The organism is Arthrobacter sp. PvP023 (genome assembly GCF_017832975.1).
Lineage (GTDB): Bacteria > Actinomycetota > Actinomycetes > Actinomycetales > Micrococcaceae > Arthrobacter.
The window spans coordinates 3,142,091-3,257,433 of record NZ_JAFIBI010000001.1 but is presented as its reverse complement, the minus strand read 5'-3'; the positions used below and the strand labels follow the sequence as shown (position 1 = coordinate 3,257,433).

Genomic DNA, 115,343 nt, shown 5'->3' with positions numbered 1-115,343 from the left:
GCCGGTGATCGACGGCGGAGCCGGAGTGATCGGCAAGGATCTTTTCAAGGCCATCACGGGCGTGCTGGCTGCGTTGCCCGCCGACGTACTCGCCAGGTTGTCCGATGCCTCGGCGAAGTCGGTTGACGCCGTCGAACTCAAACTAGTGGACGGCCAGACCATTGTCTGGGGCAATGCGGGGGAGAAGGAGCTCAAAGCCAAGGTGCTCGCTGCCCTGCTGAAGGCGCCCGCGGACCCCAAGAACCCCGTCCAGGTCTACGATGTCAGCGTGCCGCGGCATCCCGTGACACGATAGTGGGCGAGCCCCCGGGGACAACCCCGGGACGAACATTTAGCCGCGCTGGGGAACCAGCGCACCGGCGGTGTGGTCCGAGGCGATTTCCGCTCTATTTCGCGGGTATTCCCACGACACGCGGAGCAGGTCATTGAATGTCTCAGGCATAGGAAATAGCGTCACAGCATGAGTTACTTGACATAACTATAACCCTCAAGTCGAAGGTTAAGGTTAAAAGCTTCAAGCAGGACTCCATCAGTTTTCGCAATAGGACACGAACAAGGGACACGTAACGTGGCAGCTCCGCAGAATTACTTGGCCGTCATCAAGGTCGTCGGCATCGGCGGCGGTGGCGTGAACGCAGTCAACCGCATGATCGAAGTCGGTCTCCGCGGTGTCGAATTCATCGCAATTAACACCGATGCCCAGGCTCTGCTCATGAGCGACGCCGACGTCAAACTTGACGTAGGCCGCGAGCTGACGCGTGGTCTCGGGGCCGGTGCAAACCCGGAGGTCGGCAAGCAGGCGGCGGAGGACCACGCCGACGAGATCGAAGAGGTCATCCGCGGCGCAGACATGGTCTTCGTGACGGCCGGCGAGGGTGGCGGCACCGGTACTGGCGGCGCCCCCGTGGTTGCCCGTATTGCTCGCTCGCTCGGCGCCCTCACCATCGGTGTTGTCACGCGCCCGTTCACCTTCGAGGGCCGCCGTCGTGCAGGTTCCGCCGAGGCGGGCATCGACGCCCTCCGCGACGAAGTCGACACCCTGATCGTGATCCCCAACGACCGCCTCCTGTCCATCAGCGACCGCAATGTATCCGTCCTGGACGCCTTCCGCTCCGCCGACCAGGTCCTGCTGTCCGGTGTCCAGGGCATCACCGACCTCATCACCACCCCGGGCCTGATCAACCTTGACTTCGCGGACGTCAAGTCCGTGATGCAGGGTGCCGGTTCCGCCCTCATGGGCATCGGTTCTGCCCGTGGCGAGGACCGCGCCGTCAAGGCCGCGGAACTCGCCATCGCCTCCCCCCTCCTGGAAGCATCGATCGACGGCGCCCACGGCGTCCTGCTGTCCATCCAGGGCGGCTCGGACCTCGGGCTCTTCGAGATCAACGAGGCGGCCCGCCTGGTCCAGGAAGTTGCCCACCCGGAGGCCAACATCATCTTCGGTGCCGTCATCGACGACGCCCTTGGCGACGAGGCCCGCGTGACAGTCATCGCAGCAGGCTTTGACGACGTCAAGGCCACCTCGCCGTCGATGGACCAGTCCCAGCCGCAGGCCGCTCCCCAGCGCCCGGCCGCGCCCACCTCGGCTCCGGCGCCTGCCCAGGCGCCGGCACAGCGCGTCCAGCCGGTCCATGCCGGGATCGGGGCTTCGGGCCTGAGTAACTGGGGCCAGCAGCGTCCCTCGGCGGTCCCCGCCGACTCGGGATTCGACGTCGACCTTCCTTCTGTTGTGGAGCCGGACCTTTCCGGCAGCCGCTCGGACGACCTGGATGTCCCCGACTTCCTGAAGTAGGCCTTGCAGGACGTTTTGTCAGCTCGTCAGTTAGCGGTGTTTTGATTGTTTTGGTGGCGAAACGAAGTCCGGCCCGGCGTCTGGGTTGCATTCACTGACGCCGGGGCCGGCAACCTCGCCCTCCACGTGGGAGACGATCCGGCCGAAGTCCTCCGGCGAAGGGAACTCCTGGAGGCCGAAGCGGGCCTGCCCGCAGGCGGCTTCCAGTACATGAACCAGGTTCACGGCAATGCGGTGGCCTATATCGGTGACTCGGCGGACAGCCCTGCACCCGGCGGTCCCACCGCGGACGCGATGGTGTCCTCCGGGCACCCGCTCGCCGTCATGGTAGCGGACTGTGTCCCGGTGGTCCTCGCCGGGGCGGCGCCGGGCGGAAAGCCCGTCCTGGCTGTTGCCCACGCAGGCCGCCCGGGTGTGGCCAGCGGCGTCATCCCGGAAACGGTGGCGCGCATGCGCGCCGAGGGAGCGGAGGACATCCGGGCCTGGATAGGCCCGTCCATCTGCGGATCCTGCTACGAAGTGCCGGAAGCCATGCGGGCGGACGTGGCCGCGGCCGTTCCGGAGACCTGGTCAACAACATCCCGGGGCACCCCCGGGCTTGACCTTCCGGCCGGGGCGCGCAGCCAGCTTGCAGCCCACGGGGTCACCGTGGTGTATTCCGGACCCTGTACCCTCGAAAACGTGGATTTGTTCTCCTATCGCGGAAACCCGGCCACGGGCCGGTTCGCCGGGCTGGTGTGGATCAGTGAGTGAGCCCCTTGACGTGACGGCCCCGGACGACCCCCGCCTGATCGACATCGAGTCGAGGCTTGCAGCAGTCCGGCGCAGGGTCGCGGCCGCCACGGAAGCCGCAGGCCGTCCGGACAACCCGCCGGAGCTGATTGTGGTGACCAAGTTCCACCCTGCCGCAGATGTGCGCAGGCTGGCGGCGCTGGGTGTGACCGATGTGGGGGAGAACCGCGACCAGGAGGCTTCGGAGAAAGCCGCCAGTCTTGGTGATCTCGGACTCCGGTGGCACTTCGTGGGGCAGCTGCAGAGCAACAAGGCGAAGTCGGTCGTCCGGTATGCCCATGCCATCCATTCCGTGGACCGGCCACAACTGGCGGCGGCCCTGGCCAAGTCCATTGCCGTGGAGCAGGAGCGGACGGGCAGGGCGCCGCTTGAGTGCTTCATCCAAGTAAGCCTGGACGAGGACGCCGGAAGCCATCGGGGCGGCGCAAGCCGGCTGGAGGTTCCCGCGCTGGCGGACCAGCTGGCGGGATCACCGGGGCTTGTGCTCGCCGGCGTCATGGCGGTGGCTCCGCTGGGTGCGGATCCTGATGCGGCCTTCGGCAAACTGGCGGAAATATCGGCGCAGCTGCTCCGTGACCACCCTTCGGCTACGGGGATTTCCGCCGGCATGAGCCAGGATCTCGAATCCGCCATCAGGGCGGGTGCGACACACCTGAGAATAGGGTCGGATATATTGGGTTCGCGTCCTGCGTTGCGGTAGCGTCAAAGTATTGGAAGAGAATGGCGGGGATTCCAATGCTGTCAAGTCAACTCAGCGGCCCGCTTACGGACACGATTAGGAGTCGACCATGGCTGGCGCTCTGCGCAAGACAATGATCTATCTTGGGCTCGCCGATGGCGATGAACACTACGAGTCTGAGCACCACACACCGCACAAGGACGAGGAAGATTCAATGGAGCATGACCGCGAGGAACGCCGGGAACCGGCGCCCGTCCGCGAGGTCGCCCGTGAAACTCCGACTCCACACGCCGCCGAAGAGGAATATCGCGCACCTGTGACACCTATCAAGCGCGCGGCCTCGAGCCGCGAAGAGACCACCGGACTTCGCCAGATCACCACGATCCACCCGCGGTCCTACAATGACGCCAAGCTGATCGGCGAAAGCTTCCGTGATGGCATCCCCGTCATTATGAACGTCACGGACATGGGCGAAGCCGATGCCAAGCGCCTGGTCGATTTCTCGGCAGGGCTGGTATTTGGCCTCCGCGGCAGCATCGAGCGGGTCACCAACAAGGTGTTCCTGCTCTCGCCGTCGTACGTGGAGGTCATCGGCGACGACAAGAAGGTCAGCGAGACGCAGGCCAGCTTCTTCAACCAGAGTTAGCAGCGGGGCTTGTATGGATGCCAGGCAGGCGACCTGTCTGGCATCTGTGCTGAAATAGATAAGAACGGCAACAGGACACTGCGGTATCCGGAATGAACATGGAGATATGAGTTAACTCATGGGAATTGTTTTCGGACTTGTCTATATCGCTTTATTATTCGTATTTGTGGCATTGATCATCCGTTTGGTCTACGACTGGGTACAGATGTTTGCCCGTGAGTGGAGGCCAAGGGGCGCTGCACTGGTGGCGGCCCACACTGTCTACTCCGTCACAGATCCGCCCCTGAAGGTGCTGAGGCGCCTCATTCCGCCCTTGCGATTGGGCGGGATATCGCTGGATCTCGGCTTTTTGCTGTTGTTCATCGCTATCAGCGTGGCTATGGCAATCGTGAAGAATCTCGCGTAATTTTCATTACAGCTTGCGGCGCACTGACAGGGCGGGAAACCGCCATCCACGGCATCGCGTAGAATCTCCGGTTTGACACCTCAGTGTTGAATTAGAGGAACCAGACCATATTTAGGTACCGTAGTTTTGACGGCCGGAAGGCCTACTGACTAACTAGACCAACGAGGTGACCAGATGGCTTTGACGCCAGAAGACGTTGTCAACAAGCGCTTTCAGCCGACCAAGTTCCGCGAAGGCTACGACCAGGACGAAGTTGACGACTTCCTGGACGAAATCGTCGTCGAACTGCGCCGCCTGAACCAAGAGAACGACGAGCTTCGCAAGAAGCTTGCCGAGAGCGGCTCAGGCACGCCCGCCAGCTCCGCAGCAGCGGCGCCGGTGGTGGAAAAGGTCCCCGCCCCGGTCAAGGCTGAAAAGGACGAGTCCCGGGCCAAGGCGGAAGCCGAGGCCAAGGCCGCCGAAGCCAAGAAGAAGGCTCCCGAGCCGGCAACGGCACTCGCTCCGGTTCCCGCCGCGGCTGCCCCCGCCGCAGTCAACCCTACGGCGGAATCCGCAGCCGGCCTGCTGGCCATGGCGCAGCAGATGCACGACAAGCACGTCGCCGACGGCCAGCAGCAGAAGGACAAGATCATCGCCGAGGCGCAGATCGAAGCCAGCAGCCTGGTCAACGACGCGCAGGAGAAGTCCCGCAAGATCCTCGGTGCCCTGGAGCAGCAGCGGTCCGTCCTGGAACGCAAGGTGGAGCAGCTGCGCGGTTTCGAGCGCGACTACCGTTCACGCCTGAAGGCCTACATCGAAGGCCAGCTCCGCGACCTGGACGCCCGCGGTTCCGTGGCTGCGCCCGAGGTTAGCGACGGCAGCCCCGCCGTTTAGCAAGTATTCTGAAAGCCGGTGGCTGAGGACTCCTCGGCCGCCGGCTTTTGCCATTAACCGCCACCCATGCGACACATGGCGGGCACCAGCAACTCCTTCCTGTCCCGGGACCGGCTCTTGAATGAAAGCTCTATGACTGACGAAACAGCACCTGCCGCAGCGCAGCCAGCAACGACTCATGCCCGGCCGCGTAAGGCGTTCCTGCTGGCGCTCTTCGCCGGCTTCGCAGTTTTCGCCTACGTCTTCGACCAGCTCACCAAGCTGTGGGTGACCAGCACCATGGTGGAGGGGGAGCGCATTCCCGTGCTGCCCCCGTTGCTGCACTGGTATTACATCCGCAACTCCGGAGCCGCTTTTTCCATTGGCGAGAACGTGACGTGGGTGTTCACCATCATCATGGCGGCCGTGTCGATTGCCATTCTCCTGCAGCTGCGCAAGCTCGGTTCGGCGTGGTGGGCACTGGCATTGGGCCTGCTTCTTGGCGGTGCCTTGGGGAACCTCACTGACCGACTGTTCCGGGAACCGTCGTTCGCCATGGGCCACGTGGTGGACTTTATCCAGCTGCCGAATTTCGCCATTTTCAATATCGCCGATTCCGCTGTTGTCTCCGCCGTCGTGATCATTTGCCTGCTGACGCTGCGGGGTATATCCCTTGACGGTTCACGGCTCCAGAAACCGGCGGAGGGCCAGGATGCCTGAGAAACTTACCGTTCCCGAGGAACTCGCCGGCACGCGCGTCGATGCGGGCCTTGCCAGGCTGATGGGTATATCCCGATCGCAGGCGGCAACGCTGATCGCCGAGGGCAACGTCAGCTCCGGAGGAAAGGCCGTGGGCAAGTCCCTGAAGCTGGCCTCCGGCACAGTGCTGGAGGTCGTTGTCCCTGAACGGCGGGACCCCCTGGAAGTCGTGGAGGAAGTTGTGGAAGGCCTGAAAATACTGCTGGACGACGAGGACTTCGTGGTCATCGACAAGCCAGTGGGTGTGGCCGCGCACCCTTCCCCCGGATGGGTGGGACCCACTGTTGTGGGTGGCCTCGCCGGGCTGGGCTACCGGATCTCGACGTCGGGCGCCCCCGAACGTGCGGGCATTGTGCACCGCCTCGACGTCGGCACCTCCGGCGCCATGGTGGTCGCCAAATCGGAACGCGCCTATACAGCGCTCAAGCGTGCCTTCAAGGAGCGCACGGTGGACAAGGTGTACCACGCAGTGGTCCAGGGGCTGCCTGATCCCCTCGCGGGCACGATCGACGCGCCGATCGGCCGCCACCCGGGCCATGACTGGCGCTTCGCAGTCATTGAAGACGGCCGCGAATCCGTCACCCACTACGAAGTCCTCGAGGCCTTCGGCAAGGCCTCCCTCGTTGAGGTGCACCTTGAAACCGGCCGGACCCACCAGATCCGTGTCCACTTCTCCGCCCTGCGCCATCCCTGCGCGGGCGACCTGACGTACGGGGCAGATCCGCGGCTGGCCGCGACGCTCGGCCTGACCCGGCAATGGCTCCACGCCCGCCAGCTTGGGTTCGACAGTCCCAGGACGGGGGAGCGCGTGACAGTCACCAGCGACTACCCGCAGGATCTTGCATACGCACTCGAAGTTCTGGCCTCCGGGGAGGCCTGAGCCGGAACTGTCGCTGCTCGGCACTAGAATGGTCCGGTGACTTCCAGCAATGACTCGTTCGTCCACCTGCACACCCATACCGAATACTCCATGCTGGATGGGGCGGCCCGCCTGGGGGAGTTGTTCGACGAAACCGAACGCCTGGGGATGCCGGCCCTGGCCACAACGGACCACGGCTATCTTTTCGGTGCCTTCGATTTCTGGCGCAAGGCCACTGACAAGGGCATCAAACCGATCATCGGCGTCGAAGCCTATGTGACTCCCGGGACCGCCCGCGGCGACAAGAGCCGCGTCCGGTGGGGCGAGGAAAACCAGCGCAAGGACGACGTCTCCGGCGGTGGTTCGTACACGCACATGACCCTGCTGAGCTACAACAACGTGGGTATGCGGAACCTGTTCCGGGCCTCGTCAATCGCGTCGCTGGACTCGGTCTTCGGCAAATGGCCCCGGCTGGACCGTGAGCTGCTGAACACCTACTCGGAAGGGCTCATCGCCACCACCGGCTGCCCGTCCGGAGAGGTCCAGACCCGGCTTCGGCTGGGACAGTACCGTGAAGCGCTCGAGGCGGCGGCGGAGTTCCGCGACATCTTCGGCGCGGAGAACTACTTCTGCGAGCTGATGGACCATGGCCTGGACATCGAGCGGCGGGTCACGGGCGACCTGCTGCGCCTGGCCAAGGACCTGAACCTTCCGCTGGTGGCCACCAACGACCTGCACTACACGCACGAGCACGACGCCAAGGCACATGAGGCGCTACTGGCCATCCAGTCCGGTTCCACCCTCCTGGAGCCCACCTACGACAACGGCGGTTCCCGGTTTGCGTTCTCCGGCAGCGGGTACTACCTGAAGTCGCCCCAGGAAATGCGGGAACTGTTCCGCGACCACCCCGAGGCCTGCGACAACACTCTCCTGATCGCTGAGCGCTGCGAAGTCTCCTTCAATACCGGCGCCAACTACATGCCGCGGTTCCCGTGCCCCGAGGGGGAGGACGAGACGTCCTGGCTCGTCAAGGAAGTCGACAAGGGACTCCATTACCGCTATCCCCAGGGAATCCCGGACAAGGTCCGCAAGCAGGCCGACTATGAGCTGGAAGTCATCACTTCCATGGGCTTCCCGGGCTACTTCCTCGTGGTGGCCGACTTCATCAACTGGGCCAAGAACAACGGCATCCGGGTGGGTCCCGGACGTGGCTCGGGTGCAGGCTCCATGGTTGCTTACGCCATGCGCATCACCGACCTGGATCCGCTCCACCACGGCCTGATCTTCGAACGCTTCCTCAACCCGGACCGCGTCTCGATGCCTGACTTCGACGTTGACTTCGATGACCGGCGCCGCTCAGAAGTCATTGACTACGTCACGCGCAAGTACGGCGACGAGCGCGTGGCCATGATCGTCACCTACGGAACCATCAAGACCAAGCAGGCGCTGAAGGACTCCTCGCGCGTGTTGGGTTACCCGTTCAGCATGGGCGAGACGTTGACCAAGGCTCTGCCGCCGGCCGTGATGGCCAAGGACATTCCGCTGGCCGACATCCAGAACAAGGAAGCCAAGCGCTACAGCGAAGCCGGTGACTTCCGCCAGCTGATCAGCACCGACCCGGAGGCCGCCAAGGTCTTCGAAACGGCACTGGGCATAGAAGGCCTGAAACGGCAGTGGGGCGTGCACGCCGCCGGCGTGATCATGTCCTCCGACCCCATCATCGACGTGATTCCGATCATGCGCCGCTTCCAGGACGGCCAGGTCATCACCCAGTTCGACTATCCGACGTCCGAAGGACTCGGCTTGATCAAGATGGACTTCCTGGGCCTTCGAAACCTGACGATCATTTCGGACGCCCTCGAGAACATCAAGATGAACCGCGGCATCGATCTCGACCTCGAAACCCTGGAGCTTGACGACACCGCCTCCTACGAGCTGCTGGCCCGGGGCGACACCCTGGGGGTGTTCCAGCTCGACGGCGGCCCCATGCGGTCCCTCCTCAAGCTGATGAAGCCTGACAACTTCGAAGACATCTCCGCGGTCCTGGCCCTGTACCGGCCGGGTCCGATGGGCGCCAACGCACACACCGACTACGCGCTGCGCAAGAACAAGATCCAGGAGGTCATACCGATCCACCCGGAGCTCGAGGAGCCGCTCTCGGAAATCCTGGGCGGTACCTACGGGCTGATCGTGTACCAGGAGCAGGTGATGGCCGTGGCGCAGAAGCTCGCCGGCTATTCCCTCGGCCAGGCAGACATCCTCCGCCGCGCCATGGGCAAGAAGAAGAAATCAGAGCTCGACAAGCAGTTCGCCGGCTTCTCCCAGGGCATGCAGGACAACGGCTACTCCATGGAAGCCGTGAAAACACTCTGGGACATCCTGCTTCCGTTCTCCGACTACGCCTTCAACAAGGCCCACTCGGCCGCCTATGGCGTGATCTCCTACTGGACCGCATACCTGAAAGCGCACTACGCGCCGGAGTACATGGCCGCACTGCTGACCTCCGTGGGCGACGACAAGGACAAGTCGGCGATCTACCTCAACGAATGCCGCCGAATGGGCATCACGGTGCTGCCGCCCGACGTCAACGAGTCCGCCCTCAACTTCACCCCTGTGGGCAACGACATCCGCTTCGGCATGGGCGCCATCCGCAACGTTGGCGTCAACGCCGTAGAAGCCATGGTGGCGGCGCGCGAAAAAGAAGGCGCTTACACGTCCTTCAAGGACTACCTCATGAAAGTCCCGGCGGTGGTGTGCAACAAGCGCACCATTGAATCCCTGATCAAGGCTGGCGCGTTCGACTCCCTGAACCACCACCGGCGCGCGCTGGCCATGATCCATGAAGAAGCCATCGACTCCGTGATCACGCTTAAGCGCAACGAGGCGATCGGTCAGTTCGACCTCTTTGCCGGTTTCGACGAAGCCGAATCCGAGGCGTCCCTGAGCATCGAAATTCCGGACCTTCCCGAGTGGGAGAAAAAGGACAAGCTCTCCTTCGAACGCGACATGCTGGGCCTCTACGTCTCGGACCACCCGCTGCAGGGCCTCGAAGGACTGCTGAGCCAGCACGCCGACCAGTCCATCACCTCGATCATCGCGGAGGACGGCCCGCACGACGGCGCCATCATCACTATTGCGGGCATGATCACCTCGCTGAGCAGGCGGATCGCGAAAGCCAGCGGCAACGCCTATGCCCGGGCGGAGATCGAAGACCTGGGCGGCTCAATTGAGGTCATGTTCTTCGGCCAGGTGTATGGTCCTATCGCCTCCGTGCTGGCCGAAGACCTTGTCGTCGTGGTCAAGGGCCGGCTGCAGCGCCGCGACGACGGCGCCGTTGCGCTGAACTGCATGGAGCTGTCCGTCCCGGACCTCAGCGAGGGGCTGAACGGGCCGTTGGTGATCACCATGCAGACGCACAAGGCCACCGAGGCCGTGGTGACGGAACTCGGAGACGTGCTGAGGACGCACCGGGGCAACTCGGAAGTCAGACTGCACCTGCAGGGGGACACCAGGGTGGAAGTGATGGCTCTTCCGGTCCATCTGCGGGTCAACCCGAGTCCGTCACTCTTTGGCGACCTGAAGGTGCTCCTCGGACCGACCTGCCTGGACAGTTAGGTGCCCGGGCCGCTGATGACGCCGGAGTCCGGCACGGCAGTGATTTCCGGGTAACCCAGGCGTCCCTCGCCGGACTGCTACGTCCCGGTCCACGCGGCCGCCGGCCACTCGTGGTGAACGTGTCATCCAGGCTGGGTTCAGCGGCACTGCAGGCGGACGGCGCATTTGCCGGTTTCGGGACGAGTTATGGCTACCGCCTCAGCAAAGCTGCGCTCAACATGCTGACCCTGAGCCTGCATGAGGAGTTTGGCGCGGAAATGGACGTGTGGTCCGTGCATCCCGGCGCGCTGACAACAGGGATGGGCCGGGCCGGCGCCTCGAAGGAGCCGGCGACGGCGGCCGGTGAGCTCCTGCAGGAGCTCACCGAACGGCGCGTCGCCAGTCCGCGGTTCTTCGAACTCGGATCGTCCGCGCCTCTGCCCTGGTAGGAACCCTAGATTTCGTAGTCGAGAGGCACGGGCTGGCTGTAGGCCCCCGAATGGTAGAGCAGCGGCGTGCCGTCCTCGCCCACCTGTCCTTCCACGACTTCCACCACAACAACCGCATTGTTCTCGAAGGAGAGGCGCATCTGGATCTTGCCGATCAGCCAACCGGCCACGTCCTTGAGGATGGGCACTTCGTGCGGTCCGAGCTCCCAGTGGTCGCCCTCGAACCTGTTCTTGGTCCGGGCGAACCGGTCCGCCAGTTCCTGGTTTTCGAGTCCGAGCATGTGGACACCGATGTGAGTCGTGTTGGCGATGGCCGGCCATGAACTGGAGCTGCGGGCCATGTTGAAGGTGAAGCGCGGGGGCCGGGCGGACAAGGACGCAACGGAAGTGGCCGTGAATCCGTACGGGGTGCCGTTGTAGTTCACCGTGATAATTGCCACGCCGGCCGCATGCCGGCGGAACATCTCCTTGAACGTGCCTTCGAAGGCTGCGTTGTCTGAGGTCACTGTGATCTAACTCCCTGCTGAAAAATATCGTGGTTGGGTCCTGCTTGCCAGCGTATGGGGCGCCCGAAGCTGTGGGTGAGTTGGTTACCTGCCGCGTCATTTGTTTAACGGCGGTGAACGTTTGTTAATGTTTGTTTCATGACACAGCCATCAGGCATCGGCCCGGTTCCGCAGAATCCGAAGCATTCCGGGGATGCCGGCAACCTTCCCGCCTATGGTGAACTTTACCGTGGTGACCGGCCTTCGTGGCGTGTGCCGGCCGCCATCGCCGCTGCCGGGATACCGGTCGGCCTCGTGTGGTGGCTGCTGGCGCCCGGCGGGCTAAACCTTTTGTCCGGCGATCCTTCCCTGGCCACCGGTACGAATGCCGAAGGCTGGCTTCCCCGTGACCTCGTGCTGGCAGGCCTGTTCCTCTTGGCAGGGTGCGTGACCGGATTCCTTCTGAACGGAAAACGCACCGGAGCCCCGGCGCCCGGGGCGGTCCTCCTCGCCGTCATGGGCGGGGCGCTCGGCGCAGTTATCGCCTGGCAAGCGGGGGTGCTGGCGGGGCAATGGTGGGGCCCGGCCGAAGACACTGCCCGGAACGCCAGCATCGCGTTCTCGCTCCGTGCCGTGGCCGTGCTGGCCATCTGGCCCGCGGCGGTGGCCATAGCGGTCTTCGTGGCAAACCTGCTCAGCCTCATGGGCAAGCCCCCGGAGCATGATACGTAGGCTCACGGTCCCGGGCAGCAGTCCTTCCCGGACCCAACTTAACCGGGCCCGACTTAACAGGAAACGAAGCTCCTCCGACGGCACGTAAAATGGGCGGGTGACCATTTCTCCGGACAGCCCCGTACAGACCACCGCCCCGGCCATCAACTACCGCACCATTGACCTGCGCGGTCAGCGGCTCTCCCTCGCCGGACTCCGGGCGGCTGTCCCACGTGCCCGGCACCAGACCATGGCGGACGCCGAACAGAAGGTCACCGACATCATTACCGCGGTGCGTTCCCGAGGCTTCGCCGCCCTGAGTGAGTTCGCCAAAACGTTCGACGGCGTCGAGCAGGCACACCCGCGGGTGTCGGGCGCAGCGTTGCGCGCAGCGCTGGAGGACCTGGACCCGGCAGTGCGGGCCGCCCTGGAAGAATCGATCAGCCGCGCGCGCAAGTTCGCTGACAGCCAGCGGCCGGCAAATGTAGACGTCGAGCTGGGCGAGGGCGCCGTCGTTAGCCAGAACTGGGTGCCGGTTGGCCGCGTGGGGCTGTATGTGCCCGGCGGACTGGCAGTCTACCCGTCGTCGGTCATCATGAACGTCGTCCCGGCGCTGGCGGCCGGCGTTGCCTCCATCGCACTGGCTTCTCCGCCTCAGAAAGACTTCGAGGGACTCCCGCACCCCACCATCCTGGCTGCGGCGGCTCTGCTGGGCATCGACGAGGTATACGCCATCGGGGGCGCGCAGGCCATTGCGGCCTTTGCGTACGGAGTTCCCGCCGACGACGCGGAGGCAGCCCTTGACCCGGTGGACGTGGTGACCGGGCCCGGCAACATCTTTGTCGCCACAGCCAAACGGCTGGTCAAGGGCGTTGTCGGCATCGATTCCGAGGCCGGCACCACGGAAATCGCCATCCTTGCAGACAGCAGCGCCCGCCCCTCGCTGGTGGCGGCCGACCTCATCAGCCAGGCCGAACACGATCCAAAGGCGGCTTCGGTCCTTATCACCGACTCAGAGGATCTTGCCGGGGCCGTCCGCGCCGAGCTCGCCGCGCAGGCGGCCTTGACCAAGCATTCTGAACGTGTACGGGAAGCCTTGTCCGGACCGCAGTCCGGCGTGGTGCTCGTGGACGACCTCGAGCAGGGAATCGCTGCCTGTGACGCCTACGCCGCTGAGCACCTTGAAATCATGACGGCGGATGCCCCGGCCGTGGCTGCCCGTATCCGCAACGCTGGAGCGATCTTCGTGGGGGACTACAGCCCCGTCAGCCTGGGGGACTATTGTGCAGGATCCAACCACGTGCTGCCGACGAGCGGCACGGCAGCCTTCTCGTCCGGCCTTAATGTCACCACGTTCCTTCGTGCCATCCAGGTGGTCAACTACAGCAAGCCGGCCCTCGAGAAGGTCAGCGGGCACATTGTCAGCCTCGCCGGCGCCGAGGACCTGCCAGCCCACGGAGAGGCCGTGACGGCGCGGTTTGCCGGAACGGATTAACCACTACATGTAGTAATTACAGGCTTGTTATTCAGCTACATGTAGTCGTAAACTGGGACCGGGCGAATGCATTCCCGGGACCAGGTCCTGTGAATTGAGGTTCGGCCCGTTCAGCGTCGGCCAGGGGAAGGAAACAACGTGTATTGCCCGTTTTGCCGTAACCCTGATTCCCGCGTCGTGGACAGCCGGATGGCAGACGACGGTTCCGCCATCCGCCGCCGCCGGCAGTGTCCTGAATGCGGCCGCCGCTTCACCACCGTGGAGACCACCAGCCTCACAGTGATCAAGCGTTCCGGTGTCGGCGAGCCTTTTAGCCGGAGCAAGGTGATCAACGGCGTACGGAAAGCCTGCCAGGGCCGGCCCGTGACCGAAGACGACCTTGCGATGCTGGCGCAGGAAGTCGAGGAAACTATCCGCGCCTCCGGCGCTGCGGAAATCGACGCCCACGAGGTGGGCCTGGCTATCCTCAGCCCGCTCCAGAAACTGGACGAAGTCGCTTATCTTCGGTTCGCGAGCGTGTATCAGGCATTCGAATCCCTGGAAGACTTTGAAACCGCCATTTCCATCCTTCGCCATGAGGCGGAAGTCGAAGCCAAGGCGGCCAAGGGCAAGAACTCCGAGAAGAGCCCACTCTAGACTCCGGTGGTGGCAGCGGAGGGGAAGCCGACGCCACCACCGGCACCAAACCCCCGGTACCGACGGCGGTCAGCGGCCTCCGGCCACGGGGAGTACAGCTCCGGTGATGTAGCCGGCGTCGCGGGACAGCAGCCACACCACCGCAGCCGCGACCTCGTCAGGTTCTGCGCCCCGGCCCATGGGGATGGTCGGATTCAGGCGTTCCACCCGGTCCGGCATCCCCGCTGCTGCGTGCAGGCCAGTGTTGGTGCTCCCGGGGGCGACGCAGTTGACGCGGATTCCCTGCGCAGCGACTTCCGAGGCAAGGCCTACAGTGAGGACGTCAACAGCTCCCTTCGACGCTGCGTAATGTGCCCAGGTGCCCGGTGATCCGGCCTTCGTCGCGGTGGAAGAAATGTTGACGATGGATCCGCCGGGTCCGCCGGTGCCGGTGCTGAGCCTCCGCACTGCTTCCTGGCAGACATAGATCAGCCCGGACACGTTGACGTCCATGACACGTCGGACGGTTGCCGGAGGAACGTCCGAGAGGTTGCCGATCAGGTTGCCCGTAATCCCGGCATTGTTGATGACGGCCGTGACAGCGCCCAATGCAGCCGCCTGGTCGAACATTGATCCCACGGCTTCCGGATCGCTGACGTCTGCCTGATGCGCCATCGCTGTGCCGCCGTTGTCCCGTATTTCCTGCACCACGGACGCAGCTCCGGCGGCATCCGCGGAGTAGTTGACCAGCACGGCGTAACCGGCCCGTGCCGCGCGGAGGGCGATGGCGGCGCCGATTCCACGGCTGGCGCCGGTGACCAGGGCAACGTCCCCGGCGATGGCAGTCATGGAACCGGCAGCCCGCCTACTTGGCCAGTTTGTGCGTGAGGGCGACTTCGATGGCGGCGCCCACAATGCCGGCGTCGTTCTTGAGCTCGGCCGGGACGATCTTCGTGCGCAGCTTCATGTGCGGCAGGTACTCGTCGGCCCGCTTGGAGATGCCGCCGCCGACGATGAACAGTTCGGGGGAGAACAGGAATTCAACATGGGAGAAGTATCGCTGGAGCAGGACACTGTACTCGGTCCAGCTCAGGCCGTCGCGTTCACGGGCAACGGCGGAAGCCTTGCTCTCGGCGTCAAAGCCGTCGATCTCGAGGTGTCCGAGTTCGGCGTTCGGGACCAGCTTGCCGTTGAAGATGAAGGCTGAGCCGATGCCCGTCCCGAGCGTGATCACGAGGACTGTCCCGGAGACACCCGCTCCGGCTCCGTAGCGCGCTTCGGCGAGGCCCGCGGCGTCGGCGTCGTTGATGACCTCCACGGGGCGGCCCAGTCGCTTGGTCAGCAGCGTGTCAATATCCGTGTTGAGCCAGGACTTGTCGACGTTGGCTGCGGAATGAACCACACCGTGCTGGATGATGCCGGGGAAGGTCACACCGATCGGCGAGTCGGGGGACGGCGCGTCCGGGCGCGCGTCGAGCTCGGCGACCACCGCTGCGACCGTTTCGGCAACCGACTCCGGCGTCGCGGGCTGCGGCGTCGGAACGCGGAAGCGGTCGCCCACGAGTTTGCCCTTTTTGAGGTCGACGATGCCGCCCTTGATTCCGGTTCCGCCGATGTCGATTCCGATCAGCGGGGCGTTCTTGGTTGACTTGTCGTCCTTCTTGGCCAATGTGATTCCGTTCGTGGCTGTGGGCGGGCAAAGGGTTGTGGGCAAAGGTTCCGGCACGTGCCGGGAGGGGTAATCAGGGCAGCGTAAGGATTTCTGCGCCGGACTCAGTGACGAGCAGGGTGTGCTCGAATTGGGCAGTGCGCTTGCGGTCACGCGTCACCACGGTCCAGTCATCCGCCCACATGTCCCACTCAACCGTACCGAGGGTCAACATCGGTTCAATGGTGAACACCATGCCCGTTTCCATGACCGTGTTGTAGGCGGGAGCGGCATCATAATGCGGAATGATCAAGCCGGTGTGGAAAGCCTCGCCGACACCGTGGCCGGTGAAATCCCGGACAACGCCATAGCCGAAACGCTTGGCATAGGACTGGATGGCGCGGCCGATCACGTTGATTTCACGTCCGGGGGCCACGGCCTTGATGGCACGGTTCAGGGATTCCTTGGTGCGCTGCACGAGGAGCCTGGACTCTTCATCGACGTCACCCACCAGAAATGTGAAATTTGTATCGCCGTGGACACCTCCGATGAAGGCGGTGATGTCGATGTTCAGGATGTCGCCGTCCTGGACGACCGTGCTGTCCGGTATGCCGTGGCAGATCACTTCGTTCAGCGACGAGCACAGGGATTTCGGGAAGCCCCGGTAACCCAGGGTCGACGGGTACGCATTGTGATCCAGCAGGAATTCGTGGCCGATCCTGTCCAGCTGGTCCGTTGTTACGCCGGGTTCGATGTGCTTGCCGACCTCAACGATTGCCTGGGCGGCGATCCTGCTGGCGATCCTGATCTTCTCGATGGTCTCGGCGGATTTCACCTCCGAGCCGGTGAACTTCTCCGGACCGGGCTTGCCCACATACTCGGGGCGGGGAATTGACGCCGGGACAGGCAGCTGCGGGCTGACGGTTCCGGGGACCAGGGTGCCGGTGGGTGCAGTCGAGGCAAGAGAAGGCATAGATTGATCATATAAGCAGGCACAGAAGCCCATGTAACGGACAGCCGGATCGGAAGCCGATGACGCCCTACGTTACGTGGATCACTTTCAGCGGGCGTGAAGCCTGCACGATGCGAGGAGCAGCGATGACCGAGTACTGGTACAACGTCAAGACCCATGAGGTGGAAGAGGACGCCATGTCCGACTGGACGCAGCTGATCGGGCCTTACAAGACGCGCGCCGAAGCCGAGCATGCGCTGGAGAAGGTCAAGGCACGCAACGAGTCATGGGAAAAGGGCGACGAGGACTAAGCCGGGGACCGGGTGGCCCGGGCCGGCTTGCGGCTAGAACGAATGCTCGGGGCCGGGGAACTGGCCCGTCCGGACGTCGTCACCGTAGGCCTTGGCCGCATTGCTCAGTGACGTGCGCAGGTCAGCGTATTGTTTGACGAATTTGGCCATCTTGCCGCCGCGAAGGCCCGCCATGTCCTGCCACACAAGAACCTGGCCGGTGGTGGTGTTACCTGCGCCGATGCCCACGGTGGGAACGGCAATGGCGGCATCAACAGCCGCAGCAGTGGCGGCCGGAACCATTTCCATCAGGACGCTGAAGGCGCCCGCGTCGGCGAGTGCGACCGCGTCGTCTATCAGCCGCTGCGCGTCATCGCCCCGGCCCTGGACCCGGTAACCGCCCAGGGAGTGCTCGCTCTGCGGGGTGAAGCCGATGTGCGCCATCACCGGAATGCCGGCCTGGACCATGGCCCGGACGGTGTCAGCGTAGAACTTGCCGCCTTCAATCTTCACGGCATGGGCGAGTCCTTCCTTCAGGAAGCGGACTCCGGTGGCCACGGCCTGCTCGGCTGACACCTCGTAGCTTCCGAACGGAAGGTCCGCGACCACAAGCGCCCGTTTGGCCGACCGGGCCACGGCGCGGCACAGCGGAAGGAGCTCGTCCACGGTGACCGGAAGGCTGGTTTCGTTACCGAAGACGTTGTTGGACGCGGAGTCGCCCACGAGAAGCACCTCGATGCCCGCTTCGTCGAAGATCTCAGCCGTGTACTGTTCGTACGCCGTCAGCATGGCAAAGTGCTCACCTTTGTCTTTGGCCTGCTGCAGGTGGTGGGTCCGGATTCGTGCCACGGGCTTTTTGGCGGTGTCCGACGGCGTTGCGGCCGCATTCGCGGGACCGTTGCCGTAGGGAGCAGGTACTTCAGTGGACATGCTGGAATCGGAACTGTTGCTTGTGGCCATGGCTAGAGCGTAATGCGGTACTGTGCGTCCTAGCTACCGGACGGTCCGCACGTTCCGGTGAATCGCGTCACAAAGCGAGCTCCCCCGAAGGCCGGTCCCGTCCCCTGAGCCCGGTGCGGAGTGCCGCTGTGCGTGTTAACGCTGTGTTACGCGGAGGTCCGGCTCCAACATTCGGCGGGAATGCTTAGTAAAGTGAATCGTGAGCTGCCGCCGGCTCTATGGAATACGGACCCGGGGCATCAAAATGTTGATCCGGAGAAGAGGCCATAATGGACCGCCAGCAAGAGTTTGTCCTGCGGACGATCGAAGAGCGAGATGTACGGTTCGTGCGTCTGTGGTTCACGGATGTCGTGGGTTCACTCAAGTCTGTTGCGCTTGCCCCCGCCGAAGTCGAGGGTGCCTTCGAAGAAGGCCTGGGCTTCGACGGTTCTGCGATCGAGGGCTTGGCCCGAGTGTTCGAATCGGACATGCTGGCGCAGCCGGACCCCTCCACGTTCCAGATCCTGCCGTGGCGCGGGGAGACCGAACAGACGTCGCGCATGTACTGCGACATTTTGACCCCCGACGGCGAACCCTCCGCGGCGGACCCCCGTAACGTCCTGAAGCGCACCCTCGCCAAAGCGGCCGACATGGGCTTCACCTGCTACACCCACCCCGAGATTGAGTTCTACCTGCTGAAATCGCAGGAGCCTGGCCCGGATGGTTCGCCCGTCCCCGTCGACGAGGGCGGCTACTTCGACCACGTGCCCGGCGGCGTCGCACAGGATTTCCGCCGCACCGCCGTCACCATGCTCGAATCCGTAGGGATCTCCGTCGAGTTCAGCCACCACGAAGCCGGTCCGGGCCAGAACGAGATCGATCTGCGTTACGCGGATGCCCTGCAGACTGCGGACAACATCATGACCTTCCGCACCGTCATCAAGGAAGTCGCCCTCCAGCAGGGCACCTACGCCACCTTCATGCCGAAACCGTTCACGGCCCACCCGGGTTCGGGCATGCACACGCACTTCTCGCTGTTCGAAGGCGACACTAACGCCTTTTACGAAGCCGGTGCGGAATTCCAGCTGTCAAAGACCGCCAAACAGTTCATCGCGGGCATCCTCAAGCACGCCCCCGAATTCACGGCGGTGACCAACCAGTTCGTGAACTCGTACAAGCGGCTGTGGGGCGGCGGCGAAGCGCCGAGTTACCTGAGCTGGGGCCACAACAACCGTTCCGCGCTGGTGCGCGTCCCGCTGTACAAGCCGGGCAAGGGCCAGTCCGCACGCATTGAATACCGCGGCATCGATTCCGCCGCCAACCCCTACCTCGCCTACGCGGTGCTGCTGGGTGCTGGTCTCAAGGGCATCGAAGAGGGCTACGAGATTCCTGCAGCCGCCGAGGACGATATCTGGTCGCTGAGCTCGGCCGAGCGCCGGGCCATGGGACACGATCCGCTGCCTGCCAGCCTGCATGACGCGATCAGGGCCATGGAGGATTCGGAACTCATGCCGCAGATCCTTGGCGAGCAGGTCTTCGAGTACTTCCTGCGCAACAAGCGCGCCGAATGGCAGGACTACCGTCTCCAGGTGACGCCCTACGAGCTGCAGCGTAATCTCGGCATCCTGTAGGGGGCAGCGGTGAGCCTTGCCCGTCGCCTGATCTCCGCCGGTTTCAGTGACCTGGAAAAGGGGGAGCGGTTCCTGGCTGCCCGGGAACTGGAGGGGATCGACCAGGAGGCACTGTTCGCGGGCTTCCACCTTGCCGCCAACCCCGACACGGCGCTGCAGTCGCTGGTGCGGCTGATCGAAAAGCATCCCGACCTTCGGAAGCTTGCTGCCGCGGACATCGACACGAGCGAGCCGCTCTACCGGGTCCTGGGCGCCTCCGAGGCCCTGGGTGAATTTCTCATCCGCCATCCGGAGCACCTTGACGCCTTCGACGTGGTCGCGAGCCCGGAGCCGGTCGCGGCAGATGCCGGGGAGCTGAGGTCGCGGCTTCTGCGGTCCGTGCAGGCCGACCCGAAAGCGCGCCGCCCGGTGGCCGGCTTGTCCGGTCCCGAGGCTTATGTGGCGCTGCGCACGGCCTACCGCAGGGGCGTGGTGGACCTGGCGGTCAAGGATCTGTGTGCCGCCGATCCGCTGGACTTTATGCCCGCCGCAGGGGCCGAGCTTGCGGACCTCGCCGGTGCGGCCATCGAAGCGGCCCTGGCAGTGTCCCGGGCCGAAGCAAGCGAGCAGTTCGACGCGGCGGAGGTTGCCGACGTCGGGCTTGCCGTCATCGGCATGGGGAAATGCGGTGCCCGCGAACTCAACTACATTTCCGACGTCGACGTCATCTACGTGATCGAGGCTGACGGACTCGACGACGCCCGCGCCAACACCATTGGCACCGCCCTCGCCACCGGGATCTCGAGGGCCATCATGTCCATTGGCCGGGAGCCCGGCCTCTGGGAGGTGGATGCCAACCTGCGGCCCGAGGGCAAGTCCGGGCCACTGGTGCGGACCCTGGCGTCCCATCAGAGCTATTACGCTCGGTGGGCCGAGAGCTGGGAGTTCCAGGCGCTCCTTAAGGCGCGGACCATTGCCGGGGACTCGGATCTGGGCGCACGGTACGAGGCTGCGGTGCTCCCGCTGATCTGGGGTTCGGCAAACAGGGAAGGCTTTGTGGAATCCGTGCAGGCCATGCGCCGGCGGGTCACGGACAACATCCCGGCGGATGAGGAGCAGCGCCAGATCAAACTGGGCCGTGGCGGCCTGCGCGACGTCGAATTCACGGTTCAATTGCTGCAGCTGGTGCACGGCAAGGCCGACGAATCCCTTCGTCACCGGGACACCACCTCGGCCATCGCCGCCCTCTCCGCCGGCGGCTACATCGGACGGACGGACGCCGCCGAATTCGACCACGCCTACCGTTATCTGCGGCTCCTGGAGCACCGGATCCAGCTCTTCCAGCTGCGCCGCACCCACCTGATGCCGGTGCGGGAAGATGCCCTCCGCGCCCTCGCGAAGGCCGTGCTCGGCCCGTTCGCCCGTGAACGCCCGCACCCCGATGCCTTGCTGGCCGCCTGGCAGAAGACCAAGCGCTCCGTCCGGGAACTGCACGAGCGCATTTTTTACCGCCCGCTGCTGAATACCGCCGCCAAGCTGAGCAGCGAAGAAGCCCGGCTGACACCGGAGGCCGCCCAGGGCCGCCTGGCCGCCCTCGGTTACCTGGACCCGCGGGGCGCCATGCGGCATATTGAGGCCCTCACCGCCGGCGTCAGCCGGCGCGCGGCGCTGCAGCGCCAGCTCCTGCCCATCCTGCTCGGGTGGCTCGCCGACGGTGTGGATCCCGACGCCGGGCTGCTGGGTTTCCGCCGCGTCAGCGAGGCGCTGGGAACAACGCACTGGTATCTGGGGATGCTGCGGGACTCGACGGCCGCCGCCGAGCGGCTGTGCCATGTGCTCTCCAACTCCAGGCTGATGGCCGACCTCCTGGAGGTCTCCCCGGAATCGGTCGCCTGGCTGGGGACCGACAAGGACCTGGCCCCGCTGGAATTTGAAGCCCAGTGGCTGGAAATCACGTCGAAAATGTCGCGGCATGAGGATCCGGAAAGCGCCATGCGGCTTATCCGGCTGATCCGGCGCAGGGAGATCCTCAGGGTCGCCATTGCGGACAGCGCCGGCCTGCTGGACCAGGACCAGGTGGGCGCCGCCCTGGCGGACACGGACCGCGCAGCGGTGCTGGGAGCCCTGCGGGTGGCCGAGGGAATCGTGGCCGCGTCGGGTCCCCTCAAGACACGCGTCCTGGTGGTGGCCATGGGGCGGCAGGGCGGCCGTGAAATCGGGTATGGCTCGGACGCGGATGTCATGTACGTCCACCGCGGCCTGCCGGGGGTCTCCGAGGAAGAGGCGCAGAAGCAGGCCGCTCAGATCGTGGGCCATATTTCGAATCTGCTGACCCAGCCGCTCAAGCCCGCCATCCTGGCCGAGCGGGTGCTGATGGTGGATGCCGACCTGCGCCCCGAAGGCAAGAGCGGCGCCATGGTCCGTTCCCTGGACTCGTATGCGGAGTACTACCGCCGGTGGTCGCTGGTCTGGGAAGCCCAGGCACTGCTGCGTGCACTGCCCATCGCAGGTGACGACGACCTTGCCGCGGACTTCGTACAGCTGATCGACCCCATCCGCTATCCGGCGGAACTCTCGGAGAAGGACGTGCGGGAAATCCGCCGTGTCAAAGCCAGGGTCGAAGCAGAACGGCTGCCCCGGGGCGCGGATCCCGCCCGGCACCTCAAGCTGGGCCGAGGAGGCCTGAGCGACGTCGAGTGGCTCGTGCAACTGCTGCAGCTGCAACATGCGGGCCAGCACCCCGAACTGCGGACCACCTCCACTGTGCCGGCGCTGGAAGCGGCGGCCTCCCTGGGATTCCTGGAACCGGACGAGGCCGAACTGCTGCTCAAAGCCTGGCGGCTGGCCAGCCGCATCAGGTCGGCAAACGTGATTTGGACCGGGCGCGCCTCCGACCTGCTGCCCTCCTCCCGCAGGGACCTGGAAGCCGTTGCCCGCTGGTGCGGCTACCAGCCAGGCAACGCTGCGGCGCTCGAAGAGGACTACCTGCGGATCAGCAGGCAGGCCCGTGCGGTTTTTGACCGTGTGTTTTATGGCCAGTAAACGTCAGTGAGGCAGGCTTCTCCGGTCTGACGGAGAAATGCGGGTAGCCTCGAGGGGTACTTTGCCGGTCTTCGGGACCGGTTGCCGCATTTACCTAGGAGTTGTATCAACTTGCCCGGACTCCAGCAGACCAAGGCCGCCAGGCCTCGGACGGCCACAGTCATCGGAGCCTTGCTGGCCCTGGCCGCGATGCTCTTCGGTGCCGCCGGCGCCGCCGCGGCGCCGGCGGACGCACCGGCAGCCACAGCGATGGCCGCCGATTCAGCCCACCCGGCCGCCGCGCCGTCGAGCCTTTCCGGAAAAACCTTCGTCATCGGTACGGACACCACGTTCGCTCCGTTCGAATTCCGCGACGCCGGCGGTGAACTGACCGGCATCGACATGGACATCATCCGCGAGATCGCCAAGAACCAGGGTTTCGCCGTCGAGATCAAGTCACTCGGCTTCAACGCGGCGCTGCAGGCGCTGTCCTCCAACCAGGTGGACGGCGTCATCGCCGGGATGTCCATCACGGAGCCCCGCAAGCAGATCTACGACTTCTCCGACCCCTACTTCGAGTCGGGCGTGCAGATGGCCGTTGCCAAGTCCAACACGGACGTCAAGGGATACGAAGACCTCAAAGGCAAGACGGTCACCGCCAAGACCGGCAGCGAGGGCGAAACGTTCGCCAAGTCGATCGCCGGCCAGTACGGCTTTACGGTCAAAGCCCTGGACCAGTCCGCCACCATGTACGAGCTCGTAAAGTCCGGGAACGCCGTCGCCGTTTTCGATGACTATCCGGTCCTGGCCTACGGCATCAGCCAGAACAACGGCCTCAAGGCCGTGTCCGAGAAGGAAAAGGGCGGCTCCTACGGTTTTGCCGTGAATAAGGGCCAGAACCCCGAACTGCTGCAAGCGTTCAACACCGGGCTGGCGGAGCTGAAGTCCAGCGGGAAGTACCAGGAGATCCTGGACAAGTACCTCAAGGACCCCACACAGGCGGCCGAGTCCAGCTTCTGGGACCTGCTGGTCAACAGCTTCCCGGCACTGATGAAGGGCCTCGGCAACACCGTCCTGGTCACCGCGATTTCCTTCGCCCTGGCCATGCTGATCGGCCTCTTCATGGGGTTCCTGAAGATCTCCACCAGCGTGGTGCTGCGCGGGATCGCCACCACCTTCGTCAGCATCTTCCGAGGTACCCCGCTGCTGGTCTGGGCCTTCTTCTTCTATTTCGGCATTCCCCAGCTGACCGGCCAGCCCATTGACATCTGGGTGGCCGGCGTGCTTACGCTCAGCCTCAACGCCGGCGCCTACATCACCGAAATCGTCCGCGGCTCCATCCAGTCGGTGGACTCGGGCCAGCTCGAAGCCAGCCGCAGCCTGGGCCTCGGATACGCCAAGTCCATGCAAAAAGTAGTGGTCCCGCAGGCGTTCAAGATCATGACGCCCTCCCTGATCAACCAGCTGATCATCATGCTCAAGGACAGCTCGCTGCTGCTCGCCATCGGTTTCGCCGAACTGCTCTACCAGGGCCAGCAGATCTACGCAGGGAACTTCCGGATCACCGAAACCCTGCTGATTGTCGCGGTCCTGTACTTCGTGGTCATCATGCTGCTGACCAAACTGGCCAACGTCGCGGATAAGAGGTTCAACAAATGAGCACGGCACTTACTGCACCCAGCAAGATCTCCGTCAGGGAACTGACGAAGTCCTTCGGTTCCAACCAGGTGCTCAAAGGCATCAACGCCGAGGTCGCCGAAGGCGAGGTGGTCTGCGTGATCGGACCGTCCGGCTCGGGGAAGTCCACGTTCCTGCGCTGCCTGAACAAGCTGGAGGACATCACCGGCGGCCACGTCACCGTGGACGGATTCGACGTGACGGACCCCAAGGTGGATATCAACGAGGTCCGCCGGCACATCGGCATGGTCTTCCAGCACTTCAACCTGTTCCCGCACATGTCCGTGATCGAGAACATCATGCTGGCACCGGTGGAGTCCAGGAAGCAGGGCAAGGACGAGGCCAGGGCCAACGCACTGAAGCTCCTGGACCGCGTCGGCCTCGCCGAGAAGGCCGACGCCCGGCCGGCGTCGCTTTCCGGCGGACAGAAGCAGCGCGTCGCGATCGCCCGGGCGCTGGCCATGAATCCTGACATCATGCTCTTCGACGAGGCAACGTCCGCACTGGATCCGGAGATGGTGGGCGAGGTCCTGCAGGTCATCAAGGACCTCGCCCGCGAGGGCATGACGATGGTGCTGGTCACCCACGAGATGGGCTTTGCCCGGGAAGTGGCCGACCGCGTGCTGTTCATGGCTGACGGGGTCATCTGCGAGCAGGGACGCCCGGAGGAGCTCTTCGGGAACCCTCAGCAGCAGCGCACCCGGGATTTCCTTTCCAAGGTGCTGTAATTCGGGAGGCCCGGCGGGGAGGGTTCCGGGGCTGACATGCCTGGACCACGGTGCTATTTTGGAGCCCATGGCCAAGCAATTGTTCCTGAACCTCCCCGTCAAGGACCTCAACAAAAGCGTGGAATTCTTCACCGCGCTGGGTTTTTCCTTCAACCCTGACTTCACGGACGAGAACGCCACGTCCATGATCATCAACGACAACGCCTTCGTGATGCTGCTGGTGGAGGGCTACTTCAAGACATTCACCTCTAAGCCCGTTGCCGACGCCCGTAGCGCCACGGAGGCCATTGTGTCCTTCTCCGTAGAGAGCCGGGAGGCCGTGGACGAGCTGGTCAGGTCAGCGCTCACTGCGGGCGGCACCCCGTCCGAAGAAGCCCAGGACTACGGCTTTATGTACACGCACAGCTTCCAGGACCCGGACGGCCACCTCTGGGAGGTCTTCTGGATGGACCCCGCCGGGGCACCCCAGGACCCGGTGGCCTAACCCCTGACTCCTGACCCGACCGTCGCTTCCGGCTGGCGGCGCGTCTGGCCGGGACCGGGGCGGTTACCGCGGGCGGGTTGGGTACGCTTCTTGCATGCCTGAAGACGTGTGGCTCATCGCCCTGAAAAACCTCGACGACGACGCAAGGGCAATCAAGCTCGGCGAAATCGCGGAACTGGAGCTCGCCGCCGAGCAGCAGGACTTCGCTGGCGATCCGCTGCGCATGATGCTCGTGGCACTGGAAGAGGATTCGCGCGTTCCCTATGTGGTGGACTCCGGCGGTACGGCAGTTGGTGTGCTGACGCTGCAGCGCGGCGCGGCATCGCTCGCCGGCTGGGCCGATGACGAGTCAGTGTGGCTGCTGCGCGGATTCCTCATCGACCGCCGCCGCCAAGGCCAGGGACTGGGCACCCTTGCCGCCTCTGCAGCGGTCCGGGAGGCCGCTAAACTGACAGCCCGGCTGGGCGGGGGAGAGGCCGGCGTCGTCCTTTCCGTGAACGAACGCAATCCCGCCGGCCAGGCGGCTTACCGCAAAGCCGGTTTCGAGGACCGCGGGCAGTACCTTGGCGGCAACGCCGGGCCGCAGCGGACCATGTACCGGGCCTTCTGAGTCGCCGCCGGCTTCCCCCTCTTGTCAACTTTGATTGACGCCCGACTCTTCGTCAACTAAGGTTGACGAAGGAGGTGGGCCATGAAGACGCTAATCGGTTCAATGGATGGCAAGGGTCCGGCGGAGGCGTTGTACACCGTCGCGGAGCTCCACAAGGAGCTGGCGCGCACCGAAACGGAAGCTGTGCTCCGCGCCCGTCAGGCAGGGCTTTCCTGGGAGGCTATCGCCGTGTGCCTCGGCGTCACCAAGCAGGCTGTCCATAAGAAGTACGGCAAGCGCTGAACCGGTGTTCGAAGCCGGCAACGCCTTAGCGGCCGGCGTGTTAAAAGGAAGACGGCCCCCACCAAAAGGTGGGGGCCGTCGTCGTGCTATCCGCTGGCGGAAAGCCGGTGTCGACTAGACGCCGTAGTAGAGCTCAAACTCGTACGGGTTCGGGCGCAGGGAGAGCGGACGGATCTCGTTCTCGTACTTGTATTCGATCCAGGTGTCGATCAGGTCCTGGGTGAACACGCCGCCGGCCTGGAGGAACTCGTTGTCCTCGGCCAGGGCTTCCAGGGCTTCCTCGAGGGTGCCCGGAGCCTTGGGGATGTCCTTGGCTTCTTCGGCGGGGAGCTCGTAGAGGTCCTTGTCGATGGGAGCCGGCGGTTCGATGCGGTTGCGGATACCGTCAATGCCGGCCATCAGCTGGGCAGCGAACGCCAGGTACGGGTTGGACGAGGGGTCCGGAGCGCGGAACTCGATGCGCTTGGCCTTCGGGTTGGAGCCCGTGATCGGGATGCGGATACCGGCGGAGCGGTTGCCCTGCGAGTAAACCATGTTGACCGGGGCTTCGAAGCCCTTGACCAGGCGGCGGTACGAGTTGACCGTCGGGTTGGTGAAGGCGAGGACGGCGGAGGAGTGCTTCAGCAGGCCGCCGATGTACCAGCGTGCCATGTCGGAGAGACCGGCGTAGCCCTTTTCGTCGTAGAACAGAGGCTCGCCACCGTTCCACAGCGACTGGTGGCAGTGCATGCCCGAGCCGTTGTCACCGAAGACGGGCTTCGGCATGAAGGTGACCGACTTGCCCCAGGCGTCGGCGGTGTTCTTGATGACGTACTTGAACTTCTGCAGGTCATCCGCCGCGTGGGTCAGCGTGGTGAACTTGTAGTTGATCTCAGCCTGGCCGGCGGAGCCGACTTCGTGGTGGCTGCGCTCGACCTCAAGGCCGGCTTCGTCCAGCGCAACACACATGGCGTCGCGCAGGTCAGCCTGCTTGTCGGTGGGGGAGACCGGGAAGTAACCGCCCTTGACGGGGGTCTTGTAGCCCAGGTTTCCGCCTTCTTCTTCGCGGCCGGTGTTCCAGTGCGCTTCTTCGGAGTCGATCTTGTAGAAGCTGCCCTGCGGCGAGGACTGGTACTGGACGTTGTCGAAGACGAAGAACTCGGCTTCAGGCGCGAAGAACGCGGTGTCGGCGATGCCGGTGGACGCGAGGTAGGCCTCAGCCTTCTCTGCCACGCCGCGGGGGTCGCGGTGGTAAGGGTCACCGGTGCGGGGGTTCACGATGGAGAAGTTCAAAGCGAGCGTCTTCTCCATGCGGAACGTGTCCAGGAACGCCGTGGTGACGTCCGGGATGAGCTGCATGTCGGACTCGGCGATGCCCTGGAAGCCGCGGATGGACGAACCGTCGAAGAGCTGGCCATTGATGAAGAAGTCTGCATCAACGCTCTTAGCCGGCACGTTGAAGTGCTGCTGCACGCCAGGAAGGTCGGTGAAGCGGATATCGACAAACTTAATATCTTCGTCCTTGATGAACTTGAGGACCTCGTCCGCAGTCTTAAACATCTATGCTCCTTACGCATAAGTAATAACTGGCTGGAAAGCCATGTGGTCCAGCGCAATCCGACGGCGCGAAAACACAAAAGTGTCCCCGCTCCTAGCTCGCTAGCAACTGTTACCACCCTAGGGACACGGGATTTCCCGGCCATGTCCGCTATGTTTCCGGCAGGTTACAGAACCGCCTGATATGTAAACGCTATACGGTGTCCACACTGTGGTCCATCCGCATCCATAGAGTGAACTTCTCCCGAACGTTCACGGGAGTTCCGGTGAGAGATCCGATGAACCGCGGGCGCCGTGCACCCGATAGGCTTGATCTGTGGTTGATCGCAGAGACATAGGCTCCTGGTTGAGCGGGCCGGACACCTCCGGCATTTCGAAATATCCTGGGGAGCGCCTTGGCCTGCCCGAGGCGGGCCGGGGTTCCATCGCACGTGCCGGTCGTAGGATCCTGGCCATCTGCATTGACTGGGGACTGGCGCTCGTGATCAGCAATTACGCGTTCGGCGGGGACCCGTGGGCAACGCTGGCGGTTTTTGCGGCGGAACAGATCCTACTGATCGGCACTCTTGGCTACAGCATCGGCCACCGGTTACTGGGCATTCATGTGGTGCGCCTGTGTGGTGCTCCGGCTGGGCCGTTGGCCGCGCTGGTCCGCACCTTGCTGCTGTGCCTGGTGATCCCGGCGGTCATTTTCGATCCGGATCACCGCGGCCTGCACGATAAAGCGATGAATACCATCCTGGTGCGCATGTAGCAGGCCCGGCGTCAGCGCGGGCGGACCCGCCGCCCGGGCGATGGACGCCCCGGCGGGCTTGGCTCGGACGCCGGGATTGGCTCAGAGGCCGGCGGTTTCGTGTTCCCTGGCTGCGCGCCGGTCGGTGCCCGGTGCCGTCAGGTAGCCCCGCTTGCCTGCCCAGCGCTCGAACAGGAGCGTGGCAAAGGGAAACACCGCAGAGACCCCGGCGAAGAAGGCAACGGGAAAGGGCCACCGTTGCAGCCGCCACAGGGCCAGCGCCGCTACGCCGTAGGCGACGAAGAGGGCGCCGTGTATCGGTCCGGCAATTTCCACGCCAAGCTCCGTGGTCCGGGCCACCCACTTGAAGTACATTCCGGTGAGGAGTGCCGCCCAGCTGAAGGCTTCTGCTACGGCGAGGGCCCGGAAGACCCGGATGACGGTGGATTTCGAGGGGAGTTTCACGGTGCTCCGGTTTCTTTTGACGACATTTTGGCGTGGCCGGCACATGGCCCAAAGCAAACGCCCCGGTTGCCAGCCAGATGGCCGGTTTCCGGGGCGTTGCCTGTGCTGCTAACGGCCGCGGGCTGCTTTGCGGTCCGGCCGGGCTTTGTAGGGGTCGATTCCCTTGGGGATGGGGAGGCGGTTTCCCAGCGAGGAAATGCGCTTCGAAACCGCGTTGACCTCGAGTTTGGTCAGTTCCTTGTCCAGCTTGTTCATCTTCTTGGCGACCTGGCTGATGGGCACCTGGCCCTCGCCGCGGCCGCTCTCGATCACGTGGACGGTGACGTTGGGCAGGATGCGTGCCAGCCGCTTGCGTTCGGCGTCGACGAGGGGGCGGACCCGGTGGGTGGGCCCTTCACTGACCAGCACGACGCCAGGGCGGCCGATGGCACGGAAGACGGCGTCCTGGGTGCGAGGGTTGACCGCAACCGGCTGGTCCTCGGTGATCCATCCGCGCTTCAGCGTGCCCAGTGCGGCGCCGGAAGCGCCCGGCTGGTTTTCGATCTGGGCAAAAGCGGCCCGTTCAGCGCGGCGCGAGAGGATGAGGGTGGCGGCAAGCAGCCCAAGCGGGATGCCGATGATCAGGCCCGTGATCCAGTTTTCGAGGAGGAAGCCCACCAGGAAGCTGACGGCTACGACTCCGAGGAAGGCGAGCAGCATCATCCAGACCACCATGGGGTCGTGGCGGCGCGTCATCTGGAAGACTTCGTTGATCTGCTTCAGCCTGCTGGGCTTCTTGACCTTGGCTTCCTTCGGCTTGCGAGAGAAGAGGCCACGCTTCGGAGCGTCGGAGGCTGCCGGAGTCGGTTTGCTGGAATCAGGGGAATTCGCCATAGTGCCTTAATTCTACGTGATTTATGCCTGAGGGCCGGACGCCGAAGTACTCCGGTGCCGGCCCTCAGGCATAAATGTTACGAAAGCTCCTAGTGGTGTGCTGCGATGAGGGAGCTGGCTTCCTGGCGGGTGCTGCCGGAGGACTCGATGTGCGCGAGTTCGGCCGGGATTTCCCAGCCCTTCTTGCGCATCGCGGTGGCCCACAGGCGGCCGGCACGGTAGGAGGAACGGACCAGGGGCCCGGACATGACGCCGAGGAAGCCGATTTCCTCGGCCTCGGTGGCGAGGTCGACGAATTCCTGCGGCTTGACCCAGCGGTCCACCGGCAGGTGCCGCTCGCTCGGACGCAGGTACTGGGTGATGGTGATCAGGTCGCACCCGGCGTCGTGCAGGTCCCGGAGGGCTTCGGAGATTTCCTCGCGGGTCTCGCCCATGCCCAGGATCAGGTTGGACTTGGTGACCATGCCCAGGTTCCGGCCCTGCGTAATGACGTCCAGGGACCGCTCGTACCGGAAGGCGGGGCGGATGCGCTTGAAGATCCGCGGCACGGTTTCGACGTTGTGCGCGAAGACCTCGGGCTTGGAGTCGCAGATCGCTGCGATGTGTTCGGGTTTGCCGGAGAAGTCCGGGATCAGGAGTTCGACGCCGGTGCCCGGGTTCAGTTCGTGGATCTTCCGGACTGTTTCGGCGTAGAGCCAGACGCCCTCGTCGGCGAGGTCGTCCCGGGCCACGCCGGTCACGGTGGCGTAGCGCAGCTGCATGGCCTGGACCGAGCGGGCCACCTTGGTGGGTTCGAACATGTCCACCGGGGAGGGCTTGCCGGTATCGATCTGGCAGAAATCACAGCGCCGGGTGCACTCGGAGCCGCCGATCAGGAAGGTGGCTTCCTTGTCTTCCCAGCACTCGAAGATGTTCGGGCAGCCTGCTTCTTCACAGACGGTGTGCAGGCCTTCCTTCTTCACCAGGTTCTTGAGCTGGACGAACTCCGGGCCCATCTGGACCTTGGCTTTGATCCACTCCGGCTTACGCTCCACCGGAGTAGCCGCATTGCGCTGCTCAATACGCAGCATCTTCCGGCCTTCTGGTGCCAGTGTCACAGTAGAGCTCCTTCGGGGCTTGAGACGAGTGCTTCTTCGTGCTTACGGAATTCTTCCACTACCCGCTCCGCAATGTCGCCCGGCGTAATGGTCCTGCCGGCCTCAACGGACATTGTGGTGACACCGGCGTCTGTAATGCCGCACGCAATGATCTGGGCATAGGGCGCCAGATCATTGTTGCAGTTGATGGCGATGCCATGCATTGTGACTCCGTCCAGGACCCGGATGCCGATCGCGGCTATCTTGCGGTCCGGGCCCTTGCTGTCGGCCTTGATCCAGACGCCGGCACGGCCCTTGATCCGCTCGGCATTGATGCCGTAGTCCGCCATGACGGCGATCATGACAGCTTCAAGCCGTTCAACGTAGTCACGGATGCCGGACCGGTTCTTCAGCTTGAGGATCGGATAGGCGATCAGCTGGCCGGGCCCGTGCCAGGTCAGCTTGCCGCCGCGGTCCACCGCTACGACGGGAGTCCCGTCGAAGGGTCGTTCGTGGTCTTCTGTGAGCTTGCCGGCAGTGTATACGGCGGCATGCTCGAGGAGGAGGACTGTACTGGGTGCCTCAGCTGCGACGACTTTGTCATGGAGTTCGCGCTGGATGTCCCAGCCCTTCATGTAATCAACGAAATCCGGAGCAAGACCCAGCGTGGAAAACTCAAGAGTCATGGTATCCAGCTTAGACCCCGTCCGCCGTGGAGCCGGGTTCTGTGCTTAACCTCTCACTTCGAGGCCTGTGGATAACTTCTGCGGAATTCCGCCGATTCCGCTATTCCTTGGGTATGGAGAAATTCGACGACGACGGCGGTTCAGGCGAGCACGGTCCGGCACCGGTTCCGGCACTGGGATCCGCGGACGCCGCCGGCGGGGGACCTGCCGGCGCGGCCCCTGAGGTTCCCGGCTACGAGGTTGAACGGGAACTTGGCCGCGGCGCAAGCGCGAGCGTGTGGCTTGTCCGGGAACAGCTGACTCTCCGCGAGTTTGCGGTGAAATGCTTCGAACCGCCGGAACACCTTGCACGGTCCGCGCCCGGCACCGGAGCGCCCGGCAGGGGGGACCCGGACACCGAACAGGCCGTGCGCCGTGAGCTGCGGATTCTCTCCGCACTCGATCACGACCATCTGGTGAAGGCGCACGAAGTTGTCAGGCTCCGAGGTGCAGCGGACGGCGGCCTGGGGCTGGTCATGGACTATGCAGCCGGGGGATCCCTGGCCCGGCTGGTCAGCTGCCGGGGCCCGCTGAGCGTGGGCCAAACCGTCACGGTGCTGACGCCCCTCGCGCAGGCGCTGGGGTACCTGCACGGCAAGGGTTTCATGCACTCGGATGTCGCGCCGGGCAACATACTGTTCACGGCCCACGGCAAGCCCCTGCTGGCGGACCTTGGCGTTACCCGCATGGTGGGCGACGCCGCGGATTGCGTCCCGGCCGGCACGGAAGGCTTCGTGGACCCCGCCCCCGTCGATGCGCTGCGGGCGGGGCTGCAGCCCGAGCGGGACGTCTATTCGGCGGCGGCGATCGGCTGGTACTGCCTGACCGGCAAGGCACCCGAACACGGCCACAGCCGTCCGCCGCTATCACTGCTGGTTCCGGGGGTACCGCCGGCCCTCGCCGCGGCATTGGAGGCGGGCTTGAAGGAGGACCGTCGGGAGCGGCCGACAGCCCTGGAGTTCGCCGGCACTGTCTACCGCAGCGCAGACGCCGCCCCGGTGGACCTTTCCGGGTCGGTCCACCCCACCGTGCTTCCCCGGTTGCTGACACGCCGCAACGTTCCGCCGTCACGCAGTGCCCGCCGTGCGGCGAAGCTGCGCACGTGGCGCCGGCGCCTGGGCAGCTCAGGCAGTCTCCCCGGGCCAAAGGGCCGCGCTCCGGGCCGTCACGCAGGGCGAAGCCGGCGGTGGATCGGTGCCGCGGTTGCAGCGCTTGCGTGTTCGGGAATCGCCACGGCATGGTTCCTGGCCGGTCCTCCACAGGCCCCGCAGCAGGCAGCGCCACCCGAATCAGTTCAGGCACCAGCGGCGCCGGATGTTCTGCCGGAGGCCGCCGCCGGCCCGGCTCCGGCGGATGCCCGGCAGTTGGCGCTATCGCAACAGCCCGAACAGGCCGCGCGGGGGCTGGCGGGGCTGCGGTCGGCTGCGTTGAGCTCAGGGCAATTCGAACTGCTGAACGAGGTCAATCTGGCCAACTCCCCGGCGGCCGCTGCCGATGCCGGGATCAGCGGGAGGCTCAGGGATGCCGGTCATGTCCTGACGGGCTTCGACACCACCCTGACACGTGCCGAGGCAGAGCCCGGCGGCTCGGATGCAAGAGCGGTGGTGGCAATCACCGTGGCCAACTCGGCATACCGGGAGACCGACTCCGGGGGAAACGTCGTGGCGGTGGAACCTGCCGGTCCGGAGCAGAAGCTTCGCCTGGTCCTGGTTAACTCCGGCGGGCGGTGGAAAATCCAGGAGATCCTGCCAGCGGCGTAATCGCCAAAGCGGCTAATCCTTGCCGGTCGCCCAGGCCGCGGCCTGCGCGAGTGACGGATGCATCCACTCGAATCCGGCCTCGGCCAACAGAGCGGGCTCCATGCGCTGGCTCCCCAGCAGGAGTTCGTCGGCCAGCTTGCCCATGACCAGCCGCAGCACCGGCGCGGGCACCCGGAAGACGGCGGGCCGGTGGAGTGCGTCGGCCAGCCGGGCAACCAGTGCATTGACGTCCGCTGTTTCGGGGGCACAGAGGTTGACCGGACCTGACAAGGGGGAGGTCAGCAGGAAACTGAAGGCGGAGGACACGTCCGGCAGCGTGATCCACGGCCAGCATTGCCTGCCGTTGCCCAGTGGTCCGCCAAGACCGAGCCGAAGCAGCGGCAACAGGCGTCCCAACGCGCCGCCTGACCTGCTGAGGACCACCCCTGTCCGCGGGGTGACGACACGGACGCCTGCGGGAGCCCCATGAGCGGCGGCTTCCCATTCCTGGCAGATCCTGGCCATGATTCCGGATCCGGCAGGAGAGTTCTCCCGCAGCACGGCAGCGCCGCGGTCGCCGTAATAGTTGGAGCCGGACTGGCTGATGAAGACCCTTGGCGGCTGTTCTGTTCTTGCCATTGCGGCTGCGAGGGTGCGTGTGGGGTCCAGCCGTGAGCGGAACAGCTCATCAATGCGGCCGCGGGTCCAGGGACGGTCTCCGATCCCGGCTCCGGCCAGGTTGATTACGGCGTCGGCGCCCTCAAGGTGGGCGGGATCAAGCTGTCCGGCCGCCGGATCCCAGCGCAATTCGTTGGCGTCTGCCGGTGCCCGGCGCACCAGCCGGATGACGTCATGGCCACCCGAACGCAGATGGGCGGACATGTCGCTTCCGATGAGGCCTGAGGCGCCGGCCATGATGATTCGCATGATCCATCTCACCATGCCCGGCACGGTGGCGGAACCTCCCGTCCGGCCCACGTACTTTGACTATGATCGTACGATGACCTCCTCGAGCTACTTTCGTTTCCCGCATCTGCACGGCGATCTGGTCACCTTCGTGGCCGAAGACGACGTCTGGATTGCGCCTCTGGACGGAGGCCGCGCGTGGCGCGTTTCCTCCCTTCAGCTGCCGGCCCGCAACCCGCGTTTCACGCCCGATGGCAAGCGGCTGGTGTGGACGGTCGTGCAGGGGACAGCGCCTGAGGTTGTCACTGCTGAGGTCGACGGCGGAGGGTACCGTCAGCTGACGTACTTCGGCCATGCTTCCACCCGGGTCAAGGGCTTCACCGCTGCCGGCGATGTCCTGGTCACGAGCGCCTTCCGGCAGGCCGAAAGCCGCCATACGCATGCTTACAGTGTGCCGCTGGAGGGTGGCTGGTCGGAGGAACTCCCGTTCGGTCCCGTCGAATCGGTGGCATTCGGGCCGGAGATCGGCGATGAACGCCCCGTGGTCGTGGCCAGTGTGCTCTCGCGCGAGCCGGCCTGGTGGAAGCGGTACCGCGGCGGAACCGCCGGAAAGCTCTGGATCGACGCCGACGGCAACGGGGAATTCGAACGCCTCGTCCCGGAACTGGACGGCAACCTCGCCGACCCCATGTGGGTGGACGGGCGGATCGCCTTCCTTTCCGACCACGAAGGCTATGGAAACCTGTATTCGGTGCTGCCGAACGGCACCGGACTGCGCCGCCACACCGATCACGAAGATTTCTATGTACGCCACGCCGCCACGGACGGCAAGCGGGTGGTGTTCGAATCCGCCGGAGAGCTCTGGCTGCTCCCTGACCTGGGTTCAGAGGCAGTCAAGCTCGACATTTCGCTGGGATCGGCCTCCCAGGGGCGGAGGCCGGCCCTCCTGAAGACCACACGGCACCTTGGCGGCGTGATTCCGGACCACAGCGGCTCCTCCAGCGCGGTGGAGGCGCACGGGACCATTCACTGGCTCCGTCACAAGGACGGCCCTTCGCGGGTTGTGGAGGCCACTCCCGGTGTCCGTGCCCGCCTGCCGCGGCCGCTCATCGATGGCCGAATTGCCTACGTTGCCGACCACGACGGCGCGGAGGCCCTGTACATCAACGAAATCGCGCCGCAGGTGGCCGGTGACAGGCCGGCGCCGGCCCCGCGCCCCCAGCCGGCCGGGGAGCAGGAAACCGCAACGTCCCTGCCGAGGCCCGTCCCGGCTTCCGGGACCAACGTCCCTGCCGTGGCATCACCGGCGGGCGATGATTCCCTGCAGCCGGCGGCTCCGGGGCATGATGCAAGCGGCACTGCGCAGGTCGCTCCCCACAGCGCAGAGGGCGGAAGCGACGTCGCCGGCGGTGCGCCGGAACGCGTGGCCGTGGAAGCAGGCCGGGCCGGTTCGTCGCGCCTGCAGAAGATCGATTTCCCCAAACCCACCCGGGCCAGTGCCATCGAGGCCAGCCCGGACGGCCGCACCCTTGCCATTGGGACCGCTTTCGGCGACGTCTACCTGGCCGACACCCGAAGCGGGACCATCAAGCTTGTCACCAGCATCGGCGAGGGCACCATCGACGGGCTCTGCTGGTCCCCGGACTCGGCCTGGCTCGGCTGGTCCGAACCGGTCACATCCTTCGGGTCACGCAGCCGTCTCCGGATCGTTAGGGTGGACGATCCGGAATTCCGGATCGTGGACGTTACCGACGGACGCTTCCGCGATGCGTCGCCGTCGTTCACTCCTGATGGCAAATTCATTGCGTTCCTGTCCAACCGCAGCTTCGACCCCGTGTACGACGGACATTCCTTTGACTTGTCCTTCCCCAGCCCCATCAAGCCCTACCTCGTGGCCCTTGCTGCGGACACGCCGTCGCCGTTTGGTCCCTCGGTTGACCTCGCGGACGGACCGGACGGTGCATCCTCCGGGTCCGGCGCCGGCAACGGCGACGCACACGGCGACGGTTCAGGCGTGCCCGACGTCCGGGTGGACGCTGACGGGCTGGCGCACCGGGTGATCGGAGTTCCGGTTCCCCAAGGCAACTACTCTGCGCTCGAGGCCACGCCCGGAGCGCTGCTGTGGCTGGACAACGCCCTGGCCGGCGTGACCGGCGACGGCCGGGCCAGCACCGACGACAAAGATGCCGCCCCCAGCCTGGTGCGTTTCGACATGGCAAAGCGCAAGACGACCACCATCGTGGACGCACTGGACAGCTACCGGGTGTCCGGTGACGGAAGGAAGGTTGTCTTCCTGCACGACAAGCAGATCCGGGTGTCGCCCGCAGATGCCAAGGGCGACGAAGATTCCGGCCAACTGGTGAAGGTGGACGTCAGCCGCATCCGTGTGCTCCTGCATCCGCTGAGTGTGTGGGGCCAGGCGTTCGACGAAGCCTGGCGGCTCCAGCGTGACTTCTTCTGGACCGAGGACATGGCCGGACAGGACTGGGAATCCGTGCACCGCCGGTACCGCCCCATCGTGGACCGGCTCGGCTCGCATGACGACCTCGTGGACCTGCTGTGGGAGCTGCACGGCGAACTGGGGACATCCCACGCCTACGTTCGTCCGGCAGCCGTCACCGAAAACGGCACTAACGGGCAGGGCCGGCTGGGTGCTGATCTGGCCTTCACCGGGAACGGCTGGGAAATCACCCGCATCCTGGCGGGGGAGTCGTCAGACCCGTTGGCAACCTCACCCCTGACCAGGCCCGGCGCAGACGCAAAGGCGGGGGATATCCTGCTCGCCATTGACGGCGTGGAGCTGTCCGAAGGACTGACACCTGCCATGCAGCTGGTCGGAGCCGCAGGCAAGGCTGTGGAGCTGACCCTGCGCAACGGAGCCGCCCACGGCGAAGCCGCAGGCAGGCAGCGTCGCATTGCTGTGGTGCCGGTCAAGGACGAGGAACGCCTGCGTTATCAGGAGTGGGTGGCCGGCAACCGCAGGACTGTACGCGAAGCATCGGCAGGTACGTACGGTTACCTGCACATCCCGGACATGATGGCGAACGGCTGGGCCCAGCTCCACCGCGACCTTGATACCGAGACGGCACTGGACGGGCTGATCGTGGACGTCAGGCGCAACCGGGGAGGGCACACGTCCCAGCTTGTCGCCGAACTCATTGGCCGCAAGGTGACCGGGTGGAGCATGCCCCGCGGTGAGAGGCCGCGGACGTACCCGCACCACGCGCCGCGCGGCCCGGTGGTCATCCTGACGGACGAATTTGCCGGATCGGACGGGGATATCATCACGCAGGTGTCCAAGCTGCGCGGCATCGGGCCGGTCATCGGCACGCGGACCTGGGGCGGCGTGGTGGGCATCGACAACCGCTTCTCCCTCGCTGACGGCACCGGTGTGACGCAGCCGCGCTACGCCACCTGGTTCAGCGGCGGCGTAGGCTGGAACGTCGAGAATTACGGCGTCACGCCCGACATTGAGGTGACCTTCCCGCCGCATGCCTACGCAGCCGGCAGGGACCCCCAGCTGGAGTACGGCATCGGTGCGCTCAAGGAAATGATCCAGGAACTTCCCACGGACCGGCCCCCGCTGCGTGAAGGCTACCGGCGGCTGCTGCCGGCGCCCCTGCCGGCCCGCACCCGCAAGGACTAGGACCGCCCTCCCTGGTCCACCGAGGCCCGACGCAAACGAAGGCCCCGCTCCCGCCCCGATAACCAGGGCAGGAGCGGGGCCTTCGCGGTGCGGCGGCCCGGAAGTTCCGGGAGCGGCGCGTTCCGGCTGCGCTTAGGAAGCTGCGAGCGTGGCGTCCATGGTGATGTCGATGCTGGCCAGTGCACCTGAGACAGGGCAGCCGACCTTGGCTTCCCCGGCGATCTTCTGGAACTCCTCTTCCGAGATGCCCGGGATGGTGGCGTTCACCGTCAGGTGGCTCCCGGTGATGCCGGTGCCCGGCACGAAGGTTACATCGGCCTTGGTGTGGACCTCTTCAACGGTGAAGCCGGCCTGGCTGAGCGCCAGGCTGAACGCCATGGAGAAGCAGGCCGAGTGCGCTGCGGCGATCAGCTCTTCGGGGCTGGTCTTGCCTTCGGACTGTTCCGCTCGGGCTTTCCACGTGACGGCGTAGGTGCCCAGTCCGGAGCTGTCCAGCGTGGTGTTGCCGGACCCCTCGAACAGGTCGCCGTTCCATACAGTGTGCGCGGTGCGTGTTGCTGCCATATCCACTCCTCAGCTTAGATTCAGATCCGGTTCGGGCTTCCGCGCGAACCTTCGCACCAATCCTATGGATTCGGGAGCCGCGGTGCACGGGCTGTCCGCTGTCAGAGGATTATGACCGTTCACGCCGGCGCCAGGGAGTTCGACGCCGGATCCCGGCGGGAACGACGACGGCGACGCCCCCTCGCCGGGAAGCGCCGCCGTCGTCGTCGGGCGTGTGGAGTCTTACTGCCAGAGAGTGGCGATCGCCACGTTCAGCAGGGCAAGGCCGCCCACGCTGTGCGCGAGGCCCTTGCTGATCGGCTCGTTCTTCTTGTATTTACGGCTGCCAATGAAGGCCAGTACGGCCACCGCAAGTGCAATGGCGAACTTGACGCCGAGCTTGGCGTAGTTTGCGTCCATGTCCAGGGCCGGGATGAGCCCCATCATGACGATGCCGGTGATGAGCTGCAGTGCGGCGCCGTCGAACTGGCGGGGATGCACCGTGGGCTTTTTCATGTTGCCGATCCAGATGCCGACAATCATGGCAGCGCCGATGATGTGGAGGAAGACCATGACGTTGTAAACGATGTTCATGGGCCCAGTCTAGCCAGTCGGTTCTACGCTTCGTAGTAAGCCCCGCGGAACGGAACGGCGACGATTTGGTAACCAAAACGTGGTCACCACGACAACGGCGGCGCAGGACTTCCGGTGTTGCCACCGGTGCCTGCGCCGCCGTTGTTTCGGTACTGCCTGTTACGTACCGTATGTTCACTACTGGGGACTACAGCCCCAGGTCCGCCTCGAAGGCGCCGGCCTCAAGGCGGGCCTTGAGGGTCTGCAGGAAGCGTCCTGCGTCGGCGCCGTCCACCAGGCGGTGGTCGTACGTCAGCGAGAGGTACATCATGGAGCGGATGGCGATCGAGTCGTCACCGTTTTCGTCCGTGACCACCACGGGGCGCTTGACGATCGCACCCGTGCCCAGAATGCCGACCTGCGGCTGGTTGATGATCGGGGTGTCGAACAGGGCGCCAACGGAACCGATGTTGGTGATGCTGAACGTGCCGCCGGACAGCTCGTCCGGGCCGATCTTGCCGTCGCGGGTACGGTTTGCCACGTCTGCGATTTTCCCGGCCAGGCCGGCGAGGTTCAGGCTGCCGGCGTCGGAGATGACCGGAACAAGGAGGCCCTTGTCGGTGTCCACGGCGATAGCCAGGTGCTCGGCGTTGTGGTAGGTGATTTCCTGCTTGTCCTCGTCGTAGGCAGCGTTCACCTTCGGGTGCTGCTTCAGGGCCTCCGCGACTGCCTTGGCGATGAACGGCAGGAAGGTGAGCTTCACGCCGTTCTGGGCCTGGAAGGAGTTCTTGGCCTTGAGGCGCAGCTTGGCAATCTTGGTCATGTCCACTTCGTGGACCTGCGTCAGCTGGGTGGAGATGTCCAGGGACTCACGCATGCGGCGGGCAATGACCTGACGGATGCGCGGTGCCTTCTGCACAGTGCCGCGCAGTGACGATTCGGCTGCCGTCGGAGCAGAAGCCGGGGCAGCCTGCTTGGAAGCGGCCGGCGCTGCGGCGGCGGGAGCAGCCTTGGCCTCGGCGGCAGCGAGCACGTCCTGCTTGCGGATGCGTCCGCCCACGCCGGTGCCGGTCAGCGACGAGATATCCACGCCCTGCTGGTTGGCGAGTTTGCGCACCAGGGGAGTGACGTAGCCGGATTCGGCCGGGGCCGCGGATTCCGCCGCCGGTGCAGCCGGGGCCTCCTGCTTGGGAGCAGCCGGAGCTTCTTCCTTGGCGGGAGCGGCAGACGGGGCTGCGGGAGCTGCGGCGGGGGCCTCCTGCTTCGGAGCCTCGGCAGCGGGCGCTTCCTGCTGGGGGGCCGGCGCTGCCGGAGCGGCGGCCGGGGCAGCAGCGCCGGAGCCGATAACGGCCAGAACGGAACCGACCTCGGCGGTCTCGTCCTCGTTGACGCGGATTTCCTGCAGGGTGCCGGCAACCGGGGACGGGATCTCGGTGTCCACCTTGTCGGTGGATACCTCGAGCAGCGGCTCGTCAACTTCGACGGAGTCGCCGACGGCCTTGAGCCAGCGGGTCACGGTGCCTTCGGTGACGGATTCGCCGAGGGCCGGAAGGGTTACTTCATGGCTTTCGCCGGAAGCTGCGGGGGCGGCCTCGGCGGCGGGGGCTTCAGCCGGTGCGGGCGCCTCGGTGGAGGGTGCCTCTTCAGCGGCAGGTGCTTCTTCAGCCGGCGCCTGCTCTGCGGGGGCAGCTTCTTCGGAAGCGCCGGCGGAACCGGAGCCGTCACCGATGCGGACGAGCGGAGCGCCGACTTCGGCGGTCTCATCTTCGGCGACGAGGATTTCCTCAATCACGCCAGCAATCGGAGAGGGGATTTCGGTGTCTACTTTGTCGGTGGAAACCTCGAGCAGCGGCTCGTCCACCTCTACCCGGTCACCTACCTGCTTGAGCCAGCGGGTGACGGTTCCTTCGGTGACACTCTCACCGAGGGCGGGCAAGTTAACGGATTCAGACATGTCGTCCCCGTTCTCCTTATTGATCTTTAGTGCGGATGATTGCTGCCGTGTTCGAGCTTAGTGCACCCTGCGGATCATGCCGGGTGCACTAAGCTCAGGGTTCTTGCGGTGGTGCTGGCGGAGGTTTTAGCCGTGGAGGGCTTTGCCCGCCAGGGCGAGGTGGGCCTCGCCCAGGGCCTCGTTCTGGGTCGGGTGGGCGTGCAGCAGCTGTGCCACGTCCTCCGGGTATGCTTCCCAGTTCACGATCAGCTGGGCTTCGCCGATCTGCTCGCCCATGCGCGAACCGATCATGTGGACGCCCACCACGGGGCCGTCCTTCTGGCGGACCAGCTTGACGATGCCGCCGGTGCCCAGAATGGAGCTCTTGCCGTTGCCGGCGAGGTTGTACTCCTGCGTTTCCACCTGGTCGTCGCCGAACTTTTCCTTGGCAGCCTTTTCGGTGTAGCCCACGGTGGCGATTTCGGGTTCAGAGTAGGTGACCTTGGGGATGTTGACATCTTCAACGATGACCGGCTTCAGGCCGGCGATTTCTTCGGCCACGAAGATGCCCTGCTGGTAGCCGCGGTGGGCCAGCTGGACGCCCGGGACGATGTCGCCCACGGCGTAGACGTTGCCAACGCCGGTGTGCAGGCGTTCGTTGGTGATGACGAAGCCGCGGTCGATGGTGATGCCGGCTTCTTCGTAGCCAAGGTTGGCGGTGACCGGTCCGCGGCCGACGGCCACGAGGAGCAGGTCGGCTTCGAAGGTCTTGCCGTCAACGAGGGTGACCTTGACGCCGTCGTTGTTCTGCTCAACGCCCTGGAAGAAGACGCCGGTGGAGAACTTGATGCCGCGCTTCTTGAACGCACGCTCGAAGTTCTTGACGATTGCGGCGTCCTCGTTGGGGACCAGCGACGGCAGGCCCTCCACGATGGTGACGTCCACGCCGAAGGACTTCCAGACCGAGGCGAACTCGACGCCGATCACGCCGCCGCCCAGGATGATTGCGCTCTTGGGGATGTAATCCATGGTGAGGGCTTCGTCGGAGGTGATGACCTTGCCGCCGATTTCCAGGCCCGGCAGGGTGCGGGAGTAGGAGCCCGTGGCGAGAACGATGTTCTTGCCCTTGTAGGCGGTGCCGTTCACGACGACGGTGTCGGTGCCCTGGAGTTTGCCTTCACCTTCGATGACGGTGATGCCCTTGGACTTGATCAGGCCCTGCAGGCCCTTGAACTTACCGGCGATGATGCCGTCTTTGTAAGCGTTGACAGCACTCATGTCGATGCTGTCCAGCGTGACGTTGACGCCGTACTTTGCGGAATCGCGGGCGTGGTCGGCGAGCTCGGCGGAGTGCAGGAGCGCCTTGGTGGGGATGCAGCCGTTGTGCAGGCAGGTGCCCCCGAGTTTCCCCTTCTCCACGAGGCCAACGGTGAGGCCAAGCTGAACGGCGCGGAGGGCGGTGGCGTATCCGCCGCTGCCACCACCGAGTACCAGGATGTCGAATTCTTGCGCAGTTGCCTGATCGGCCACTTAGACGCTCCCTCGCGTGAACGATGACACGAGAGTACGCATCATCTGGTCTTGGAACTTGCTCTGCCGTGATTATGCCAGCAGGCAGGTTCTCTTGCATTTGTGACTACCGCAGTTCACCTTAGCGAACCACTTATCCATGCTCCACCTTGTCACGGCGTTTGTGGAGCGCTTGTGTCGAGTGTCACGCGGCTTTGTGGCGGACGGATCATGACCCGCCACAAAGCCGCGAACTGCCTCACCAACCCTGCGGAGGGCCGGTGAGGCGGAGCCGGTTAAGCAGACGCCGCCAGTACGTCTTCCACGTAGGCCACCAGGGTGCGCACCGTGCAGCCGGTGCCCTGCTTCGGGGTGTAACCGTAGGGACTGCCGTTGTTAAAGGACGGGCCGGCGATGTCGATGTGGGCCCAGGGGATCTGCTCGCCGTCCTTGCCCTTGCCGACGAATTCACGCAGGAACACGGCAGCGGTCATCATGCCGCCGTGGCGCTCTCCGATGTTGGCCAGGTCCGCAACCTCGGAATCGATGCTGGCGCGGAGCTCTTCCGGCAGCGGCATCGGCCACACCAGTTCGCCGGCGCGGTCGGCCGCGGCTTTGAGCGGGCCGGTGACGCTGTCCGAGCCCATGACGCCGGCCGTCCGATTGCCCAGTGCGATCAGCTGGGCGCCGGTGAGGGTGGCGACGTCGATAATGGCGTCCGGGTACTCCTGGCTGGCCGCCACGATTCCGTCGGCCATGACCAGGCGGCCTTCGGCATCCGTATTAAGGACCTCGACGGTTTTGCCGCCGAACATGGTGAGGACGTCCGCCGGGCGCTGCGCTGCCCCGGAGGGCATGTTCTCGGCAATGCACAGCCACGCAGTCGCCTTCACGGGAAGGCCCAGGCCGGCGACGGCCAGCACGGTATTAAGGACGACGGCGGCGCCCGCCATGTCGCTCTTCATGTCACCCATGCCAAGGGCGGGCTTGATGGATATTCCGCCGGTGTCAAAAGTGATGCCTTTGCCAACGAGCGCAATCTTGGCGGCTGCCTTGGACGGCGCGTATTCCACCTTGACCAGCCGCGGCTGCCTGGTGGACCCCTTGCCGACACCCATGATCCCGCCGAAGCCCTCCTTCTCGAGGCGCTTCTCGTCCCACACGGTCACCTTGACCGGCAGGCCCTTGGAGAGTTCCTTGGCGGCATCGGCAAAGGACTCCGGGAAGAGGTGGCTGGGCGGCTGGTTCACAAGTGAACGGGTTGCGTTGACTGCCTTCCCGATCTGGGCCGAGCGGTTCAGCAGGGGCTGCAGATCCTTGTCGGCAGCGAAGTCGGTGAAGATCACCACGTTCTTCACTGGTTCCTTGCGGCCGTTGGCTTCCGAACGGTGTTCGGTGAACGAGTACGAACCCATGGCGGCGCCCTCGGCGATGGCCGCGACGTCGGCAGGGGACGCCGTCGGAAGCGCCAGCGTCACCGTGGTGAGACCGGCAAGCTGGCGGACTGCGGAACCGGCTGCGCGGCGCAGCGCCTCTTCCGTGAGTTTTCCGCCGGCGCCGGGCTTGCCGACACCTGCGAGCACCAGGACGGAGGCGCCTGCTTCGGGAAGACCGGGCAGCCTGTGGACCTGGTCAGCCGCGCCGGTGAGGCCAAGAACCTTCAGGGACTCCGCGATGGCCTCGGCAGACTTGGCCGTCAGCGGGTTGTCCAGCAACACGGGACCGTCGGGTCCCTGGGCCACGCCAATGACCAGGGCGTCCGCGGGCGACTTCTTAACGTCACGCGCAATGACGCTAAGTTTGATTTCAGTATTCTTGACCACGAGGATCAGTCCTCAATTCTCTGTGATTTTCGGCAGGAATCGCATGTTTGGCGCCCCGCCATGGAACAGGCCGTTGTCGGCTTGAGACGCAACCCGGTGTCTGCAAGGCGTGCGTAGGGCCAGTTCCGATCGTAGTCTCTCCGCCCCGGCCGCACTGAATCTGATGAGACCTGCAGCACATTGCCGGTGCGCGCCGCCGTGGCGGAATGCTTCGGCCGGCCGGTGCGTTGTAGAAAATATCCGGCGGATCTGCGCGGATCCCCCCACCCATAGTGTTGACGAACCCGCCTCCGCCGCCACTGCGAAAGGAACATGCCGTGCTTGAACGGATTTCCGGCTCCCTGCTGGACCCCGATGCTCTCTATGTGAGCAACGCCGAGCTGTTCGACAACCCGGAACTCCGCGGGCTCAATCTGGTGATGGGCTTCACGGGATTCGCGGACGCCGGTCACGTGGTCAAACAGATTACCTCCGAGCTGCTGGACACTCTCGAGTCGGAGGTCGTGGCCGCCTTTGATGCCGACCAGTTGATCGACTACCGCTCGCGCCGGCCGCACGTCACGTTCGTGGAGGACCACCTCCAGGATTACCAGGCCCCCAGCCTGGCCTTGTACCGGCTGGTTGACGGGCTGGGCAAGCCGTTCCTGTTCCTCGCCGGCTTCGAGCCGGACCTGCAGTGGGAGCGGTTCGCCCGCGCCGTCGTACGGATCGTCGAGCACCTTGATGTGAACCTGGCGACCTGGATCCATTCCATCCCGATGCCTGTTCCCCACACCCGGCCGGTGGGAGTCACCGTTCACGGCAACCGCCCGGAGCTCATCGAAGGGATCTCGGTCTGGAAACCCACGGTGGAGGTGCCCGCGGCAGTGGGCCACATCCTTGAACTGCGCCTCACCGAAGCCGGCCGAAATATTGCCGGGTACGTCATCCACGTTCCGCATTACCTCGCTGAAGCCGAATACCCCAACGCAGCCGTGGCCGGCCTTGAGTATCTCGGTGCAGCCACGTCACTGATGCTGCCGACTGACCGCCTGCGGGAGGCCGGCCGCGAAGTGGGGCGCCAGATCGCCGAGCAGCTCGAGGCCTCCGAGGAAGTCCAGCAGGTGGTTTCACGCCTGGAGACCCGTTACGACGAGAAGGCCGAGGGCACGGTACGGCGGTCCTTGCTGGCCGATGAAAACGATGAACTGCCGAATGCTGATGCGCTGGGCGCCGCAGTGGAGGCCTATCTCGCCCGCGAAGAGCCCCGTCAATAAATAGGACTTATGCCAGCACCGGGCATAATGGAGACGTGACTGCACCGCGCGCCTGGCTCATCTGGACCGTCGGAGTATTTGCGTATCTGGTCGCGGTCAGCCAGCGCACCTCCTTTGGCGTGGTGGGACTCGAAGCGACAGAGCGGTTCCATGCCACCGCAGCGGAGATCTCGTTCTTTACGGTGCTTCAGCTGCTGGTCTACGCAGGGCTGCAGATCCCGGTGGGGGTCCTGGTTGACCGCCTGGGATCCCGGACCATGATTGCCGGGGGAGCAGTCCTGATGGGTCTTGGCCAGCTTCAGCTGGCCTTCGCGGACAACATTCCCGGCGGAGTGCTCGGCCGTGTGCTGGTGGGCGCCGGGGACGCGATGACGTTTATTTCAGTGATCCGGCTGATTCCGCTGTGGTTCGCTCCGGCGAGGGTGCCGCTCATTACGCAACTGACAGGAATGTCGGGCCAGCTCGGGCAGCTCTTTAGCGTTGTGCCGTTTGCCATGATCCTCCACTCGGCCGGCTGGACTCCTGCGTTCCTGACACTTGCCGCGATGTCCGCGCTCGCCGTCGTCCTGGTGCTGGCCGTGCTGAAGGACCAGCCGCCGGGCCACCCCGCCACGGAAACCGGCCAGGGACTGAGGGCCACCGGCATCTCCCTGTCCAGCGCCTGGCGGCAGCCCGGCACCCGCCTGGGCCTATGGAGCCACTTCACGATCCAGTTCAGCGGCACGGTGTTTGCCATGACCTGGGGATACCCGTTCCTGATTTCCGCCCAGGGACTCGATGCAGCCACGGTTGCCGGCCTGATGTCCGTCTACGTTGCCGCAGCCATCGCCGCCGGTCCGCTGATCGGCAGGTTCGTTTCCCGCCACCCCCTTCGCCGCTCCACGATGGTGCTCCTGATTGCAGCCACGACGGCGGCTGCCTGGGCCGCCGTGCTACTCATGCCGGGACGGTCTCCGCTCTGGATGCTCGCCGGCCTGGTGGTGGTGCTGGCCATAGGAGGTCCGGGTTCCATGATCGGGTTCGACTTTGCCCGCACCTTTAATCCGGCCCATCGAATCGGAACAGCCACCGGAATCGTGAACGTGGGCGGATTCATTGCAGCGCTCGTTGCCATCTACCTCGTCGGCCTCGTGCTCGACGTCCTCCACGCCACCGGCTTCTCCCAGGGAGAGCTGTACGGCCTCGATCCGTTCCGGATCGCGTTGAGCGTCCAGTTCGTGCTGATCGGCATCGGAGCCGCCGCCATCATCGCCACCCGACGGAAGGTCCGGCGCCAGATGGCCGCCCAGGGCGTTGTCGTGCCGCCGCTGCTCAAAGCGCTCGCACAGCAGCGCCGGCGCAATCTGGAGTGACGCCGGTCTGATTAGGCGCTGTTTCCACATAGCAAAAGCGGGCTCTTAACCTCAGGCGCCGGCCGTACAAGTCTGGATGCATGACACCTCCAGAACGACAGACTCCAGAACGACTGACCATCTCCGGCCCCGAGGACATCCTGGGCTTCATTCCGCACTCCCTTGGCTATTGGCCGGCCAACAGCCTGGTGGCCATGACCATGCAGGGCAAACGCCTGGGCGCCACCCTCCGCGTGGACTTGCCCCGATCCGATTCCGGTTCCGGGCTGCGCCGTTTTGCGCGCACTGTCAGGGACTACCTGGAAGCGGACCATGACGCCGACGGCACCCTGCTGGTGCTTTTCAGCAACGAGGGATGGTCTGAGGGCCCGGATGCTGCTCCCGGCACGCTCCCTTCCGGGGAGCCGGCGGAGAGCACGTTGGCGTGCCTGTTGGTGGAGCTGGAGGTCGAGCTGGAATTGTCCGGGCGTCCTGTCCGTGACGCCTGGTATGTGGGTGAGGCCTTCTGGCGGAACGCGTATTGCCTTGATGCGTCCTGCTGCCCGTTTCCGGGGCGCCCGGTGGACGAGATCAGGGACAGCAGGCTGAACGCCGAGATGGTCTTCCGGGGGAGCAGCGTGGGAGAGGACCCGTCCGCCGCGGCAGTTGCCCCGCCGACGGCGGCGCAGGCCGATGCGGCCGTGCTGGAATCGGAAGAGCGGTGGGCAAGGGAACTTGCGGCGCTGCGGGGGAGCCGGTCCCAGTTCGCGAAGGTTCTGGATGTCTGGGATTGCGTGCTGGCGGCTGAAGCAGGGTGGCAGCTTCCGGCCGGGCTGGCCGGGTACCTCCGCGCTTCCCTTCGTGTCCCCCACTGGCGTGACGCTGTGCTGGTGATGAGTGCGGCGGGCCGGCAGGCCGCGGACCAGGGCGCCGAGGACTTCGGGATTTTCCAGCCGCACGGCGACCTGCCGGTGGTGACACCGCCCCTGGGCGGACTGCCGGCGGCGGCCCCGGTAGGGGATGCTGCATACCCGGTTCCCGGCTACGGGGATGTACTGCTGGGGCTGGCGCCAGCTTCCCCCCGCTGGGACCGGATGCGGACGCTGGAGGTCATCCTGCGGCAGCTCGGTGCGGCCGGCGGGGGCGAAGGTGGTGCGGCCACCCTGACAGGACGCGGCTGGATCGAATGGTGCCGCGGCAGGGGCTCGTTTGCGCACGCGCTGTTGGACCAGGCCGTCGCTGTGCACCCCGGATACCGGCTGGCTGAACTTCTATCCGAACTCGTCAGTCGGGGCACGCTGTGCGGGTGGGCCGGACGCCGTGACGCCGCCTGGCAGAAGTTTGAAACGGATGCGGCCTAGTGGCTCCGGTTCTGCGCGCGTGAGGCCCGGCAGGAAGCGGCCGCCCGGCAGAAACATTCGGGCCTGCTCGCCGCCATGAGGCGCCGATTGGGAAAATCATGAGACAATGGATGCCGAGACCCGGTTGGGTCCGTGAATCAAGTGCATGTAGTGATGCCCGGAAACGGGAACATTACGGCCGCTACGGCAGTTCTACTTAGTGACTCTGCCGGCCGCGATCGCACCTGATGTGAATCACGGACTTGACAGGGTCATAGTGGTGTTGCCCGCATGGTGATTCCACAGACCGCCGCTAGAAAGGTTTTCTGTGACCCCGTCTTCCGCGAAGAAGGAACCCGCCGACCAGGCCGAATTGTCCCCTGAGGAGAAGAAGGCGGCGACGAGCGCCAAGCGTGCCGCCACGCGTGCAGCCAATAAGGCTGTCAAAGATGCTGCTTCCGCCGAGGGCGGCGCCCCGGCGAAGCCCGAGCCCAAAAAGCGTGGACCCAAGCCCGGCGCCAAGGCTGCCGCTGAGGCAGGCAAGACGCGCACGTCGGACGACGACGATACAGAGGATGTCGAGCTGGATGAAGATCTGGACGACGTGACTCCGGATCCGTCCGAGCTAACTGAGGAGGAAGCCGCCAGCAAGACCGGTGCCGCCGCCACCGGAACCGGCTTCGTGTACTCCGATGCCGATGACGACGACGCCCCGGTCCAGCAGGTCATGTCGGCCGGCGCCACCGCCGACCCCGTCAAGGACTACCTGAAGCAGATCGGCAAGGTTGCCCTGCTGAACGCTGAACAGGAAGTGGACCTTGCCCTCCGCATCGAGGCGGGCTTGTTCGCCGAAGAGAAGATCGCGGCGGACGACGGGTCCATGGATCCGAAGCTCAAGCGCGAGCTGGAATTCGTCATCCACGACGGCAAGCGCGCCAAGAACCACCTGCTGGAGGCAAACCTCCGTCTCGTTGTCTCGCTGGCCAAACGCTACACCGGCCGCGGCATGCTGTTCCTTGATCTCATCCAGGAAGGCAACCTGGGCCTCATCCGTGCAGTCGAGAAGTTTGACTACACCAAGGGCTTCAAGTTCTCCACCTACGCCACATGGTGGATCCGCCAGGCCATTACCCGTGCCATGGCCGACCAGGCCCGCACCATCCGTATCCCGGTGCACATGGTGGAAGTCATCAACAAGCTGGCCCGTGTCCAGCGCCAGATGCTGCAGGACCTCGGCCGCGAACCTACGCCCGAGGAGCTGGCCCTCGAACTGGATATGACCCCCGAGAAGGTCGTGGAAGTCCAGAAGTACGGCCGCGAGCCGATCTCGCTGCACACCCCCCTTGGCGAGGACGGCGACTCCGAGTTCGGTGACCTCATCGAGGACTCCGAGGCTGTGGTTCCTGCCGACGCGGTCAGTTTCACCCTGCTGCAGGAGCAGCTGCACTCGGTGCTGGACACCTTGTCCGAGCGCGAAGCCGGCGTGGTCGCCATGCGGTTCGGCCTCACCGACGGACAGCCGAAGACTTTAGACGAAATCGGCAAGGTCTACGGAGTGACGCGCGAGCGTATCCGCCAGATCGAATCCAAGACGATGTCCAAGCTGCGGCACCCGTCCCGGTCCCAGGTCCTGCGAGACTACCTGGACTAGGCGGCGCTGCCCCAACTGGAGCGGCCGGCGTTTGCCCGGCTGCTCCAGGGTCAATCACTGCGAAAGGCCCCGCCGATGGCGGGGCCTTTCGCATGACATGGCTTCGTGTGGAACACGCTGGCAAGCAAACAGGGCCCCTCCCAAGCGGAGGAGCCCTGTTTTGTCATCAGAGAGTTGCTTAGTCCACCGATACCGTGGGCTTCTCGTGGAGCCGGCCGGTCTCGTCGTGCCAGCCGGAACTCAGCGGCTTGAGCGTCGCTTCGACAGCCCGAGCGTGGTGGCCGCAGAAGAGCAGCTCCCCGCCGGAGGACTCGAGAACAACCCGGACGTACGCCTGTGCTCCGCAACGATCGCACCGGTCCAGTGCGTTGAGCGTGCGGTCCGCAACTGCTGTTGTCATTTCGGCCTCCTTAGTAGATCTGTATATCTATATAACCAGCATTCGTAGCAAAACCATGACAAGGATGGATCACTTTCGCTGTGCGCGTATCACCGTTCCGTAACGGGGTTTGCCGATCATGCCCGCTGCTGGAGTGGCTGGCGGGCGGCCCGGCGCGGGCCGACTAACCTAGGAAGAGCGTCAAAAGCATTAGTTGTCCGTCACTGAAGGAGTTCACAACCCGTGGCACCAAGTTCTGATTACACCGCCCGGCACCTGTCTGTACTGGAAGGCCTTGAGGCCGTCCGCAAGCGCCCGGGCATGTACATCGGTTCCACCGACTCCCGCGGCTTGATGCACTGCCTGTGGGAGATCATCGACAACTCCGTCGACGAGGCACTGGCCGGGTTTGGGCACGACATCAAGATCATCCTGCATGCCGACAACTCGGTAGAGATCCACGATGACGGACGAGGCATCCCCATTGATGTTGAACCCAAGACCGGACTGACCGGCGTCGAGGTGGTCTTCACCAAGCTGCACGCCGGCGGCAAGTTCGGCGGCGGCTCCTACACGGCGTCCGGCGGCCTGCACGGCGTGGGCGCTTCGGTGGTCAATGCGCTGTCCTCCCGGCTGGACGTGGAAGTGGACCGCGGCGGGAAAACGTACAAAATGTCCTTCCGGCGCGGCGAACCCGGGCGGTTCAAGGACCCGGGCACGAGGCCCGATCCGGCGGCGGCATTCGAACCGTTCGTCAATGACTCTGTCCTCGACGTTGTGGGCAAGGCCAAGCGCGGCGTTACCGGCACCCGGATCCGCTACTGGGCCGACCGCCAGATCTTCACCCCGGACGCCAAATTCTCCTATGACGAGCTGGCCGCCCGGGCCCGGCAGACGTCGTTCCTTATCCCGGGCCTGAAACTTACGGTCCGCGATCAGCGGCGGATTCCGGGCACCCCGGGCGAGCTGGTCGGCCACGAGGAAATCTTCCACCACGACGGCGGCATCTCCGAGTTCGTGGATTACCTCGCAGCGGATCCTGCGGTCACGGACACCTGGCGGCTGCACGGCTCGGGGAAGTTCAAGGAAACCGTTCCGGTCCTGGACGAGCGTGGACACAGCCAGTTGGCCGAGGTGGAGCGCGACTGTGAAGTGGACGTGGCCCTCCGCTGGGGAATCGGCTACGACAGCACCGTCCGCAGCTTCGTCAACATCATCTCCACGCCCAAGGGCGGGACGCACCAGTCCGGTTTTGAGCAGGCACTGGTGAAGACCTTCCGCAAGGCCGTGGAGGCGAACGCCCGCAAGCTCAAGGCGGGCAACGAGAAGATCGAAAAGGATGACATTTTCGCGGGGCTGACCGCCGTGCTGACAGTGCGCCTGGCTGAGCCGCAGTTCGAAGGCCAGACCAAGGAGATCCTCGGTACGTCCGCGGTCCGGGCGATTGTTGCCCGGGTGGTGGAAAAGGAGATCAACGCGAAGCTGAACTCGGCTAACCGCAATGACAAGGCGCAGTCCGCCCTCCTCCTGGAGAAAATCGTCAGCGAGATGAAGTCCCGCATCTCGGCGCGCGTCCACAAGGAGACGCAGCGCCGGAAAAACGCACTGGAGACGTCGTCGATGCCCACGAAGCTCGCCGATTGCCGCACCGATGACGTGGCCCGCTCCGAGTTGTTCATTGTGGAGGGTGATTCCGCCCTGGGTACCGCGAAGCTGGCGCGGTCCTCGGACTTCCAGGCACTGCTGCCGATCCGAGGCAAGATCCTCAATGTCCAGAAGGCCTCAGTGGGGGACATGCTGTCCAACGCCGAGTGCGCGGCGCTGATCCAGGTGGTGGGTGCAGGGTCCGGGCGCAGCTTCGACATCACTGCCGCACGCTACGGCAAGGTGATCCTCATGACGGACGCCGATGTGGACGGCGCCCACATCCGCACTCTGCTCCTCACCCTCTTCTTCCGCTACATGCGGCCGATGATCGATGAGGGCAGGGTGTTCGCCGCCGTGCCGCCGCTGCACCGGGTGGAGGTGATCAATGCCGGGCAGAAGGCCAACGAGATGATCTACACCTACTCCGAGGCCGAACTCCACGTCCTGCTGGCCAAGCTGGCCAAGGAGGGAAAGCGCTACAAGGAGCCCATCCAGCGCTACAAGGGCCTGGGCGAAATGGATGCTGAACAGCTGGCGGAGACCACCATGGACCCGCGTCACCGGACACTTCGCAAGGTGGGGATCGAAAACGCCAAACAGGCGGAGGAAACCTTCGACCTGCTGATGGGCTCCGATGTCGCGCCGCGCAAGGACTTCATCATCGCCGGGGCTGCGGGCCTGGACCGGGAGCGGATCGACGCCTGACGCCAGGGGCGGCCCGTATGCCTGCTAGCCGAGCAGCCCCGGGACGATCAGCAGTGCTGTGGGCAGCGCCAGCAGCAGCAGGCAGCCTGCCAGGACAAGGCCCCGCAGCGGCGCCGGCAGCGGGTCCTTGGGGGAGAGCAGCCGGCTGACCCTGGATGCCGTGGTGCCGGCAGAACCGGCACCGCCGGAGGCTCCCTGGATGCCGCCGTCGATGATTCCGTCTGCTGCCGACGGAAGTCCGGCGCCGTTGAACCCCACCCGGCTGGCGGGAACACCGCTTGGTCCACTGGCAACAATGGCAATGGCCTTGATCAGGGTGGCTTTGCTTTCGGTCTTCAGCGCGACGTCGTCAGCAAGCATTTCGATCAGTGAGCTCACTGCTTCCTGGGCAAGGCGTGTGGTCGGAAGCCAGGGGAGGGCCTGGCGCCACGCCGCGAAAGCCCACAGCAGGAGGTGGTGGCGCTGGCTCAGGTGGGCGTTTTCGTGGATCAGTACGGCCCGAAGCTCTGCGGGCTCCAGCGCCGCCATCAGGCCGTCGCTCAGGACCGTGACGGAGCGGGCGCCGCCGGGGAGGCAGTACGCCACGGGAGAATCGTGGTTGATGACCACGGTTCCCGGACCGTCCGTGGACGGTGACGCCAGCAGCGCCAGGAGTTCGCGGTGGCGCCTGCGTTGGCGTTCGATCCGGTAGTAGGTCAGCAGCAGCGTAAAGACGAGGTGCGCGGTGAGGAGGGCCGCCGCCGACAGCGCGAATAGGTGCCAGAACCCCAGCGCCGTCGTGGGGGCATTGAAAAGGACCATGCCGGCCAGTCCGCGCAGTCCGGCCAGGAGATTGTCACCGATCGGCTCGAGCCCGTAAACCAGCATGGCGCCGATCATTGACAGGCCGCCGGCGAGGCCGATCGCCTGCCAGAGCAGCATGGCGGTAAAGGGTGACCGGGCCGGCCATTGCGCACGCGAAAGAAGGATAGGCACCGGCCACGCCAGGACTATCGCCAGGACCGCCAGCAAATATGAGGTCCAGAACATGCGCTATTAGATGTGGCCAAGCAGTTTGCGCAGCGTTTCGGCTTCACTTTCGGTGACGGACCCAATAAAGCGGGCGAGGACAGCTTCGCGGTCCGGTGCCGAGCCCAGAACCTCATGCATGAGTTCGGCGGTATGGTCCGCCCGGCTGGATACTGCCTGATAGCGGTGGGGACGTGTGCCGCGTTCGCGTTCCACAAGCCCCTTTTTCTCCAGGCGTGACAGCACGGTCAGGACCGTGGTCACGGCGAGGTCCTTGCCTTCGTGGCCGGCGGTGCCGCCCTGGGCCTGGGTGGTCTGCGCCAGCAGGTCCCTCAGGGTGTTTGCGGTGGCCGCTTCCTGGCCTGCCCAGAGCAGATCCATCACTGCCCGTTCCAGTTCACCAAGACTTGCCATTCCGTACATCCTTCTTAACGTTTCGATCCGCGAAGCCGGAGCGGCCTTCGCGGAACGTAGTTCGAATACTTAAGTTCTAAATTTACCTCTTTTTGGAGATTCTTTCTACATGAGGTAGAACAATCGGCGCGCCGCGCCCTTGCCACGGGCTGCGGCCGGTGGAACTGTTGTTTACACTGCATGCCGAAAGTGTTCTACACTCTGTAGAAGTTAGTTTTCTACGAAGCGTAGAAGACTGGGACTGATGAAAGCCTAGCCAAAAGTAGGGACTGCCTTGGACGCTTTGGAAATCGCACGCTGGCAATTCGGAATCACCACCGTGTACCACTTCATGATGGTCCCGCTGACCATCGGGCTGGGCCTCGTGGTGGCAGTCATCCAGACGGTCTGGTACCGCACGGGCAAGCCGGAGTACCTGCGCATGACCAAGTTCTGGGGGAAGCTCTTCCTGATCAACTTCATCATGGGCGTCGCCACCGGCATCGTGCAGGAGTTCCAGTTCGGGATGGCGTGGAGCGAGTACAGCCGCTTCGTCGGTGACGTGTTCGGGGCGCCGCTGGCGCTCGAGGCACTGCTGGCCTTCTTCGTGGAATCCACCTTCCTGGGGCTGTGGATCTTCGGCTGGAAGCAGCTCAAGCGGGGAGTCCACCTGGCCTGCCTCTGGATTGCCGTCGTGGGATCCGTGTTCTCCGCGTACTTCATCATCGTGGCCAACAGCTGGATGCAGCATCCCGTCGGCGTGGAAATGGTCAACGGCCGCCCCGTCATGACCGACGCCTGGGCCGTTTTCACCAACAACACCGCCCTCGTAGCAGTCCCGCACACCCTCTTCGGCGCCCTGGCGGTAGCCGGCGGCTTCCTGCTGGGCATTGCCTGGTACCACCTCTGGCGGCGACGCCATGACGGCATCGACACCGTTGGCCCGGACGGCAAGGTCATTCCCGGCGAAGCGGACATCCCCGGCCGGGACAAGGCCGACTACAAGGTCTGGATCCGCTCGCTGCGGATCGGCGCCGTTGTCGCCATGATTTCCTTCGCCGGCACGGCCCTCACCGGCGACCTCCAGGGCAAGCTCATGTTCGAACAGCAGCCCATGAAGATGGCCGCGGCCGAGGCCGCGTGCCACGACGGCACCGGCTTCTCCGTCCTGAGCGTCGGGAACGTCGGTTCGAAGAACTGTGACGACATCGTCGCGGTCATCGAGGTCCCCGGGATCCTGTCCTTCCTCGCCAAGGGCGACTTCACCACCGAGGTGAAGGGCGTCAATAGCCTGCTGGACCAGTACAAGGCCGACTACGGAACCCACCTTCCGGACAACCCCATCTACGGTGACCGGGCCGGGCAGGAGATCGAGTACGTTCCCGTCATGGAGGTGACCTACTGGGGCTTCCGGATGATGATCGGTTTCGGCGGCCTGGCTGCCTTGGCGGCACTCGTGGCCCTGTGGCTGACCCGCAAGGGCACCGTGCCTGCATCCCGCGGGCTGATGCGGCTCGCAGTCTTCGGCATCATGGCACCGTTCGGCGCTAACGCTGCCGGCTGGATCTTCACCGAAATGGGCCGCCAGCCGTTCGTAGTGGCGCCCAACCCCGACCCCAGTGGGATCGACCAGGTGTTCATGTTTACCGCGGCCGCGGTTTCACCCGGCGTTTCCGCAGGGGAACTGCTCACTTCCCTGGTGGTCCTGACGGCCGTGTACGCCGTGCTGCTGGTGGTGGAGGTGAAGCTGCTCGTGAAGTACATCCGCGGCGGCGTCGTGTCCGCCATGCCCGAACTCGCCCACGCCCCGGTCGACGAGAACGAGGACGCCACACCGGGCCCCGGTACCGGCAAACCCGGCGGCTCCGACGACGTCCTGGCATTCGCCTACTAAGCGCAGAGGAAATTCGACAATGGAACTGCTGCCCACCATCTGGTTCATCGCCATCGCGGTGTTGTGGACGGGATACCTCTTTCTCGAAGGATTCGACCTCGGCGTCGGCATGCTGATGAAGCTGTTCGCCCGCAACAACACCGAACGCCGTGTCCTGCTCAACACGATCGGACCGGTCTGGGACGGCAACGAGGTCTGGCTGCTCACCGCCGGCGGTGCCACGTTCGCCGCCTTCCCGCTCTGGTATGCCTCCCTGTTCTCCGCCCTCTACCTCCCCCTGCTGCTGGTCCTCGTGGCCCTCATCTTCCGCGCCGTAGCTTTCGAATACCGCGGCAAGGTGGACACTGACCGCTGGCGCGCCGTGTGGGACTGGGCCATTGCGGCCGGCTCCCTCGTCGCTGCATTCGGCGTCGGTGCCGCGCTTGCGCTGACCACCACCGGACTTCCCATCAATGCGAACGGTGACCGCGAGGGCGGACCGTTCGCCTGGTTCAGCGGTTACGCCATCCTGGGCGGGCTTGCCGTTGTGTGCTTCTCCCTGCTGCACGCGCTGGCATTCCTGGCACTGAAAACCGACGGCGACGTCAGGCACCGCGCCCGCAACTGGTTTGTCCGGCTCCTGCCCGTCCTCCTGCTCCCGATTGCCGGCTGGGCCATCAGCGTCCAGCTTCTCAGTGGCGAGGCCTGGACCATTGCGTCGGTTGCCGCTGCTGTTGTGGCCGCCGTGCTGGCCTGGCAATTCGGCCGGAACGGGCTCGAGGGGAAGGCGTTCCTGTCGCTTGGGGTGTTCCTGCTCCTCGGCAGCGCCTCAATCTTCGGTGCCGCCTTCCCGGTGGTGCTTCCCTCCACCATCAGCGCGGACTTTGACCTGACCATTTCCAACGCCTCATCGTCCGACTACACCCTGGGCCTGATGAGCATCGTTGCCTGCGTGGGTTTGCCGCTGGTGCTGGCCTACCAGGCCTGGACCTACTGGGTGTTCCGCCGCCGGGTCAGCGCCGCCCACATTCCGGAAGCCCACAGCTTCCTTCCTGCCATCGCCGCCAGGGCACTGGCCCCCAAAGACTAGGACCACATGAGACCGCAGTTCCCGGCCGGCCCCGCAAACCGTCTCGCGCTCTATTGGCTGGGCCTCCTTGCGGCCCTCAAGGCATTGTCGCTGGTGCTCATGGCCCAGGCCGTGGCATCCGTCCTTGCCGGTCTGGTAGCGCAGAACCCGGCCTGGGCCGAGCAGCTGGGCTGGGGATTGGCCGGAGTTGTCCTTCGGTCCCTGGCGGTTTGGGTCCAGGGCGTCGCGTCCCGGCGTGCCGCCCTCGGGGTCAAGGAAGAACTGCGCGCCGCTTTGCTGGAACGTGCGCTGCGGAACGGCACGCGTGCGGCAGGTCCGTCCGACGGCGGCCTGGCCATCCTGGCCACCAGGGGCCTCGACGCGCTGGACAGCTACTACACCCAGTTCCTGCCGGCCCTCGTCAACTGCGCCGCCATCCCGCTCCTGCTTGGCGCCCGGATCCTGTTCGCCGACTGGGTCAGTGCGCTGGTGGTTGTGCTGACAGTGCCGCTCGTACCGGTTTTCATGGTGCTGATCGGCCGCTACACCGAAGACCGGGTGCGGGTCGCGCAATCGGCCCTGGCCAGGTTGTCCGGCCATATGCTGGAACTGGCCAAAGGCCTGCCCGTGCTCGTGGGCCTGGGCCGGGCCACCGCCCAGCGCAAGGCACTGGAGGACATTTCCGAGCAGTACCGGTCCCGCACCATGGAAACCCTCCGGACAGCCTTCCTGTCCGCCCTCGCCTTGGAACTCATCGCCACGATCTCAGTTGCCGTTGTGGCTGTCTTCATCGGCGTCCGCCTGGTGCACGGGGACATGGCGCTTGAGGCCGGGCTGCTCGCCCTGATCCTGGCGCCGGACTGCTACCTGCCGCTGCGGGAACTGGGCACCGCCCACCACGCCAGTGACGACGGCCGGGTTGCCTTGGCCGAGGTCACTGCGGTCATGGACGCACCCGAAGCCCGGCCCCTGCAGCCGCAGGACGGCACGGGGGCCGAAGGCGGCCTGCTCCCCGTGAAAAAGGCGTCCGACGGCGGCGCGGATCTTCCGGCGGTCACCGTCAGGAATCTGGTGGTGGCGTACGGCGGACGGTTGGAACCCGCCGTCGGACCGCTCAGCTTTGACGCGCCCGCAGGCCAGATCACCGCCCTCGACGGCGCCAGCGGAGCGGGCAAGAGCACCATCCTGGGCGTCCTTGCCGGAACCGTAGGCACCGGCGGCGGTGCCTCGGTGGGCGGACGCATCGCGGGGTTTGTGCCATCGAGGGTGGCCTGGGTGCCGCAGCATCCGGTCATGGTGGAGAAAAGCGTGCTGGCCGAGGTGCAGCTGTATGTGGGGGATGGTGCCGCCACAGGCCCTGCCGGCAGCAGCACTGCCGCCGCTGCCCGGCGCTGCCTTGAGGCAGCCGGAGCCGGCCATCTTGCCGGGAAACACCCCGCCGAGCTTAGCCCGGGGGAGCTGCGCAGGGTTGCCCTGGCGCGTGGCCTGGCCCGGATTGAGGCCGGCGCGACGCTGCTGCTGCTGGACGAACCCACCGCGCACCTGGACCGTGAATCCGCCAACGTGGTCAACGAAGCCATCCTTAAACTGCGCGGCCGGGCCACCGTCCTGCTGGTGGCGCACGACCGTCTCACCCGGGAACTTGCGGACCATGTAGTGCCCGTCGCCGCAGGCCCCGCCCCGGCCCGGCCGGCTATGGACCCCGCCGCCGCTGCCGGGTTCCGGAGGGTCCCAGCGGCAACGACAACGGCCCCGGCGGCAGTGACCGCGCGGGCGGCGGAAGCCGCGGAACAAACCACCGAACGCAGCACCCCCATCGTCACCCCCGCCGCCGGCACGCCCGCCGGAGCGGCCGCGGATCACGGTAAGGCTGCCCAGGCACGGGCCGGTGGCAACACTCCCGCCCGGATCTTCAGGCTCCTCCAGCCGGAGTCCCTCAGATTCGGCTCAGCCGGCATCTTGGGAGTCCTGGCAGCCCTCTTTGCCGTGGCCCTGGCGGGACTGTCCGGCTGGCTCATCATCCGGGCAAGCGAGCAGCCGCCCATTCTGTACCTCCTCACCGCCATCGTGGGCGTGCGGTTCTTCGGCATCGGCAGGGCGGTCCTGCGCTACACCGAGCGGCTCCTCCTGCACGACGCTGTCTTCGCCTCGCTCACCAGGCTCCGCGGCCGGCTGTGGGATTCGCTGAGCCGCCGGGCGCTGTCCCTGCGCCGGCTGTTGCAGGGCGGCAACGTGCTGGGCGCGGTAATCGACGACGTCGACACCGTCCGGGACCTGCTTCCCCGGGTGGTCCTGCCGCCCGTGACCGCAGTGGCCGTGGGCGCCTCGGCAGTGGCGGCCACCGCCCTGCTGCTACCGGCGGCGCTGCCGGCAGCCATCGCCGCTGCCGTGGTGTCCCTGGCGGCCGCCCCGGCGGCGGCCCTCCTGGCCGACAGGATGTCCGCGCAGGCCGAGCAGCGGCTTCGTTCCGGGGTTCTGCGTGACGTTGCCGCAGCGTTGGATGCGCGGGCCGAACTGCACGCCAACGGGGTTGCTGGCCCGGTGCTGTCCGCCATCGGCGACGCCGACAAGGAGGCAACAGCCGCCTCGCAGCGGTCCGCGTGGGCGGAAGGGCTGGGCCAGGCGCTCACTGTCCTGGCCTGCGGCTCCGCGGCCCTGGGCTGTGCTGTTCTGGCCGGCCCCGGGGTGATGGACGGGTCCGTGGCCCCGGCCACCGCCGCCGTCGTGGTCCTGCTGCAGCTGGCCCTGGTGGATCCGTACGCCGCCATCACGACGGCGGTCCGCCAGTACCCGGCGCTCCGCCAGGTCCTGGACCGGATCAGCGAAGCGGGCGTGCTGGACACCCGCGATGCTGCGGACTCGGGGGCACCTGGGTCCCAGGCCACGGAGACATCCGGGCCGAATGCCGGGACCGGCGGACTGGAGCCTGTCTCACAACGCCCCGGCGCGCTGCCCGGCGTCGAGCTTCAGGAACTGTCCGCAGCGTGGCCAGGCGGGCCGGAGGTCTTCACCGGCGTCTCCGCAACGGCGGAACCCGGCCGCTGGTTGGCCGTCACAGGCGCCTCCGGCTCCGGAAAGTCAACCCTGCTCGCCGTGATGCTGGGGTTCCTGCCGCCGCACTCTGGCCGGATAGCCGTCACCGGGCGCGCGGCCTGGTGCCCGCAGGAAGCCCACCTCTTCGATTCCACCATCCGCGGCAACCTCATGCTGGGCCGGCCGGAGGGCGCGGCCGGCGATGCCGGACAGGACATGGCTGCCGCCCTGGCCGCCGTGGGGCTTGAGCCCCTGCTGCACCGGCTGGAAGACGGCGCCGACACGCGGATCGGGCCCGGCGGCGCGTTCCTGAGCGGCGGGGAGCGTCAGCGGCTTGCCGTTGCCAGGACGCTCATGACCGGGGCCGATGTGATCCTGCTGGACGAACCCACCGCGCACCTCGACGCCGAGGCGGGCAGGGAAATGCTGGCTGACCTGCGCAAGGGGCTCACCGGGCGGACAGTGGTATTGGTCACCCACAATCCTGACGACATCGACCCGGCAGACCGCAGGCTGGACCTTGACGCGGGAGCGGATGCCGGGCCTGTTCTGGCGCGGGCCGGGACCGGCAGCTAGCCTGTTGCCATGCTGAACGACGATGCGCCGGTGCCCGGATCCTGGCGGAAGACCCTGGCCGGCGCGGGTTTGGAATGGCGTGCCGCGGCGGAGGAAGACCTTGACGCGTGGGCTGCCCTGATCGCCCGGACGGCGGAAGCGGAAAAGCCGGTGTGGTTCGAGCGGGCCGCGGACCTCGAGCAGATCCTGCAATCGAAGAAGAACCATCCCGCCGCCAACACCCTGCTGGTGCTGGAGGGCGGATCGGTTCCCCGCGCCTATGCCCGGATTACGAAGAACAAGGAGGGTGACAAAGCCTACGGCTTCGGCTGCGTCGACCCCGGCTGGCAGCGCCGGGGGATCGGGACGGCTTTGCTGGGATGGCTCAGTGAACGGACCGTCCAGCGCTTCGCGGAGGATAGCCGGGCCGGGGGCAGTGTCCCGGTCCCGCGGCTGCGGATCCACATGGAGCAGCAGCATGAGCACCAGCAGCAATTGTTCCGCAAAGCGGGATTCCGGGTGGTGCGCTACTTCAACGAGATGCACCGGCACCTGGACGGTGTTCCACTTCCCGTGGTGCGGCTCGATGACGGGCTGGATCTCGTGACCATGCGCCCGGAGTTCAGCGAAGGCGTCCGGCTGGCCCACAATGCGGCCTTCCGTGACCATTGGGGCAGCGAGCCGCGGGACGAGGAGTCCTGGGGTTTCACGGTGAATGATCCGCAGGCGAGGCGGGACCTGAGCGCAGTGGTGCTGGACCGCGCGTCCGGGATCGTCGCGGGCTACCAGCTGGCCAGCCATGACCCGGACAGCGCGGCATCCCGGGGCTACAGCGAGGGCTACACGGATCTGCTGGGCGTCCGCCGCGAGTACCGCGGACGGGGCATCGCCCAGGCCCTGCTCGCTGACGCGATGCGGCGATTTGCGGCGGCCGGGATGGACCGCGCATCCCTGGACGTCGATTCCGAGAACCCCACCGGCGCGCTCGCCCTCTACGAAAAGATGGGCTACGCCGCGGTCAACCGGAGCCTGGCCTGGGACAAGGAATTTCCCGTGCCCGGCTGACGCGGCCGGCTGCGGAGCTCAGGCGTCGACGTCGTGCAGGTGATGGACGACGTCGTGCAGGAAGTACTGCGCGAGGGTCATCACCGTGAACTCCGAGCCGTTGCTCCGGAAGCCTTTCCGGCCCCATTCGTCCTCATGCACGCCGGCGAATGACTCCGCGATCTGTTCTCCCTCGGCGGTCAGCTCGGCACTGACGACGGCGGGGTCCGCGTTTGCGTAGTCCTGCTCCACCGCAGTCTTGTCCTGGTCCCAGTTCTCGAACCGGGCGTTCTCTTCGGTGAGCATCAGGTTGAGCCGGTGGTCGAAAAGGCTGAAAACATCCCGGACGTGCGATGCGTACTCCAGCACCGACCACGTGGCGTCATCCGGGCGTTCAGCCACGTCCGGCCGGCGCAATGCGGCCCGCCAGCGGGGAAGCATGTTGGAGACGCTCCCGGGAACCGTGGCCGGCGTGACCGTTGAGGCGTCGAAACCACATTCCGGGCAGACCCGGGTCAGCACCCAGGTCCAGTCCTTTTCGTCAGGGATGATAGGCATGCCAGTAGTCTAGGGCCACGTCATGCTGGGCCCAATGGCGTCCACTGCCTGCGACAGCGGGATGCCGGAGCCGTCCCTGCGGCCATGTTCCTGCGGAAGCGACCGCGCCACTCCAGCCAGCGAAGACGCCTTGGCCGGACCGTGTCCCGCCCAGCCGATGAGGAGGGTGTCTTCGCCCTTCAGGAACCGGTGCGCCCGCACTCCCGCAGTGGCCCGGCCCTTGGCCGGGTACTCCGCGAACGCCGTCACCTTTCCGGCGCCCGGAGCCGTGCCCGGCAGGGCGCCTTCGGTCCCGGACACCGTCACCACGACGGCGGCCTCGTCACCGGGGGCGACAGTGCCGAAGAACAGCACCTGGTCCCCGGCGGCCAGCTTGATCCCCGCCATGCCGCCCGCGGTGCGGCCCTGCGGCCGGACATTTGCCGCGCTGAAGCGCAGCAGCTGGGCCTGCCTGGTCAGGAACACGAGGTCGACGTCGTCCGCCCCGGCGGGTTCCACACCCACCACCGTGTCCTTGTCCTTGAGGGCAATGACTTCCCAGTCCTCGCGGTTGAGGGGATAGTCGGGCTGCACGCGTTTGACGATGCCCTGCGCCGTACCGATCGCCAGCACCGTGTCCAGCGGAGCGAACGCAACCAGCGTTTCACCCTTCAGCAGTGTGATGAAGTCCTTGGCCGGGACGCCGCCGGCCAGGTTGGGAAGCCCCGACATCGGCGGGAGTACGGGCATGTCCATGACCTGGAGGCGCAGCATCCGGCCCAGTGACGTGACGGCGGCAATCTCGCCGCGTGCGGAGGTTTTCACCACGGACCGGAAGACGTCGTGCTTTGACCGCGGTCCGGACTCGGTAAGCGGCTCCTGGTTGGAGGTCCGGGCGATCTGTCCGCTGGCGGTCAGGATGGCCCAGCAGGGGTCATCGGCGATTTCCAGTGCGAGGGGGGCCGCCTTGCCCTTGCCGCCGGGTGCAGCGGCCAGCGCGGCGACGGTGGGGGAGACCGCTTCGGACTCGAGCAGGACCGTCCGGCGGGGCGTGCCGTACTTCTCGGCGATTTCGCCCAACTCATCGGACACCAGTTCGCGCAGGCGCTGGTCCGAACCCAGGATGGCTTCCAGCTCCGCGATTTCACGCTTCAGCTGGTCCTGCTCTTTTTCGAGCTCGATCCGGGAGTACTTGGTCAGCTGCCGGAGCCGGAGTTCCAGGATGTAGTTGGCCTGGATTTCGGTGAGATCGTAGATGGACATGAGGCGTTCCCGGGCGGCTGCAACCTCGTCGGAGGACCGGATGATCTGGATGACCTCGTCGATGTCCACAATCGCGATCAGGAGGCCCTCCACCAGGTGCAGGCGGTCCTTTTTCTTCTCCAGCCGGAAGGCCGTGCGGCGCCGTACAACGTTGATGCGGTGGTCAACGTAGACGGAGAGGAGCTGCACCAGACCCAGCGTCTGTGGCTGGCCGTCCACCAGCGTCACGTTGTTGATGCCGAAGGAATCTTCCATGGGCGAGTACCGGTAGAGCTGCTGGAGCACGGCGTTCGGGTTGAAGCCGTTCTTCAGCTCGATGACCAGCCGCAGGCCGTGCTTGCGGTCGGTGAGGTCCACGATGTCGCTGATACCGGTCAGTTTCTTGCCGTTGACGGCGTCCTTGATCTTCTCGATCACCTTCTCCGGACCCACCATGTAGGGGAGTTCCGTGACCACCAGCCCGGTGCGGCGGGCCGACAGCTGTTCCACCTCCACTTTGGCGCGGGTCTTGAACGAGCCGCGGCCCGTGGCGTACGCGTCGCGGATGCCGTCCAGTCCCACGATCCGTCCGCCGGTGGGCAGGTCCGGGCCGGGGACGAACCGCATGAGGTCCTCGAGCGTGGCCTCCGGGTTCGCGATCAGGTGCCTGGCGGCGGAGATGACCTCCTCGAGGTTGTGCGGTGCCATGTTGGTGGCCATGCCGACGGCGATCCCGGTGGCGCCGTTGACCAGCAGGTTGGGGAACGCCGCCGGGAGGACATCCGGCTGGGTCAGCTGGTTGTCGTAGTTGGGGACGAAGTCGACCACATCTTCGTCGAGGTGGTCGGTGAGGCTGAGCGCAGCCGCCGCGAGGCGGGCCTCGGTATACCGCGGGGCCGCCGGGCCGTCGTCGAGCGAGCCGAAGTTGCCGTGGCCGTCGATCAACGGCAGCCGCAGTGAAAAGTCCTGCGCCATGCGGACCATGGCGTCGTAGATCGCCGTATCACCGTGGGGGTGCAGCTTGCCCATCACTTCGCCCACCACGCGGGCGCTTTTCACATGGCCCCGGTCCGGACGCAGGCCCATCTCGCTCATCATGTAGAGAATGCGCCGCTGCACCGGCTTCAGGCCGTCACGGGCGTCCGGGAGGGCCCGCGAATAGATGACCGAATAGGCGTACTCGAGGAACGAGCCTTCCATTTCCGACGTGACGTCGATGTCAACGATGTTCTCGGTGTAGTCCTGGACGGCGTCCCCTGCCGGGGCGGAACTTTGGCGGCGGGCCATGAGGCTGGTGGATCCTTAACGGTTTACTGGCGAATTTTAGCTAGGCTAAGCCTATGGTGGATCAGCCCGGGGACGGCGTATATCCGGAATATTGGGAAGCCGATGTCGTTCTGCGGGACGGCGGGACGGCTCATCTGCGCCCGATCCACCCCTCAGATGCCGACGCCGTGCAGGCTTTCCATACCGGCCAGTCGCAGAAGTCCATCTACATGCGGTTCTTCGCCTTCAAGGCGCGGCTCTCCAGCAAGGAGCTGAAGCGCTTCACGGAGGTGGACTACAAGGACCGGGTGGCGCTGGTGATCACCATTGGCGGCGAAATCCTGGGCATCGGCCGCTACGACCGGCTGGCCGATCCCGAAGAAGCCGAGGTTGCCTTCAATATAGCCGACGCCCACCAGGGCCGGGGCATCGGCTCTATCCTGCTGGAGCACCTGGCCGCCGCCGCCCGCGAAAACGGCATCCGTAAATTCAGCGCCGAAGTGCTGCCGGAAAACCGCAAAATGCTGATGGTCTTCTCCGACGCCGGCTACGACGTCAAAAGGCATTTCGACGACGGCGTCGTGAGCCTTGAGTTCAACATCGACCCCACCGAAAAGTCCCGGGCCGTGATGGAGGCACGTGAGCACCGCGCGGAGGCGCGAAGCATCCAGGAGCTCCTGGCGCCGTCGTCGGTCGCCGTTATCGGAGCCAGCCGCAAATGGGGCACCATCGGCTACCAGCTGCTCGAACACATCATCGAAGGCGGCTTCACCGGGCCCGTGTATGCCATCAACCCCGAGGCGCTGGAACTTGCGGGCATGCTGTCCTTCGCGAGGCTCTCGGAGGTGCCGGACCCTGTCGGGCTGGCCATCATCGCCGTCCCGTATGAGGAAGTCCCCAAAGTCGTGGCGGACTGCGCGGCCGCCGGAGTCAAGGGCGTTGTGGTGGCGACAGCCGGTTACGCCGACGACGGCGAACGCGGGCTGGCGCGGCAACGCGAGCTGGTCCGCCAGGCCAGGTCCAACGGAATGCGCGTGATCGGTCCGGCGTCCCTGGGTATCGTCAACACCAACCCGGCCGTGTCCCTGAACGCGTCAATGGCGCCGAGCCTGCCGCGCCGGGGCGGCCTTGGCCTGTTCAGCCAGTCCGCCGCCATCGGAGTGGCGTTGTACGCGGCCTCCAGCCGGCGCCGGCTGGGCCTCTCCACCTTCCTTTCGGCCGGTAACCGGGCGGACGTCTCCGGCAACGACATGATGCAGTTCTGGGAGGACGACGCCGACACCGCCGCGGTGGGGCTCTACCTCGAATCCATCGGCAATCCGCGCAAGTTTTCGCGTCTCGCCCGGCGCCTTGCCCGCACCAAACCCGTCATTGTCGCGAAATCGGACGCCATGGGCCTCCAGCTGCCGCCCGGGCATGCGGTGCGGACCACGCAGGCGCCCGCAGGCGCACTGGACGCGATGATGCGCCAGTCCGGTGTGATCCGGGTGGAGACAATCGAGCAGCTCATGGACGTGGCACAGATCGTCGCCGGCCAGCCGCTGCCCGCCGGGGCGGACATCGCCGTTTTCAGCAACTCCCGGGCGCTCGGCAAAGTGGTGGCGGACAGTGCCGCCGCCAACGGGCTTGGCGTTGAACGGATCGTCACCGACGTGGATCTCGACGCCGGCATGTCCCTTGCGTTGCCGGCCCTCCGCGAGAGCCTGGCCGGGACACTTGCTTCCGAGTCCATCCACGCCGTGGTGGTGGCGCTGCTGCCGGCACGCGGCCTGACCGTGGAAAAGATTGCCGGAGTTTTGGCGGAATGCTCGGCGGCGGCCGGGAAACCGGTGGTCGCCGCCTTCACCGGGATCCTGGACCCATCCGTTTACGTCGAGGGCATGGTGGGCGCCGAACCGGTGCAGACCGAACGGGTGCAGGCCGAATCCGCAGGCGGATCAGTGCCGTGCTACTCCAACCCCGGCGCCGCCGTCGCAGCGCTCGCAGCCGTGGTCAAGTACGCCGAGTGGGTGGACCGCGACCAGGGCCTGTTCGTTGAACCGGAGGGCTGCGACCCGGAGAATGTCAGGACTGAGCTGGAGGACATGCTCCATGACGTCCCCGGCGAACAGCTGGTGCAGCTTGACCCGGCCAAGGCGTCAACGCTGCTGGCCCATTACGGCATCCATGTTGTTCCCTCTGAAGGCTTTGAGACGCCGGACCAGGCTGTAGCGGCCGCGGAGCGGCTGGGCTGGCCCGTGGTGCTCAAAACCACGGACCCCGCACTGCGCCACCGGCTGGACCTGGGCGGCGTGCGGCTGGACATTCAGGACGCCGATTCGTTGCGGCGGAACATCGTTGAAATGCATCGCGCCCTGGCGCCGTACGGGTCGCCCTCCATGGAGGTCCAAACGATGGCGCCGGTGGGGCAGGCGTGCACGTTCCGGGCGATTGAGGATCCGCTGCTGGGTCCGGTGGTTTCCTTCGGGCTGGCCGGTGATGCCGTGAACCTCCTGGAGGACTGGGCCCACCGGGTGCCGCCGCTGTCCGGCGCCGATGTCCACGACTTCATCCGCGCGCCGCGCGCGGCCAGGAAACTGTTCGGCTACCAGGGCCTGCCGGCCGTGGATGTGGCGGCACTGGAGGACATCGCGGCGCGGTTGACCCGGCTCAAGGACAACCATCCCGAAATAGCGCTGATTGAGTTCAATCCTGTCCTGGCCGGCCCGCGGGGCGCATCGATCCTGGCGGCCGACGTCCGGATCGCGAACGCAGCCCAGCGGACCGACAGCGCCCGGCGTGCGATGCGGAGCTAGCACAGTTAGCAAGTGCCCAGCCGATCTGTGAAAATGGGGTAATGAGTCCCCAGCCTCCCACGTCTAAGCCGCAAGCACCCCGAACCGGTCACCCGGCCCCCCACAGCCATAACGCGCATGACCACGGTGCCCAGGGCCAGAGCCTTGAAGGTGCCCTCCAGCAGGCAGGCTTCTACCCCCGGCTGGTGGCCGATGTTGTTGACGACGCACTGGACGGCCGCGATTGCATGGCGCACCTTGTGCACCTTGAGACCCACTTCGACCGGGCAGAAGTACGCCGCCACATCACGGTGCTGGTGCTGACGGACGACATGCTGGTCATCGCCCACGTTGACGACCAGCAGCTGGACGAGGCCGGGGAACAGATCGTCGCGCAAATCTCCACCGAGTCGGTGCCCGTGGCGCAGATCCGCTCCGTGGTGCTGAGCTACATGTACGCCCAGCCGCAGAACTACAAGCCTTCCGACCCCGTCCGGGAACTCACCCTTTCCATCGCCTGGTCCGGGGGCCAGCGGCTGGACATGGGCCCGGCCAGCTGCGGTGATCCGCAGTGCGAGGCGGACCACGGCTACAGCGGCACCATCGCCCAGGAAGACATTGTGTTGCGCATCAGCGCCGAAGCTGACGGCCTGCAGGCTGTCCAGGACGCCAAGCTGTTCGCCCGGGCGCTGCGGGCCGTCAACACCGGTTCGCCGGCGCCCGTGCCGCACAGCCCCGTTCCCGCGCCGCGCCCCCGCACCGGCGTCTTCGGTAACCGCCTCAGCCGCGGGCACCAGCGCTGAGATGACGTCCGGAAACAACTCCGAACCATCAGCCGTAGCCATCGTTGAAGGCACCTCCGCTCCGTCGCTCCTGCCTCCGGCGCCTGCCTTCGGCCAGCGCTCCATTGCGGAAGTCCTCACCAGCGCAGCAGCCAGCCTCGGGATCGAGGGCTTCGAGAACCGGTTGAAGCTGCCGGCAGCCAAGCGGGTGTGCGTGGTCCTGGCTGATGGCCTGGGCCGCAGCCTGCTCAAGCAGAAATCGGCGCACACCCCGTTCCTCCGGTCCGTGATGCAGCAGGGCCAGGGCCCCGTTCCGGTGGCGCTGGACTCCGCTTTTCCCTCCACCACGGCGTCCTCGCTCGCCAGCTTCGGGACGGGGCTCCCCGCCGGCCAGCACGGAATGGTGGGCTACGACGTCCTCGATCCCGGGCAGGACAAAGTGGTCAACATGCTGGGCAACTGGGATGCCGGCGTGGACCCCCGCGTATGGCAGCCGTTTCCCACGGTGTTCGAGCGCGCGGCCGCCCACACCGACGTGACCACCATCAGCCTTCCGCAGTTCGGCGCCTCGCCCATGACGCAGGCAGCGCTGCGGGGAGGCCGGTTTATCGCCGCCAGTACTCCGCACGCACGGACGGCCGCAGCGGCGGAGGCCATGCTTGCCGCCGACAGCTCACTCATGTACTTCTACGTCAACGACCTGGACAAAGCCGGACACCGTTACGGCTGCCAGTCGGCCCAGTGGGAACACCAGCTTGAAGAACTCGACGCCACCGTTAAGCGCCTGAACGCAACCCTTCCGCCGGGAACCACGGTCCTGCTGACGGCGGATCACGGCATGCTCGACGTCCCTGAATCGCAGCGGCTCGACTATTCGGCAGAACCGGCCCTCATCGCCGGAGTCCGGCACACAGCGGGGGAGCCGCGCATGGTCCACCTGTACCTTGAACCGGACGCCGGTGAACAGGACCGGGCCAGGCTGATCGAATCGTGGCGGGATCGGTTCGGCGACAGGATCTGGGCGTTCACCCGGGATGAGGCCGTGTCCGCCGGGCTGTTCGGCGATGTCAGGCCGGAGGTCAGCGCGCGCATCGGCGACGTCATGATCGCCGCCCGTGATGCCCTGGCGTTCTACGACACCCGCCGCGTGCGTGCTGCCGCGTTGGACGTTGTAGGGCAGCACGGGTCGCTGACCAAAGCGGAGCGAGAGGTTCCGCTTCTTTGTTTCCAGGCTCAAGGCAGAAAGGGAGCGCGTGGCTGAACTTGTCTTCTTCTCCGGCACCATGGACTGCGGAAAATCCACCCTGGCCCTGCAGATGGACCACAACCACCGGGCCCGCGGGCGCGGCGGTGTCCGGTTCAGCCGCAACGACCGGGCAGGCGGGGCAAGGATCTCCAGCCGGCTCGGACTGGAGACGGACTGCGTGGAGGTCCTGGACACCACGGATTTCTGGGACGAGGTCATAGAACGCCGCACCCGCGGCCTCCGGGTGGACTACCTCATCTGTGACGAAGCCCAGTTCTATTCCCCGCTGCAGGTGGAACAGCTGGCCCGGATTGTGGACGAGATCGACGTCGACGTGTTTGCGTTCGGAATCAGCGCGGACTTCCGCACCCGGCTCTTCCCGGGATCGCAGAGGCTTATTGAGCTCGCGGACCGCGTCCAGGTCCTGCAGGTGGAAGCCCTGTGCTGGTGCGGACGCCGCGCCACGCATAACGCGCGCACCGTTGACGGCGTGATGGTGACTGAAGGGGCGCAAGTGGTGGTGGGCGACGTCGACATGGCCGGAGACCCGGCCTCCGCCTCAGCGGATCATGCCCCCGTGGTGGGCTATGAGACGTTGTGCCGGCGGCATTTCATGCGGCGGGTCACGGCGCACGGAGCCAATGTCATGGCCCAGCAGGACCAGCTGCTGCCGTTCGAGGTGGACGCCTGCCTGTGGCACGGTTCAGGGGAAACCCGGCACAGCTGACCAGGGTGCGCAGCAACCCGGCTTATCTATCCCGCGACGTTCCCTGACGACGCGGACGGAGCAGGTTTTGTGAGGTGGGTTGTGATCTCGTCGGTCCAGGCGTCCACAGCCGCCCAGTCCCGCAAATCCCCGAAACGGCCGCCGGTGAGCCGGAACACCAGCCGGAGCAGTACCGGCATCTGGGCGGCCTCGTAGACGCCGGAGAAGAGTCTGTGGCCCCGAAGCGGAACGTCTTGTGACAAAACTCCGGCCAGACGCGCCTGTTGTAGCGCCGCACCCCGTTTGCGGAAAGGCTTCGGCAGGGCATCCGACATCCCCACGCTGAAGGCCCAGACGGGTCGTTTGGCCAGCTCGGGCGCATGGCGGGCAAGGAACAATGCAGCAGGGGGGAGCCACGCCTGGTTGTGGATGGCGCTTCCGACCACGACAGCCTTGTAGCCGGCGACGGACCCGACTTCCTCCACGGACCGGCACTCAACCTCACCCAGCCGCACCGCCATACGGGACGCCACGCGCTGGGCTATCTCCCGGGTGGAACCCATCGCGGTCGCGTAAGCGACGAGAACGGTCATAATGAGGCCTCCTACCTTCCGCTCTCCAGTCTCGTGGAAACTTGGCTGGCGGGAAGGTGCCATAGGTCCCGATGCGGGCCTAGGCGGGGCGGGACCGGCTTAGTCGCCGCGTGCGCCGAAAACTATTTCCTTAGTCGCCGCGTGCGCCGAAAACTATTTCGTCCCAGCTGGGCACGCTGGAGCGCTTGGGCTTTGAAGGCTGCCGTTCCGGCTGCTCCGCTTCCCGGTCGTTCCGGGCCATGTCGTTCCTGGCAGCATCAGTCCGGGCCGCGTCACTCCTGGCCGCAGCCGGAGCATCCTCCCGGGGGCGGCGGGGGCTGCCGCCTCCCAGCAGTTCATCCAAGCCCACGTTCGGCGCGGATTCGCGGTTCCAGCCGGACTGGCGGGCGGGGGCCGTTTCCCGCACGGGAGCGGATTCTGCGCCGGTGGCTTCATCGCCTTGCGGGCGGCCAGGTGCTGCCGGCGTGCTGCCCGACGCTTCGGCGGACTGTTCGTCCTCACCCGTTACCGGGCGCAGGGGCGAGGCCACGATGGTGATTTCACGGGTTTCCGTGCTGACGCCGTCGTGGAGTTTCAGCCGTTCATCGTCGTCCCCGGTGTGCCGCGGAGCCAGGCTCAGGCGGGACAGCATGGAGGCCCGGACCTCACGCTTACGGGTGAAAGAATCTCCCTTGGCGGCAGGGGCAGCGGCCTCTTCGCCGTTGTCCGCCCCGGCCGTGCTCTCGTCTGCCTCAGGTTCACCGACAACTTCGGACGGACGCGGATGGGCTGCCGGGACACCGTTGGTGAGCAGCATAGCCAAGGCGTCGTCGCCGTCTTCGTCTACGCCCAGCCGTTGACCGCGGCGTGACCGCAGCATATCGAGCAGGCCGTCCGAATCCTTTCCGGGCTGGCCGGAAGCCGACCGGGCGGCAGCTGCCTCTGCGTCCGTCTCAAAGTCGAACGGCCGGTCGGAAACTGCTGACAGGCGGCGGGCAGGTACCGGGCCGTCGAGCGGTTCCAGCTCGCTGAGCTGCTGCGCCCAGCGGTTGGCGTTCTGCAGCGACTTGCGGGCAGGGCTGAACGTCCACATGGCTGGCGGTTCCTCGCCGATGCTGGTGTGCCGGCCGGGATTGGTCTCGAAGCGGGCAATCACCGTCCACGTACCGTCCGGGCGCCGCCAGGAGTCCCATTCGACGGTTGAGGACTCGATGCCGTGGGCGTTGAGCCGGTGAGCCACCATGTCACCGAGGGTGGCGGGGTTGTCTCCAAAGGCGGAGCGGTACACGTCATGGCCCGGTGCCGGAGAGGCCACTTCGATTTTTCGGGCCTGCTGTGCCACATAGTCGCGTTCAGCCAACACGGGGCCTTCATAGCGCTGGACCTTGGCCAGGGGAATGCCTGAGAGTTCTGATACCTCGGCGGCCGTTGCGCCGCTTCTGATGCGCGCCTGGATGTCCCGCGGGGACATGGCGACGGGCGCGACCGCAGCGGCAACCCTCGCCGGAGAGCGGCTGGCCGCGAGCCGGAGAGCTTCGTCGATCGGCAGCTGGAACATCTCGCCGCCGGTGCCGCTCAACAGGAGATGCTCTCCGTCGTCGTGGACGCCTACAAGCCGTAGATCCTGCATACAAATCCTCCACCCTGGCATTACTGACATTCGAAACTCTGCCACCCGGCAGGAGCTTTTCCGGGGAGGGGAGAGGGCGCGCCGCGATATTCCGCGACTTTCCGGGGTTTCCCTCGCCTTCGCGACCGCCCGGGGAAAAATGGGCGCCTGGGCCGGGCACAAAATCAGGCCACCCGGCGTTTACATCGGTGAACCGGACCGGAGACCAGCCAGCGGGCGCCAACGCTCCCGAAGCGCGCTGACCCGGAACCGGCGGACCCACCGACCTAAGCGGAGTGTGAACAGAAAATAATGGCGACAGATTATGATGCGCCGCGGAAATCAGAAGAGGAACTGAACGAAGATTCCATCGAGGAATTGAAGACCAGGCGCGCGGACAAGCCGACGGCCGTAGTGGATGAGGACGAATCCGACCTGGCCGAAGGCTATGAACTGCCGGGTGCAGACCTGTCCGGCGAGGAACTCCTGGTCCGCGTCCTGCCGGCGCAGGCGGATGAATTCACCTGCTCGTCATGCTTCCTGGTCCGTCACCGCTCTCAGATCGCCCGCGAAAAGGACGGCCTGCTGTTCTGTAAGGACTGCGAGGGCTGACTACCCGGGGCTGCCCTCAGGCCTTCGTTAATGAGGCCGTGAGTTGCGCCGGGCGCCGTGTGGACGTGAGCCAGTAGGGAGTCGGATCCGAAGGGTCGGTGATCTCGATCCGCACCACGGGGTCAACCCAGCCGCGGATGCAAAGGTAGGCCAGTCCGTTCAGGCGCGGGCCGCGTTCAGCCGTCGCCTCCTTCCCGCTGAACGGGGTCACGCTGCCTACATAGCGGCGCTCGATGGTGGCCCGTCCCACCTGCAGGGTGTCCGCCGTCACCGTGATGGAGGGCGTGGACAGGACCAGCAGCACCGTGATGATGGCGAACAGTACCAGCGCAGCCGTGATGCCGGCCGCCATGCTGATCGGAGCAAAAACAAGGATGCCGGCGCCGGACAGCCCGGCCGCCACCAGCCAGATCCACGGACTGGGGCGGAGCTTCTCGCTGTATACAACGGTTGTTCCGCGGGGTGTGCTGTTGGGGGCAGGCACAGCTGCACTAGATTCCGGCATAAGCCCAGCTTTCCACTTTTCCCGGGCTATTTCACCTTGGACAGGTGCCCGACGGTGCCGGCGGCGGCTAGGCCCAGACGCACCGCTGGCGTTAGAGTGAATGACTGTGACTGAACAAACTGCAGCCGTGAGTACTTTGCCGTCGGACTCCCCGGAAGGCAGCGCCGCCGCCTACGGATCGCCCACGCTGTCCGTGCAGCTGAAAATGCTTGACGACGGCCTCGAAGCCCCGTCCTACGCCCATCCCGGCGACGCCGGAGCTGACCTAAGGGCCCGCGAGGATGTTGTCCTCGAACCGGGTGAACGCCGGCTGGTGCCCACCGGAGTCTCGATAGCCCTGCCGAACGGTTTCGTTGCCCTCATCCACCCGCGTTCCGGGCTCGCCACCAAGCACGGACTGACAGTGGTCAACGCCCCCGGAACGGTTGATGCCGGATACCGCGGAGAGATCGCCGTGACCCTGCTGAACACGGACCGGGAGAAGGCCATTGAGCTTCGTCGCGGCGATAGAATTGCACAGATGGTCATTCAGCGCGTGGAGTACGCACAGTTTGTGGCCGTTGCGGAATTGAGCGACTCGGTCCGCGGTGACGGCGGCTTCGGATCCACCGGCGGATTCGGTTTGGCCGGCGGCGTCGCGACACCCCAGGCCTAGCCGCCGGGGGCCGGCCGGCTGTGCCGGCGCCTCATGACTTACCGCGCGGCCCTGGTGGCACGGCGGGACAAGATCACAATTAAGGAGACAACCCGATGGTTTTTGGGCGTGGCAAGAAGGCCAAGAAGGACCAGGCAGCAGAGCCCGGGGAAAGCCTGGAAACTGCAGACTCCGCTGAGGAGAGCACCGGCCGGAAAGCCACGGGACCTTTTGACGTCTCGGAAATCGACAGCACGGACGGCTACGTGGACCTCGGAGCCCTGCTGATTGCACCGCGTGAAGGCCTCCAGTTGCGGCTCGAGATTGAGGAAGCCACGCAGCGGGTCGTGGCCGTCACCATGGACCTAGACGGTTCGAGCCTCCAGCTCCAGGCCTTCGCTGCCCCGCGCACCGAGGGACTCTGGGACGAGATCCGTGAACAGATCGGGCAATCGGTGGGAAGCCAAGGCGGTCAGGTCGAAGAGATCCCCGGTGTTTTCGGGACAGAACTGGTGGCTAAGCTTCCGGCAGGAACTGCCGACGGCGCGGGCGGCTACCGCGTAGCCCGCTTCATCGGCGTCGACGGTCCCCGCTGGTTCCTCCGTGGCGTATTGGGCGGCGAGGCTGCGTTGGACCGCGATGCCGCCGCGAACCTTGAATCCCTGTTCCGGCAGATCGTCGTGGTCCGGGGCGAGAGCCCGATGCCGCCGCGCGACCTGCTGCAGCTTCGCCTGCCGAAGGATTCCGCTCCTGCACCGCAGCAGGGCGCACCGGAATTCGAGCAGCCCGAGCGCGGACCGGAGATCACCCAGATTGGCTGATCCGGCCGGCGAGTATCCACGGCCCGAACTTTCCATTAGTGGATTGCCGGACCGTGGACGGGTGCTGTGCCGCGGCTTTATAGAGTCCGTCACGTACGTTCCGGCCACCCAGGTTGCCACGTTCACCGCGATCGTCACGGACCACGACCTCCCGCACAACAAGGGCGGACTTGCCCCGGTTGCCGCGGAACCGCCGTCGGCCCGGAAGCCCGGGGGACCGGGCCGGCGCGACCGGCTGCGGGTCGTGTGGCTCGGCCGGCGGCGGGTACCCGGCGTCGACCCGGGCTGCGAACTCCGCCTCGAGGGCATGCTCACAGTGCGCGACGGCCTTCCCACGATGTTCAATCCCCGCTACGAAATACTGTCCCGCCAGGAGAACGAATGACGACGTCCGAGAACCCGGACCCCGCTGCGGGTCCGGGCAAGCCGCGGCCCACCCCGGAACCGCCGTCTGTGGCCGACCTCGCAGAAGGCTACGCCGTGAAGGCCGGCCTGCACCGGTCTAAGGACGGCAGCATCGATGTAGTCAAGAGCGCAGGCGGCGTCCAGGGCATCGCGGAGAGCATCGTCCCGGGACTCGTCTTCCTCGTGGCGTTCACCATCACCCGCGAGCTCACCCTGTCCCTGATAGCCGCCCTGGCTGCAGCCGCCGCCTTCACTGTTGCCCGCCTCGTCCAACGACGGCCGCTGACTCAGGCGCTGGCCGGGATCGTCGGCGTCGGAATTAGCGCCTGGCTGGCGAACACCACCGGTAAGGCTCAGGACTTTTACGTGCCGGGGTTCTTCACGAATGCGGCCTACATCGCCGGCATGGTGGTGTCCATTGCGCTCCGGTGGCCCATCGCAGGCCTGCTGTTCGGTTTCATCCGGAACGAGGGCCTGGAATGGCGCAAGGACCCGGCCCGTGTCAGGGCCTACCGCCTGGGCACCTGGGTGATCGTGGGCGTCCTGGCCCTGCGGCTGCTGGTCCAGGTGCCGCTGTACCTCCTTGGCGAGCAGGGCCTGGCCGCCCTCGCCACAACCCGGCTCATCATGGGTGCCCCGCTGTACATCCTGGGGATCTGGGTGGCATGGCTCATCACCAGGCCGCCAGTTCCGGTGAGCTCTCCGTCCCCGGCGGAACCGGGCGCACCTTCGCAGCCCGGTCCTCCGCCGCTGCCTTAGGCATCGGATCTAGCCGTCGAAACCGTCGTCCTCGGGAGCCTGCTGCTCCTGCTGGCGGGCGGGGTGGCCGTCCTCCTGCCCCTCCGCCAGGTCCGCTTCCCGGTCCAGCTGCCGTTCGGGGGACAGTAGTGCCCTAAGGCCGTCTTCGGCAGCGATGGTTGTGACGAAGAACAGTTCGTCGCCGCCGTCCAGCACATCATCCCGGCTGGGCGTGATGGGCGCCTGGTCGCGGAGGATCGCCACCAGCGTGGAGTCCTCGGGCCAGTCGATGTCTCCTACCGTGACTCCGATGACGTGGGAGTCGTGGGGCACGGTGAACTCGACGAGGGACGAAACCCCGGTCTGCAGGGTCAGCAGCCGGACGAGGTCGCCGATTTCCACCGCTTCTTCAACGAGGGCGGTCATGAGTTGCGGTGTGTTGACCGCGACGTCGACGCCCCAGGAGTCGTTGAACATCCAGTCGTTCTTGGGGTTGTTGACGCGTCCCACCGTGCGTCCGACGCCGAACTCGGTCTTCGCCAGCAGGGACACCACCAGGTTGACCTTGTCGTCTCCCGTGGCCGACACCACGACGTCGGCGTCGTCGAGCTTGGCGTCCTGGAGCGTGCTCAGTTCGCAGGCGTCGCCCACCAGCCAATGCGCGCCGCGCAGCCCGCTGCGGCCGATCACCTCCGGCTTCAGGTCGATCAGCAGGATTTCGTGTTTGTGGGAAAGAAGCTCACGGGCGATCGAGGAACCGACGCTCCCTGCCCCGACGATGACGACTTTCACTTACTGCTCCTTGGGTGGTTCTTTGGCAAGAATGTGGCCTACCTCGGCGCTGCGGTCCACCCGCAGCATGGCATGGACAGTGTCGCCCTCCTGGTAGGACGTGCCCGGGCCGGGCAGCATCCCCTCACCGAACCTGGTCAGGTAGGCGATCCGGATGCCGGCGACCTTCTCGATTTCGGCCACTGAATGCCCGATCCAGGACGGATCGAGGTCGATTTCGGCGAGGACCAGTCGCCCGGAAGGCTCACGGAAGTCTCCGGCGAGGTGCTGTTCGGGGAGGATCCGGCGCAGCACCTGGTCGGCACTCCAGCGCACTGCCGCCACCGTCGGTATGCCCAGGCGCTGGTAGATCTCGGCACGGCCGGGGTCGTAGATCCGGGCCACGACGTGGGGGACATGGAACGTTTCGCGGGCAACCCGGGTGGCCAGGATGTTGGAGTTGTCTCCGCTGGACACTGCCGCGAAGGCATAGGCCTCGCTGACGCCGGCCTGTTTCAGGGTTTCCCGGTCGAACCCGACTCCGGTGACCTTCCGGCCGGAAAAACCGGTGCGGAGCCTGCGAAAGGCACGGTCGTCCTGGTCGATGATGGCCACCGAATGGCCCGCATCCTCGAGGGTGTGCGCCAGCGTTGCTCCCACGCGGCCACAACCCATGATCACGAAGTGCGCCACCCGTGCCTCCTCAGTCTTTTTCCTGTTGCTGCGTAAGACTCTACCGGCCGTCCGGGCTGCCCGTTCCGGTGTCCGGCAGATCCTGTGCGCGGCCCCGCGGGCAACCGCGGAGCCAACAGCCGGATGCTGTCATGACATCGCGTCCGAATCAGACTAGCTTTGTGGAGTGCTGACAATATTGAATGCCGTGAAACGGGTTCTCGTGGGGCGGCCATTCCGCAATGACCGGCTGGCCCATACCTTGCTGCCCAAGCGGATCGCGCTTCCGGTCTTCGCCTCTGACGCCCTGTCTTCGGTGGCCTACGCGCCCGACGAAATCCTCCTGACCCTGGCCCTGGCGGGTGTGAGCGCCGTGGCATTCTCGCCCTGGGTGGGGCTGGCCGTCATGGTAGTGCTGTTGACCGTCGTCGCGTCCTACCGGCAGAACGTCCACGCTTACCCCTCCGGCGGCGGCGACTACGAGATCGCCAACGAAAACCTGGGCAAGTACGCGGGACTGACAGTCGCGTCCGCATTGTTGGTGGACTATGTGCTCACGGTTGCCGTCTCGATGTCGTCCGCTGCAACCTACCTCACCACCGCGGTCCCTGCGCTGCACGGCCAGCAGGCATTGATTGCCACCGTGGGCGTCATTATTTTGGCGTTGGTGAACCTGCGCGGCATCAAGGAAGCGGGAAGCGTCTTTGCTGTCCCCACGTACATCTTCATGGCCTCCATTCTCGGGATGACTGCAGTCGGCGTTTTCCAGGCCCTCACCGGCCAGTTGGGCAAGGCGCCGTCGGCGGACTTCACGATCGTTCCGGCCGCCGGATTCGACGAAGGGTTGGTGGGACTGGCCGGAGCGTTCCTGTTGCTGCGGGCGTTCTCCTCGGGCGCAGCCGCCCTGACCGGGGTGGAAGCCATCAGCAACGGCGTCCCCAATTTCCAGAAACCGAAGAGCAAGAACGCTGCGACCACCCTGCTTCTGCTCGGCGTCATCGCCGCCTCCATGCTGGCCGGCATCATCTACCTGGCGAATGCCACCAAGGTGCACATTGTTCTGGACCCCGCCACGGAATTCCTGCTCAACGGGCAGCCGCTCCCGGAAAACTACATCCAAAGCCCGGCCATCAGCCAGATAGCCCAGACCATCTTCGGACCCGGCTCGGTGCTGTTCTACATCGTCGTTGCAGCAACCGGTGTGATCCTGGTCTTTGCCTCCAACACGGCGTTCAACGGCTTTCCGGTCCTGGGCTCGATCCTGGCCCAGGACGGTTACCTGCCGCGCCAGCTGCGCACCCGCGGGGACCGGCTGGCGTTCAGCAACGGCGTCCTGGCCCTCGCCGCGGGCGCCCTCGTGCTCATCCTGTCGTTCAACGCCGACGTCACCAAGCTCATCCAGCTGTACATTGTGGGCGTCTTCATCTCGTTCACGATGAGCCAGCTCGGCATGATCCGGCACTGGGGCCGGGAGCTGAAGCTCGCCAGGGACCCCGCCGTCAAGCTGCGCATGCTCAAGTCCCGCATCATCAACACGATCGGCTTCGGCATGACGGCGCTGGTCCTGGTGATCGTGCTGATCACCAAGTTCGAACAGGGGGCCTGGATCGCCCTGCTGGCGATGTTCGTGCTCTTCCTGATCATGTGGAGCATCCGCGCACACTACGACAACGTGGCCAAGGAACTGGCCGTGGATGAGGATTCCTCGCCCCGCGCCCTGCCGTCCAGGGTCCACGCCGTGCTGCTGGTTTCCCACGTCCGCAAGCCGGTTCTGCGGGCACTCGCCTATGCCCGGGCGTCGCGGCCCTCCCGGCTTGATGCCATCACGGTGGACATCAACTCCGAAGAAACCGCGCACACCCTCGCCGACTGGGAGAAACTGGAAATTCCGGTGCCGCTGACGGTGCTCGCCAGCCCGTACCGGGAAACGGTGACCCCCATCATGGAATACGTGAAGAACATGCGGCGGGATTCACCCCGGGACCTGATCGTGGTCTACATCCCTGAGTACGTAGTGGGCAAATGGTGGGAGCAGCTGGTCCATAACCAGACCGCCTTGCGTATCAAAACCCGCCTCCATTTCGAGCCGGGAGTCATGGTGGCCAGTGTGCCGTGGCAACTGAAATCGTCCGAAGAAGCCAAGAAATTGCAGGATATCCAATGAACCCCGAGACCCAGACCCGCACGCATGCCGAACTCGTGGTGGATATCGGGCCCATCGCCCACGGCGGGCACTGCGTTGCCCGCCACGAGGGCCGCGTGGTGTTTGTGCGCCATGCCATTCCCGGCGAAAAGGTCCGGATCCGCCTGACGGATGCCGGCGAGGAATCCAAGTTCTGGCGAGCCGATGTTGTGGAAGTGCTCGAAGCATCGCCGGACCGCGTGCCCCACTTCTGGCATGTGGCGGATTCGCTTCGGGCATGGTCGCACGGACACCCTCCGGTGGGCGGCGCCGAGCTGGGCCACGTGTCCCTTGGACGTCAGCGCAGCCTCAAGGCTGACGTCCTGGCCGAACAGCTGAAGCGGCTCGCCGGCGTCGAACGCGTCACCGAGGTGGAAGCCGTCGGCGCGGCCGCCGCAGGCGACCACGGCCCCGGCGCGCCGGGACTGGGCTGGCGCACGCGGGCGAGCTTTGCCGTGACACCCGCCGGGAAGCTGGGCATGCACGCACACCGTTCCGACCAGGTCATTGCCATCCGCGAGATGCCATTGGCCGTGGCCGGCATCAACGACCTCCGGCTGTGGGACATCGACCTCACGGGCGTTGAACGCGTTGAAGTGGCCGCGCCAGCCAACGGCTCGCGCCCGCTGGTCCTGCTGGCACCGGCCGAAGGGACCCGCACCAAGCGCCTCAGCGGGATCCTTGCGCAGCTTCCCGACGAGGTCTCGGTGGCAAGCTTCGATCCGGCCAAGGGCGACGCGCTGCAGCTGCGCGGCCGCACCTGGGTGCAGGAGTCGGCCGCCGGGCACGAGTTCCGGGTCACGGGGGAAGGCTTCTGGCAGATCCACCGGGATGCTCCGGAGACACTCGTCGGCGCGGTGAAGGGATTCCTGCACGACGGCGGATACCTGGAGCCGGGTGCCGTGGTTGCGGACCTGTACGCCGGGGCAGGGCTGTTCACCGCCGCCCTGGCGGACGCCGTGGGCGTGACCGGCTCCGTGCTGTCCGTTGAGGGTGCCCCCGGCACCAGCCGGGACGCGCGGAAGAACCTGCACGGAGCGCCGCAGGTGGAGATTGTGCAGGGACGCGTGGAACGGGTCCTGCGCCAGAAGCCACGTAACTTCGATGCCCTGGTGCTGGACCCGCCCCGCGCCGGCGCGGGTAAGGCAGTGGTCAGCCAGCTGATGGCGGCAGGTCCCCGGGCCATCGCCTACGTGTCCTGCGATCCGGCGTCTTTCGCCCGGGACCTGGGGTACTTTCGGCAGGAAGGCTGGCAGCTCGCAGAGCTGCGGGCGTTCGACCTGTACCCGCACACCCACCACATGGAGACAGTGGCGTTGCTGACGCCCCCGGCCTGATGTGACTAGGATGGGCGTAGTAGTCCCACGTCGCGCGCCGAATTCTCGGCTGACCCCATGCTCTTTTGTATGACCTTGTACTAATTAGGATGACCTAACTAGCAAGCGGTCTACCGCGCGACAAAGATGAAACTGTTGCGAGAGGAGTCCTGCGATGAGCATTGTGGACAGCTTCGGTTCAAAAGGCAAACTTAATGTAGCCGGTACCGAATACGAAATTTTCCGGTTGAACTCCGTTGAAGGTGCAGAAAACCTTCCGTTCAGCCTCAAGGTATTGCTTGAAAACCTGTTGAGGACCGAGGACGGCGCCAACATTACGGCCGATCACGTCCGAGCACTGGCCGGCTGGGATCCCAACGCCGAGCCCGACACTGAAATCCAGTTCACGCCGGCGCGCGTGATCATGCAGGACTTCACTGGCGTGCCCTGCGTAGTGGACCTCGCCACCATGCGTGAGGCCGTCAAGGAACTTGGCGGCGACCCCAAGCGGGTTAACCCGCTGGCACCCGCCGAGATGGTGATCGACCACTCAGTGCAGATCGACGCATTCGGCAACTCCGGCGCACTGGAGCGCAACATGGAGATCGAATACCAGCGGAACGGGGAGCGTTACCAGTTCCTCCGCTGGGGCCAGACCGCGTTTGACGACTTCAAGGTCGTCCCGCCGGGAACCGGCATCGTGCACCAGGTCAACATCGAGTACCTGGCCCGCACCGTGATGACCCGCGAAGTTGACGGCGTGGTCCGGGCATACCCGGACACCTGCGTCGGCACCGACTCGCACACCACCATGGTCAACGGCCTGGGCGTGCTGGGCTGGGGCGTCGGCGGCATTGAAGCCGAGGCGGCAATGCTGGGCCAGCCCGTGTCCATGCTGATCCCGCGCGTCGTGGGCTTCAAGCTGACCGGATCCATCCCGGCCGGCGCCACCGCCACCGACGTCGTCCTCACCATCACCGAGCAGCTGCGCAAGCACGGCGTTGTGGGCAAGTTCGTGGAATTCTACGGCGAAGGTGTGGCCGCAGTGCCGCTGGCCAACCGCGCCACCATCGGCAACATGAGCCCGGAGTTCGGCTCCACGGCCGCCATGTTCCCGATCGACGACGTCACCCTTGACTACCTGCGCCTCACCGGCCGCTCGGAAGAGAACGTGGCCCTCGTGGAGTCCTACGCGAAGGAACAGGGCCTGTGGCACGATCCTTCCAAGGAGATCAAGTTCTCCGAGTACCTCGAGCTGGACCTGTCGACGGTTGTTCCGTCGATCTCCGGCCCGAAGCGCCCGCAGGACCGCATCGAGCTCACGGATGCCAAGGAGCAGTTCCGCAAGGACATCCACAACTACGTGAGCATCGAAGACGGCAGCGTGGACGAGTCCCTGGAAGAGTCCTTCCCGGCCTCCGATCCGCCCTCGTTCACCCACGCTGATTCCCACACCACGGAAACAGCCAGGGTTGAGTCCGCCGCCAACGGCGCCCACGGACGTCCGTCCACCCCGGTGCACGTTGTCACCGCGGACGGCCGCGAGTTCGAGCTGGACCACGGCGCGGTTTCCATCGCCTCGATCACGTCCTGCACCAACACGTCCAACCCGTCCGTGATGCTCGCCGCAGCACTGCTGGCCCGCAACGCCGTGGACAAGGGCCTGGCTGCTAAGCCGTGGGTCAAGACCTCCGTTGCCCCCGGCTCCAAGGTGGTCACCGACTACTACGAGAAGTCCGGCCTCACCCCGTACCTGGAGAAGCTCGGCTTCTACATCGTGGGCTACGGCTGCGCCACCTGCATCGGCAACTCCGGACCGCTTGACGCCGAAATCTCCGAGGCCATCCAGGCCAACGACCTTTCCGTCACCGCCGTGCTGTCCGGCAACCGCAACTTCGAAGGCCGGATCAACCCGGACGTGAAGATGAACTACCTGGCCTCCCCGCCGCTGGTCATCGCCTACGCCCTGGCCGGAACCATGGACTTCGACTTCGACACGGACGCGCTCGGACAGGACGAAGCAGGCAACGACGTCTTCCTGAAGGACATCTGGCCGAACCCGGTTGAAGTCCAGCAGGTTATCGACTCCTCGATCGACAAGGAGATGTTCGCCCGCGGCTACGAGGGCGTCTTCGACGGCGACGACCGCTGGAAGGCACTCTCCACCCCGGCCGGCGACACCTTCGCCTGGGATGAGAAGTCCACGTATGTCCGGAAGCCCCCGTACTTCGAAGGCATGAAGGCCAAGCCGGAGCCCGTCACGGACATCACTGGTGCCCGCGTGCTGCTCAAGCTCGGCGATTCCGTCACCACCGACCACATCTCCCCGGCCGGTTCCTTCAAGTCGGACACCCCGGCAGGCCAGTACCTGCTGGCAAACGGCGTGGAGCGCAAGGACTTCAACTCCTACGGTTCGCGCCGTGGCAACCACGAAGTCATGATCCGCGGCACCTTCGCGAACATCCGCATCAAGAACCAGCTGCTGGACGGCGTCGAGGGCGGCTTCACCCGCGACTTCACCCAGGCGGACGGTCCCCAGGCGTACGTTTACGACGCCGCCCAGAACTACCAGGCAGCAGGCACCCCGCTGGTGGTCCTGGCAGGCAAGGAATACGGCTCCGGCTCGTCCCGTGACTGGGCAGCTAAGGGAACCGCGCTCCTGGGCGTCAAGGCTGTGGTGGCTGAAAGCTACGAGCGCATCCACCGCTCCAACCTGATCGGCATGGGCGTCCTGCCGCTGCAGTACCCGGCCGGCGAATCTGCCGCAACCCTGGGCCTGACCGGCACGGAAACCTTCGCAGTTGAGGGCGTCACCGCCCTCAACGAAGGCACTACCCCGAAGACCCTCAAGGTCACGGCCACGGCTGAAGACGGCTCCACCAAGTCCTTCGATGCGGTCCTCCGCATCGATACCCCGGGTGAAGCCGACTACTACCGCAACGGCGGCATCCTGCAGTACGTGCTGCGCCAGATCTCCGGCAACTAGCGGCCAAGGTCACATCCGGCACCACCAAAAGCCCCGGCTTGTCACTGACAGGCCGGGGCTTTTGCGTTGCGGCGGCCCGTCCCTGCGTGCGCCCCGCTTTCGAGGCGTTAGAGTTAAAAGGCATGTCTACCACCCGAAGGAGGCCCCGTTGGGAATTTTGGACACCATCCGGAATCCGCAGGACCTGAGCAAGTTGACCGAAGAACAGCTGTCCCAGCTGGCTGCGGAGGTCAGGAGTTTCCTGATCGGCAACGTGTCACAGACGGGTGGCCACCTCGGACCGAACCTCGGCGTTGTGGAACTGACCATGGCCGTGCACCGTATTTTTGATTCTCCCCGCGACAGCATTGTCTTTGACACCGGGCACCAGTCGTATGTCCACAAGCTCCTCACCGGACGCCAGGACTTCAGCACCCTCCGCCAGGAAGGCGGCATGTCCGGTTATCCGGACCGTGCAGAGTCCGAGCACGACATCGTGGAAAGCTCCCACGCCTCCTCATCACTGTCCTGGGCCGACGGAATCTCCCGGGCCCGGCAGTTGACCGGCGACGGCGACCGTTACGTCATTGCCGTGGTGGGCGACGGCGCGCTGACAGGCGGCATGGCCTGGGAAGCGATCAACAACATCGCGGCGGACAAACGCCGCCGCGTGGTCATTGTCGTGAACGACAACGGCCGGTCCTATGCCCCCACTGTGGGCGGCTTCGCCGACTACCTCGCGTCGCTGCGCCCCACCATCGATTCGTTCCGTGCGGCCCCGGCCTACGAGGGCACCCTGGACTGGTGGAAGAGGAAGCTCCAAAACGGCGGACCGGCGGGCCAGTTTACGTACCGCAGCCTGCATGCCATGAAGAAGGGCATCAAGGACTGGTGGGCGCCGCAGGGCATGTTCGAGGACCTCGGCATGAAGTACATCGGACCTGTCGACGGACACAACCTCCAGGCCATGGAGCACGCACTGTCCACCGCGAAGAACTATGCCGGTCCGGTCATCGTGCACGCCATGACGGAAAAGGGCCACGGCTACGCGCCGGCGCGCGCCCATGAGGCCGACCAGTTCCACGCTGTGGGCATCATCGATCCCGAAACCGGGGTGCCCACCGAGGCGGGCGGCGCCCAGTCGTGGACGTCCGTTTTCGCCGATGAAATCGCAGCCATCGCCGATGAGCGCAAGGACATCGTGGGCATCACCGGTGCCATGCTCATTCCCGTGGGCCTGCACAAGTTTGCCGCACGGCACCCGGAACGCGTCTTCGACGTCGGCATTGCCGAACAGCACGCGCTCACCTCCGCCGCGGGTATGGCCTTCGGAGGTCTCCACCCCGTGGTTGCCGTTTACGCGACGTTCCTGAACCGCGCCTTCGACCAGCTGCTCATGGACGTGGCGCTGCACAAGGCCGGGGTCACCATTGTCCTGGACCGTGCCGGCGTCACCGGCCCCGACGGCGCCAGCCACCACGGCATGTGGGACATGGCCATGGTGCAGATTGTGCCCGGCCTCCACCTGGCCGCCCCCCGGGACGCCACCCGGCTCCGTGAGGAACTCCGCGAGGCCGTGGCCATCGAGGACGCGCCCACCGTGGTCCGGTATTCCAAGGGCAACGTGGGCGCCGAAGTGGAAGCCCTGGAGCGCCTCAGCGACGGCGTGGATGTGCTGGCCCGCCGTCCTGCCGGCTCCAACGAAAACGACGTGCTGATCGTGAGCGTCGGAGCCATGTCCGAACTCGCCCTGGACGTCTCCAACCGCTTGGGAGCCCAAGGCATCAGCTCCACCGTGGTGGATCCCCGCTGGCTGCTGCCAGTACGCAAATCCATCATTGCGCTGGCCGCCCGCCACCGGCTGGTCATCTGCATCGAAGACGGCGTGCGGGCCGGCGGAGTGGGTTCGCGCATCCGCCAGGAAATGCGCGCGGCCGGCGTGGACACTGCCCTCAACGAAGTGGGGCTGCCGGTGGAGTTCCTGGACCACGGCACCCGTGCGCAGGTTCTGGAACGTGTCGGACTGACCGCCCGCCAGATCACGCACGACGTCGTTGCGCAGGTTTTGGGGACCAAGGTGCCTTTCGCCCGTCCCCTGCCCGGCCAGGAACATCCGACTACGGGCAGCCTGCCGAAACTGTGATTTTGCACGAGGCCACACCCCCGGAGAGCCTCAAACCGGGAGACCTGGTGGTGGCGCGGAACCGTAAATGGGACGGCGGCGCCCACTGGGTGGTACCCGGGAACTACCTCGGCGAGGACGTTCACGGCTGGTGGATCTTCCAGCCCAAGGGATCCTTCATTTCACGGCCCGGGGCAGCCTTCCATGCCAGGTCCGATGCCGTCCTCCTCGTTCCCCGCACGGGCGACTACGTGGCCACGTTCTACGACAACACCTACCCGGGGGACTTCCGGGTGTACGTGGACCTCGCCGTGGGCCACGGCTGGAACGTCATCCGGCCCGGCACCATGGAATTCCACGTCGTTGACATGGACCTGGACGTGATCCGGTCCGTGACCCTCGGCGTCTACATAGACGACGAGGACGAATTCGCGGAACACCAGGTGAGCATGAAGTACCCCCGGGACCTCGTGGACCGCATGCTCGCGGAGACAGAACATCTTTACCAGGCCGTCAAGGCACAGCAGGCACCGTTCGACGGCACAGACGCCGAGTGGTTCAGGAGAGGGCGGGCATGAGCGGAATTATAAGGGTCTACAAACGCGACGACGAAGGGGTCCTGCTGTTCCGGGAGGCCTGGTTCGATGAGGACTACAACCAGTTCGTGATGAATCACGGCGTGGTGGGGCACCAGAGCAAGACGGACGAAACGGATGTTGCCGATGCTGCGGCCGCGGAGGGCCTCATGGACGCTTTCGCGGTGCAGTGTGCCGAGGACGGCTATGCCGAGCTTGCCGACGAAGACCAGTTCTGGGTGGTAGCCCAGTATGCCTTGAAGACCAAGGACGGCACCGACCGTGACCGCTACCTGGAAGAAAAGGCCAAGGACGCCCTCATCAGCCACCTCGCCTGGCGCGGCCTCGGCACCGTGGAACGAAGCGAATTCAGCGACGCCAAACTCAATATCTTCTGCCTGTGCCCGGACGTCAACAAAGCTGTCAACGCGATCAAGGTCTGCATCCGCGGCGAGGACCTGGACTTCACGAAACTCAGCATCGCGGCGGCACCGTTCGGCGATCCGTCAGCGTTTAGGCTCAAGCACTCGCCGAAACCGGCTTCGGGCTTTACTCTCTAAGAGGGGGCAACCGACTCACTGGGAGGCATCTGTTATGGCGCCAAAATCCGTTCAACCAGGCCACACCCCGATTCCCCGCGGAATTGGCGCGCCTGCCCGCCGGGCCATGGCCCATGCCGGACTGGAAACCCTGGAGCAGGTGGTCCAGTTCGGTCAACGGGAGCTGTTGAAACTGCACGGAATGGGCGTCAAGACCATGGCCCAGCTTGAGGATGCCATGGACGAGCACGGACTCGCGTTCCCGGTTGCCTGACAGGTCTTCCGGATCGGGCGCTGCCCCTGACGCCTGAGGCAGGAGGGCGTCCGGACCTTCGAGGCGGCCGTTATAGGCTGATTTCATGACTGAATACCGACGCCTTGGAAATTCCGGTTTGACCGTCTCCGTTGTGGGACTCGGCTGCAACAACCTGGGCCGGGCCAATACCGCGACGGAGTCGCAGGAGGGGACCGACGCCGTCGTTCGTGCCGCCCTGGACGCGGGCATTACGCTTTTTGACGTCGCGGATACCTACGGCAGGGAGCCCGGGCTCAGTGAAACCATGCTGGGCAAAGCCCTGGCCGGCCGGCGCGGGGACGCAATTGTCGCCACCAAATTCGGCATGGACATGCACGGAGCCAACGGCAAGGACTTTGGTGCCCGCGGGTCACGCCGCTATATCGTCCAGGCTGCCGAAGCGTCCCTGCGGCGGCTCGGCACCGACTGGATCGACCTCTACCAGTTCCATACCCCGGATCCGCTGACCCCCATCGACGAGACCCTTGCCGCCCTCGACGATCTGGTGACCAGCGGGAAGGTCCGTTACATCGGCCACTCCAACCGGGCGGGCTGGCAGATCGCCGAGGCCGAATTTGTGGCCCGCGCCCGTGGAGGCGCCCGGTTCATCTCCACCCAGAACCACTACAACCTGCTGGACCGCCGCGCTGAACTGGAAGTCACGCCTGCCGCCGAAGCCTATGGCCTGGGGGTGCTGCCGTACTTCCCGTTGGCCAACGGGCTGCTGACCGGCAAATACGCGCCGGGCAAGGCACCGGAAGGCTCCCGCCTCAGCCACACGCGCACCAACCTGGTCAACGACGCCGACTGGGAGCAGCTGGATAAGTTCAGCAAGTTTGCCGCCGAACGCAACCTCAGCGAGATCCAGGTGGCGTTCTCCTGGCTGGCGGCCCAGCCGTCCGTCAGCAGCGTGATCGCCGGTGCCACCCGGCCGCAGCAGATCCGTGAAAACGCAGCGGCGGTGGCATGGGTGCCCAACCCGGAGGAACGTGCCGAGCTGGATGAGATATTCCCCCGCACGCCCAAGGTGGCACTCTTCTGATGCATTCGGTCCTGATGGACGTGGACACCGGGATCGACGATGCCCTGGCCTTGGTCTACCTGCTGTCCCGCCCGGACGTCCGGCTGCAGGCCATCACCTGCACCGCCGGAAACGTGGGCGCCCGCCAGGTGGCACTGAACAACCTTGCCCTGCTGGAGTTGTGCGGCAGATCAGGAGTAGAGGTGGCCATCGGGGCCGAAGTGCCGCTGGAGATCCCGCTCGTCACCACGGAGGAAACCCACGGGCCGCAGGGGATCGGCTACGCGGAACTGCCGCCGCCCGCACAGCAGATCTCTGCCCGGCACGCCGTCGACGTCTGGGTGGACGAGGTGCGGAAGCACCCCGGCGAGATCACAGGCCTCATCACCGGTCCGCTGACCAACTTCGCCCTCGCCCTCCGCCGGGAACCGGAACTGCCGCAGCTGCTCAAGGGGCTGGTGATCATGGGCGGCTGCTTCTACTACCAGGGCAACACCACCCCGACGGCGGAGTGGAACGTCTCGGTCGATCCGCATGCCGCGAAGGAGGTGTTTGCCGCCTACCGCGGCCTCCCGGAGGACAGGCTGCCGGTGGTGTGCGCACTTGAGACCACCGAGCTGATCGAGATGCGGCCCGAGCACCTGCAGCGCCTGGCCGAAGCCGCCGGCACCGGTCCGGAACTCGTGCTTCCGGACCAGCCGGAGGGGCTCCGCAGCAGCTCCGGCAGCCCCTTGGTGGCGTGCCTGTCCGACGCCATCCGCTTTTACATGGAATTCCATCGGCTCTACGACCAGGGCTTCGTGGCCCATGTGCACGATGCTTTCGCTGCCTGTGTGGCCGTGGGGCGGACGGAGTACACCGCCCGGCTGGCGACGGTCGACGTCGAAACCGGGTCCCCGCTGCTGGTGGGCACCACCGTGGCCGATTACCGCGGACTGTGGGGGCTGCCGCCGAACGCCCGGATTGTGACGTCCAACAATCCGAAGCAGTGCTTTGATGAGCTCATCAGTTCAGTGGGCGCACTGGCCAGGCGGCTGGCCTAAGATGGTAGCTGCGTCGAGGTGACATAGGCGCACGTTTGCCGATCCCGGTACGGGTGTACCCGCGGAACGCAACCCACAGCCTAAGGAACAGCCATGTCACAGCAATCCCAGACCCTTCCCGCCCCTGGACAGGCGGCGGTCCGCGGCCGCCGCCTGCTCGAAGCGCTCGGCGCGGTATCCATCGCAGCCACCTTCATCTTCCTGGTCCTGACGCAGCCCGCGGACATCACCAACGGGCTGGCGAGCGGCTCCGCCCTGGTGGCCCTGGGCGGTTTCCTGCTGGGAGCCATCCTCCTGATCGTCGGAGTGCTGCCCACCCTTCCCACGTCCACGCTGGTGTTGATTCCCGTAGCACTCGTCCTCAACATCGCCCTCGGCCAGATCATGGGATCCACTGGACTGCCGTTCTACTTCGACGCCATCGGCACCGTCCTCATCGCCGTCCTGGCGGGTCCGGCGGCGGGGGCGGCAACAGGCGCCCTCAGCAGCGTGGTCTGGTCCTTGATCAATCCCACTGTGCTGCCCTTTGCCGCCGGCGCGGCGCTCATCGGTTTCCTGGCGGGCGTGGCCGCGCGCCACGGGCTGTTCCGCCGCTTTTACCTTGCCCCGTTGGCAGGCTTCGTGACGGGCATCCTGGCCGGCGTTGTCTCCGCACCTATTGCGGCCTTTGTCTTCGGCGGCACCTCCGGCGTCGGGACCGGGGCCATTGTGAGCGCTTTCCGGGCCATGGGCGATACGCTCCTTGCCGCCATCACCAAGCAGGCGCTGATTTCGGATCCCATGGACAAGGCCATTGTCTTCGCAGTCGTCGCGGTGCTGGTGTACGCGCTGCCGCGCCGGACCGCGCTGCAGTTCGCTTTTGTGCGGCGCTTCAACGTGCTGGCCGGCAAGAAGCAGGGAACCCCGGACGCCTGATCCCGTGCCCGCCCCGTTGAATACCCCCGCCGCGCCAGCCACCACCCCATCCGCACTCAACCCCCTGACCGCCTTGGCGGCCGCCGTAGCGGCCGCGGCCATCACGACGGCGGTGTCCCATTGGGCGGTTTCCCTCGCCGTGGCTCTGGGCTGCGCCGTGCCGGCTGTGCAGGCCGGGGTGGCACGCCGGATGGCACCCGCCGCCGCCGTGATCCTGGTGCCTTTTTGGCTGTCGCTGCTGATCATGCACGGGCTGTTCTTCCCGGAAGGGAAGACGGTGCTGGCTGAGTGGGGCGCGGCACGGGTTACTGCTGAGGGTCTCGGTTTCGCGCTGGATATGGGTACGCGGACGGCCGCCTACGTTATGGTGTTCCTGCTCTTTTCGTTCACGGTGCGCGTACCGGACCTGGTGGCGGTGATGTCAGCGCGCCGGGTGCCTCCGCAGCTCGGCTTCGTCCTGGCGTCCACACTGACGCTGGCGCCGGCCATCACCGGCAGGCTGGGGCGGATCCGGCAGGCCCAGGAATCCCGGGGACTCGTGCTCGGGGGCGGGCCGCTGTCCCGGTTGGCGGCGGCACGGCTGCAGATGCTGCCGCTGGTCCTGTCGCTCGTCCAGGATGCCGGGGAACGGGCGCAGGCGCTTGATTCGCGCGGGTTCAGCGGCACCCGGGCGCGCACCAGCTATCGCGAGGTGCCGGATACCGCCGCCCAGCGCGGATTCCGGGCCGTGGTCCTGCTGCTGGCCTTGATCCTGGTGGCGCTGCGGATCTCCGGCCATTGGCCCGTGGGAGTCCCGGGATGACGGCAGCTGCCCTGCTGGAAGCCAGGATTGAGGCATTCACCTACCACGGTGAGGACGGGGCCGTTCTCCACGACGTGGCGATGGCGGCGGCGCCCGGTACGCTCACTGCCGTGTTGGGCGGCTCCGGCAGCGGGAAGTCGACGCTTGGCAGGCTTTTGGCCGGCTGGCTGTCCGGCGGGAACTCCGGCCGGTTCAAGGGCAGCCTGCACCTGCCCGCCACGGCCCGCGGGGCGGCGGCGGTGGACAGCGGGCCCCTCTATTTCCACGGCAGCGCTGACGATCCCCGGATCAATGCCGCGCTTTGGTCGGAGCAGGTGGGCTTCGTTCCACAGGATGCCGCGGCCCTGCTGTCCACCGTGGGATCCACGGTCGCCGAGGAACTGGCGTTTGGCCTTGAAAACCGGGGGATGGACAGGCAGTTGATGCGCGCGGAAGTGGCACGTGCCGCCGACGCAGCCGGCCTGACGGCCCTGCTGGAACGCGATCCCGCCACCCTCTCCGGCGGCGAACTGCGGCGGCTGGCTGTAGCCTGTTCCGCCATTACGCGCCCCGGTGTGCTGGTCCTCGATGAACCGTTCGGGTCACTGGACAACGCCGGCGCCGCGTCGGTCCGTGCGCTGGTCCGCGGCCTCCTCGACTCCGGCACCGCCGTCGTCGTCCTGAGCCAGACCGCAGATGAGCTTGCCCTCTCGGCAGGGCACTGGCTCGTTCTCGACGGCGGCACTGTCACCGCCCGCGGCACGCCCGGCGAGCTGGCGGGCGGCCCCGCGTTGCTGCGATCCGGCGTCGTGATTGCCGCCCCGGGCGGCATCGGTTCCGGCCCGCGCCTCCCTGCCGCTGCTCCGTTCCCGCTCCCGTCCGCGGCGAGCCGACGTCCCGGTGGGGCAAATGCCCCTGCTGCGCTCCTGGAACTGGAGGGTGTCACGTTCGGCTATCCGGCCGGACGCCGGGCACGCCGGGGAACCAGGGAAACGCTCCCGGGCGTGCTGGCCGGGCTGAGCCTCGCTGTAACGGCAGGTGAGATCGTGGCGGTGACGGGCCCGAACGGTGCCGGCAAATCCACCCTGCTCCGGCATTTCAACGGCCTGCTGCGTCCGGACCTGGGCTCCGTCCGGATCCAGGGCAAGGACATCGCCGGCATTCCCACGGGAAGGGTCGCGGACCTGGTGGGCCTGCTGTTCCAACATCCGCGGGACCAGCTCTTCGAACAGACCGCCCTGCGCGAAGTGCTTTTTGGCCTGGACCGCAAGTTCGGGGCGGCGGCGGAGACGAAGGCCCGGGCTGCCCTGGCGGCCGTCGGGCTCGGTGATCAGCTTCATATCCACCCCTATGAGCTGCCTGCATCCCGGCAGCGGCTCCTGGCCCTCGCTACGGTGCTTGCCCGCGAGCCGGGGCTTATCGCACTGGACGAACCGACCGTGGGGCTGGACCGCCACGGCCTCGAACGCCTCGATGAAGCCGTGTGCGCCGCGGCGAAGCGGGGCGCCGCCGTCGTGATGGTCACGCACGAGCTCGACTATGCCCGTGCCACGGCCCACCGCGTCCTGGAACTCAGGAACGGCACCCTGCGGGAAATCTGACCGCCGCGGGACACAGCAGCGCCGCCGCCCCCACCGGAGAGTGGTGAGGGCGGCGGCGCCGTCTGACAGCGGGGCCTGACGCTAGGCGGCCGCCGCTGCGGACGCGACCCCCGGCGCCAGGAACCGCTTGCCGTTGACGCGTTCTGAGGCTCCCACCCGGTCCAGGTAGGGGGTGATGCCGCCGAGGAACATCGGCCACCCTGCCCCGAGGATCATGCAGAGGTCGATGTCTTCCGGTGCGGCCACCACGCCTTCATCCAGCATGAGTCCGATTTCCTCGGCCAGCGCGTCCTGCGTCCGGCGGAGGACCTCCTCACCCGTTGAGGGGGACGTGCCGAAAGACAGCAACGCCAGCGTTTCCGCCGGAATGAACGGCTTGCCGTCCGGACCCTTGTCCGGCGCCCAGAGGGATTTGACGCCGTTGTCGATGAGCTTCTGCAGGTTCTGGGAAACCGTAAAGCGGTCGCCAAACGCGGTGTGCAGGGACTCCTGGACGTGCTGCGCCACGGGCAGGCCCACCATAGCGCCAAGCGTGAACGGAGTCATGGGCAGCCCCATGGGGCGCAGCGCATTGTCCGCCACCTCGGCCGGAGTCCCTTCATCGAACGCGGCGGTCACTTCGCCCATCAGGCGCAGCAGGATGCGGTTGACCACGAACGCCGCTGCGTCCTTGACCAGCACCGCTGTCTTCTTGAGCCCCTTGGCGAGCTCAAACGCGGTGGCCAGCACGGCGTCGTCGGTCTTGGGGGCGCGGACGATCTCCAGGAGCGGCATCACGGCCACCGGGTTGAAGAAGTGGAATCCCACCAGGCGTTCCGGGTGCTCCAGGTCCGCAGCCATCGCCGTCACGGACAGCGAGGACGTGTTGGTCGCCAGGATGCACTCGGGGGAGACAATCGCCTCCACCTCGGCGAACACCTGCTTCTTGACGTTCAGTTCCTCGAACACCGCCTCGATGACGAAGTCCGCGTCGGCAAAAGCATCCTTGGAAACCGATCCGGTGACCAGCGCCTTGGTGCGGTTGGCGGCGTCGGCACTGATCCGCTTCTTCGCCAGCATCTTGTCCACTTCAGCGTGGACGTAGCCCACGCCTTTGTCCACGCGGGCCTGGTCGATGTCCGTCATCACGACGGGGACCTTGAGCTGCCGGGCGAAGAGCAGGGCCAGCTGGCTGGCCATCAAGCCTGCGCCCACCACGCCCACCTTGGTCACCGGCCGGGCCAGTTTGCGGTCAGGTGCGCCGGCCGGGCGCTTGGAGCGCTTCTGCACGAGGTCCAGGAACGCGTAGACCGTGGAGCGGAACTCGTCGGTCTGCATGAGGCCGGCCAGGGTCTCGCACTCGAGCGCTGCCGAGTCCGACTGGCTCATGGTCCTGTTGGCCTCCATGATGTCCAGGACCTTGGCCGGCGCGGGTGAGGCATTGGACGTCCTGGACTCCACAAAGGCGCGCCCGGCGGCAACGGCCGCCGTCCAGCGCTCGGCAACCGCCGGGTCGGAGGGCTCGACGGCGTGGGGCCGTTCCGGGGCTGCCTCACCGGAGATGACGCCCGCGGCCCAGGCCAGGGACTGTTCCACGAAGTCCGCAGGTTCGAACATGGCGTCGGCAATTCCCAGACCGAAGGCCTGGGGGCCGGTGAGCGTCCGGTTGTTGCTGAGCGGATTCTCGATCATCACCTTGACGGCGTTTTCCGGTCCGATCAGCCGCGGCAGGATGTAGACGCCTCCCCAGCCGGGCACCAGCCCGAGGAAAGATTCGGGAAGTGCCAGCGCGCCGGCGCCGGTGGACACCGTGCGGTAGGTGGACTGCAGTGCGATCTCCAGCCCGCCGCCCAGCGCCACACCGTTGATGAAGGCGAAGCTGGGAACGCCCAGGTTGGCCAGTGTGGCATAGACATCATGGCCCAGCTGGGCCATCCAGAGGCCGTGGTCCCGGTTGTTGAGGGACTTGACCGCCGACAGGTCCGCGCCGGCCACCAGGTAGTAAGGCTTGCCGGTGACACCGACGCCCACGATCTCGCCGCGGGCGGCACGGTCCTTGAGCCCCTCGAGGACCGTTCCCAGCTCCACCAGCGTGTTCGGGCCCAGCGTGGTGGGTTTGGAGTGGTCCAGCCCGTTGTCCAGGGTGATCAGGGCGAAGGTTCCCGGGCTTGGCTTGCCGCCGGATGCCGGAAGCTGGATGTCCTGCACATACGAATGCGTGACTGTCTCGTCGGAGAAGAGATCGGCAAGCTTGCGGAAATCTGCGGCGCTCATGCTGCGGCTCCTTCAGTCTCGGTGGTGGCGGTTTCTGTGGCGGAATCGTCGGTTGGTGACAGGACGCCGCTGTAGCCTGTGTATTCCGAGTGATGCGGGTTTTCCCAGATGACGGTGGCACCCATGCCCAGGCCGATGCACATAGTGGTCATGCCGTAGTGGACTGCGGGGTCCTCCTCGAACTGGCGCGCCAGCTGGTTCATCAGGCGCACTCCGGACGAGGCCAGGGGGTGCCCGACGGCGATCGCGCCGCCATAGCGGTTAACGCGGGGATCGTCGTCGGAAATACCGAAGTGGTCCAGGAAGCTCAACACCTGGACGGCGAACGCCTCGTTGATTTCGAAAAGCCCGATGTCCGCGATGCCGAGGCCGGCGTTCTTCAGCGCCTTCTCCGTGGCAGGTACCGGACCGATGCCCATGACTTCGGGTTCCACGCCGGCAAAGGCGTAGCTGACCAGGCGCATCTTGACAGGCAGCCCAAGCTCAGCGGCGGCATCCGCCGAGGCCAGCAGGGCCGCCGTTGCGCCGTCGTTCAAACCGGCGGCGTTGCCGGCAGTTACCCGGCCGTGGGGGCGGAAGGGCGTGCGCAGCGCGGCGAGGTCCTCGAGCGAAGTTCCGGGCCGGGGCGGCTCGTCAACAGTGTTGACCGTCCAGCCCTGCCCCGGCTTCATGGTGGCCACCGGCACCAGGTCCGGCTGGATCTGACCCTTTCCGTAGGCCGCTGCCAGCTTGTCCTGGGACGCCACCGCGTAGGCGTCCGTACGGTCCTTGGTGATAGCCGGGAAACGGTCGTGCAGGTTTTCCGCGGTGTTTCCCATGTTCAGTGCGGCCGGATCCACCAGGCGCTCGGACATGAAGCGCGGATTGGGATTGGCGCCCTCGCCCATCGGGTGGTTGCCCATGTGCTCCACTCCGCCGGCGATGACGACGTCGTAGGCGCCGAAGGCAATGCCGCTGGCGGTGGTGGTCACTGCGGTCATTGCTCCGGCGCACATGCGGTCCACGGCGAATCCCGGTACGGTGCGGGGGAGTCCGGCCAGCAGTGCCGCGGTGCGGCCGATGGTGAGCCCCTGGTCGCCGGTCTGGGTGGTGGCGGCGACGGCCACCTCATCGATGCGGTCCGCGGGGAGTGAGGGGTTGCGGCGCATCAGTTCGCGGATGCACTTGACCACGAGGTCATCTGCGCGGGTTCCGGCGTAGATGCCTTTCTCGCCTGCGCGCCCGAACGGGGTCCGGACACCGTCCACAAAGACGACGTCGCGGACGGTGCGGGGGCTTCTGCTGCTGTGTGCTCCGCTGCTGTCTTTTCCGCTGTGGGGTTGGCTCACGTGATACTCCTCATCGAGACATGGGTGCCGGACGCACGCCTGTGGCAGCGGCGGTCCGGGCGGCATTGATCCCAATGTTACTCGTGAGTAACTTAACTGGCAAGGACCCCGGCGGACTGTTTGGCCGGGCGCGGCCGACAGCAGGCGGGGCAGGTCCGGAAGCCTAGCTCCCGGTGCCGGGCGCGGCCCTGGGTTCCTTGGCTTCCTTTGGCGGCAGCGGCTGCGGATTGAGGAACGCGGAAGTAATCAGCGGAGCCGTCAGTTCGATCTGCCAGGGCCGGGCACCGAGCTCACCGAGCTCCTCGGCGATCCCTTCTTCGCTGAGCTCGGCAGGGGGACGCCATGCCACCCGGCGGAGGAAGTCTGGCGTGAGCAGGTTTTCGACGGGCAGGTTCAGTTCGTCGGCCTTGTCCTGAAGGAGGGGCCTGGCAGTAGCCAGGCGTTCGGCCGCAGCCGGATCCCTGTCCGCCCATACCCGCGGCGGCGGCGGCGCGTTGGTCGGCAGATGCAGCGGAGGCAGCTCCTCCATCGTCCTCGCCGTCGCGATGCACCGCAGCCAGCGCGGAGCCTCGCGCTGTGCGGCCCGGCCGTGGAATCCCTTGGTGCCGAGCAGCTGGGGCACGGTGGAGGGCATGGCTTTCGCCGCGGCCACAAGGGCTGAATCGGGGATGAGCCGGCCCGGGGCCACGTCGCGCTTGCGGGCCAGGGAATCCCGTTCCAGCCACAGTTCGCGGACCGCAGCCAGTTGGCGGCGGTCCCTGATCTGGTGTAGTCCGGAGGTCTTGCGCCAGGGATCCACGCGGGGAGGGGTAAGCCCGGCCGCGAGGATGGCGGCGAACTCCTGCTCGGCGTATTCCAGTTTTCCGTCGGCCTGGAGCAGCTCGATGAGTTCTTCGCGCAGCTCCGTGAGGACCTCGACGTCCAGGGCCGCGTACCGCAGCCAGGGCTCAGGGAGCGGGCGGGTGGACCAGTCGGCGGCGGAATGTTCCTTGGCGAGGCCGAACCCGAGCAGTTGCTCGATGACTGCTGCCAGGCCCACCCTCGGCAGTCCCGCCAGCCGCGCTGCGAGCTCTGTATCGAAGAGTTTGTGTGGCCACATGCCCAGTTCCGATAGGCACGGAAGGTCCTGGCTCGCTGCGTGCAGGATCCACTCGACGCCTTCCAGGGCGTCGTTGATGATCTGCAGGTCACCAAAGGGTTCAGGATCGATGAGCCACGTTCCCGAGCCTTCGCGCCGGATCTGCACCAGGAAGGCCCGTTGCCCGTAGCGGAAGCCCGACGCGCGTTCCGCGTCCACCCCGGCCGGACCCGTCCCGGCGGCGATCGCGGCGGCGCAGCGTTCCAGCCCTGCGGGAGTTTCAATGACTAGCGGTACTCCGTCGCGGGGGGAGTCCAGGTCAATGACCTCGGGGACCAGGCTGTCAAAGCCTTCCACCGTGATGTGGGGAGTAATGTCAGCAGCCGGGACGCCGGCTGTGGTGTGTTCCGGATTTTGAGGGGTCATGATGCCTTCAGTTTACCGACATCGCGCTGGAGGGCGCCCCGCCGTAGCCAGCCATGGTCAGTTGCGCCGCCTGCGGGGCAGGGCGGAGATACCCTCCGGCAGCGGCGGGAGTCCGGCGAACGTGCAGACCATGTCCGACCACGCCTCCAGGTGCGAGCGGATATCCGGCCCCTCGGGCGTCCAGGACGCCCGTAGTTCGATGTCGATGGAACCCGGCCGGTCGGCGAGGGTGCCGAAGCTTTCGGACAGGATCCTGGTGGCTGTTCCGCCCGCCGCCCGGTAGGGGGCCTTGTGGTTTTCCAGCGCCTCGACCAGCCAGGTCCAGGCCACCGAGCCAAGCATTTCGTCGTTCCCCATCTCCGCCTCAAGCTGGGCGCGGATGTAGGTGACGATTCGGAACTCCCCGTCCCAAACAGCCGAGCCGTCCGGATCGTAGAGCAGGATGAACCGGCCGGTGGCGAGTTCCTCGGCATCGTCGTCGTTGGTTCCCGCAGCGCGGACCAGGGCAGCGGAAACCGGCCCGTGCACAGCGGCAGGGCCCGGTCCCGGGACCGGGCCGATGACCTCTGCTCCGAGGGCCACTGCGTAGGGCGCCAGCCGCGAGGGCGCCGGGATCTCGTCCAGGTGCAGCTCACTGCGGCACCGTGCTTTTCGAAGGGATCCCAAAGCGGTAAGGAACTCCGCGGGAACCTGGGCGAGTTCGTTCACATTCGCAGGTTACGCAAAATGTGGCGCCGATCCCGGCAGGCTCGCCGCCCCGTGCGCCCCTGTCAACTGGCCGCCAGCTCCCGCTTGATGGCGGCGACGAACGAATCGACGTCCTCTTCGCTCGTGTCGAACGAGCACATCCAGCGCACTTCCCGGGCGGCTTCGTTCCAATCGTAGAAACGGAAGGATTCCCGCAGCCGGTCCGCAACGCCCTCGGGCAGGATGGCGAACACTCCGTTGGATTCCGTCTTCTGGGTGGGTTCCACGCCGTCGATCCCGTCGACTGCGGCACGCAGCCGGGCAGCCATCGCGTTTGCGTGCCTGGCCGAGCGCAGCCACAGGTCGCCCTCGAGCAGTGCGATGAACTGGGCGGACATGAACCTCATTTTGGAGGCCAGCTGCATGTTCATTTTGCGGAGGTAGACCAGCCCCTGGGCGGCGCCGGGGTTCAGCGCCACCACCACTTCGCCGAACAGCAGCCCGTTCTTGGTGCCGCCGAAGGAGAGGATGTCCACTCCGGCGTCGCGGGTGAACGTCCGCAGCGGCACGTCGAGGTGGGCTGCGGCGTTTGCCAGCCGGGCACCGTCCATGTGGAGCTTCATGCCCTTCGCGTGGACGTGGTCGGCTATGGCGCGCACCTCCTCGGGCGTGTAGCAGGTGCCCAGTTCGGTGGTCTGGGTGATGGACACGGCCAGGGGCTGGGCCCGGTGCTCGTCGCCCCAGCCCCAGGCCTCCCTGTCGATCAGCTCAGGGGTGAGCTTGCCGTCAGTGGTGGGGACCTGGAGCAGTTTGATGCCGCCGATCCGCTCCGGGGCGCCGTTCTCATCCATGTTGATGTGCGCCGTCGAAGCGCAGATCACCGCGCCCCAGCGGGGCAGCAGGGACTGGAGTGAGAGGACGTTGGCCCCTGTTCCGTTGAAGACGGGGAAGCACTCGATCCCGGCGCCGAAGTGCTCCTCCATAAGAACCTGCAGCCGTGCCGTGTAATCGTCTTCGCCGTAGGAGACCTGGTGGCCCTCGTTGGCAGCTGCCAGGGCCGCCAGGACTTCCGGGTGGACGCCCGAATAGTTGTCGGACGCGAACCCCCGGACGGCAGGGTCATGGAGCCGGCCCGCGGTGGCGGCAGGGGCAGTTTCAACTGTGGTTGTCATCGCTTTGGTCACGCTTTCAGTCTAGGGATGTGCGCCGTTATCGGCTAAGGACCAGCCGCCGGCCGTTCAGTTCCGCTGCGGAAGCAGTGAAAAGTCCGACGGCGGCAGCGGCCAGGTCGGTAACGTCGGTGAAGCCGGGGAAGTTGCGGGACGGGGACCGTTCGCGCATCGCATCGTCCACAAGACCCTTCACCACAAAGATGACCGCGGCGCTGTGCGTGCCCTTGCTGAAGCCCTCGGCAACCGCAAGGGTCCATGCTTCGGCGGCCGCCTTTGCGGCAACGTAGCTTGCGCCTGCCGCCGTCGGGGTTTCAGCGGCAGCGGAGGTCACCATGGCGAAACGGCCGGTTTCCGAAGCCTCGAGGTCGTCGTAGAACACCCGCGTGACGTTCCGCACGGTGGTGACGGCTGTCCGCTCCAGGAAATCCCAGTCCTCGTCGCTTTGGTCCGTGATGCCCTTGGCGCCGCGCCAGCCGCCCACCAGGTGGATGACGCCGTCCACCCTTCCGGCAGTGCCGGAAATGGCGGCGTGCAGCGCCCGGACGTCGGCCAGGCTGGCGAGGTCACAGACCAGGGGAGTAACGCCGTCGCCCGCTTCTGCGGCGGCAGCCTCGATCCGGGGACCGTCCGAACCCACCGTAAAGACCGTATGGCCGGCTTCGCGCAGCGCACGGGCGGCGGCGATCCCGGCCGGACCGCTGCCGCCCGTGACCACCACGTTCAGGGGGTGTCCGCCACTCATCCGGCGTTCAGTGCCCGCGTGTCGCCGGCGGTGGCGCTGCCGGTGTCTGACGATCCGGTGATTCCGGCGGTGGACTCGATGACGGGACGCATCTTCTTCTCGAGGGCTTCATAGAACATGGACAGCGGGAATTCGTCGTCGAGCACCTGGTCGGTGAGGGCACGCGGCGGTCCGGCCAGCGGCAGCGCGCCCGGGCCCTTCGCCCAGACGGACGCCGGGTTCGGTGTGACGGTCCCGGAGATCAGTTCGTAGGCGGCCAGCCAGTGGGCCATCTTCGGGCGGTCAATGGAGCGCCAGTAGAGCTCCTCGATCCTGGCGCCGAGCTCCACCACGACGTCGGCGGCCTCGGCCCAGTCAATGCTGAGCTTGCTGTCGGTCCAGTGCAGGACGCGGTGCTGGTGCATCCAAGCGAAGAGCAACTGGCCGCCGAGGCCGTCGTAGTTACGGACGCGGCTGCCGGTGATGGCGAAGCGGAAGATCCGGTCGAAGATGACGGCATACTGAACAAGCTTGGCGTGCCGGCGCGCTTCGGGGTCAGCCTCTTCGTCCTTTTCGATCTTCACGGATTCGCGGAAGGCCGTCAGGTCACAGCGGAGTTCCTCCAGTGAGTACAGGAAGTACGGCATGCGCTGTTTGATCATGAACGGATCGAACGGCAGGTCGCCGCGCATGTGGGTGCGGTCATGGATCAGGTCCCACATTACGAACGTTTCCTGGGTGAGTTCCTGGTTCTCCAGGAACTCCGCCGCCTCGGCGGGGAGTTCCAGCCGGGTGATATCGGCCGCGGCTCCGAGGACGCGGCGGAAACGGGCTGCTTCCCGGTCCGCGAAGATGGCCCCCCACGTGAACGTCGGGGTTTCCCGGACAGCGACCGTTTCCGGGAACAGCACTGCGGAATTGGTGTTGTAGCCGGGCGTGAAGTCAAGGAACCGGATCGGGACGAAGAGTTTGTTGGAGTACTCGCCGTCCTCGAGGCCGGCAATGAACTCCGGCCAGATGACCTCGATCAGGACAGCCTCCACGAGGCGGCTGCTGCTGCCGTTCTGGGTGTACATCGGGAATACCACCAGGTGCTGCAACCCGTTGACGCGGTGCTGCTGCGGCTGGAAGGCCAGCAGGGAGTCCAGGAAATCCGGCACGCCGAAGCCGCCGGCGGCCCACCGGGCGAAGTCGCTGACCAGCAGTTCGAGGTACCGGGCGTCGTGCGGAAACGCCGGGGCCAATGCTTCCACAGCAGCACAGAGTGTGCGGACGTGTGCGGCAGCCGCTTCATGGTTGGCGGGATCCGGGACGGAGCCGTCCTGGACCTGGAGGGCCTGGAGTGCCGTGGCAGCGGCCTTGAGACGCAGCCATTCCGGGTGGTTTTCGGTGAGCCGGGCAGGGGCGGTGAGAGCGGTCGTGGTCATCGCGGCGATCGCCTTTCTGGTTGCTTGGAGCTTCTACGGCGAGCGTAGCAAGCAAACAGATCTCCTAATGCAAAATCAGCCTGAGCGTAAGAAAGACTTGTGCAAGTGGATCAGCAGCCCTGCCCCAGCCCTAGCGGTCGCAGGGCTGCCGATCTTCTACTTGGCGTCGTCCGCCTTAACCAGCGTCAGCGAGACGGAGTTGATGCAGAAGCGCTGGTCCGTGGGCGTCCCGTAGCCTTCGCCCTCGAAGACGTGGCCCAGGTGGGAATCGCAGCTCGCGCAACGAACCTCCACGCGGTCCATGCCCATGGTGCGGTCATGGATATAGCGGACAGTGCCGTCAGCCAGCGGCGCCCAGAACGACGGCCAGCCGCAGTGCGAATCGAACTTTTCATTGCTGGTGAACAGTTCCGTACCGCAGGCGCGGCAATTGTAGACACCGGCTGTGTGGGTGTCCCAGTACTCGCCGGTATAGGGTCGCTCGGTGCCCGCCTGGCGGAGCACCCGGTATTCCTCCGGCGTCAGCTCCTGCCGCCATTCCTCGTCGGTCTTTTCAACCCGCGGTGTGGCATTTGCCGTAGCGTCTCCCTCTGGCTGGACCTGGACGGGCGTTACTTTCGGCTTGTTGCTAAAGATGCTCATGGCTTCAACAACGCTCAGGAGTCCCCGATAAATCCCGAGCCGGCGTACAGGTGCAGCACCGGCAGCCCCAGCTGGTCCTGGGCCTTGTTGGCCCAGTCGGTGTGGAGGGTGTCGGCAATGGCATGAGGGCGCGTGATGACGACGGCCTGGCCGGCGCCGACTTCCTTGACCTTGGACACCAGTCCCTGCACAGCGCCGCCGTCCACCACCTCGCCGGTGACGCCGCCGCCGATTCCGGCCAGCGCGTTGAGCGATACCGCAAGGGTTTCGGCGGCGGCAGCCCGCTCGGATGCAGGATCCGGGGCGTGCGAAGTGAGTTCACGGAAGGCTTTGGCGACATCCAGGAGGGACAGGTTCTCGAGGAAGTCCACCAGGAGGTGCCGTTCAGTGTTGGCAGGGACCAGTACGACGAGGGGCGCGTCACCCCCGTCCACCAGGCGTTCGATGTTCACGCGGTCGTCCGCACCCAGCGGCTCTTCTGTCAGAATGACGATTGGATCGCTCATGCCCCCAGCCTAGTCCCGGCCAGGGGTTCCCGCACGCTGATCCGCCGCCGGTGGCGTGCCCGAATATGTCCCGGGGGCCGACAGCAGTAAGAATGGATCCATGGCATCCATCCCGGGGCTGCGCCCGGCCACCCCAGCGAATCCGCCCCCTGCCTTGGAGAGGGTCCGAACCGCCACCGACGACGGCATGTCTTCCAGCGCGAAGTGGGCCGTGGGCGGAGTCATCGCGGGAGGTGCGGCCGCGGGTCTGCTGGGGGCCGGATCCTCTGCCCTTGCCCTCTATTTCGCCCGCCGCGTCATAACGCCGGTGCGGGTCCGGGACGAGAACCAGGAGGTGCTGGCCGTCATTCGTGCCGAGGGCGGCCTCCAGGTCATCCTCGCCGCCACCGACGACGCCACCGTGGAAGGCGTGTACGGCTTGTTCTTCGACGGTGGACGCGGACACGCGCGAATCGGCAGGATCGTTTCCTACTCGCCTGCGGAACGCACCGTGCTGCGTGAAGTCGAAGCCGTCTATGCCGGCGATCTCACCACGGCCCGCCGTGGCTACTGGAGCGGCGCCGCCCATCCGGACGCCGCGTCCATCGGGCTGTCCGCCGAGGACGTGGAAGTCGCCGTCGAAGGCGGGACCGCGCCGGCCTGGCTGGTGCGTGCGCCGGCGCCGTCGGACACCTGGGCCATCATGGTCCACGGCCGCGGTGCCACCCGGCAGGAGTGCCTGCGCGCCCTGCGACCGGCGCAGGAGCTCGGGCTGACCAGCCTGGTGATCTCCTACCGCAATGACGGGGTGGCGCCCTCGGCCCCCGACGGGCGTTACGGCCTCGGTTCCACCGAATGGCGCGACGTCGAGGCAGCTATCAGTTTTGCGATTGCCAACGGCGCGAGGGAAGTGGTGCTGTTCGGCTGGTCCATGGGCGGCGCGATCTGCCTCCAGACAGCGGATCTTTCACGGCACCATAACTTGATCCGGGCGATGGTGCTCGACGCGCCGGTGGTGGACTGGGTGAACGTGCTGGCGCACCATGCGCAGCTGAACCGGATCCCCTCTGCCGTGGGACGCTACGGACAGCTGATGATGGGCCACCCCCTGGGCAGGCGCCTGACCGGGCTGGCGGCACCGGTGGACCTGAAGTCGATGGACTGGGTCTCCCGCGCCGTGGAACTCAGGACGCCCACGCTGATCCTGCACAGCGTCGACGACGAGTATGTACCCTACGGACCCTCTGCCAGCATCGCGGAGAAGAACCCCGAGATGGTCACCTTCGAGACCTTCCAGACAGCACGGCACACCAAGGAATGGAATGTCGATCCGGAGCGCTGGGAAGGCTTGGTCACCGCCTGGCTCCGGCGGCAGCTGGCACCGCGCGCCAACCCCGGCTCACGTTCGCGGGTCCCCGAGCCTGCCGGTCCCGATGCTAACGGTCCGGAGTAGCTTTCGGCCCGGTTCCGATTCGGGCGGTTATGGCGCCGGTCAGCTTCACCAGATGGTCCGGGTGCAGTTCGATGTCCAGGCCGCGCCGGCCGCCGGACACCAGGATGCTCTCCTGGCCCAGGGCGCTGTCATCCAGGACTGTTGGGGAGGGCTGGCGCTGTCCCAGCGGTGATATTCCGCCCAGGACGTACCCGGTCCTGCGCTGCGCGGTTGCGGGATCCGCCATGGCGGCCTTCTTGCCGCCCAGGGCAGCGGCAATGGCCTTCAGGTCAAGGTTTCCGTGCACGGGAACTATCCCCACCGCGAGCCGGCCGTCCACGTCCACCATCAGCGTCTTAAAAACCCTGGCGGGATCCACTCCCAAAACTTCGGCGGCTTCCATGCCGTAGCTGGCGGCCGAGGGGTCGTGGCTGTACGGATGCAACACGAAAGGAACGCCGGCCGCAGCGAGTGCTGCCGTGGCCGGCGTTCCCTGGGAAGCCTGTTTGCGTGCCAATCCGGGCCCGGGCCTAGGCCTTCGGAGCGGACGCAGCGACTTTGCGTTTGATGCGTCCCAGCATTGCCGTCATTCCCCGCATGCGCAGGGGAGTGATGGCACGGGTGAGCCCCAGAAGCTCCGGCATGTCGTCCGGAACTGCGAGGATCTCCGGTGCCGTGAGACCGTCGAGCCCCTCGTGCAGGACACCTGCAAAGCCGCGGGTGGTGGGTGCCTCCGGCGGTGCCTTGAAATACAGCCGTACGCTGTCCGGCGAACCGGCGTCGTTCTTTTCCGTCTCAATGGTCAGGAACAGCGGCGACTGGCACTCTACAACCTGTTCCAGCAGTTCAGGATGGTCCTTCAACCGGTCCGGCAATTCGGGAAGTCCCTGGGAGAACTCCAGCAGCAATTGCAGCCGCTCGGGTTCGGTCAGGGCCTGGAAGTCGTCAACTATTTCCGCAAGGGGGGCGGGAAGCGCGTGGGTATTCATCAAGCCCAGTTTACGCCGGTACCGTTCCGCGCTCGGTTCCCCTGGCGATGGGCACGCGGACAGCGTTGCCCCACTCGGTCCAGGAGCCGTCGTAGTTGCGGACAGTGTCGAAGCCCAGCAGGTATTTCAGGGCGAACCACGTGTGGCTGGAGCGCTCGCCGATGCGGCAGTACGCCACCACGTCGTCGCCCTCCGTGAGTCCTGCCTCGCCAAGGTAGAGTGCCTCGAGTTCGCTGCGGTTGCGGTAGGTGCCGTCCTCGGCAGCCGCACGGGCCCAGGGGATGGAGGCCGCAGTGGGGATGTGGCCGCCGCGCAGGGCGCCTTCCTCCGGGTAGGCAGGCATGTGGGTGCGCTGGCCGGTGTATTCCTCGGTGGAGCGGACGTCGATCAGGGGCTTGCCGAAGTGGGCCAGCACGTCCTCCTTGAAGGCACGGATGGGGGCGTCGTTGCGCTCGACCTCAGGGTATTCCGCTGGTGCGGGGACAGTAACATCCGTGGTGAGTGCACGGCCCTCGGCGATCCACTTGTCGCGGCCGCCGTCGAGGAGCCTGACGTCCTCGTGGCCGAAGAGCGTGAAGACCCACAGTGCGTAGGCAGCCCACCAGTTGGACTTGTCGCCGTAGATCACCACGGTGCTGTCCCGGGAAATGCCCTTGGCCGCGGCCAGTGCCGCAAACGCCTTGCCGTCAACGTAGTCGCGGGTGACCTCGTCGTTCAGGTCGGTGTGCCAGTCGATCTTGACGGCCCCCGGGATGTGGCCGGTTTCGTAGAGCAGGACGTCTTCATCAGACTCCACCACCACGAGTTTGCCGTCGGCCAGGGCACCGCCGTCAAGTGCTGCCGCCAGCCACTCGGTGGACACGAGGCGCTCCGGATGCGCATACGCTGCGAACTTTTTGTTCTCTTCAACTGGGTAGGACATGTGGATGGCCTTTCACTGAAATGGTCATGGGGCCCGCTGCCGGGAGGTGTCGCTGCGGGCGGGCCAGTTCCAACACTAACCACGCCCCGCCGCTAATGGGCCCCTGCGTTCACAGAGGGAAATATGGCCTTGGTCACGTGGGCTCGCCGCGTTATGAGGCCGGTGCTGCATTGCCGGTATCCTTTCTGGGGACACGAGACCAGCAGAACGGACCACCTTGGTACAGATCGAACAGCTCTCCGCGCGGACACCGTCGGTTTCCGTGGATGAACTCCTCAAGGGTTTCTATCCCTCCCCGCGGTTCGGAGAGGTTTCCTTTGCCAGCTACCGGCCCGATCTTTCGCAGCCGAGCCAGGCCGCTGCGGTGACGGCCCTCGAATCCTTCGCAACCGGCGTTGGCGCCAATGGAAGCTCCGGACTTTTCAAAAAACTGTTTGCGAAGAAGGACACGTCCCGCGCCGGCATCTACCTGGACGGCGGGTTCGGCGTGGGCAAGACGCACCTGCTGGCGTCGCTGTGGCATGCGTCCCCGGGGCCGAAGGCTTTTGGCACCTTCGTTGAATACACCAACCTGGTTGGCGCTCTCTCTTTCCGTAAGACTGTTGAAGCGCTGAGCAACTACAAGCTCGTATGCATCGACGAATTCGAACTCGACGATCCGGGCGACACGGTCCTGATGTCACGGCTCATGCGGGAACTGGCTGACGCCGGGGTCAAGCTCGCCGCCACGTCGAACACCCTCCCCGGTTCCCTCGGGGACGGGAGGTTCGCTGCCGTCGACTTCCAGCGTGAGATCCAGGTGCTGGCAGACCAGTTCGACGTCGTCAGGATCGACGGCGAGGACTTCCGCCACCGCGGACTCCCGGCGGCGCCGGCTCCGTTGAAGAACGAAGACCTGACGCACCACATGCAGGCTGAATTCCACGGCAAGACCGTGGCCCGGGATGATTTCAAGACCCTTATCAACCACCTCGCAGGCGTCCACCCCAGCCGGTACCGGCAACTCCTGGCCGGCATCGAGGGCGTTGTGTGGCGTGATGTGGAAACCATTACCGAGCAGGCGGTGGCCCTCCGCTTCGTGGTGCTGGCGGACCGGTTGTATGACAAGGACGTACCCATCCTGGCCAGCGGTGTCCCGTTCGATCAGCTCTTCACCGAAGAGATGATGACCGGAGGTTACACCAAGAAGTACTACCGCGCGGTGTCCCGCCTCACGGCGCTGGCACGCGAAGGCCAGAACCACGAACCGTCCTAGCCCTTAAACGCCAAAGGTGCCGGCGCCGCCTCACGGCGGGACCGGCACCTCGCTGACGTTCCTGGGTTATTAGCCCTACGGCCGGGGTTCACCGGCTACAGGGGGCTCTCCGGCGACGGGAGGTTCGTCCACGGGAGCCGCGTGCGGCTTCGGGTCGACCTTATCCACGAGGCCGGCTGCGCCTTTCTGGACGGAATCGATCTTGTCGGCGTACTTTCCGCCGGTCTTTGAGTCGATGAAATCACCGGCTTTGCCGATGCCGTCCTTGATGGCCTGTTCATTGCCACCAACCAGTCGCTGAGCCTTGCCCTTTAGATCGTCAAGAATACCCACGGGCACCTCCCTTCTGTCGCGGAGCCAGATCGCTCCTCCGCCTTCGATCCTAGCCGGAGTCCCCAGAGGTGCCAAGGGCGCGCGCCGCGAGTTGTCTAGGGTCCAGGGCCCCTACTTCGCCGACGTCGGTTGGATCCTGGCAACAAAAAAGCAGCTCCGGAGAGCTGCTTGATGGTGGGCGATACTGGGATCGAACCAGTGACCTCTTCCGTGTCAGGGAAGCGCGCTACCGCTGCGCCAATCGCCCGCAACCGGAAGGATCCGGAGTGGAATTGTAGAAAAGAGAGCGGACGACGAGATTCGAACTCGCGACATCCACCTTGGCAAGGTGGTGCTCTACCAGCTGAGCTACGTCCGCATTCAGTACACACCGAACAACCCGGTGGTACTTCGACAAGCAAGTTTCCTTGCTTTGGTGGGCGATACTGGGATCGAACCAGTGACCTCTTCCGTGTCAGGGAAGCGCGCTACCGCTGCGCCAATCGCCCAAATGTTCTCCGGAATACACCGGATACCAAGGTTTTCACCGAGGTGGGTACGGGATTCGAACCCGTGTATACGGCTTTGCAGGCCGCTGCCTCGCCTCTCGGCCAACCCACCGTGTAAGCCAGGTTCCGAAAAACCTTTGCCATGACAGTGTCCTGCGAGCGGACGACGAGATTCGAACTCGCGACATCCACCTTGGCAAGGTGGTGCTCTACCAGCTGAGCTACGTCCGCATATTGTCAGCATTTCCGTGCCGCATTCGGCATTTCCTCGCGTTCCAACGAGTAAGAACTCTATAGGAGGTTCAGGGAACTTACAAATCGGGAGCTCGGCATCCGCTGCGGATAGCCCTTCTTCGTTGAAATCTAGGGGATTTTGCTAATTACAGAGGTGTAATTCGGGCCCGGTCATGCGGCGCGGGTCGCTCAAGGAAGCGCCAGACGACTGCCGGCGGGCTGATGCTCCAGCGACGCAATTCGGTGCCGGAGCGGCCGCCCGGGCCTCGATTTTCCAAATGGTGCCGGGTGGGCTAGCATTCAATGGCATTGGGGCGATTGGCGCAGTGGTAGCGCGCTTCGTTCACACCGAAGAGGTCACTGGTTCGAACCCAGTATCGCCCACCCATGAATGGCCCGTTCCGCTGACTCAGCGGAACGGGCCATTTCGCTTTCCGGTCACGGTTCCTGCGCCCCGCAATCCTGTCGGCCCTTCATGAAAGAGTGTTTGCATGACTGATCCACTCCTTGCCCACGCCACGGAATATGGCCGGATGTACGCACGCTCAACCTCCGACTCGTTTTCGGTTCCGTCCATCACCACCGTCATCGGCCAGCAACCGCACGGCCTCGACGGCTGGTTCGGGTATATGGGGGCGAACAGTCTCGCCAGCGATCCGCTGCTTCCCGGGATCCTGGGAAGCCCGGCCAAAGTCCGGCAGGCAGTCAGCCGCGCCGCTAAGGCCGCCGAAACCTACCGGGACGACGCTGCGAAGCGCGGAGACCGCGTGCACAACTACTGCGAACAGGTTGCGCTCCGGGCGCTCGGCCGCCCGCATCAGATGAAGGAGATGCGTGAGGCGCTGGCAGCAAACGGCGAGGAAGCCTTCGCAGCGCGCTTCGACGAGTGGTGGGAACTCTTTGGCGTGGAGCCCGTTGCCCCGGAAGTCACCGTCTGGAACAAGACCGTAGGCTATGCAGGCACCCTTGACCTTGTGGCCAGGATCAACGGCAGGACCTGCATCATCGACTACAAGACCAAGGGCACCACCCGGGACGGCACCGTCAAGCCGCTGGATGACAAAGTGGTCATGCAGTTAGTGGCCGGAATGAAGGCCGAGGAAAGCCTCGTTGATCCAGTCGCGGGGGAGTGGGAGCCCTGGCAGCACGGCGAGTCCCCGATCCTGCTGGCGGTTGCGATCGGGCAGACGGAGGTCCGGCCGATGCGTGCCAACCCGGAGGTGCTCAAGCACCACTGGTGGAAGTTCTGCGCCCTCCGGCGGGTGTGGGAGATGTCGGCAGATACCTCCACCGCCGGGACCGCCCTTCTTCCGGTGGCGCCGCCGTCCATGCCCGTTGCACCGCCCGCACTTCAGGCTGTGCCCGGCAGGTAGCCGGCCAACTAAACTGGACTGGATCCCGTACCGCCGTTTTACCGAAGGACAGATTTCACATGGCCATTTTGAATATCCGCATCATCGGCGACCCTGTGCTGCGCACGGTTGCCGATCCCGTGACGGAATTCGGGCCGGAACTCGCAAAACTCGTTGCCGACATGACCGAGACCATGGAGGATGTGGACGGCGCCGGCCTGGCCGCGCCCCAGGTCGGCGTCAGCAAGAGGGTTTTCACTTACCGCATCGGCGGAGTGGAAGGCCACATCATCAACCCGGTGCTGGAAAACAGCGACGACTTCCAGCCTGATGAAGTGGAAGGCTGCCTGTCCATCCCGGGCCTCGGCTTCCCCGTCCGCCGGCGCCGGGCCACCCGGGTCACCGGAGTCGACCTGCATGGAAATCCCGTCACCGTGGACGGCGAGGGCATGCTGGCCCGCTGCTTCCAGCACGAAACAGACCACCTCGACGGCATTCTCTTCACGGACAGGCTTGAGGGCGAAGACCGCAAGGCTGCCCTGCGTTCCATCCGTAACGCCAATTACGACGCGATTACCGAACGGACGACGTCGAAGCGGGCGAAGACTGTTGGTTCCAGTTTCGGGGGCGGCAGTTTTGGCGGCGGCAGTTTCGGCGCCGCCGAGTGAGGGTACTCTTCGCCGGTACGCCGGCTGTCGCGGTACCGTCCCTGGACGCTCTGGTTCAGGCAGGCTTTGACGTCGTTGCCGTCCTGACCCGGCCGGACGCGCCGATCGGACGCAAGCGCGTGCTCACGCCGTCGCCCGTTGCCGCGCGCGCCGCCGAACTCGGCATCGAGGTGATCCACGCCGCGAAGGTTGACGCGGAAGTGACCGCCAGGATAGCCGCCGCAGCGCCGGACGCGGCAGCCATCGTGGCCTACGGAGGCCTCATCCCGCGCGCGGCGCTGGACGTTCCGCGGCACGGCTGGATCAACCTGCACTTTTCCCTGCTGCCCGCCTGGCGAGGCGCCGCACCGGTGCAGCGTGCAGTTATGGCAGGCGACGACATCACGGGCGCCGTGACGTTCCTCCTCGAAGAAGGGTTGGATACGGGCCCGGTTTTCGGCACCCTCACCGAGCCGGTACGGCCTGATGACACATCCGGTCAACTCCTGGAACGGCTCTCGCACAGCGGTGCGGTGCTGCTCGCCCAAACGCTTTCGGCTATCGAAACGGGACGGGCGGTAGCCGTACCGCAGGCGGGGGACGTGTCCCTGGCGCCCAAACTGGGCATCGATGACGGCCGGATCGACTGGCGCGAGCCCGCCCTAGCCATCGCGCGCAGGGCGCGTGGCGTCACGCCTGAACCCGGCGCCTGGACCACGTTGGACGGACAGCGTGTCAAGCTCGAACCTGTTGCGCTCCGGACCGACGCTCCGGCACTGCAGCCGGGCCAGGTGCTGCTCGACGGAAAGAGAGTTCTGGTGGGTACGGGGTCCCATCCCGTTGAACTGACGCGGATACAGCCCTCGGGCAAGAAGATGATGGCCGCCGCCGACTGGGCGCGCGGACAAGCGGCACTGGAAGGCGTGGTATTCGAATGAGTGAGTCCGGAACGGGCGGCAGCGGCCGCGGCGGGGGGCCCCGACAGGGGAGAGCAAGCGGCGGCGGGCAGTCCGGCGGGTCTTCCGGCGGTCGCCGCCAAGGAGGCCAGCGCGACGCCCAGGGCCGGGAACGCAACCGCGGGCCGAAGCGGAACTTCAGCGAGAACGCCCCTTCGCAGCGTACGCGGCGTGCCGACCCCGCCCGACTGGTGGCTTTTGAAGTGCTGCGTGCCGTCGCATCGGAAGACGCCTACGCAAACCTGGTCCTGCCGGCCCGGATCCGCCACCACGGCCTGGACAAGCGGGACGCCGGCTTCGCCACCGAACTGAGCTACGGGGCGCTGCGGGGGCAGGGAACCTATGACGCCGTCCTGGCCCGCTGCGTCGACCGGCCGCTGGACCAGCTGGATCCCGCCATCCTGGATGCCCTGCGGATCGGCGCACACCAGCTGCTGGCCATGCGCGTGCCCGCCCACGCCGCCCTGGACCAGACCGTTGGACTGGCCCGTGCGGTCATTGGCGCCGGGCCATCCGCCTTGATCAACGCCGTCCTGCGCAAGGTCTCCGCCCACACGCTGGACGAGTGGCTGGAGCTCCTGCTCAGCGACGAGCAGGACGAAACCCGGGTGGCCTCCATCCGCTACGCCCACCCGGAGTGGATTGTCCGCGCCCTGCGGCAGTCGCTGGTGGCACACGGACGCCCGGTCACCGAAATCAACGACCTCTTGGAAGCAGACAACGCTGCGCCGGTGGTCAACCTGGTTGCGCTGCCTGGCCTGGGGAGTTTGGACGAAGCACTGGAAGGCGGGGCCACAGCCGGGGAACTCGTCGAGGGTTCGGCGCTCTCCAGCGGCGGGGACCTCGGCCGGCTGGCCTCCGTACGGGACGGCAGCACGAGGGTGCAGGACGTGGGCTCGCAGCTGGTGGCCCGGGCCATGGCGGCCGTGGATCTGCATTCCGCGGATCTGCAGCCCGCGGGTCCGGGGAGTGCTGACGGGCAGTCCGCCGGCAAGGGCGGCGAGAAATGGCTGGACCTCTGCGCCGGACCCGGTGGAAAGGCGGCCCTCCTGGGTGCCCTCGCCCGGCAGCAGGGCGCAACCCTGCTGGCCAACGAACCCGCCCCGCACCGTGCCAAGCTGGTCCGGCAGGCGCTGGCTGCCGTCCCTCACGAGGTGTGGCATGTCCGGACCGGGGACGGCCGCGACGTCGGAACTGAAATGGCGGGGACTTTCGACCGTGTGCTCGTCGACGTCCCCTGCAGCGGACTTGGTGCCCTGCGGCGCAGGCCGGAGTCGAGGTGGCGGCGCACGCCCAAGGACCTCGCGGACCTGGGCCCGCTCCAGCGCGAACTGCTTAAGTCAGCCCTGGACGCAGTCCGGCCCGGCGGCGTGGTGGCCTACGTGACGTGCTCGCCGCACCCCGCCGAAACCACCGCCGTCGTGACCGACGCGCTGCGCAAACGCGACGACCTGGAACTGCTCGATGCCGGCGCCGCCCTGGACAAAGTCAGCCTGCCCGGCCATCTTGAGGCCGGCCACGAACTGACGGCCCAGCTGTGGCCGCACGTGCACCGGACTGACGCCATGTTCCTGGCCCTCATCCACAAAAAGCCCTGATTCCTCCGCGAAACCCGATCCCTCCGCTTGAGTGAAAGGAGCCGACATGGCTCAGTGCTGCATCAACCCCAGCATTCTCTCCGCCGACTTCGTCAACCTGGAGGCGGAGCTGCGCAGAATCAGCAACGCCGACGCCGTCCACGTTGACGTGATGGACAACCACTTTGTGCCGAACCTGACCATCGGCCTTCCCGTGGTCCAGCGCATCCAGGCCGTCAGCCCCGTGCCGCTGGATGCACACCTGATGATCGCCGACGCCGACCGCTGGGCGCCCGCCTTCGCCGACGCCGGGCTCGCCTCCGTGACGTTCCACGTTGAAGCGTCGATCGCGCCCATCAAACTGGCACGGGAGCTCCGCGCACGCGGCGCCAAGGCCGGAATGGCGCTGCGTCCCGGCACTCCGGTGGAGCCCTACCTGGACATGCTGTCGGAACTGGACCTCCTGTTGATCATGACCGTGGAGCCCGGCTTCGGCGGCCAGTCGTTCCTGGACCTGACCCTCCCGAAGATCAGGCGTGCCCGGGCGGCGATCGACGGTTCGGGCACCGGAGTGGCGCTGCAGGTGGACGGCGGGATCACCGAGGAGACCATTGTCCGGGCGGCCGAGGCAGGAGCCAACGTCTTCGTGGCAGGCTCGGCCGTGTACGGTGCTGATGACCCGGCGGCAGCGATTGACCGCCTCCGGGGAGCCGGCTCACGCCCGGTTCCGGGCGTGGCACACACTGTTTCGGAATCATGACGGAGTCTGACGGGAATACACGGACCAGTCACTCAGTTGTGACAGAATAACAACACACACTACGTGCTCCGGGGTCGGTGTAAGTCCGAACCGGCGGTGACAGTCCGCGACCCGCGAGCCGGCACAGATCCTCTCCAGGAACTGTTCCGGCGGACGGTTGAACCGGTGAAATTCCGGTACCGACAGTTAAAGTCTGGATGAGAGAAGCACGTACAGCTGTTACTGCACTGCCCTTCGGGCTGTGCGGTATTGCGCTGTCGTATACCCCCGGAGCCCACGCGGTTCTCGAGGGAAGGAACGACGAACGCTTTGACGCCGAAGACAACAGCGCCGCAGACTGCCGAACGGTTCAGTGCCGCCGAGATCCATGCCATGGATGCGGCCCTCGACGCTGCGCTCCTGGGGCCGCGCGGGGCAAACCCGCTGGTGGGCGCCGTCGTCGTCGGTCCTGATGGCCGGCAACTGGTGACCGGTTACCACCGCGGCGCCGGGACGGCGCATGCGGAGGCTGACGCCATTGCCCAGGCCGGCATGCAGGGCATCGACCTGACCGGGTCAACCATGGTGGTCACCCTCGAGCCGTGCAACCACTGCGGACGGACCGGCCCCTGTGCCCAGGCAATTATCGACGCCGGCATTGCTTCGGTGGTGTACGCCGTGGACGACCCCCATGACCCTGCCGCCGGCGGAGCCGCAACGCTGCGGGCCGCAGGCGTCAGCGTTCGTTCCGGCCTGGCCGCCCGGTCTGCGTTCGAGCTGAACCGCCGCTGGTTTGAGGCTGTTCTCGGCCAGCGACCCTTCGTTACCCTCCATATCGCCCAGACCCTGGACAGCCGCATCGCGGCGTCGGACGGCACCAGCCAGTGGATCTCCAGTCCGGAGTCCCTCGCGGACAACCACGGACTCCGCAGCCGGGTCGACGCCATCCTGGTGGGTACGCAAACGCTCCTCGTGGACAACCCCCGGCTCACTGCCCGGGACGCGTCCGGCAAACCGGCAGGGAGCCAGCCGCTGCGCGCGGTCATGGGACTCCGGGGAATTCCCGACGACGCCGCCATCCACGGCGACGACGGCCGTGTCCTGCACCTGCCCACCCGGGATCCGCACGAGGCACTGGAGAAGCTCTTCACCGCCGGTGTCCGCCACGTCATGGTGGAAGGCGGGTCCAGCATCCTGAGCGCGTTCCTCGCCGC

The 115,343-nt window shown here is 65.9% G+C and carries 102 protein-coding genes, 6 tRNA genes and 1 riboswitch (2 of these 109 running past the window's edge); of the genes, 64 read left to right on the top strand and 44 right to left on the bottom strand.

Annotated elements, in window-relative coordinates; all coding sequences use genetic code 11:
* The 11 genes from JOE31_RS14970 to JOE31_RS14920 form a co-directional block, all read left to right on the top strand.
* Positions 1-295, top strand: the 3' portion of a protein-coding gene (locus tag JOE31_RS14970) for an FtsQ-type POTRA domain-containing protein (RefSeq protein ID WP_209745983.1). Its footprint begins 587 nt before the window's first position; only the last 295 of its 882 coding nucleotides appear in the window; the start codon falls outside the window, past its left edge; the stop codon is at positions 293-295.
* A gap of 273 nt (positions 296-568) precedes the next feature.
* Complete coding sequence (ftsZ, locus tag JOE31_RS14965) at positions 569-1,792, top strand: cell division protein FtsZ (RefSeq protein ID WP_209745981.1); 1,224 nt, start codon at positions 569-571, stop codon at positions 1,790-1,792.
* A 45-nt stretch (positions 1,793-1,837) separates the two neighbouring features.
* Positions 1,838-2,545 carry a polyphenol oxidase family protein gene (locus JOE31_RS14960; protein WP_209745979.1) on the top strand — a complete coding sequence of 236 codons (708 nt, stop codon included), beginning with the start codon at positions 1,838-1,840 and terminating at the stop codon, positions 2,543-2,545.
* Entirely contained in the window at positions 2,538-3,284 is a 747-nt protein-coding gene (locus JOE31_RS14955; RefSeq protein ID WP_209745977.1) for a YggS family pyridoxal phosphate-dependent enzyme, read from the top strand. The genes JOE31_RS14960 and JOE31_RS14955 overlap by 8 nt, the downstream gene beginning before the upstream one ends.
* An 88-nt stretch (positions 3,285-3,372) precedes the next feature.
* A complete protein-coding gene (locus JOE31_RS14950) occupies positions 3,373-3,909 on the top strand; it encodes a cell division protein SepF (RefSeq protein ID WP_209745974.1) in 537 nt (178 codons plus the stop codon).
* 118 nt (positions 3,910-4,027) lie between these two features.
* The gene (locus tag JOE31_RS14945; RefSeq protein ID WP_043480470.1) at positions 4,028-4,315 is read left to right on the top strand and encodes a YggT family protein; all 288 of its coding nucleotides are present in this window, start codon (positions 4,028-4,030) and stop codon (positions 4,313-4,315) included.
* A 174-nt stretch (positions 4,316-4,489) separates the two neighbouring features.
* Positions 4,490-5,188 carry a DivIVA domain-containing protein gene (locus JOE31_RS14940; RefSeq protein WP_011691438.1) on the top strand — a complete coding sequence of 233 codons (699 nt, stop codon included), beginning with the start codon at positions 4,490-4,492 and terminating at the stop codon, positions 5,186-5,188.
* A gap of 132 nt (positions 5,189-5,320) precedes the next feature.
* Positions 5,321-5,887: a signal peptidase II gene (lspA, locus tag JOE31_RS14935; protein WP_209745972.1), complete on the top strand. Its 567-nt coding sequence runs from the start codon at positions 5,321-5,323 to the stop codon at positions 5,885-5,887.
* Positions 5,880-6,806, top strand: coding sequence for an RluA family pseudouridine synthase (locus JOE31_RS14930; RefSeq protein ID WP_209745970.1), 927 nt, complete (start codon positions 5,880-5,882; stop codon positions 6,804-6,806). The genes lspA and JOE31_RS14930 overlap by 8 nt, the downstream gene beginning before the upstream one ends.
* Before the next feature lie 36 nt (positions 6,807-6,842).
* Entirely contained in the window at positions 6,843-10,400 is a 3,558-nt protein-coding gene (gene dnaE, locus JOE31_RS14925) for a DNA polymerase III subunit alpha (RefSeq protein ID WP_209745969.1), read from the top strand.
* A gap of 119 nt (positions 10,401-10,519) precedes the next feature.
* Complete coding sequence (locus JOE31_RS14920) at positions 10,520-10,828, top strand: hypothetical protein (protein ID WP_209745967.1); 309 nt, start codon at positions 10,520-10,522, stop codon at positions 10,826-10,828.
* A gap of 5 nt (positions 10,829-10,833) precedes the next feature.
* Here JOE31_RS14920 and JOE31_RS14915 read toward each other — a convergent pair whose 3' ends face one another.
* Positions 10,834-11,292 carry a flavin reductase family protein gene (locus JOE31_RS14915; protein WP_245199730.1) on the bottom strand — a complete coding sequence of 153 codons (459 nt, stop codon included), beginning with the start codon at positions 11,290-11,292 and terminating at the stop codon, positions 10,834-10,836.
* 180 nt (positions 11,293-11,472) lie between these two features.
* Here JOE31_RS14915 and JOE31_RS14910 point away from each other — a divergent pair, with 180 nt between their 5' ends.
* The 3 genes from JOE31_RS14910 (at position 11,473) to nrdR (ending at position 14,155) form a co-directional block, all read left to right on the top strand.
* A complete protein-coding gene (locus tag JOE31_RS14910; protein WP_209745963.1) occupies positions 11,473-12,045 on the top strand; it encodes a hypothetical protein in 573 nt (190 codons plus the stop codon).
* Positions 12,046-12,142: 97 nt separating this feature from the next.
* Positions 12,143-13,519 carry a histidinol dehydrogenase gene (gene hisD / locus JOE31_RS14905; protein ID WP_209745961.1) on the top strand — a complete coding sequence of 459 codons (1,377 nt, stop codon included), beginning with the start codon at positions 12,143-12,145 and terminating at the stop codon, positions 13,517-13,519.
* A 138-nt stretch (positions 13,520-13,657) separates the two neighbouring features.
* On the top strand, positions 13,658-14,155 hold the full coding sequence (nrdR, locus tag JOE31_RS14900; RefSeq protein WP_209745959.1) for a transcriptional regulator NrdR: 498 nt from the start codon (positions 13,658-13,660) through the stop codon (positions 14,153-14,155).
* A 69-nt stretch (positions 14,156-14,224) separates the two neighbouring features.
* Here the strand turns inward: nrdR and JOE31_RS14895 are convergent, their stop codons facing one another.
* The 3 genes from JOE31_RS14895 to map form a co-directional block, all read right to left on the bottom strand.
* Positions 14,225-14,983 (bottom strand): SDR family oxidoreductase, encoded by a 759-nt coding sequence (locus JOE31_RS14895; RefSeq protein ID WP_209745957.1) that lies wholly within the window; start codon positions 14,981-14,983, stop codon positions 14,225-14,227.
* A gap of 16 nt (positions 14,984-14,999) precedes the next feature.
* On the bottom strand, positions 15,000-15,803 hold the full coding sequence (gene ppgK, locus JOE31_RS14890) for a polyphosphate--glucose phosphotransferase (protein WP_011691448.1): 804 nt from the start codon (positions 15,801-15,803) through the stop codon (positions 15,000-15,002).
* Positions 15,804-15,876: 73 nt separating this feature from the next.
* A complete protein-coding gene (gene map, locus JOE31_RS14885) occupies positions 15,877-16,755 on the bottom strand; it encodes a type I methionyl aminopeptidase (RefSeq protein ID WP_209745954.1) in 879 nt (292 codons plus the stop codon).
* A 125-nt stretch (positions 16,756-16,880) separates the two neighbouring features.
* On the opposite strand from map, the gene JOE31_RS14880 reads away from it, so the two are divergent.
* Positions 16,881-17,045, top strand: a complete 165-nt coding sequence (locus JOE31_RS14880; RefSeq protein ID WP_144406352.1) for an SPOR domain-containing protein — start codon at positions 16,881-16,883, stop codon at positions 17,043-17,045.
* 33 nt (positions 17,046-17,078) lie between these two features.
* Here JOE31_RS14880 and panB read toward each other — a convergent pair whose 3' ends face one another.
* Positions 17,079-17,984, bottom strand: coding sequence for a 3-methyl-2-oxobutanoate hydroxymethyltransferase (gene panB, locus JOE31_RS14875; protein WP_209745952.1), 906 nt, complete (start codon positions 17,982-17,984; stop codon positions 17,079-17,081).
* A gap of 269 nt (positions 17,985-18,253) precedes the next feature.
* Here panB and glnA (JOE31_RS14870) point away from each other — a divergent pair, with 269 nt between their 5' ends.
* The 7 genes from glnA (JOE31_RS14870) (at position 18,254) to JOE31_RS14840 (ending at position 26,375) form a co-directional block, all read left to right on the top strand.
* Positions 18,254-19,594: a type I glutamate--ammonia ligase gene (gene glnA / locus JOE31_RS14870; RefSeq protein ID WP_011691452.1), complete on the top strand. Its 1,341-nt coding sequence runs from the start codon at positions 18,254-18,256 to the stop codon at positions 19,592-19,594.
* Between the two features lie 9 nt (positions 19,595-19,603).
* Positions 19,604-22,615, top strand: coding sequence for a bifunctional [glutamine synthetase] adenylyltransferase/[glutamine synthetase]-adenylyl-L-tyrosine phosphorylase (locus JOE31_RS14865; protein ID WP_209745951.1), 3,012 nt, complete (start codon positions 19,604-19,606; stop codon positions 22,613-22,615).
* Between the two features lie 189 nt (positions 22,616-22,804).
* Positions 22,805-24,253, top strand: coding sequence for an amino acid ABC transporter substrate-binding protein/permease (locus JOE31_RS14860; protein ID WP_374100884.1), 1,449 nt, complete (start codon positions 22,805-22,807; stop codon positions 24,251-24,253).
* The gene (locus tag JOE31_RS14855; RefSeq protein WP_209745949.1) at positions 24,250-24,999 is read left to right on the top strand and encodes an amino acid ABC transporter ATP-binding protein; all 750 of its coding nucleotides are present in this window, start codon (positions 24,250-24,252) and stop codon (positions 24,997-24,999) included. The genes JOE31_RS14860 and JOE31_RS14855 overlap by 4 nt, the downstream gene beginning before the upstream one ends.
* A gap of 67 nt (positions 25,000-25,066) precedes the next feature.
* Entirely contained in the window at positions 25,067-25,483 is a 417-nt protein-coding gene (locus JOE31_RS14850) for a VOC family protein (RefSeq protein ID WP_209745947.1), read from the top strand.
* A gap of 94 nt (positions 25,484-25,577) precedes the next feature.
* Positions 25,578-26,093, top strand: coding sequence for a GNAT family N-acetyltransferase (locus JOE31_RS14845; protein WP_209745945.1), 516 nt, complete (start codon positions 25,578-25,580; stop codon positions 26,091-26,093).
* A gap of 81 nt (positions 26,094-26,174) precedes the next feature.
* Positions 26,175-26,375 (top strand): AsnC family protein, encoded by a 201-nt coding sequence (locus tag JOE31_RS14840; RefSeq protein ID WP_209745943.1) that lies wholly within the window; start codon positions 26,175-26,177, stop codon positions 26,373-26,375.
* Positions 26,376-26,489: 114 nt separating this feature from the next.
* Here JOE31_RS14840 and glnA (JOE31_RS14835) read toward each other — a convergent pair whose 3' ends face one another.
* The gene (gene glnA / locus JOE31_RS14835; RefSeq protein ID WP_209745941.1) at positions 26,490-27,914 is read right to left on the bottom strand and encodes a type I glutamate--ammonia ligase; all 1,425 of its coding nucleotides are present in this window, start codon (positions 27,912-27,914) and stop codon (positions 26,490-26,492) included.
* Between the two features lie 313 nt (positions 27,915-28,227).
* On the opposite strand from glnA (JOE31_RS14835), the gene JOE31_RS14830 reads away from it, so the two are divergent.
* The gene (locus JOE31_RS14830; RefSeq protein WP_209745939.1) at positions 28,228-28,665 is read left to right on the top strand and encodes an RDD family protein; all 438 of its coding nucleotides are present in this window, start codon (positions 28,228-28,230) and stop codon (positions 28,663-28,665) included.
* A gap of 81 nt (positions 28,666-28,746) precedes the next feature.
* On the opposite strand, the gene JOE31_RS14825 is transcribed toward JOE31_RS14830, so the two are convergent.
* The 4 genes from JOE31_RS14825 to lipB all read right to left on the bottom strand — a co-directional run bounded on the left by JOE31_RS14825 (position 28,747) and on the right by lipB (position 31,753).
* Positions 28,747-29,109 (bottom strand): DUF3817 domain-containing protein, encoded by a 363-nt coding sequence (locus tag JOE31_RS14825; RefSeq protein WP_307864429.1) that lies wholly within the window; start codon positions 29,107-29,109, stop codon positions 28,747-28,749.
* A 108-nt stretch (positions 29,110-29,217) separates the two neighbouring features.
* On the bottom strand, positions 29,218-29,982 hold the full coding sequence (locus JOE31_RS14820; RefSeq protein ID WP_209745935.1) for a DUF4191 domain-containing protein: 765 nt from the start codon (positions 29,980-29,982) through the stop codon (positions 29,218-29,220).
* A gap of 89 nt (positions 29,983-30,071) precedes the next feature.
* Entirely contained in the window at positions 30,072-31,079 is a 1,008-nt protein-coding gene (gene lipA, locus JOE31_RS14815) for a lipoyl synthase (protein WP_209745933.1), read from the bottom strand.
* Complete coding sequence (gene lipB, locus JOE31_RS14810) at positions 31,076-31,753, bottom strand: lipoyl(octanoyl) transferase LipB (protein ID WP_280873163.1); 678 nt, start codon at positions 31,751-31,753, stop codon at positions 31,076-31,078. The genes lipA and lipB overlap by 4 nt, the downstream gene beginning before the upstream one ends.
* A 104-nt stretch (positions 31,754-31,857) precedes the next feature.
* Between lipB and JOE31_RS14805 the strand changes: the two genes are divergently transcribed.
* Positions 31,858-33,543, top strand: a complete 1,686-nt coding sequence (locus JOE31_RS14805) for a serine/threonine-protein kinase (RefSeq protein WP_209745929.1) — start codon at positions 31,858-31,860, stop codon at positions 33,541-33,543.
* Between the two features lie 12 nt (positions 33,544-33,555).
* On the opposite strand, the gene JOE31_RS14800 is transcribed toward JOE31_RS14805, so the two are convergent.
* Positions 33,556-34,449 (bottom strand): TIGR01777 family oxidoreductase, encoded by an 894-nt coding sequence (locus JOE31_RS14800; protein ID WP_209745927.1) that lies wholly within the window; start codon positions 34,447-34,449, stop codon positions 33,556-33,558.
* A 73-nt stretch (positions 34,450-34,522) separates the two neighbouring features.
* Between JOE31_RS14800 and JOE31_RS14795 the strand changes: the two genes are divergently transcribed.
* Complete coding sequence (locus JOE31_RS14795) at positions 34,523-38,074, top strand: S41 family peptidase (protein WP_209748471.1); 3,552 nt, start codon at positions 34,523-34,525, stop codon at positions 38,072-38,074.
* Positions 38,075-38,206: 132 nt separating this feature from the next.
* Here JOE31_RS14795 and JOE31_RS14790 read toward each other — a convergent pair whose 3' ends face one another.
* The 5 genes from JOE31_RS14790 to JOE31_RS14770 all read right to left on the bottom strand — a co-directional run bounded on the left by JOE31_RS14790 (position 38,207) and on the right by JOE31_RS14770 (position 44,455).
* Positions 38,207-38,638: an OsmC family protein gene (locus JOE31_RS14790; RefSeq protein WP_011691469.1), complete on the bottom strand. Its 432-nt coding sequence runs from the start codon at positions 38,636-38,638 to the stop codon at positions 38,207-38,209.
* A 222-nt stretch (positions 38,639-38,860) separates the two neighbouring features.
* On the bottom strand, positions 38,861-39,211 hold the full coding sequence (locus tag JOE31_RS14785; protein ID WP_209745925.1) for a hypothetical protein: 351 nt from the start codon (positions 39,209-39,211) through the stop codon (positions 38,861-38,863).
* Between the two features lie 187 nt (positions 39,212-39,398).
* The gene (sucB, locus tag JOE31_RS14780; RefSeq protein ID WP_209745923.1) at positions 39,399-41,144 is read right to left on the bottom strand and encodes a 2-oxoglutarate dehydrogenase, E2 component, dihydrolipoamide succinyltransferase; all 1,746 of its coding nucleotides are present in this window, start codon (positions 41,142-41,144) and stop codon (positions 39,399-39,401) included.
* Positions 41,145-41,270: 126 nt separating this feature from the next.
* Positions 41,271-42,653, bottom strand: a complete 1,383-nt coding sequence (lpdA, locus tag JOE31_RS14775; protein WP_028270850.1) for a dihydrolipoyl dehydrogenase — start codon at positions 42,651-42,653, stop codon at positions 41,271-41,273.
* A gap of 275 nt (positions 42,654-42,928) precedes the next feature.
* Positions 42,929-44,455 (bottom strand): leucyl aminopeptidase, encoded by a 1,527-nt coding sequence (locus JOE31_RS14770; protein WP_209745921.1) that lies wholly within the window; start codon positions 44,453-44,455, stop codon positions 42,929-42,931.
* 317 nt (positions 44,456-44,772) lie between these two features.
* On the opposite strand from JOE31_RS14770, the gene JOE31_RS14765 reads away from it, so the two are divergent.
* The 4 genes from JOE31_RS14765 (at position 44,773) to JOE31_RS14750 (ending at position 50,033) form a co-directional block, all read left to right on the top strand.
* Complete coding sequence (locus tag JOE31_RS14765; protein WP_209745919.1) at positions 44,773-45,711, top strand: proteasome assembly chaperone family protein; 939 nt, start codon at positions 44,773-44,775, stop codon at positions 45,709-45,711.
* 35 nt (positions 45,712-45,746) lie between these two features.
* On the top strand, positions 45,747-47,063 hold the full coding sequence (locus JOE31_RS14760; protein ID WP_209745918.1) for a nitrate/nitrite transporter: 1,317 nt from the start codon (positions 45,747-45,749) through the stop codon (positions 47,061-47,063).
* A gap of 80 nt (positions 47,064-47,143) precedes the next feature.
* On the top strand, positions 47,144-48,403 hold the full coding sequence (locus tag JOE31_RS14755) for a DUF4192 family protein (protein WP_209745917.1): 1,260 nt from the start codon (positions 47,144-47,146) through the stop codon (positions 48,401-48,403).
* Between the two features lie 307 nt (positions 48,404-48,710).
* Positions 48,711-50,033 (top strand): RNA polymerase sigma factor, encoded by a 1,323-nt coding sequence (locus JOE31_RS14750; protein ID WP_209745916.1) that lies wholly within the window; start codon positions 48,711-48,713, stop codon positions 50,031-50,033.
* A gap of 178 nt (positions 50,034-50,211) precedes the next feature.
* Here JOE31_RS14750 and JOE31_RS14745 read toward each other — a convergent pair whose 3' ends face one another.
* Entirely contained in the window at positions 50,212-50,433 is a 222-nt protein-coding gene (locus tag JOE31_RS14745) for a hypothetical protein (RefSeq protein WP_209745915.1), read from the bottom strand.
* A 222-nt stretch (positions 50,434-50,655) separates the two neighbouring features.
* Between JOE31_RS14745 and JOE31_RS14740 the strand changes: the two genes are divergently transcribed.
* Positions 50,656-52,764 (top strand): type IIA DNA topoisomerase subunit B, encoded by a 2,109-nt coding sequence (locus JOE31_RS14740; RefSeq protein WP_209745914.1) that lies wholly within the window; start codon positions 50,656-50,658, stop codon positions 52,762-52,764.
* A gap of 24 nt (positions 52,765-52,788) precedes the next feature.
* On the opposite strand, the gene JOE31_RS14735 is transcribed toward JOE31_RS14740, so the two are convergent.
* Both JOE31_RS14735 and JOE31_RS14730 read right to left on the bottom strand, forming a co-directional pair.
* Positions 52,789-53,793, bottom strand: coding sequence for a M56 family metallopeptidase (locus JOE31_RS14735; RefSeq protein ID WP_209745913.1), 1,005 nt, complete (start codon positions 53,791-53,793; stop codon positions 52,789-52,791).
* A gap of 6 nt (positions 53,794-53,799) precedes the next feature.
* The gene (locus tag JOE31_RS14730; RefSeq protein WP_209745912.1) at positions 53,800-54,186 is read right to left on the bottom strand and encodes a BlaI/MecI/CopY family transcriptional regulator; all 387 of its coding nucleotides are present in this window, start codon (positions 54,184-54,186) and stop codon (positions 53,800-53,802) included.
* Between the two features lie 274 nt (positions 54,187-54,460).
* Between JOE31_RS14730 and JOE31_RS14725 the strand changes: the two genes are divergently transcribed.
* Genes JOE31_RS14725 through JOE31_RS14710 form a run of 4 tightly spaced genes read left to right on the top strand, consistent with a single transcriptional unit; the run spans position 54,461 to position 61,760 of the window.
* Positions 54,461-56,059: a cytochrome ubiquinol oxidase subunit I gene (locus tag JOE31_RS14725; protein ID WP_209745911.1), complete on the top strand. Its 1,599-nt coding sequence runs from the start codon at positions 54,461-54,463 to the stop codon at positions 56,057-56,059.
* Positions 56,060-56,078: 19 nt separating this feature from the next.
* On the top strand, positions 56,079-57,128 hold the full coding sequence (gene cydB, locus JOE31_RS14720) for a cytochrome d ubiquinol oxidase subunit II (RefSeq protein ID WP_209745910.1): 1,050 nt from the start codon (positions 56,079-56,081) through the stop codon (positions 57,126-57,128).
* A gap of 6 nt (positions 57,129-57,134) precedes the next feature.
* A complete protein-coding gene (gene cydD / locus JOE31_RS14715) occupies positions 57,135-60,716 on the top strand; it encodes a thiol reductant ABC exporter subunit CydD (RefSeq protein ID WP_209745908.1) in 3,582 nt (1,193 codons plus the stop codon).
* Positions 60,717-60,725: 9 nt separating this feature from the next.
* Positions 60,726-61,760, top strand: coding sequence for a GNAT family N-acetyltransferase (locus JOE31_RS14710; RefSeq protein ID WP_209745906.1), 1,035 nt, complete (start codon positions 60,726-60,728; stop codon positions 61,758-61,760).
* Positions 61,761-61,778: 18 nt separating this feature from the next.
* Here JOE31_RS14710 and JOE31_RS14705 read toward each other — a convergent pair whose 3' ends face one another.
* Positions 61,779-62,297, bottom strand: coding sequence for a DinB family protein (locus JOE31_RS14705; protein WP_209745904.1), 519 nt, complete (start codon positions 62,295-62,297; stop codon positions 61,779-61,781).
* Between the two features lie 9 nt (positions 62,298-62,306).
* On the bottom strand, positions 62,307-64,805 hold the full coding sequence (locus JOE31_RS14700; protein ID WP_209745902.1) for a DNA topoisomerase (ATP-hydrolyzing) subunit A: 2,499 nt from the start codon (positions 64,803-64,805) through the stop codon (positions 62,307-62,309).
* Positions 64,806-64,858: 53 nt separating this feature from the next.
* On the opposite strand from JOE31_RS14700, the gene JOE31_RS14695 reads away from it, so the two are divergent.
* From JOE31_RS14695 to JOE31_RS14680, 4 genes are read left to right on the top strand one after another with little or no spacing between them, the layout of a single operon-like run.
* On the top strand, positions 64,859-67,579 hold the full coding sequence (locus JOE31_RS14695) for a GNAT family N-acetyltransferase (RefSeq protein ID WP_209745900.1): 2,721 nt from the start codon (positions 64,859-64,861) through the stop codon (positions 67,577-67,579).
* Between the two features lie 41 nt (positions 67,580-67,620).
* On the top strand, positions 67,621-68,361 hold the full coding sequence (locus JOE31_RS14690) for a DUF5998 family protein (RefSeq protein WP_209745898.1): 741 nt from the start codon (positions 67,621-67,623) through the stop codon (positions 68,359-68,361).
* A gap of 1 nt (position 68,362) precedes the next feature.
* On the top strand, positions 68,363-69,601 hold the full coding sequence (locus tag JOE31_RS14685) for an alkaline phosphatase family protein (RefSeq protein WP_209745896.1): 1,239 nt from the start codon (positions 68,363-68,365) through the stop codon (positions 69,599-69,601).
* Positions 69,594-70,313: a thymidine kinase gene (locus tag JOE31_RS14680; protein ID WP_011691491.1), complete on the top strand. Its 720-nt coding sequence runs from the start codon at positions 69,594-69,596 to the stop codon at positions 70,311-70,313. Before JOE31_RS14685 ends, JOE31_RS14680 begins: the two co-directional genes overlap by 8 nt.
* Before the next feature lie 26 nt (positions 70,314-70,339).
* Here JOE31_RS14680 and JOE31_RS14675 read toward each other — a convergent pair whose 3' ends face one another.
* Entirely contained in the window at positions 70,340-70,885 is a 546-nt protein-coding gene (locus JOE31_RS14675) for a flavodoxin domain-containing protein (protein WP_209745894.1), read from the bottom strand.
* Positions 70,886-71,015: 130 nt separating this feature from the next.
* Entirely contained in the window at positions 71,016-72,494 is a 1,479-nt protein-coding gene (gene sepH, locus JOE31_RS14670) for a septation protein SepH (protein ID WP_209745892.1), read from the bottom strand.
* Between the two features lie 291 nt (positions 72,495-72,785).
* On the opposite strand from sepH, the gene JOE31_RS14665 reads away from it, so the two are divergent.
* Positions 72,786-73,085: a DUF4193 domain-containing protein gene (locus tag JOE31_RS14665; RefSeq protein ID WP_011691494.1), complete on the top strand. Its 300-nt coding sequence runs from the start codon at positions 72,786-72,788 to the stop codon at positions 73,083-73,085.
* Positions 73,086-73,101: 16 nt separating this feature from the next.
* On the opposite strand, the gene JOE31_RS14660 is transcribed toward JOE31_RS14665, so the two are convergent.
* Entirely contained in the window at positions 73,102-73,590 is a 489-nt protein-coding gene (locus JOE31_RS14660) for a DUF3093 domain-containing protein (RefSeq protein WP_209745890.1), read from the bottom strand.
* A 106-nt stretch (positions 73,591-73,696) separates the two neighbouring features.
* Here JOE31_RS14660 and dut point away from each other — a divergent pair, with 106 nt between their 5' ends.
* From dut to JOE31_RS14640, 4 genes are all read left to right on the top strand, one after another.
* Complete coding sequence (gene dut / locus JOE31_RS14655) at positions 73,697-74,245, top strand: dUTP diphosphatase (RefSeq protein ID WP_209745888.1); 549 nt, start codon at positions 73,697-73,699, stop codon at positions 74,243-74,245.
* Between the two features lie 95 nt (positions 74,246-74,340).
* The gene (locus tag JOE31_RS14650; protein ID WP_209745886.1) at positions 74,341-75,045 is read left to right on the top strand and encodes a DUF3710 domain-containing protein; all 705 of its coding nucleotides are present in this window, start codon (positions 74,341-74,343) and stop codon (positions 75,043-75,045) included.
* On the top strand, positions 75,038-75,430 hold the full coding sequence (locus tag JOE31_RS14645) for a hypothetical protein (RefSeq protein ID WP_209745884.1): 393 nt from the start codon (positions 75,038-75,040) through the stop codon (positions 75,428-75,430). The genes JOE31_RS14650 and JOE31_RS14645 overlap by 8 nt, the downstream gene beginning before the upstream one ends.
* Positions 75,427-76,209, top strand: a complete 783-nt coding sequence (locus JOE31_RS14640) for a DUF3159 domain-containing protein (RefSeq protein ID WP_209745882.1) — start codon at positions 75,427-75,429, stop codon at positions 76,207-76,209. The genes JOE31_RS14645 and JOE31_RS14640 overlap by 4 nt, the downstream gene beginning before the upstream one ends.
* Positions 76,210-76,218: 9 nt before the next feature.
* Here the strand turns inward: JOE31_RS14640 and JOE31_RS14635 are convergent, their stop codons facing one another.
* Both JOE31_RS14635 and JOE31_RS14630 read right to left on the bottom strand, forming a co-directional pair.
* Positions 76,219-76,980 carry a TrkA family potassium uptake protein gene (locus JOE31_RS14635; RefSeq protein WP_209745880.1) on the bottom strand — a complete coding sequence of 254 codons (762 nt, stop codon included), beginning with the start codon at positions 76,978-76,980 and terminating at the stop codon, positions 76,219-76,221.
* Positions 76,981-77,652 carry a TrkA family potassium uptake protein gene (locus tag JOE31_RS14630; RefSeq protein ID WP_011691501.1) on the bottom strand — a complete coding sequence of 224 codons (672 nt, stop codon included), beginning with the start codon at positions 77,650-77,652 and terminating at the stop codon, positions 76,981-76,983.
* A gap of 166 nt (positions 77,653-77,818) precedes the next feature.
* On the opposite strand from JOE31_RS14630, the gene JOE31_RS14625 reads away from it, so the two are divergent.
* The 12 genes from JOE31_RS14625 (at position 77,819) to JOE31_RS14570 (ending at position 92,986) form a co-directional block, all read left to right on the top strand.
* Positions 77,819-79,795 (top strand): APC family permease, encoded by a 1,977-nt coding sequence (locus JOE31_RS14625; RefSeq protein ID WP_043429654.1) that lies wholly within the window; start codon positions 77,819-77,821, stop codon positions 79,793-79,795.
* A complete protein-coding gene (locus JOE31_RS14620) occupies positions 79,792-81,150 on the top strand; it encodes a class I SAM-dependent RNA methyltransferase (RefSeq protein WP_209745878.1) in 1,359 nt (452 codons plus the stop codon). The genes JOE31_RS14625 and JOE31_RS14620 overlap by 4 nt, the downstream gene beginning before the upstream one ends.
* A gap of 154 nt (positions 81,151-81,304) precedes the next feature.
* Positions 81,305-84,115, top strand: a complete 2,811-nt coding sequence (gene acnA / locus JOE31_RS14615; RefSeq protein ID WP_209745876.1) for an aconitate hydratase AcnA — start codon at positions 81,305-81,307, stop codon at positions 84,113-84,115.
* A gap of 148 nt (positions 84,116-84,263) precedes the next feature.
* The gene (gene dxs, locus JOE31_RS14610) at positions 84,264-86,237 is read left to right on the top strand and encodes a 1-deoxy-D-xylulose-5-phosphate synthase (protein WP_209745874.1); all 1,974 of its coding nucleotides are present in this window, start codon (positions 84,264-84,266) and stop codon (positions 86,235-86,237) included.
* Positions 86,238-86,239: 2 nt separating this feature from the next.
* Positions 86,240-86,794: a DUF402 domain-containing protein gene (locus tag JOE31_RS14605; protein ID WP_245199205.1), complete on the top strand. Its 555-nt coding sequence runs from the start codon at positions 86,240-86,242 to the stop codon at positions 86,792-86,794.
* Entirely contained in the window at positions 86,791-87,351 is a 561-nt protein-coding gene (locus JOE31_RS14600; protein ID WP_209745870.1) for a hypothetical protein, read from the top strand. The genes JOE31_RS14605 and JOE31_RS14600 overlap by 4 nt, the downstream gene beginning before the upstream one ends.
* A gap of 34 nt (positions 87,352-87,385) precedes the next feature.
* Complete coding sequence (locus tag JOE31_RS14595; protein ID WP_209745868.1) at positions 87,386-87,604, top strand: hypothetical protein; 219 nt, start codon at positions 87,386-87,388, stop codon at positions 87,602-87,604.
* 85 nt (positions 87,605-87,689) lie between these two features.
* Entirely contained in the window at positions 87,690-88,667 is a 978-nt protein-coding gene (locus JOE31_RS14590) for an aldo/keto reductase (protein WP_209745866.1), read from the top strand.
* Positions 88,667-89,689, top strand: a complete 1,023-nt coding sequence (locus tag JOE31_RS14585; RefSeq protein WP_209745863.1) for a nucleoside hydrolase — start codon at positions 88,667-88,669, stop codon at positions 89,687-89,689. Before JOE31_RS14590 ends, JOE31_RS14585 begins: the two co-directional genes overlap by 1 nt.
* Before the next feature lie 93 nt (positions 89,690-89,782).
* Positions 89,783-90,604, top strand: coding sequence for an ECF transporter S component (locus JOE31_RS14580; protein WP_209745861.1), 822 nt, complete (start codon positions 89,783-89,785; stop codon positions 90,602-90,604).
* Positions 90,605-90,608: 4 nt separating this feature from the next.
* A complete protein-coding gene (locus tag JOE31_RS14575) occupies positions 90,609-91,406 on the top strand; it encodes an energy-coupling factor transporter transmembrane component T (RefSeq protein ID WP_307864428.1) in 798 nt (265 codons plus the stop codon).
* Positions 91,403-92,986, top strand: coding sequence for an ABC transporter ATP-binding protein (locus tag JOE31_RS14570; protein ID WP_209745859.1), 1,584 nt, complete (start codon positions 91,403-91,405; stop codon positions 92,984-92,986). The genes JOE31_RS14575 and JOE31_RS14570 overlap by 4 nt, the downstream gene beginning before the upstream one ends.
* Positions 92,987-93,067: 81 nt before the next feature.
* Here the strand turns inward: JOE31_RS14570 and JOE31_RS14565 are convergent, their stop codons facing one another.
* The 9 genes from JOE31_RS14565 to JOE31_RS14525 all read right to left on the bottom strand — a co-directional run bounded on the left by JOE31_RS14565 (position 93,068) and on the right by JOE31_RS14525 (position 103,226).
* Entirely contained in the window at positions 93,068-95,239 is a 2,172-nt protein-coding gene (locus tag JOE31_RS14565; protein ID WP_209745857.1) for a 3-hydroxyacyl-CoA dehydrogenase NAD-binding domain-containing protein, read from the bottom strand.
* The gene (locus JOE31_RS14560; protein ID WP_374100848.1) at positions 95,236-96,567 is read right to left on the bottom strand and encodes an acetyl-CoA C-acyltransferase; all 1,332 of its coding nucleotides are present in this window, start codon (positions 96,565-96,567) and stop codon (positions 95,236-95,238) included. Before JOE31_RS14560 ends, JOE31_RS14565 begins: the two co-directional genes overlap by 4 nt.
* Positions 96,568-96,730: 163 nt before the next feature.
* Complete coding sequence (locus JOE31_RS14555; RefSeq protein WP_209745855.1) at positions 96,731-98,071, bottom strand: HRDC domain-containing protein; 1,341 nt, start codon at positions 98,069-98,071, stop codon at positions 96,731-96,733.
* Between the two features lie 57 nt (positions 98,072-98,128).
* Positions 98,129-98,779, bottom strand: a complete 651-nt coding sequence (locus JOE31_RS14550) for a DUF3000 domain-containing protein (protein ID WP_209745852.1) — start codon at positions 98,777-98,779, stop codon at positions 98,129-98,131.
* 62 nt (positions 98,780-98,841) lie between these two features.
* Entirely contained in the window at positions 98,842-99,930 is a 1,089-nt protein-coding gene (locus JOE31_RS14545; RefSeq protein ID WP_209748465.1) for a low specificity L-threonine aldolase, read from the bottom strand.
* A 37-nt stretch (positions 99,931-99,967) separates the two neighbouring features.
* On the bottom strand, positions 99,968-100,672 hold the full coding sequence (locus JOE31_RS14540; RefSeq protein ID WP_209745850.1) for an SDR family oxidoreductase: 705 nt from the start codon (positions 100,670-100,672) through the stop codon (positions 99,968-99,970).
* A complete protein-coding gene (locus JOE31_RS14535) occupies positions 100,669-102,078 on the bottom strand; it encodes a DUF6421 family protein (protein ID WP_209745848.1) in 1,410 nt (469 codons plus the stop codon). Before JOE31_RS14535 ends, JOE31_RS14540 begins: the two co-directional genes overlap by 4 nt.
* 156 nt (positions 102,079-102,234) lie before the next feature.
* On the bottom strand, positions 102,235-102,720 hold the full coding sequence (gene msrB, locus JOE31_RS14530; RefSeq protein ID WP_209745846.1) for a peptide-methionine (R)-S-oxide reductase MsrB: 486 nt from the start codon (positions 102,718-102,720) through the stop codon (positions 102,235-102,237).
* Positions 102,721-102,734: 14 nt separating this feature from the next.
* Positions 102,735-103,226, bottom strand: coding sequence for a hypothetical protein (locus JOE31_RS14525; RefSeq protein ID WP_209745844.1), 492 nt, complete (start codon positions 103,224-103,226; stop codon positions 102,735-102,737).
* Between the two features lie 100 nt (positions 103,227-103,326).
* On the opposite strand from JOE31_RS14525, the gene JOE31_RS14520 reads away from it, so the two are divergent.
* On the top strand, positions 103,327-104,658 hold the full coding sequence (locus JOE31_RS14520) for an alpha/beta hydrolase family protein (RefSeq protein WP_374100847.1): 1,332 nt from the start codon (positions 103,327-103,329) through the stop codon (positions 104,656-104,658).
* On the opposite strand, the gene ybaK is transcribed toward JOE31_RS14520, so the two are convergent.
* From ybaK to JOE31_RS14505, 3 genes are read right to left on the bottom strand one after another with little or no spacing between them, the layout of a single operon-like run.
* Positions 104,642-105,154, bottom strand: a complete 513-nt coding sequence (gene ybaK / locus JOE31_RS14515; protein WP_209745842.1) for a Cys-tRNA(Pro) deacylase — start codon at positions 105,152-105,154, stop codon at positions 104,642-104,644. The genes JOE31_RS14520 and ybaK overlap by 17 nt on opposite strands.
* A 13-nt stretch (positions 105,155-105,167) precedes the next feature.
* Positions 105,168-105,626 carry a SufE family protein gene (locus tag JOE31_RS14510; protein ID WP_209745840.1) on the bottom strand — a complete coding sequence of 153 codons (459 nt, stop codon included), beginning with the start codon at positions 105,624-105,626 and terminating at the stop codon, positions 105,168-105,170.
* A 10-nt stretch (positions 105,627-105,636) separates the two neighbouring features.
* Positions 105,637-106,548 carry a sulfurtransferase gene (locus tag JOE31_RS14505; protein WP_209745838.1) on the bottom strand — a complete coding sequence of 304 codons (912 nt, stop codon included), beginning with the start codon at positions 106,546-106,548 and terminating at the stop codon, positions 105,637-105,639.
* A 217-nt stretch (positions 106,549-106,765) separates the two neighbouring features.
* Between JOE31_RS14505 and zapE the strand changes: the two genes are divergently transcribed.
* The gene (gene zapE, locus JOE31_RS14500) at positions 106,766-107,803 is read left to right on the top strand and encodes a cell division protein ZapE (RefSeq protein WP_209745836.1); all 1,038 of its coding nucleotides are present in this window, start codon (positions 106,766-106,768) and stop codon (positions 107,801-107,803) included.
* A 75-nt stretch (positions 107,804-107,878) separates the two neighbouring features.
* Here the strand turns inward: zapE and JOE31_RS14495 are convergent, their stop codons facing one another.
* From JOE31_RS14495 to JOE31_RS14470, 6 genes are all read right to left on the bottom strand, one after another.
* Positions 107,879-108,136 (bottom strand): antitoxin, encoded by a 258-nt coding sequence (locus JOE31_RS14495; RefSeq protein WP_209745833.1) that lies wholly within the window; start codon positions 108,134-108,136, stop codon positions 107,879-107,881.
* 172 nt (positions 108,137-108,308) lie between these two features.
* Positions 108,309-108,383: transfer RNA gene (locus JOE31_RS14490), tRNA-Val, on the bottom strand.
* 38 nt (positions 108,384-108,421) lie between these two features.
* Positions 108,422-108,494 (bottom strand) — tRNA-Gly (locus JOE31_RS14485).
* A gap of 55 nt (positions 108,495-108,549) precedes the next feature.
* Positions 108,550-108,624, bottom strand: a tRNA-Val gene (locus JOE31_RS14480).
* 41 nt (positions 108,625-108,665) lie between these two features.
* Positions 108,666-108,736 (bottom strand) — tRNA-Cys (locus JOE31_RS14475).
* A gap of 46 nt (positions 108,737-108,782) precedes the next feature.
* Positions 108,783-108,855: transfer RNA gene (locus JOE31_RS14470), tRNA-Gly, on the bottom strand.
* Positions 108,856-109,170: 315 nt separating this feature from the next.
* On the opposite strand from JOE31_RS14470, the gene JOE31_RS14465 reads away from it, so the two are divergent.
* The 7 genes from JOE31_RS14465 to ribD all read left to right on the top strand — a co-directional run.
* Positions 109,171-109,242 (top strand) — tRNA-Val (locus JOE31_RS14465).
* A gap of 107 nt (positions 109,243-109,349) precedes the next feature.
* Positions 109,350-110,231, top strand: coding sequence for a PD-(D/E)XK nuclease family protein (locus JOE31_RS14460; protein ID WP_209745830.1), 882 nt, complete (start codon positions 109,350-109,352; stop codon positions 110,229-110,231).
* A gap of 59 nt (positions 110,232-110,290) precedes the next feature.
* Positions 110,291-110,878 carry a peptide deformylase gene (gene def, locus JOE31_RS14455; RefSeq protein ID WP_209745827.1) on the top strand — a complete coding sequence of 196 codons (588 nt, stop codon included), beginning with the start codon at positions 110,291-110,293 and terminating at the stop codon, positions 110,876-110,878.
* Positions 110,875-111,795 (top strand): methionyl-tRNA formyltransferase, encoded by a 921-nt coding sequence (fmt, locus tag JOE31_RS14450; protein ID WP_209745824.1) that lies wholly within the window; start codon positions 110,875-110,877, stop codon positions 111,793-111,795. The genes def and fmt overlap by 4 nt, the downstream gene beginning before the upstream one ends.
* Positions 111,792-113,411, top strand: coding sequence for an RsmB/NOP family class I SAM-dependent RNA methyltransferase (locus JOE31_RS14445; protein ID WP_209745821.1), 1,620 nt, complete (start codon positions 111,792-111,794; stop codon positions 113,409-113,411). Before fmt ends, JOE31_RS14445 begins: the two co-directional genes overlap by 4 nt.
* A gap of 46 nt (positions 113,412-113,457) precedes the next feature.
* Positions 113,458-114,150: a ribulose-phosphate 3-epimerase gene (rpe, locus tag JOE31_RS14440; protein ID WP_209745818.1), complete on the top strand. Its 693-nt coding sequence runs from the start codon at positions 113,458-113,460 to the stop codon at positions 114,148-114,150.
* 59 nt (positions 114,151-114,209) lie between these two features.
* Positions 114,210-114,364: riboswitch (FMN riboswitch) on the top strand.
* Positions 114,365-114,522: 158 nt separating this feature from the next.
* Positions 114,523-115,343: the 5' portion of a bifunctional diaminohydroxyphosphoribosylaminopyrimidine deaminase/5-amino-6-(5-phosphoribosylamino)uracil reductase RibD gene (ribD, locus tag JOE31_RS14435; RefSeq protein WP_209748461.1), read on the top strand. The gene runs 340 nt beyond the window's last position; 821 of the gene's 1,161 nt are visible here — the first part of the coding sequence; it begins with the start codon at positions 114,523-114,525; its stop codon lies beyond the right edge, outside the window.

Excerpts from the sequence above, each read along its gene's own strand:
- JOE31_RS14950 (WP_209745974.1), top strand. The coding sequence starts at position 3,373 with ATGGCTGGCGCTCTGCGCAAGACAATGATCTATCTTGGGCTCGCCGAT.
- JOE31_RS14945 (WP_043480470.1), top strand. The coding sequence starts at position 4,028 with ATGGGAATTGTTTTCGGACTTGTCTATATCGCTTTATTATTCGTATTT.
- JOE31_RS14940 (WP_011691438.1), top strand. The coding sequence starts at position 4,490 with ATGGCTTTGACGCCAGAAGACGTTGTCAACAAGCGCTTTCAGCCGACC.
- lspA (WP_209745972.1), top strand. The coding sequence starts at position 5,321 with ATGACTGACGAAACAGCACCTGCCGCAGCGCAGCCAGCAACGACTCAT.
- JOE31_RS14930 (WP_209745970.1), top strand. The coding sequence starts at position 5,880 with ATGCCTGAGAAACTTACCGTTCCCGAGGAACTCGCCGGCACGCGCGTC.
- JOE31_RS14915 (WP_245199730.1), bottom strand. The coding sequence starts at position 11,292 with ATGTTCCGCCGGCATGCGGCCGGCGTGGCAATTATCACGGTGAACTAC.
- JOE31_RS14910 (WP_209745963.1), top strand. The coding sequence starts at position 11,473 with ATGACACAGCCATCAGGCATCGGCCCGGTTCCGCAGAATCCGAAGCAT.
- JOE31_RS14895 (WP_209745957.1), bottom strand. The coding sequence starts at position 14,983 with ATGACTGCCATCGCCGGGGACGTTGCCCTGGTCACCGGCGCCAGCCGT.
- map (WP_209745954.1), bottom strand. The coding sequence starts at position 16,755 with ATGCCTTCTCTTGCCTCGACTGCACCCACCGGCACCCTGGTCCCCGGA.
- JOE31_RS14880 (WP_144406352.1), top strand. The coding sequence starts at position 16,881 with ATGACCGAGTACTGGTACAACGTCAAGACCCATGAGGTGGAAGAGGAC.
- panB (WP_209745952.1), bottom strand. The coding sequence starts at position 17,984 with ATGGCCACAAGCAACAGTTCCGATTCCAGCATGTCCACTGAAGTACCT.
- glnA (WP_011691452.1), top strand. The coding sequence starts at position 18,254 with ATGGACCGCCAGCAAGAGTTTGTCCTGCGGACGATCGAAGAGCGAGAT.
- JOE31_RS14860 (WP_374100884.1), top strand. The coding sequence starts at position 22,805 with ATGCTCTTCGGTGCCGCCGGCGCCGCCGCGGCGCCGGCGGACGCACCG.
- JOE31_RS14855 (WP_209745949.1), top strand. The coding sequence starts at position 24,250 with ATGAGCACGGCACTTACTGCACCCAGCAAGATCTCCGTCAGGGAACTG.
- JOE31_RS14850 (WP_209745947.1), top strand. The coding sequence starts at position 25,067 with ATGGCCAAGCAATTGTTCCTGAACCTCCCCGTCAAGGACCTCAACAAA.
- JOE31_RS14845 (WP_209745945.1), top strand. The coding sequence starts at position 25,578 with ATGCCTGAAGACGTGTGGCTCATCGCCCTGAAAAACCTCGACGACGAC.
- JOE31_RS14840 (WP_209745943.1), top strand. The coding sequence starts at position 26,175 with ATGAAGACGCTAATCGGTTCAATGGATGGCAAGGGTCCGGCGGAGGCG.
- glnA (WP_209745941.1), bottom strand. The coding sequence starts at position 27,914 with ATGTTTAAGACTGCGGACGAGGTCCTCAAGTTCATCAAGGACGAAGAT.
- JOE31_RS14820 (WP_209745935.1), bottom strand. The coding sequence starts at position 29,982 with ATGGCGAATTCCCCTGATTCCAGCAAACCGACTCCGGCAGCCTCCGAC.
- JOE31_RS14805 (WP_209745929.1), top strand. The coding sequence starts at position 31,858 with ATGGAGAAATTCGACGACGACGGCGGTTCAGGCGAGCACGGTCCGGCA.
- JOE31_RS14800 (WP_209745927.1), bottom strand. The coding sequence starts at position 34,449 with ATGCGAATCATCATGGCCGGCGCCTCAGGCCTCATCGGAAGCGACATG.
- JOE31_RS14795 (WP_209748471.1), top strand. The coding sequence starts at position 34,523 with ATGACCTCCTCGAGCTACTTTCGTTTCCCGCATCTGCACGGCGATCTG.
- JOE31_RS14790 (WP_011691469.1), bottom strand. The coding sequence starts at position 38,638 with ATGGCAGCAACACGCACCGCGCACACTGTATGGAACGGCGACCTGTTC.
- JOE31_RS14785 (WP_209745925.1), bottom strand. The coding sequence starts at position 39,211 with ATGAACATCGTTTACAACGTCATGGTCTTCCTCCACATCATCGGCGCT.
- sucB (WP_209745923.1), bottom strand. The coding sequence starts at position 41,144 with ATGTCTGAATCCGTTAACTTGCCCGCCCTCGGTGAGAGTGTCACCGAA.
- JOE31_RS14755 (WP_209745917.1), top strand. The coding sequence starts at position 47,144 with ATGACACCTCCAGAACGACAGACTCCAGAACGACTGACCATCTCCGGC.
- JOE31_RS14745 (WP_209745915.1), bottom strand. The coding sequence starts at position 50,433 with ATGACAACAGCAGTTGCGGACCGCACGCTCAACGCACTGGACCGGTGC.
- JOE31_RS14735 (WP_209745913.1), bottom strand. The coding sequence starts at position 53,793 with ATGTTCTGGACCTCATATTTGCTGGCGGTCCTGGCGATAGTCCTGGCG.
- JOE31_RS14730 (WP_209745912.1), bottom strand. The coding sequence starts at position 54,186 with ATGGCAAGTCTTGGTGAACTGGAACGGGCAGTGATGGATCTGCTCTGG.
- cydB (WP_209745910.1), top strand. The coding sequence starts at position 56,079 with ATGGAACTGCTGCCCACCATCTGGTTCATCGCCATCGCGGTGTTGTGG.
- cydD (WP_209745908.1), top strand. The coding sequence starts at position 57,135 with ATGAGACCGCAGTTCCCGGCCGGCCCCGCAAACCGTCTCGCGCTCTAT.
- JOE31_RS14710 (WP_209745906.1), top strand. The coding sequence starts at position 60,726 with ATGCTGAACGACGATGCGCCGGTGCCCGGATCCTGGCGGAAGACCCTG.
- JOE31_RS14705 (WP_209745904.1), bottom strand. The coding sequence starts at position 62,297 with ATGCCTATCATCCCTGACGAAAAGGACTGGACCTGGGTGCTGACCCGG.
- JOE31_RS14700 (WP_209745902.1), bottom strand. The coding sequence starts at position 64,805 with ATGGCCCGCCGCCAAAGTTCCGCCCCGGCAGGGGACGCCGTCCAGGAC.
- JOE31_RS14695 (WP_209745900.1), top strand. The coding sequence starts at position 64,859 with ATGGTGGATCAGCCCGGGGACGGCGTATATCCGGAATATTGGGAAGCC.
- JOE31_RS14690 (WP_209745898.1), top strand. The coding sequence starts at position 67,621 with ATGAGTCCCCAGCCTCCCACGTCTAAGCCGCAAGCACCCCGAACCGGT.
- JOE31_RS14685 (WP_209745896.1), top strand. The coding sequence starts at position 68,363 with ATGACGTCCGGAAACAACTCCGAACCATCAGCCGTAGCCATCGTTGAA.
- JOE31_RS14675 (WP_209745894.1), bottom strand. The coding sequence starts at position 70,885 with ATGACCGTTCTCGTCGCTTACGCGACCGCGATGGGTTCCACCCGGGAG.
- sepH (WP_209745892.1), bottom strand. The coding sequence starts at position 72,494 with ATGCAGGATCTACGGCTTGTAGGCGTCCACGACGACGGAGAGCATCTC.
- JOE31_RS14665 (WP_011691494.1), top strand. The coding sequence starts at position 72,786 with ATGGCGACAGATTATGATGCGCCGCGGAAATCAGAAGAGGAACTGAAC.
- JOE31_RS14660 (WP_209745890.1), bottom strand. The coding sequence starts at position 73,590 with ATGCCGGAATCTAGTGCAGCTGTGCCTGCCCCCAACAGCACACCCCGC.
- JOE31_RS14650 (WP_209745886.1), top strand. The coding sequence starts at position 74,341 with ATGGTTTTTGGGCGTGGCAAGAAGGCCAAGAAGGACCAGGCAGCAGAG.
- JOE31_RS14640 (WP_209745882.1), top strand. The coding sequence starts at position 75,427 with ATGACGACGTCCGAGAACCCGGACCCCGCTGCGGGTCCGGGCAAGCCG.
- JOE31_RS14620 (WP_209745878.1), top strand. The coding sequence starts at position 79,792 with ATGAACCCCGAGACCCAGACCCGCACGCATGCCGAACTCGTGGTGGAT.
- acnA (WP_209745876.1), top strand. The coding sequence starts at position 81,305 with ATGAGCATTGTGGACAGCTTCGGTTCAAAAGGCAAACTTAATGTAGCC.
- JOE31_RS14600 (WP_209745870.1), top strand. The coding sequence starts at position 86,791 with ATGAGCGGAATTATAAGGGTCTACAAACGCGACGACGAAGGGGTCCTG.
- JOE31_RS14595 (WP_209745868.1), top strand. The coding sequence starts at position 87,386 with ATGGCGCCAAAATCCGTTCAACCAGGCCACACCCCGATTCCCCGCGGA.
- JOE31_RS14590 (WP_209745866.1), top strand. The coding sequence starts at position 87,690 with ATGACTGAATACCGACGCCTTGGAAATTCCGGTTTGACCGTCTCCGTT.
- JOE31_RS14585 (WP_209745863.1), top strand. The coding sequence starts at position 88,667 with ATGCATTCGGTCCTGATGGACGTGGACACCGGGATCGACGATGCCCTG.
- JOE31_RS14580 (WP_209745861.1), top strand. The coding sequence starts at position 89,783 with ATGTCACAGCAATCCCAGACCCTTCCCGCCCCTGGACAGGCGGCGGTC.
- JOE31_RS14570 (WP_209745859.1), top strand. The coding sequence starts at position 91,403 with ATGACGGCAGCTGCCCTGCTGGAAGCCAGGATTGAGGCATTCACCTAC.
- JOE31_RS14565 (WP_209745857.1), bottom strand. The coding sequence starts at position 95,239 with ATGAGCGCCGCAGATTTCCGCAAGCTTGCCGATCTCTTCTCCGACGAG.
- JOE31_RS14555 (WP_209745855.1), bottom strand. The coding sequence starts at position 98,071 with ATGACCCCTCAAAATCCGGAACACACCACAGCCGGCGTCCCGGCTGCT.
- JOE31_RS14545 (WP_209748465.1), bottom strand. The coding sequence starts at position 99,930 with ATGACAACCACAGTTGAAACTGCCCCTGCCGCCACCGCGGGCCGGCTC.
- JOE31_RS14540 (WP_209745850.1), bottom strand. The coding sequence starts at position 100,672 with ATGAGTGGCGGACACCCCCTGAACGTGGTGGTCACGGGCGGCAGCGGT.
- JOE31_RS14535 (WP_209745848.1), bottom strand. The coding sequence starts at position 102,078 with ATGACCACGACCGCTCTCACCGCCCCTGCCCGGCTCACCGAAAACCAC.
- msrB (WP_209745846.1), bottom strand. The coding sequence starts at position 102,720 with ATGAGCATCTTTAGCAACAAGCCGAAAGTAACGCCCGTCCAGGTCCAG.
- JOE31_RS14525 (WP_209745844.1), bottom strand. The coding sequence starts at position 103,226 with ATGAGCGATCCAATCGTCATTCTGACAGAAGAGCCGCTGGGTGCGGAC.
- JOE31_RS14520 (WP_374100847.1), top strand. The coding sequence starts at position 103,327 with ATGGCATCCATCCCGGGGCTGCGCCCGGCCACCCCAGCGAATCCGCCC.
- JOE31_RS14510 (WP_209745840.1), bottom strand. The coding sequence starts at position 105,626 with ATGAATACCCACGCGCTTCCCGCCCCCCTTGCGGAAATAGTTGACGAC.
- JOE31_RS14505 (WP_209745838.1), bottom strand. The coding sequence starts at position 106,548 with ATGTCCTACCCAGTTGAAGAGAACAAAAAGTTCGCAGCGTATGCGCAT.
- JOE31_RS14460 (WP_209745830.1), top strand. The coding sequence starts at position 109,350 with ATGACTGATCCACTCCTTGCCCACGCCACGGAATATGGCCGGATGTAC.
- def (WP_209745827.1), top strand. The coding sequence starts at position 110,291 with ATGGCCATTTTGAATATCCGCATCATCGGCGACCCTGTGCTGCGCACG.
- JOE31_RS14445 (WP_209745821.1), top strand. The coding sequence starts at position 111,792 with ATGAGTGAGTCCGGAACGGGCGGCAGCGGCCGCGGCGGGGGGCCCCGA.
- rpe (WP_209745818.1), top strand. The coding sequence starts at position 113,458 with ATGGCTCAGTGCTGCATCAACCCCAGCATTCTCTCCGCCGACTTCGTC.